The organism is Halorubrum shenae, from assembly GCF_051194165.1.
Lineage (GTDB): Archaea > Halobacteriota > Halobacteria > Halobacteriales > Haloferacaceae > Halorubrum.
This window is the reverse complement of sequence record NZ_JBLZNI010000011.1, coordinates 1-82,315: the sequence shown is the minus strand read 5'-3', so window position 1 is coordinate 82,315 and position 82,315 is coordinate 1. Positions and strand designations below refer to the sequence as shown.

Genomic DNA, 82,315 nt, shown 5'->3' with positions numbered 1-82,315 from the left:
GGGGTATCGGGTGAGCTTGCCAGAGATTCCTAAGCATCGTCAGAATACAGATGCATGAATTTTCTCGGGCGTCGCATATCTATGATTCTGATTTTCATGCTTATAAACCCTCGTCGTCCCCGACTTTTGAACTCTCGCTCGTCACAATACACGTAGGGCGACAGGCACACTGTTGCTGACCAGTCTGAGCGCAAGGAAACGCACGAGACTCCTGTACGGTAATGAGCCCAAACGCCCAGACACCAATGCTTTTGCGTGGGGTTTGAGAACTCACGTGTCATGACAAATCACATAGAGCCCACCGAGGAGTATGACGGGCGAATCAGAGTGAAACTCCTTGATGACCATGCTGATACACGAGTGATCCCGTGTTCATCCTACACGAAGGCGATAACGCTCGTCAAGGAACATCAACACGAGGTCACCACCGCGAAAATCATCGACCGAGAGCAAGAAGTGGTCTTCAGCTCAGCTGACATGGACATCGACGTCTGGGAGTCGATTTGGAAAAACGAAAAACGTCGCCTATCAGTCAACGTCGAGGACCGTGACTGCCCGTACGATAACATCTCCTGCTTTTTCGATGACCTCTGTGTCCAATGCAAGATGGACAAATTACAGGACGAGTTGGCTTTGTTGAAATCCTCTTCTTCATACATATTCTTCTCCGAAACAACTGTTCGCTTAAGCCTGCATATCAGTCATGTGACGGTCACAGGCTCTGTGGGAGAGGATGTGGATGCCGAGTGGTGGGGTCAGCGTGAGCAGTGCTAGCGTATCACACTACTAAGTTATTATCTCACGTAACGTGGCAAGGTAGTGTAATGAAAATCATTACTACCCGAGTAGCGGTGTTTGCCGTTGTGCTGACGGTTGCACTCTCGATGATGGCTGCCCCCGCCGTGGCCGCACCAGGTGACCAGGTCACCATTACCGACCCCGAACGCATGGATGACCACGCAAAGAAGGGCGTAATGTCCGGTGACAACGTTCAGTTCCCGGACAGCACCTTCGATAGGAACGAGAACTTCCCGGACAGCACCTTCGATAGGAACGAGAACTTCCCGGACAGCACCTTCGATAGGAACGAGAACTTCCCGGACAGCACCTTCGATAGGAACGAGAACTTCCCGGACAGCACCTTCGATAGGAACGAGAACTTCCCGGACAGCACCTTCGATAGGAACGAGAACTTCCCGGACAGCACCTTCGACGGGGACGATGACGGGGATTTCCAGGATGGCAGCGATCCCGAACTCGCTAGCTAAAACGACAGGAACTATCCCTCCGTTAATCCGGTTGAGAGGGGCTACACCTCTGTAATGAACGATACCGGTCTCTTCACTGAATGATTGGTGAGTCGTCTGCCTTGACCACTCAGAGTGATCGGTCGATGTTATGACTGAGACAAGCGATAGTGAGTTCACGGAACTGCTTCCACCATCTTCGTGAGCGAACGAATGCACCGTACTTCCGCTTGAGCGTTGAGTTGACCGTCTCGGATTGACTCCGTTGGCCGTAGAGATCAGTGTTCAAGCGTGCGTTCCACGCCTTGTGGAGCGATGTGAACTCACGATGCTTGATTAGTGGACGAATCTCGTGTTGACGGGCAAGTTGTCTGATTTTCTGGTCGTCGTAGCCTTTGTCACCGAGCAAAATGCCAATGCTCTCGGGATTGCGCTTGATCAACGACGGGGCAATCTGGCTATCGTGTTTCCGAGTCGTCGTCACGTGGAGATCGAGAATTGCGTTCACCTTCGCATCAACCAACAGCGTCACTTTGAGTTGCTGAATCGTGAGTTCGGCCCGTTTCGTGTAGTGTTTCGAGGCGTGACTGCGGTCGAATCCTGACGCATCAACTCCAACGACGCCGCTCGTCGGGAGTAGCGTCGCTGAGATAGTCAATATAACACGCCACACTGCCATATCAAGCCGGTTGAACGCCTTACAAAGCGTTGATGGCGTAGGAAGTTCGGATAAGCCAAGGGTTCGACGGATGCGCGGCATCTCGATCAGTTCGTCAAGCAGACCACGATAGGTCGTGTTCTTCCGAACTTTGAGACAGAGCAGAACAACATGCTGCGGAAGTGTGTAGCGGTGTTTGGAAAACTTCGAGGAGTATCGAGAGACCGCTCGGCGTGCCAGATGGATCGCCTTCTCAGTAAACCGGAGAATCTTCGACTTCGGGAGGGCCTTCATCCCGTAGGATTACACGGCGAACATGTAACTCCCTGAGGATTTCAACAGAGCCGGTCGATAAGGACACGGCGGACGAGTTCGGGGCGAGTCTCCGTGATCGCGGCGCAACCATTGAGGATCACAGCATCACTGCGCCGCTCAGCGCGTACAACACGCAGGTGAAGGAATCGACGGCGATTCCGACGATGACGGTGCTGCCGGACGCCGAACAAGTCGTGATCGGTGAGCAAGATGAGATGATCCTCGTCGCTACCGAGGAACCGACTCCGGCAGTGTTAGATCACTGCCTCGAAACGATCGAGGACTACATCGAGACCGTCGAAAACCACGGTCACACGCAGTCCGAGACGGCGGTGATGGCACAGATGTACGAGGCGTTTCTCTACGGGTTCTGGGCCCCGTTCGCAAACCAGTACGCCGAAGCGTTATCATCCCCGTCGCGGACGCTCGATAACGTCCTACAGCACCTGTACATCGAAGGGAAGAGCGACGCCGGGAAGGACAAGCTCACCGAGTACATCCTCCGACTGGTGTCCGACAACACCGTGATTTCCGGGGTGGACGCCGACGACGTCGGCGTCAAAGAGATCCGCGGGATTCGTGAGTGGAACACGAGCTTCCCCTACGCTATCATCGACGCAGAGAAAGAGAAGATACAGCGGTGGAGCCCGATCCGGAACTACTGGGGCGATTGGACGCCGACGAGCGTCGATCAGCCGTGCCTGATCTTCACGACGAACGACGCGCTCCCGAAATCTGAGTTCCGGAACAGAATGAAGATTCTCAGCATGGACGTGTCGTTCCCGTCGAACCCAGAGGATCCGGGATTCCGCGAGGCGCAAGAGGACCTCGCAGCGGTGCTCGAACGGCAGAATCCGATCTTCAGTTACGTCGCACGACGCATGCTCACCGACAAACCGTGGACTGACGGGAACGGCACGATCGAAGACGTTCGTCGTATCGTTCGGGAGTTCTACGAAGAAGCAGGGAGGAAGCAACCGGAGTACTTCCCTGCCGACGAACCTGCTGAGAAAACGTACGACACGGGGCGGCTCAAATGGCAACGCGACATTCAAGGCGGCCGAGTCACGTTCGAATCAGAGCCCGACGCGATCACGGCTGATTTCGACCGCGAAGAATACGAGGTGTACGACTACGAGAAGCGACTCCCCAAGCGGTTCATGTCGGAGAAGTCCTCAACGAGCGTGTACATCGGCGCACCGAACGAATTCGCAGAATGGATCGGGTACTCTGTCGAAGAGCTCCTCGGGAATCCTGCAGAGACCGAGACGCGGCCAGAACACCAAGCACAAAACGAAACCAACGACAGCAACGCTGACGAGTCAAGCGGGTTCCTCTCTCGGCTTCTCGGCAGGTCATAGCGATTGCGGCGTCGGAGCGTTTTGGGTAGTATCCGTTAGAATACCTCGAACTCGGTACGATACTCTCTCACACTTCTCTGTCCACCAACCATGGGGCCTCATATTGGGTTTAAAATCGGAACGGTATTTCAGAAATCACGATTTCGGAAATCGTCGTTTCCGAAACTGGGAGCTCCATTTGTGAAGACGTGTTACTTGGAGAGGGTTTCAATAGACCCTTTACAGCGGAACTGACACAATTGAGTACGCTAGATGCCCGTCTTAGATGATCTCTCCGGATTCGAGTTCGAGGACGTGATGGAGGACGTCTTCCGGAACCTCGGGTACGAGAACGTCCGGCAGGCGGAACGGACCGCCGACGAGGGGCGCGATATCCTGATGGAAGAGGTCGTTGACGGGACTCGGCGCGGTGTCGTCGTCGAGTGTAAGCACACGGGAACCGTCGGGCGACCGGTCGTACAGAAGCTACACTCCGCGATTGCGACCTTCGAGTTCGACGGGCCGAAACGCGGGATGGTGGCAACGACCGGTCGATTCACCGGCCCGGCCATCGACTACGCCCAGCGGCTTCGGCGGAACGACGACCCGTACCCAATCGAACTGATCGACGGCGAGGACCTGCGTGAGATCGCTGACAAGATCGGGTTGGACCTGTACAACGGTCGGATAGAAATTCTGTGCGACGAGACGCTCCGGCCGTACGATCCGGCGACGTCGGTGACGGCACCCGTCGAGGAAGCGTTCCACGACATCGAAAACATCGAGTCAGCGGACCTTCCCGCGCCGCACTCTCACGTCACCTTCCGGCCGGTCGTTGCTGTGACAGCGGACACGAACGCGGTCTTCGAAACGTCGGTCGGCGTGATTCATCGGGTCAACGACCGGTCTCGGTTCGTTGTCCACGCCGAACGCGGCCACCCGAAAACCGCTGCGGGTGATGTCTCGAACCTCGTGTTGGAGAACCTCCACGCGACCGTCGATCTCGACGCGGAGCAGTTCGAAGATCAATTCGATGTGGTCGAAGAGCGACGATTCGGGCAGACACAGACCGAGTACAAAGACTGGGCCGTCAACCGGGTCAAAGAACGCCACACGACGACGGTCTCCTACACGGGAGACAACAACGTCACGTACACGAAAACGTGCGAACCGAAGCGCTCCGACATTTCGGTACAGTCGATCGAACCGGTGTACCTCCCACAGATTCGGCAGACGACTGAACTATGGGAATACACGTATCCGTACGAGTACTTCACAGCCGGACCGTCACGCGTCACGAGCGAAGATGGGATTCATCGATGCGTTCACTGCGATACAGCTGGCACTGATAACGACTACACGTATTGCGCGAACTGCGGGAGTATCAACTGCGACTCGCATATCAAGACCGAACGGTTGGAGGGAACTCCCGTCTGTACCGGGTGCGCGGTGACCGAGCGCTTCGCCTTCAAGACCAAGTACTTCTACGACGCGGAGAATCGAGACGCGTTCCGCGAAGAGTACGAATCGATGCCGTTCTACGAGAAAGCGATGGAGAACACACCGCTCGCCGTCGGCACGGCCGCCGTAGTCGTACTCGTCTTACTCGGAGTCCTGATCAGTCTCGGGGGGATATAACCCGGTTAGCCCGCGTGTAGTTTCGTTTATAAGCGCAATCGGCGATTCGTTATTGGAACAGGGGTGGGCACCGAATACAACCCGTCGCTTATATAAACGAACGGCGGAATCGCCGAACCCGGATCGTTGCCCGTTGTTGTCTCGACGGGCACTCACGTGGGTCGCCCATCCCCCGGTAAGAAATCGACCCGCCGAGTCGAATATTACTCTAGGGCAATTACCTGGGTCCCTCTTTAACCTGTAGATAATATGGTTGCTCACACGGCGAAAAAACGGAGTTTCAGACGTCGGATCTGAACGAGGGGGGGATCAATGCCGCACAGGCAAAGGTAGCCCTCTCACGGCGCTTCAACCCCTCGTTCGTGGCGATTCACCAGACACGTTGGAGACGTCGGGATACGTCGTTCACTCGCTACAAACGGCGCTCCACGATGGGCTGTTCACTGAGAGTGCCGAGGAAGCGAACGTGACTGCGGTCAATCGCGGCGGAGACACCGATACGATTGGGGCGATTGCGGGTACGGTTGCTGGCGCGCGGTTCGGGGCGTCACAGCTCCCGGAGCGGTGAATGAGTGCCATCGATGAGGCGGGCAAACTCGAATCGCTGGCAACACACCTTGTGGAAGCAGAGTGAATTCTGGGTAGGTATCAGCGAGTCGGATATCAAACACCTATCTCAATGAGCTAGTGGTAGCTGCCGAGAAAAGAAGGGTAGTTCACTCTGTGTCGGTGTGTACTTCCGGAAGACGTGGCGCTATTCAAAGGATTTTGTGTTGAGACTACATCTCGGGTGAACGGAGCGGAGTTACAAGTACACCGGAAACTGTGGCGCGAGCATCCGACATCGACTCAAGGGTGACCAAACGTCGTGAATTACAAAAGAAGGTTCTGCTCCGAGTTTTCTAGTGATCAGAGAACCGGCTATAGGTCGGCTCTATAGCAGGAATGTCGCGGATACGAAATCAAAGCTGATTCCGAAGAGCCGCGATTGTTTAACGAGTGTTTTACGCTGCTGCTTAGATGACGCGGTTCTGCAGGTAGTCGAGGTGTTTCGCGTTGTAGACGATCTTGACCTCGTCGGTCTCCGGGCTGCCGATGCAGGTCAGGCGGACGTCCTTCTCTTCGACCTCTTCGTCGGAGAGAATCTGCTGCATGTCCATCTCGATTTCGCCTTCCTTCACGATGGCAGCGCAGTTCGCGCAGGCGCCTGCGCGGCACGAGAAGGGCCAGTCGTAGCCCTGTGCCTCGGCCGACTCGAGGATGTATTCGCCCTGATTCACTTCGAGGGAGCCGTAGTCCTCGGCGTCGAGGTCCGCACCTGCGGCCTCCTCGAACAGGTCGTCATCGTCCATCGACCAGTCGTGGTCGTCGAGCACTTCGTAGTTGAGGTATTCTACTGTGGGCATCAACTGACGATTTGATGCCCACCTCATTAGGCTTTGCTGTTCCTCAGTTCCGTCGCGCGACCGAATCCGTCTGAGCGCCCGAACCGGTTCAATTTTCACCTACGGTCATGGTATCACAATTGATACATCGTGAGTAACAGTAAATACCGGAGAGTCATTAGCTAGGATCGATGGAAGAGTCCGTCGTCGCCGACTTCGTCGGTCGCGTCCACACTTCCGGCCTCGGAAGCGACAAACCGGTGACGGGCCGCATCCTCCTGAGCCAGCGCCGGCTCGTGCTCGCCACCGAGGATGCGAAGACGACCGTTCCCCTCTCGAAGGTGTTCGATGTCGTTGTCGGCACCGTCCCCGGCGATCTCCAGTCGTTCTTCAGCGACAGCGTCACGCTTGCTTACGAACAGGACGGCGACAGGCACACCGCACTCGTGGAGGGCAAGGCGGACGACATGGATCGGTTCACCCGGTTGCTGTTCAAGACCTTGTTGCGCGGTGTAACGGTCACCGTCCGCCATCCGGCGAAGCTCGGGGGACGGGTCACCGACGCGTCCGACCACACCGCATCGATCACGCTCTCGCCGGGCGCGATCAGCTTTGCCGACTGCCCCGAGCCGTTCTCGGTCGATCTCTCCACCGTCATCGACTACGAGCGGACCAACCGCACGATCGCGGGCAAAAAGCGCCCCGCGCTCGTGTTCCGCCACGTCCCGGAGACGCAGACGGTGACCTCGATCGCGACGGTCCCCACCAAGCGCATTTTGAACGTGCTCGGCCGGTACATCAAGCTGGAGTACGACGAGGTGATGGAGGATGTCGAGGCGTTCGATCCGACGGAAGAACAGCTGGAGATACTCGTCTCGATCTACTCGGCCGGCGGCGAGGCCAACATCGCCGACGTGATCACCGGCGACGTTACCCAGACGGAGATGGTCCTCGAAACGCTCCGCGAGGAGAACCTCGTCGTCGACGGCGACACGGGCGCCGCGCTCACGCGGAAGGGGCAGATGATCGTCACCTCGTACATGGAGTCGGTCAACTCGTGAGTCACCCGCTCACCGGGTGAGGCTCGGTCCGCGTCGGTCCCGAACGGGGGAAGTTTCATAGCGGTACGGGTGTATGTGATGCACATGCCAGACGACCACCACGGGCGGTCGACGCGGCTCGACGCCGTGGTCCGCGATCGGGGGCTCGACGCGCCGACCGGCAACTCCTCGGCCGACGCGTCCGGCCCCGGCGCCGGGCCGCGAGTCGCGCGGGTGCCCGAGCCGCACGTTCACGACACCTTCTCCGTTGAAGGAATCGACACGAAACGCCGCGAGGGGCTGTTGGAGGCCGTGCTTCGCGACTGCGACAGCGCGAGCGCCGCGTCGGCGACCGCGCGGAACGGCACTGTGGGCGTCCACCACGACCCGTCGGTCTCCCGGAGCGAGATTCGGGAGACCCTAGAGGCGTGCGGGCTCGTCGTCGACCCGGCGGACCGGGCGTTCGAGGCCCGCCGGGCCTCGCAGTTCGCGTCGGCCCGCGTCGCCGTCGCCGTGCTGTTCGGCCTGATGGTCGCGACGCCGTACATCGCGGTACTGTATCCGACCCGCTTGGAGTGGCTCTTCTACGACCCCCTCACGGTCGAGTACCTGCAGTCGCTCCTCGACTCGCGGATGGCGACGCACTTCTTCGTCAACCTCGGCGCGCTCTCCGGGATCGCGTTCCTCGTCGCCTGCGGCCCGATCATCCGTCGGGCGCTGGGCGGGATCGCCGACGGACGGCTCACGACCGACGCGCTGTTCGTCGGGAGCGTCGCCGGCCTGTTCGCGTACAGCACGGCCGCGGCGTTCACCGGCTTCGACGGGGTCGTCCACTACGACCTCGTCGCCTACGCGGTCGTCGGCGCCACCCTCTGGACGCACTTCGGCGTCGCAGACCCGGCCGCCGAGGGGCGCGAGTCGACGAATTCGGTCGGAAACGCGGCGGAATCGGAACTCGCGGACGGCGACCTCGCGGACAGCGACCCGGTCGCGATGACCGACGGCGGGCAGTAAGCGACAGTTTCCTTTTAACTCTCACCGTTCGGTTCCGGCTCGACGCCCTCGATCGCAACCGAATCGCCGACCGCGAGGGTCGAGCCCCACTCCGACTCCGGGACGACCGTGTTGACCATGAGCCGGAAGTGGTGGTCGAACCGGTCGCTTTCGGTCCACGCGGGAAGCGTCTCGCGGCGTTTGCGGACGAACGTCTCTCGGAATCCCTCGATCTCGTCGCCCGTGTCCGGGTCCCGCGAGGGGACGACACAGCGCTGACACGGGTTGACACCGAGCAGTGCCGTCTCTCCGAGCGAGACGCGAACGGCCTCCCCGTGGTCGGCGAACAGCCGGTCCTCCCAGAACGCCGGGCAGTCGTCGAGGACGAGGTTCGGTCGGAGGCGCCGGCGCATCTCCGTGGCGTCGGCGACCTCGTCGAACCACGAGGCGACCGTCTCCAGCGTCGCCCGTGAGACGACCGTCGGCCCCGGTGCCGCCCGGTCGTCGGGGAGTCCGCCGTCCGGCTCGCGGACGAGGTCGACGGCGTAGCCGAGGTACTCGCCGACCCACGCCGCCAAGGCCTCACCGTCGTCGGGAAGCGCGAAGGTGCGCGTCTCGGCGCCGACCCCACTCTCGGGGCGCGCGGGCCGCGAGAGGGTGACTGCGGTCGGCGTCGCGTCGGCTGCTCCGGCGAGCTCGTAGCTCGCCGAGAGCCGGTGGACCGCCGGCTCGCGCTTGCCGTTGACGTAGCCGCCGTCGCCGCCGACGGAGGCCGTGTGCGGGTCGACGCCGGCCTCGACGAGCGCGTACGTGCGATCGCCGCGGATGGCGCCGTTCGGCCCGAGTTCGGCGCGGTCGACCGCTGCCCCGTCGTTCGACTTCAGCGGGTACGCGACGAGCTCCGCGATGCGTGGCATACCCGCGGTTCGGGGAGCGGCGTCAAAAGGGCCTGGGGGACGGCGAGGGAGCTACTCCTCGTCGTCTGCGTCGTCTGCGTCGTCCGCGTCGTCCGCGTCCTCATCGTCTTCCTCCTCAGCGGTCGTCAGCCCGGCGGCCTCGAACGCCTCGGCGATCTCCTCGACGGGGAGGGTCCGGTAGCCGTCGGCCTCGGTGACCGTTGCGACGGCCAGGTCCGCCGGCTCGAACTCGTCTTCGTGGGCGGCGAGTGCGGCGATGCCGAGTTCGACGCCCGCGTCGAGCGAGAGGTCGTCGCTCCACTCGTCTTCGAGGTGACCCTGGATCTCCTGTCGACCGCCGCCGATGACGGTCGCCTTCCACTCGTTGGGGGTCCCGGAGGGGTCGGCCGCGAACAGGCGCGGTTCGCCGTTCTCGATGCCGCCGATGAGGAGCGCGGCGCCGTACGGCCGGGTGCCGCCGCGCTGGGTGTTCTCCTGAATGTGGTCGGTGACGAACTTCGTCAGCGCCTCGACCCCGACGGCCTCGCCGTAGCGCAGGCGGTTCCCCTGCGACTGGCGGCGCGCGAGGTCGATCAGCTGGCGGGCGTCGGCGACGTGGCCGGCGCTCGCGGTGCCAAGGTGGTCGTCCAGCTTGTGGAGCTTCTCGATGCTCTCGGCCTCCATCAGCGTGGAGGACGCGCGGGACATCGCGACGAAGACGACGCCGTCCGCCGTCCGGACACCGACGCTCGGCGCGCCGCGCGAGACCGCCTCGCGGGCGTACTCGACCTGATAGATCCGGCCGTCCGGCGAGAACAGCGACGTGCCGCGGTCGTACGCCTGCTGGTCGTTGCCGCCCATCATCGCCGATCACCCGCTCTCGCGGTGTCGCACTGGCTCATTACCCTATCTTACGCCGGACGGTTGAAAAAGCATCCGTAACCGGTACTGTCGGTCCGGGACCCGACATCGTATACGTTCGCGTCCGTCGGCGGCCCGGGACGGTACGGAGCGGCGTGAGGCGACGACCGGCCGTCACCGCCGCCACGATACCCCCGCCTACGACGGATATATGCCGCGCGGTCCCCTAACAGGGGTGACATTGATATCCACGAGAACCACAGCCGCGCTGCTGGCCCTGCTGGCGCTACTGGGGGCCGTCGGGGCGGCCACGGCGGTGCCTGACGCCCGGATCGCGATCGACGGGATCGACGCGAGTTCGACCGAGCCCGCAGTCGGCGAGCGAACGGCGCTGAACGTGACCGTCTCGAACTCCGGCGGGAGCCCGGCGGCGGCCGACGTGACGAGCGTCCGGCTCCTCAACGCGAGCAGCGACGACGGAGACGAGGACGACGAAGACGACGACCCCCGCGACGAGGCGACTGCGGTCGGGGCGCTCTCTGCGGGTGACGCGACCGACGTGGTCCTCTGGACCCGATTCGACGAGCCGGGCGAACACCGACTCACGGTCGAGGTCGTCGCCGAGCAGGAAGCGACGGGCGGCGACGACGACGGCGGGACCGTCACGGTGACGCGCGACGTGATCGTCGACGTCCAGCCGGCCGAGGTCGCGCTCGACGTGCGCACTCGTGCGCTCTCGCCGGAAGACCTCCAGAGCGACGAGGAGGACCAGAACGCCGGCGGCGTCGACCTCGGCGGCATCGAGGGCGTCTTCGGCGGGGGCGGCGGGCTCCAGACCGCCGAAGACGACGAGAGCGAAGCGGTCCGGTCGGCCGACTCCCCGGTCGCGGTGACCGTGGTCAACACCGGAACCTCGACCGCCGACCGCGTGAGCCTGACCGCCGTCGGCACGCCGGTCGGGGCGGAGGACGGAGGCGACAGCGAGGACGGAGAGGCCGACCCGACCGTCGAGGTCGGCCCCTTCGTCGTGGAAGACGTTGCACCCGGCGAAGAGCGGCAGGTGGTCGTCGACCTCGGTCCCCTCGACGAGCGCTCGGACGTGACGGTCACCGCGGCGTTCCGGTCCCAACTCGACGCGTCGGCCGGCGCCGGTGCGAACCGGACGGCGACGTCGACGCTCCGGTACCCGACGCGGGAGGGGAGCCCGACCGTCACCGACGCGACGGTCCAGACGACCCCCGACGGCGAGGTCGTCGTCGACGCCAACCTCGGTAACGCGGGCAGCGGCGAGCTTGAGGGAGTCGTGGTCTCAGTCGCGGGCGCCGACGGGGTCGAGCCGACCCCGGCTGGTCAGGAGTACTTCGTCGGGAGCGTGGGCGCGGGCGACTTCGTCGCCTTCGACCTGCGGACCGCGGCGAACGCCTCCGTGGCGACCGAGATCCCGATCCGGGTCGCCTACACCGAGCGCGGCGTCCGGTACACCGAGACCGCGACGGTGGCGCTCCCCGACTCGGGCGAGCGGAGCGGAGAGGGATCCGGCGTCGTCGGCACGTTCGGGACGCTCGGCATCGTCGGGCTCGTCGGCGGCGCGGGGGTCGCGGTCGCCGGGAGCGTGATCCGTCGTCGCGATGTATAGCGTCGAACTCCGGGGCACGACCAAGCGGTATCCGGGCGGGGGCGCCGAGCCGGTGGTGGCGCTCGACGATGTCGACTTCGCGGCCGAGCCGGGGGAGTTCGTCGCGGTCGTCGGCCCCAGCGGCTCCGGGAAGTCGACGCTCCTCAACGTGCTCGGCCTCCTCGACGACCCGACAGAGGGGTGGCGCCTGCTGGACGGCACCGACGTGACCGAGCTCACGGTCGCCGAGCGCACCGCGGCCCGAAAGGAATCGATCGGGTTCGTCTTCCAGGACTTCCACCTCCTGCCGACGCTGACCGCGGTCGAGAACGTCGCACTTCCGACCGCGTTCGACCCGGGCGACGCGAGCGATCGCGCCGCCGACCTGCTAGAGCGCTTCGGGCTCGGCGACCGGCTCGACCACGAGCCGTCGGAACTCTCCGGCGGGCAGAAACAGCGGGTCGCCATCGCCAGATCGCTCATCAACGAGCCGGCGGTGCTGCTCGCCGACGAGCCGACGGGGAACCTCGACACGGAGACCGGGGAGTCGATCCTCGCCGAGTTCGAGCGCGTGAAGGAGGAAGGGGTCGCCGTCATCGCCGTCACGCACGACCCGCTGGTCGAGGAGTACGCGGACCGGATCGTCGAACTCACGGACGGAGTGCTGGTTGGCGGCATCTCGGACGAGGCGGCCTCGATGGACGCCGACTCGCCGGACCGGAACGCCGACTCGCCGGACCGGAACGCCGACTCAGCGCTCGCGCCGGAGGAACGATGAGCAGCGGCGGCACCAGCGGACCGATGAGCGGCGGCGGAGTCACCGGCTGGCTTCGCGGCTGGCGCCCCGCCGTCTCGATGGCCGCGCGGAACCTCCGTCGAAATCGCATGCGAACAGTCCTGGCGGTACTCGGCGTCTGTATCGGCGTGCTCGCGGTCGCGGCGCTGGGGATCTTCGGAAACGTGCTCGCGCTCGGCGCCGCCGACGCCATCGGCGACATCGGCACGCAGGTGGTGGTCTCGCCGAACGCCGACGCCGGGGTGGAGTCGCTCTCGGCGGCCGACGTGGCCGCGATCCGACGCGCCGTCAGCGATCCGGCAGTCGGGGACCCGGCCGTCGTCCCGCTGTACTCGGACAACGCGGTCGTCGAGGGGGCGAGTTCACAGACCTTCGCGACGGTGTACGGCGTCGAGGAGCCGGGGCTCGCGTTCGAGGCCGCCGAAGGGAGGCTCCCGGACCGCCACCGACAGGGCGCGATCGTCGGTGCGGGCGTTGCCGAGGACCTTGACGTCGGCGCGGGTGACACGGTCGGGATCGCCGGGACGCAGGTCCGCGTCGTCGCCGTGCTCGCCGAGAGCCAGACGTTCAGCCCGGTCGCGCCAGACGACGCTGTCTTCCTCCCGGAGTCGGCGTTCGCCGCCGACGGCTACGCGCAGGCGCTCGTCGTGGCCGACTCGGGAGAGACGGCACGAGCGGCCGCGGACGCGATCCGCGAGTCGGTGAACGCCCGCGAAGAGCGCGTCGACCTGTTCGAGCTGGCGGCGATCGTCGACGAGATCAACGGCTTCTTCGATCTTTTAAGTACGTTCCTGCTCGGGCTCGGGGCCATCTCGCTCGTCGTCGCCGGCGTCTCGATCCTCAACGTCATGCTGATGAGCACCATCGAGCGCCGACAGGAGATCGGCGTGATGCGCGCGGTCGGCGTGACGCGCCGGGACGTGCTGCGCGTGCTGTTGGCGGAGGCCGGGCTCATCGGCGCGGCGGGCGCGGCGGCAGGGACCCTGCTGACCGTGCTGCTCGTTGCCGGGCTGGTAGTCTCGACGCCCGCGGTCGACGCCGCGCTCGTACTCGACCCGACGAACGGCTACTACCTCCTGTTGGCGCTCGGGTTCGGCGTCGGCGTGGGGATCGTTAGCGGGGCCTACCCGGCGTGGAAGGCGGCGAACGAGCGTCCCGTGGAAGCGCTGCGGAGCTGAGTCAGCGTCGCACCGAGGCTCCCGCGCCGACGACCGCTCCGTCACCCCGCCCAGCCGCCCCGCATATCGTCGGTGACGCGGTCGCGCCACGTTTCGAACGCGTCGCGACACTCGGGCTCGGTTTCAACGTGGCGCATGAATCCCGCGCCGGGCGACGCGAGTTCCGTCCCGCAGAACGGACACTGACCGGGATCGATCGAGGTTTCTGCTAGTGTCATGAGAGCATATAACACACTATGGTAACAAAAGTGTTTGGTCGATCTCTATGAACGCTTATAGTATGTGATACACAATAATTATCGGCTGGTTACTGTGTGTACAGATAAGAAAGAGCCTAGAATTCTTCCAGAATAGAATACACCGGCCGGGAGATCGATAGCGGGCTCGGGATCTTGTCTTTACCCGTCGATCCGCTCGTAGGTGACGAACGCGAGCGCGGCGGCCTCGTCGTCGCTCTCGTCGTCATCCCCGACGGATTCGCGCGCCGTCTCAGTCCACCCTTCAGCGTCCCAATCCGGGAAGTACGTGTCGCCCTCGGGACGCTCGGGGACCGCAGTCAGCACCATCCGGTCGGCACGGTCGAGGAACTGCTCGTAGAGGGTCGCGCCGCCGATGACGTAGACCTCGTCGACGCCGCGGTCGGCGGCGTCGGCGACCGCGAGGTCGACCGCCTCGTCGAGGTCGTTCGCGACGACGGCGCCCTCGGGGAGATCGAGGTCGCGGGTCGTCACCACGACGCTGGTTCGGTCCGGGAGCGGGCCGCCGATCCGGTCGGCGATGCTCTCGTAGGTCGCGCGGCCGACGATCACGGGGTGGCCGGTTGTGAGCTGCTTGAAGTGCGCCAGATCGGCCGGATAGTGCCACGGCATTCCCCCCTCGTCGCCGATGACGCGGTTCTCGGCGACCGCGGCGACGAGGACGAGGTCGACGCTGGCGCTGTCGGCGCCGTCGCCGGCGAACGCGTCGCCGGCCATCACTCCGCGACCGCGAACGAGATGCCGTCCGCGGAGTCGTAGTCGACGACCTCGACGTCCTCGTAGGTGAGCTCGTCGAGCGGCACGTCGGCGATCTCGATCCGGGGGCGCTCGCGCGGCTCCCGCGAGAGCTGTTCGAGCAGGCCGGGGACGTGGTCGTACCCCTCCTCGCCGGCCGTCTCGTCTGGGGCGGTCCGCTCGACCCAGCTCTTCACGTCGAGGTAGTCGGCCTTGCTCTCGACGGTCGCGAGCCGGTCCTGGACGTACCGGAGGTTTTTGCCGTACCACTTCCCGCGATCGCCGCGCCCGCAGTAGACGTGCGCGTCGACGACGGTGTGACCGAACTCGCCGACCTCGAACCCCGTCCGCTGCGCAAGCGCGTTCGCGAGCAGCGCGTAGGCGGCGATGTTGAACGGCACGCCGAGCGCGATGTCGCCCGAGCGCTGCGTGAGGTGGAGGTTGAGCCGGCCGTCCTGCACGTTCACGACGAAGGTGTAGTGACACGGCGGCAGCGTCGAGACCGCGGCGTTGGCAGGGTGCCACGCGTTCACGACCATCCGGCGCGACTGCGGGTTCTCGTCGAGGGTGTCGAGCACGTATTGGATCTGGTCGAAGGTCCGACGCTCGGCGCCGTCCGGTCCCTCCTCGACGTTCACCCAGCGGTGCGCGTCTTCGGGCCACGTCTCGCCCGGGAGCGCGTCGACGCCGTCTGGCACGGGAAACCGGCGCCAGAACCGGCCGTAGGCGGTGTCGAGGCGGCCTTCCTCGTCGGCCCACGCGTCCCAGATCTTCGTCTCCTCGCGGAGGTTTCGGACGTGTTCTTCGCCGGAGAGGTACCAGAGCACCTCGTGGATCAGCGAGTTCCAGCGGTAACCGTCCATCTTCTTGGTCGTCAGGAGCGGGAATCCCTCCGCGAGGTCGACGGTGTACTGCCCGCTGAACGTCGCGATCGTGTCGACGCCGGTTCGGTTCGGCTTGTGCGTGCCCGTCGACAGGGTGTCGTCGACGAGATCGAGGTACTGTTGCATGGTGGGATCTGGCTCGCCGATGTGAGTGCCGGCGAGACGGGTTTACCTGTCCAAACGAACGGGCGAACCTAACCGTGACGGTCTGGCGTTCGGATCGGTGTGTGGAAGTGGTTCGTGGTTCGATCGGGGACTGTGTCGCGGGTTCGGCCGATCGCTTATAAATGACGGATAGCTGATTGGCGTGAACACCGCCAAATCCCCAGCCGCGAGGACGCCGCACGCTCGTTGCGCGCTTCAGTCGCTCGTTGCACTCGCTCCTTCCAGTGCTTACGTCGCCTGCGGCGTCCTCGCGGCTGCCCCCTTTGAGTCCCACCCAACCGCAACCGCACCGCAGCCTCACACCTCCCCAGCCTCGTCGCTCACTCCGTTCGCGACTCCCTCGCGCGGGCTCCTCGCGCCCGGTGGGCGCTCGGAGGCACGCGCCAGCCGCAGACCTATTTCTAAGTGAAGTAGAGTCCAGCAGTACCCAAAGAAACGTAGACAAAAATAGAGGCTACCGACTAGACCAGTCAAAAAAAAGTACCGGCCGAGACTCCCGTGAGCGGAGCGAACGGGAGGCAGACCGGTGTATCTTCGAGCGTAGCGAGAAGATGCACCGGCCGAGATTTGAACTCGGGTTGCAACCATGGCAAGGTTGCGTGATACCACTACACTACCGGTGCGGGCTTCGCATCTGATGCTTGGTCGGACATTTACTTAAACCTGTCACATCCGACCGACCGCGGGCGGGCGGGGGTCCCGAACCGCGGGGCGGGCGGCGGCGCCCGGTTCGACTCACTCCCCGCGCGTCGCCGCGATACCGTCGGCGTGCGCGCGAACGAGGTCGGCGAACGCGGTCGCCTCCGCGCCCTCTTGGGTCTCGTCGTCGCGCCGGTCGCGGACTCGCCGCTTGATCGCGCGGAGCGCGTCCGGCGCGCCCTCTGCGACCGCGTCCGCAACCGACCGCGGGTCGTCGACGACGCGGGAGACGAGCCCGGTCCGGAGCGCCGCGTCGGCGTCGAGCACGCGCCCCGACAGCGCGAAGTCGAGCGCGTCGCCCTCGCCCATCACTCGCGGGAGGCGAACGGTCCCGCCCCACGCACCGAACAGTCCGAACGCGACGCCGGGCTCCGCGAACGTCGCCGCGGGGGTGGCCACTCGGATATCGGCCGCGAGCGCGAGCTCGACGCCGCCGCCGCGGGCCGCGCCGTCGACCCCGCAGACGACGACCGTCTCCGCGTCCGCGATCGCCGTGGCCGTGCGCTGGCCCATGCGGGCGAACGCCGCCGGGTCGTCGAGGTCGGCGACGACGTCGAGATCGGCGCCGGCACAGAACGCCTCGCCGGCGCCGCGAAGGTACGTCACCGGCGCGTCGGCGTCGGTGACGGCGGTGCGGAGCGCGGTCAGGTCCTCGGGGCGGAGGGCGTTCCGGCGCGCCGGGCGGTCGATCGTCACGACGCGGACGCCGTCATCGTCTCGGGTGCGGATCACACTGTGGTATTCCGTTCGTTTCCAAAGGTCTTTGCCCCTCGATCGACTACCGTTACGTAATGGACGATGCCGCGCGAGCGCGTGAGGCCGCACACGAGGCGCTCGCGGACGTCGAGCCCGATCAGCTGCGCGATGCCCTCGAACGCCGCATCCTCGACGCCGCCGTGACGCCCGGGGTGCTGGCGCTGGTCACCGCCCGCGCGGTCGACCCGGAGGTCAACCCCGACGCAGTGGTCGATCGGGCGGCCGGCGTACAGCTCATCTACGAGGGACTCCGACTCACCCGGTCGGTGGCCCACGAGGAGCCGTGGGTGACCGCGCCCGCGCGCGAGACGGACATCGACGCCGACATGGACGTGCTCACCGCCGATGTGCTCGTCTCGCGCGGTTTCTCGCTGCTGGCGTGTACCGACGCCGCCGCGGCAGCGGTCGAAGTCGTGCGCGCGTTCGGTCGCGACCAGACGGTCCGGGACCGCGAGGGGACCGACCCCGCCGCGGCGACCGCGCTCGACCGGAACCTGGAGATCGACGCCCTCGAACTCGCGGTCGTCGCCGGCACCACCGCCGTCGGCGGGGAGCCGCCCGAGGAGCTGTTGACGTACGCCCGCGAACTGGCCGCCGATTACGACGGCGAGTTCCCGCCGCCGGGCCGTGCGCTTCCGGATGCGACCGTCGATCGGATCGCCGACATCTCCGACCGCGCCGTGAGCGCGACGGACCGGTGATCGGCCGACTGCGCCGGAACGTGTGTGTCTCCGTGACGGGACGCTCCCGAATCGAAACCCATAAAGTCGAATCCGGTCAACGACTCATTGCGCCTGGGTAGCTTAGCGGTAAAGCGCGTCCTTGGTAAGGACGAGACCCCGAGTTCAAATCTCGGCCTAGGCTTCCGATACGCGCACCCCGCGGCTCCAGTTCGCTTCTCAGATCTGTCCGACTCCGGTAGCGCCGCGGTCGCCCCCATCGCCCTCATTCCGCTCGTGACGGCGAGCCGCGTCCCGCGACGGACGCTCAGATTCACGCCGCGGGGTTCTCACCCGTCACGAGACCGGTCGTATAAACGACCGACCGGCAACACCCGGGAACTCGGCACGGAGACCGATCAGTTGAACGCGCTGCTGTCGGTCGGCGTCGTCCCCCGCTTCCCGCGGATGTAGTAGGCGAAAAAGCTGGAGATCCCCAGCGTGTACGGCGCGACGATCGCGATCTTGGAGATTATCTCGGTCGGCAATCCGGGCGAAATCCGGGTCACCCCAGCGACGAACACGAGGAGCGAGACGACGGCCGCAAGGGTGAAGAACGCCTGCCCGGCGCGGAGTAGCGTTGGGTTGTACCCGGCTGGTCGGTAGCCACAGATCGGACATTGGTCGGCGTCTGTCGGGATCGACATCTCACACTTGTCACAGGGCGCAGTCGACTCTGCGTCGTCGGGATCGCCCACCATACCGGATACCAGGGGATCGATCACCTTGAGCCTGTTTCACGCGGCTACCCGCCGGCGCTGTCGCTGGAAGTCCCCGACGAATCGCGCTGGCGGACGGTCGACGATGCGCTCCGGGAGGGCGTCGATCGAGTGCCATACGCGGCGGTGAACGATACCGGGCAGTCGCCGTCGACGGAGCGATTCGTGTGGTCGCGCGATGCGAACGCGAATGTCTACTTAAATACTGTTAGAGCGGTGCAATCGCGACGTACTTAATAAAAAGAAAATCTCATCGGCAAAAGTAATTTTTCAGAACTATTAATGGTACATGAACTATTGACATTGTATGGGAAGTACAGAACCCTCTCACGGGTCACACGACCGGCTGCTCACCCTCTCGGCCGATCTCAACCGAGCCAAGACGGTCGAAGGCGCCGTCTCCGCCGCGATCGAACTCGCGGAGGCGACGTTCGATCGACCGGCGGTACAGGTCTGTGAGTGGGACGGAGACGCCGATTCGGTCGTCGTCGGGTCGTCGGACCCGGATCCGAGCAGGGCGACGAGCGCTCCGGGGGATATTCCGGACCCGGTCCTTGCACGGCTCCGTGGGCGCGGCGGGCCCTTCCGGACCGACGAGCCGCCCGAGGCGACGGTCGTGACCGACTCCGAAGACCCGCTTCGGGCCGAGGGGTTCGTCCCGGTCGGTCGCGACCACGTGCTGCGTCTCGGCCTCATGAACCCTGACGGGTTCGACGAGGCGGCAGTGAGCGCACTCGAGGCGATCGCGGCGAACCTCGAAACGGCGTTGGCGCGGATAGAGCGGCGAGGACCCGACGAGGGGCGGAGCGACGGATCGACCGAGGCTGACGGATCGGTCGAGGCCGACGCGACAGCACTGCGTCGCTTGAACGAACTCACGGTCGGCGCCGGGGAGTTCGACGAGGTGATCGAGCGACTGCTCTCGCTCGGGTGTGACTACCTCGGCCTCGAGACGGGGATTCTCTCGTACGTCGACGGCGACGACTACGAGATCGAGGCCGTGGTCGACGCGACCGGGACTCACGAGGCGGGCGGAGTGTACGACATCGGCGAGACGATGTGCGAGGCGACGCTCGCCGGCGACGCGGCGGAACCGCTGGCCTTCGCCGACGTCTCGGACACCGACTACCGCGATCACCCGGCGGCCGAGGAGGTTCGGGCGTACGTCGCGGCCCCCGTCGTCGTCGACGGCGAGACGTACGGTACGGTCAACTTCTCGATGGGAACCGCACGCGCGGAGCCGTTCCGTCCGGAGGAAGTGACGTTCGTCACCCTCGTCACGCGGTGGATCGGCACCGAGATCGAACGCCGTCACCGGTTCGAGGAGCTGGAACGATACGAGACGATCCTTGAGGCCGTCGGTGACCCGGTGTACGCGCTGGACGCCGACGGCCGGTTCACGTACGTCAACGAGGCCGCGAGGCGGGAGTTCGGATACGGAACAGAGACGATCGGCAAGCGCCCGACGATCGGGATGGACGAGGCGGACGTCGCACAGGTCCGGGAACAGATCAAGCGGTTGGTGGCCACCGGCGAGCGGTCCGCGACCGCGGAGTTCGAACTCGAGACGGCCGACGGCGGTCGGAAGATCGTCGAGAACCGGCTCGCGCTGATCGGCGACGGCGAGTTCCGCGGCAGCGCCGGCGTTCTCCGCGACGTCACGGCGCGGAAGAAGCGGCGGCGACAGTTGGAGTCGTTCCGGCGAGCCGTCGAGGAAGCGAAGGACGGCATCGCGATCCTCGACGGCGACGAGTACTCGTTCGTCGACCAGTCGCACGTGGACATGTACGGCTTCGAGAGCAGGGAGAAACTGCTCGGGAGCACGTGGCGCGACCTCTACGCCGACGAGGAGGTCGAGCGGTTAGAGCGGGAGGCCTTCCCGGCGCTCGAATCGGAAGGGTACTGGCGCGGCATGGTCACCGGCACGCGGCCGGACGGGTCGACGTTCCCGGCCGAACTCTCTCTGACCATCGTCGAGGACGGTCGACTCGTCTGTGCCGTTCGAGACGAGACCGAACGCAGAGCGCGCGAGCGGGAGCTCGAACTGAAAGAGCGGGCGATGGACGAGGCCACGGTCGGGATCCAGATCACCGACTCGGCTCAGGCGGACAATCCCCTGGTCTACGTCAACGACGGGTTCGAGCGGCTGACTGGGTACACGCGCGAGGAGGCACTCGGGCGCAATCCGCGGTTCCTCCAAGGCGCGGACACCGACCCCGAACAGGTGGAGCGACTGCGAGAGGCTATCCGGTCGGATACCCCGGTGTCGCTCGAGACCAGGAACTACCGGAAAGACGGAACGCCGTACTGGACTCGGCTCTCTATCACGCCGGTGACGGACGAGAGCGGAACCGTGCAGAACTACATCGGCATCCAACAGGACGTCACCGAGCGCAAGGAGCGGGAGCGGCGGCAGGAGGCCACGGTGGCGGTGTTCGAGCGGATATACGAGGTGACGACCGACCCGGACCTCACCTTCCGTGAGAAGGTCGAAGGCCTCCTCGCGGCCGGGAACGAGTATCTCGACCTCCCGCACGGCTACCTGACGCGGATCGAGACGGACGACGGGGGCGCGTCGGGGACACAGCAGGTCGTGTATGCACAGGGCGACCACGAGCGGCTCCGGGCGGGCGAGTCGTCCCCGCTCTCGCGGTCGTACTGTCGGAGGACGGTCGCGGGCGACGAGGTGGTGGCGATTCAGTCTGCCGGCGACGCCGGCTGGGAGGACGACCCCGCGTACGAGGCGCTCGGGCTGGAGGCGTACATCGCGGGTGCCGTCGGGGTCGCCGGGGAGACGTACGGGACGCTGTGTTTCGCCTCGACGGAACCGCGTGCGACGCCGTTCACCGAGACCGAAAAGACGTTCGTCAGTCTCCTGCGACGCTGGGTCGGCTACGAGATAGACCGCAGGGACGCTCAGGACGAACTCCGCCGGCAACGGGAGCGGCTCGAGATGACGCTCTCGGGGACGAACACCGGGATCGCCGAGTGGGACCTGAAGACGGACGAGGTGACGTGGAGCGAGACGCTCGTTGACCTGTTCGACACGGAGGGGAACCTCGAGGAGGCGGTCCACCCGGACGACTGGGACCGAGTTCGAGAGAGCCGAACGCGGATGGTCGAAACGGGGGACCCGTGGGTCGGCGCCTTTCGGTTGGTCGGCGACGACGGCGAGGCTCGCTGGGCGAGGATCCGAGCCGTCCCCACCTACGACGACGACGGGACCGCCGACCGGGTGCTCGCGACCTTGACCGACGTCACCGATCAGAAGGAGGAAGAGCGCGAACGCCGGCAGAACGAGCGCCGGTTCCAGTCGCTGTTTGAGGACCCGGGGATGCTCGTGGGGATGCTGGACGTCGACGGAACGCTCTTGCAGATCAACGAGAATGCGCTGACGTACATCGAGGAGACGGCCGACGAAGTCATCGGTGAGCCCTTCTGGGAGACCTCGTGGTGGAGCCATTCGGCGGAGCTCCAGAACGACGTCAAAGAGTGGATTCGCCGTGCGGCCGACGGCGAGTACGTGGAGTACGAGTCGTCGCTCCCCGGTCCCGACGGCGACACCTGGCACGTCACGGGGGTGGTTCGCCCCGTGTCGGACGACTCCGGGTCGGTCGAGTCGCTGGTCGTCTCCGCCCGGGACGTGACCAAGCGACACCGCCAACAGCGCGAACTGTTCGAGGAACGCGAGCGGTTCCGCCTGCTGACCGAGAGCGTCGACGACTACGCCTTCCTCATCGTCGGTGAAGAGGGGGACATCCAAACGTGGAACGAGAGCGCCGAACAGATGTTCGGATACGACGCCGAGGAGGCCATCGGGATGTCGACGGATCGGCTCCACCCGGAGTCGGACCGCGAGTCGGGGGTCGCCGACCGGTTGATCAAGCAGGCGCGCATCACCGGCGAAAGCGCGCATGAGGGTCGGCGCGTCCGCGCCGACGGGTCGACCTTCTACGCGGACGTCCGGTACGCACCGCTCGAATCGGAAGACGGGACGTTTCGTGGATACGCGACGATCGTTCGCGACATGACCGAGCGACGACGGCAGGAGCGTCGGACCGAGCGGTTCGTCGAGGAGTCCGACGACGTCGTGACCGTCCTCGACACCGACGGGACGGTCACCTACGCCAGCGGATCGACCGAACGGGTACTCGGGTACGACGCCGACGATCTCCTCGGCGAAACCCTCTTCGATTACCTCCACCCGGACGGCCGGGAGCGCGCGATGAGAGCGTTCTTCGACTGTGTCGACGGTTCGAACGGCACCCTGTCCGAATCTCGGTTCAAGTGTCCCGACGGCGAGTGGATCAACGTCGAAGGCCACTTCCGGAATATGCTCGACGACGACGCCATCGACGGCGTTCTCGTCTACCTTCGGGACGTGACCGAGAGCAAGGAGCGGGCCCGACGGTTCGAGAGCATCTTCAACCAGACGTTCCAGTTCACCGGCCTGCTCGAACCGGACGGGACGGTGATCGAAGTCAACGACGCCACACTGGCGTTCGGCGGGGCCGAGCGCGACGCGGTCGTTGGGGAGCCGCTGTCTGCGGCTCCGTGGTGGCAACACTCCGAGGAGGCCAGTCACGAGGTCCGAGACGCCGTCGACCGAGCGGCCGGCGGCGAGTTCGTCCGGTACGAGACGGAGGCCAACGGCGCCGACGGCCTCTCGACGGTCGACTTCTCGGTGAAACCCGTGACCGACGACGACGGCGACGTCACGTTGCTCGTCGCCGAGGGCCGGGACGTGACGGACCAACGGCGACAGCGGCAGCACACGGAGGTGATGCAGCGCGTGATGCGTCACAACATGCGGAACGACCTGACGAAGGTGCGCGGCTGGGCGGAGATGATGGCCGAGGAGCCGGACCCGGAGAAACGCGGCGAGCAGTTCGAGACCATCGAGCGAGTCATCGACAAGTGGGCGTCGATGACGGAGAAGATGAAGGCGATACGCCAAGTCACCCAGTCACAGCAGGGACAGCAGGCCACGACGGCGTGCGGGCCGCTGATCGAGGCCGCCGCGGACGAGGTTCGCGAGGAGTACCCCGACGCGACCGTCGCGACCACGGTGTCGCGCGAGGAGCCCATAGCGGTGCCCGAGGCGCTTCACGACGCGGTCCGCGAGCTGGTCGAAAACAGCCTCAAGGCGTCTGAGAACGCCGCGGTGGCGGTCGACGTCGACGGTACGGAGGCCGGCTGGGTAGAGGTCTGCGTGAGCGACGACGGACCCGGGATGCCGGACATGGAGATCGACATGCTCGAGACCGGAGAGGAGTCGCCGCTCGAACACGGCGAGGGGCTCGGTCTGTGGCTGGTTCGGACCGTCGTCACGCAGGCCGGCGGGGAGATCGCGGTCGAGTCGAGCGACGACGGAACGGAGGTGTGTCTGCGGCTGCCGATCGCCCAAGACGGCGAGACGGAGTGACCGGTCGGGCCGGCGAGACGGCGGCGTCGCCGCCGGCCGCAAACCCGATACCCGTGGCCGTCGACACCTCTCGTATGACCGCGACCTTCGCCGACCTCTTCGACCGAGCCGCCGAGCACGACGTGAGCGCCGAGGCGGTGAGCGCGGCGCTGGCCGATCGTCGGTCGGCGTCCGAGGAGGACTCCGAGGATACCGCCGAGAGCGACGCCGGCACCGAGACCACCGACCTCCCGCCCGTCGACCGCGACCCGAGCCCCGACCGCGTCGTCGCCGACGCCGACGTGCTCGCGACCGATCTCTTGGTCGGCGGGCCGGCCCGCGAGGCGCTCGACGCGCTGCGCTCGCACGCGTGGACGACCCTCGTCGCCAGCGATCCGCTCCTCGACGACGCGGAGGCGGTGATCGCCTCGCTCGCCGACGACGAGTTGGCGGCCGACTGGCGCGAGACGGTCGAGACGTGGCGCGAGCCGGTGGTACAGCCCGCTGGCGACCACCCGGCGCTGGCGTCGGCGTACCGCGGCGGCGCGATGCAGGTCGTGAGCCTCAATCCGTCGCTTACCGGGCCGGGAGCCGCGGCCGGGCTCCGAGACCGGATGGCGGTGAGCGTCCGCGAGCCGCGCGCGTTCGCGACCGTGTTCTCCCCGGCGCGGCTGTACCCGGAGGCCGTCGGCGGCGAGTATCCGGGTCCCGACCGCGACCCGCGCTCGATGGAGCCGGTCGCCTCTGACGAAGACCAGCACTTCGGCGAGAACTAGCACCCCGGCGAGGATCAGCATTGATAAGCGACCGCCGACCCGACCGACGGTAATGACCGACTCGGACGCGACCGCCGCCACGGAGGGTCTCGACGAGGGCGACGCCCCCGAGCTGCCGGCCGACCTCGACGCGGTCCGCGAGGCGCTCGTCGACTGGTACGAGGCCGATCACCGCGACTTCCCGTGGCGACGCACCGAGGACCCCTACGAGATCCTGGTCAGCGAGGTGATGAGCCAGCAGACCCAGCTCGACCGGGTCGTCCCCGCGTGGGAGGCGTTCGTCGACGAGTGGCCCGCGACTGCCGACCTCGCCGACGCCGACCGCGGCGACGTGGTCGCGTTCTGGTCGGACCACTCGCTCGGCTACAACAACCGCGCGAAGTACCTCCACGAGGCCGCCGGACAGGTCGAGGACGACTACGACGGCGAGTTTCCCGAGGCCCCCGAGAAACTGCAAGAGCTGATGGGCGTCGGCCCGTACACCGCCAACGCGGTGGCGTCGTTCGCGTTCAACAACGGCGACGCGGTCGTCGACACCAACGTGAAGCGGGTGCTCCACCGCGCGTTTGCAGAAATCCGTAATGCGGACGACCCGGATTACGAAACCGTTGCGAACACCCTTATGCCGCCCGGAGAGTCCCGAATCTGGAACAACGCGATCATGGAACTCGGCGGCGTTGCTTGCGGAAAGAAACCACGGTGTGACGAGGCCGGTTGCCCGTGGCGCGAGTGGTGTCACGCTTACCAGACCGGCGACTTCACCGCGCCCGACGTTCCCACTCAGCCGAGCTTCGAGGGAAGCCGTCGCCAGTTCCGCGGACGGATCGTTCGACTCCTCAGCGAACACGACGAGATGGATCTGGACACGCTTGGTCATCGGATCCGAGTGGATTACACTCCTGATGGGGAGCACGGACGAGAGTGGTTGCGAGGTCTCCTTTCGGACCTCGCCGACGACGGTCTCGTCAAGATCGAGGAGGGGGGCGATCAGATAACTGCTCGCCTCCACTAGTCTGATTCAGGTCCACTGAACCACTCACATACGAGAAGGCCGATTTTATTTCACACCTTATTTGGTGTTTATGTACTCTGAGCGTCTATCAAGGCGACTTTCGGCAAACCCGATCCCAACGAGTACCTTTATTCCTGTTCGGATTTAGATTCTATGTACGCTGAGCGGCTATGAAGCCTACAAACGAGGAAGAGACTCAACGAAAGAGTCTGTCGACACGTGAATCGCAGGCACTCTCACGGCTCGCAAGCGGGGGGCAACAGATCATCACCATCGGTGACATCGCGGATGTCCTGGACATCCCTCGGAAGTCAGCCAAGGATATGGCGTATACGCTCAAGGAGAAGGGCTGGCTTGAGCGGATCGCGTACGGGAAGTATCTCATCCTGCCGCTCGCTGCGGGCGAGAACGCGGTCTATACCGAACACGAGTTCGTGATCGCGTCCGCACTCGTCGAGCCGATGTACATCGGGTACTGGAGTGCGATGAACCATCACGGGCTTACAGAGCAGCTGTCCCGTACTGTGTACATCGTGACGACAGAACGCGCCCAAGAACGCGAGATCCACGGGGTTACCTATCAACCGGTGACAGTTACTGAGCAGAAATTCTTCGGCTATCAACCGACTGCGGTCGGGTCTACCCAAGTGAATATTTCGAGTATCGAGAAAACGCTGGTCGATTGCGCTGACCATCCGGAGTTCTGTGGAGGCATCGACGAGCTTGCAAAGGCAATGCAGAACGCGGCAGAAATGCGATGTTCCTGGGAGCGGGTCGTCGAGTATCTGCGGCGAGTCGGGAACGGTGCCGCGACGAAACGAATCGTCTACCTCGCCGACCAGTTGGACATCGAGCTTCCGAAGTACGACGAGATCGTTGAGGACTTCACGACTGGGTACCCGTTGCTCGATCCGACGAGGGGAGCGAAGGGCACCCGCAACAGCACGTACCAACTCCGCCTGAATGTCAGCCCCGAGTTGTTCCAGCCGGAGGACTTCTCAGAATGATTCCCGAAGCGCAACTCCGACGGCTGGCCAGAGAGCTGGATGTTCGCCTCGGCTACGCGGAGAAGAACTACGTTAATTCGTGGATCCTCTGGGCGATCTACACGAGCCAATACGGCGATAACCTGCTGTTCAAGGGCGGAACTGCGCTCAGTACGTTGTACTTCCCGGAGACGTGGCGCTATTCGGAGGATCTTGATTTCGGTGTCGAGGGAGAGTACCGGGGGAGCGAAGCGGAGTTGCGAGACGTATTGGAAGACGCTACCAGAGCCTCCGGCGTTGACTTCGAGGTGACCAAACACCGCGAGCTACAGAAAGAAGCGTATCCGACACACTACGTCGATATCGATATCCAGTACAACGCTGTTCTCGGTCACAAGAACACAACGAGTCTGGACGTTATGATCGATGAATACGCTGCGTTCCCCTCGGTAAACCATCGACACAGCTACGAGGATGTCCCCGAGTTCGAGTTGACCGCGTACAGCGTGGAAGAGATTTTCGCAGAGAAGTTGCGAGCGCTCTATCAGCGATCACAGGCTCGGGATTACTACGATCTCTATCGGATGATTGCCGAGGCTGACGTTGGTGACTCGGGTATCCTTCCGGCATTCACACGAAAGTGTGAACACGACGGTCTGGACATCGACCTCCGAGATGGACTTCCCAGAGAGAAACGGGATGAAATCCGTGACGGCTGGCAGAATACGCTCCCCGACCTGGTTGCGGATCTTCCCGAGTTCAACGCAGTCTATGACACACTCGAAGACTACATCAGTTCGATAGTAGACGAATCGTAGCCTGGGTACTACCTCTCCGGAGACGGATGGCTGCGTCTTCTCCGGATCTATGGTATATCTCGCCAACCATCGGGCGTTTGCGGTGCCGGACGACGACGACGCGTTCGGGCGTGTCGCCTCACACGTGATGCCTGACGGCGAGTCCCGCGTCTGGAACAACGCGATCATGGAGCTCGGCGGCGTCGCCTGCGGGACGACCCCGCGCTGTGACGAGGCGGGCTGCCCGTGGCGCGGGCGGTGTCACGCCTACGGGACGGGCGATTTTACCGCGCCCGACGTGCCGGAGCAGCCGAGCTTCGAGGGGAGCCGGCGGCAGTTCCGCGGGCGCGTGGTTCGAGTCCTCGGCGAGTACGACGAACTGACGCTCGACAAGCTCGGGCCGCGGGTCCGCGTCGATTATACGTCCAACGGCGAACACGGTCGAGAGTGGCTCCGCGGACTGATCGCGGACCTCGCCGACGACGGGCTCGTGACAGTCGAGGAACGCGCCGGGGACGGCGAAGCCACAGAGACCGTCGCCTCGTTGCGTCGGTGAATCTCGAAGAACGGGAGTACGACGGGGAACCGTCACCCGTTTATCACCGGAGCGAGAACGACGCGGTATGACCGAGACCGTCGATTCCGACCTCTACACGCGGACGAAGGCCTTACTGGAGCCGGGCGACATCGACCTCGCGGGCTGTATCGTCCACACGACGCTCGGCGGGCAGGAGGACCTGGAGATGCACGAGCTCACGGTCGCGATCAACGAGGTCATCGCCGACCACGCCGGCAAGGGCGAGGCGTACATCGAGGCCGGCAACGACGACACGAACTTCTCGTCGAACCAGTTCCAGGGGCTGACCCTCGACGACGAGGCGTTCGTCTGGGAGTGCCAGCAGCTGCTCCGCGACGGTACCTTCGATCTCGTCTTCTACTACGAGGCGACCGTCGAGCAAGCGGCGCTCGCCGCTGACCTCGCCGACCTCGACGACGTCGATCGCGTGACGCAGGTCCCCTGACGGCGCGATTCGCTTTTAAACCCACGTGAGCGAAACCGTCCTCATCCCCGGCGGCCGCGACGTGCGCGCCACTCTCGACATCGCCGCGAGCGACGGGTCACGCGGCGAGGCCGCCGTCGTCGCCTGCCCGCCGCATCCTCAACACGGGGGGCACCGCGGCGACGAGCGCCTGACCGCCGTCAGCGACGCCCTGACCGACCGAGGAATCGACTGCCTGCGGTTCGACTACGGCGACTGGGACGAGGGGTACGGCGAGAGCACCGACGCCGACAACGCGGTCGGCTGGGCCGCCGAGCGCTACGAGCGCGTCGGGCTGTTCGGCTTCTCGTTCGGAGCCACGGTCGCGCTCGTCGCGGCGGCGTCTCGCCCCGGACTCGCCGGGGTCTGCGCGCTCGCGCCGACCGCGCGGCTGAACCCCGACGTCGACGCGGTCGCCGCCCTCGACGCCCTCGTCGATCTCGGCGTTGCGACCCGGATCTTGTACGCGACCCGCGACTCGACGGCCGACTGGGAGCCCGTGGTGGAGCGGGCGGAACAGCTGGGGATCGAGACGGTCGCGTTCGAGTCGGACCACTTCTTCGTCGGGCGGGCAGGTGATGTGGGAAAGGCGGTGGAGGAATTCTTCGGGACGCGGTTGCGCGACGACTGACAGCGTTCGCTCGCGTCCGGCGAAATCCCGGGTTCAGAACTCCCCGAGGTCGGTCTGCGTGCCCGTCTGCTTCCGCTCGCCGTGCTTCTCCGCGATCGCCTTCGCCCCCGCGACGCCCCGTGAGAACGAGGCGCGCTTGGCGATCTCCTCGTCGGCAAGGCGGGCCGCGGCGGCCGCCTTCGCGTCCTCGTACCGCCGCCAGAAGCGTTCCTTCGCGGCCTCGTACTCGACGACGGGCCGCGGGTAGTCCGCGTTCGGACCGTCGCCGATGGTGACGCCGCACTCGTCTTGCACGACCGGCGGCGTCTTTTCCGGCCGGGGCAGGTGTTCCGATGGGAGCCCCTCGAGTTCCGGGACCCAGCGCCGGACCCACACTCCGTCGGGGTCCTGATCGCGCACCTGTTTCCGAGGGTTGTACAGCCGGAGGCTCGGCTTCCCGATCAACCCCGCCTGCGACTGCCACTGCGTGTAGTTGATCGCCGCGTCCGAGTCGATCAGGTGGTGATGGTACCAGTCGGCGCCGATCCGCCACGGCTGTTGGAGGAGATGGAAGTAGCCGCTTGCGGCCATCGCTCGCATCCGAAAGTTGAGCCACCCCGTCTCTTGCAGACAGCGCATCGCGGCGTCGATCATCGGGTAGCCTGTCCGCCCCTCCTTCCACGCCGCCACCAACGCCGGATCGTAGGTGTCGCGGTTGAACCCCTCGAGTTCCGGGTTTACCGCGGTGTCCAGCCACCCGGGCCAGTCCTCGAGCTTCTGGTTGTAGTGCCGGTTCCAGAACAACCGCGAAACGAACATGTCGCGCCCGCGACCCGACGGGGCGTGTTCGTGAACGTGCTGGTAGACCTGCCGCGTCGAGAGACAGCCGAATCGGAGATACGGGGAGAGACCGCTACAGCCCTCGCGGGCGTCGAGCGGCGACGAGATGCTGCCGGGGTAGTCGGAGATTCGCCCGACGAAGGCGTCCAACTTCTCGCGGGCGACGGTCGTTCCCCCTTCCGGGACCAACGACTTCTCCGGCGTGGTCTCGTACCGCGTTTCGATGTCTGCGACCGTCACGTCGGTTTCGACGTCTGCCAGGACGGTCCCCTCGAAGGACGGTCGGTACTGCTCGGCCTCGAACCACGCTTCGACGTGGTCGCTCCACCCGTTTCGGGGTCGGTCGACCCCGCGGCGGAGCCCGTCTCCCGAGACGAACCGAACGCCGAGATCGCCCGCGTCCGCGTCGCGTTCGAGCCCGTAGCGCCCGGTCGGGGTCTGCGAGGCGAACACCGTCCAGCCGGCGTCGACGAAGGCCTCGAGGATCGGGATCGGATCGCCGTGCGCGTACGTCAGTCCGGCGCGACCGCCGCTGGCGGTGTCGTAGCGGTCGCTCAAGTCGGTGAGACACTCGTGAAGGAATCGGATCCGGGCGTCACAGGCAAGTCCGTCGTCGCCGTAGAAGGCGGGATCGAACACGAACAACGGGAGGACGACGTCCGCGTTCTCCGTCGCCGCGGCGACCGCCGGGTGATCGCGTATCCGGAGCTGTTCGCGGTGCCAGACGACGGCTCCCGAAAGATCGGCTTCCGACGCCATGACTCCCGGCGCCTCGGCTTCCGAACCCTCGGCTTCCACCGCGGACGTCGCCGATCTGTTAGCCTCCAAAGAGTCCCGGGGAGGGGCTACCGTCGTCGGAATCGGCGGCTCAGTCTGACCGTCAGTCACAGTGAGACGTACCCGGTCTACGAGCAAAAACCGTCGCATTGGCCGGGTCAGTACCAGTTCTGAGGGGTCGTCGCGCGGAAAACGCGCCGAGCGCTGTCTCGCTAACGGTATATACCGCTATATATGTCACATACGAATAACTTTACACGTGCGACGGTATCGCGTGGTATGACAGCAATTGATCCGATCCGACTCGATTTCGTCTGCGTGCACAACGCGGGGCGGAGCCAAATGGCGGCCGCGTTCGCGGAGCGCGAATGCGTTGAGCGGAACCTATCGGCGGTCGTCGACGTGCACTCAGGAGGGACGGACCCCGCTGACGCCGTCCACGAGGAGGTCATCGCGGCGATGGCCGAGGTCGAGATCGATATCGCGGACCAGAGTCCGAAATGGGTCGCCGAACTCGATCAGCTCACGCACAGCGACCACCTGGTCACGATGGGGTGTTCGATCACGAAGTTCGAGCCTGCGCGCTACGGCGTCGAGTCGCACGAGTGGGACCTCGTCAATCCCGACGGAGCCGACATGGAAACGGTCCGCGCCGTCCGCGACGAGATCGAAGCGCGGGTGAACGGACTGTTCGACGACGTGGAACACCTCGCCGAAGAACGACAGGCGGACGCTGACTCCTCGACCGGATTCCTCGGATCGATTCGGGACAGCTTGTCGCGCTGAGCGATTCCCTTCCTCACCGGTAGACCAGCGATAAGGGGCGAAAAGCGCGCTCGGTCAGTCCCTGAAAAGGTCGGCAGGGCCGGTCAGTTATAGCCGCGCCAGCGGTGGCCGCACTCCTTGCATTTAAAAAACCGCGTCGGGGGCTCGTCGGCGGCGCCGGTCTGTTTGATCGTGTACCACGCCTCGCCGTGGCCGCACTCGTCGCAGACGATGTCGGTGGCGGTCGGCTTCCCCTCGAAGTTCGCGCCCTCCTCGGTCTCGATCACCTCGTCGCCGCTCTGTTCGGTCGTCGATTCGAAGTCTGCGGCGAGCGCCTCGTCGCGCTCGGCGGTGCCGCCGCAGTCGTCGTTCTGACACACCATCTCCCCGTCGCGAGAGACCATCATCGAGCCACAGTCGTCACAGAACTGCATATATACCGAAGGACGGCGTCAAGCGGTTTAGCTCCCGTGACTGCGAGTGGCGAGCGTGGCTCGCGGTTCCGCCTCCGGAACGCCCTTGCCGGTGCCCCGACCAGTTGGGAGTGAACATGAACCACCGAACGCTCGGCGACGTCGGCGCGGTCAGCGAGGTCGGTTACGGCTCGTGGCAGATCGGAAGCGACTGGGGCGACGTGAGCGAGACGGAGGCGGTGGACGCGGTCGAGGCCGCCCGCGACGCCGGAATCGACTTCTTCGACACCGCCGACGTGTACGGCGACGGGCGCTCCGAGCGGATCCTCGGCGACGTGCTCGAAGCCGACATCGCGAACGGCGAGGTGACGGTGGCGACGAAGGCCGGTCGCCGGCTCGACCCCCACGTCGCGGACGACTACGACGAGGCGAACCTCCGGCGGTTCGTGAACCGGTCGCGCGAGAACCTCGGCATGGAGACGCTAGATCTGGTCCAGCTTCACTGCCCGCCGACGGACGCTTACTACCAGCCGGAGACGTTCGACGCGCTCGACACGCTCGCCGACGAGGGGAAAATCGCGAACTACGGCGTCAGCGTCGAGCGCGTCGAGGAGGGGCTCAAGGCGATGGAGTACTCCGGCGTCGAGTCGGTTCAGATCATCTTCAACCCCTTCCGTCAACGCCCCGCGGAGCTGTTCCTCGAGGAGGCCGCCGCCCGCGACGTGGGCGTGATCTGTCGAGTGCCGCTCGCTTCCGGGCTGCTCACCGGCGCGCTCTCGCGGGACACCGACTTCGCCGAGGACGACCACCGCAACTACAACCGCGAGGGCGACGCGTTCGACGTGGGCGAGACGTTCGCCGGCGTCCCCTACGAAGTGGGGCTCGACGCCGCCGATGCGCTCGCCGAGCGAGTCGACGCCGTCGCCGACGAGCCGGCCGACCCGACCGAAGACGGCGTCTCGCTCCCGCAGTTCTCGCTGCGCTGGATCCTCGACCACGACGCCGTCTCGGCGGTCATTCCGGGATCGACGACGCCGGACCATATCCGGTCGAACGCGGCCGTCAGCGACCTGGCACCGCTCGGCGAGGCCGACCGCGAGGCCGTCGCCGACGTGTACGACGAGTTCGTCCGCGAACACGTCCACCAGCGCTGGTAACGGCTCCGTCCCGCGACGGAACGAGTCGCTTTTGTCCCGAGCCTGGAGACGTCGAGTCGACACGTGAACGACGGACTCGGTGCCGGTGGCGACGGAGACAACGACTCCGACGACGGGCGCGAGGCGCCGATCGACGCCGACGCGGTCTCTGACGACGCCGTCGCCGACGACGAGCGCGAGGCGCTCGTGACGATCGCGGTGCAAAACGGGATCCAGGTCGTCCTGCTGCGCCACTTCGAGGGGCTGTGGCCGTTCGACCGCACCTATCTCACCCCGCTCGCGGCCGGCGGCGTGACGCTCGTCGCGATGTGGGGAATCCGCGAGGTCGTTACCGGTCTCGCTGCGGTCGTCGTCGGGGCCGTGGCCGGGCTCGCGGTGTACGCGGGCGCGCTCCACGCCCTCGGCGTCGACCCGCGCGACCGGCTCGTCGCCCGGGAGTTAGCGGGGCAGTACCGCGCGGCCCGGCGTCTCCGTCCGGAACGGCGACACTTTATGCGGACCGCCGCGTAGTAGGCGTATGAAAACGATCGACCGCGGGTCAGCCGGGCCGGCCCGCGTCGCGATCGTCGGCGGGATCCACGGCGACGAGCCCGCCGGCGAGCGGATCGTCAGGCGACTCGCCGACGAACTCGACGCAGAGGGAGACGGGTCCAGCGACGGGATCATCCGGCTGATAATCGCCAACGAGCCGGCGCTGGCTGCGGGAACGCGGTACACGGATACCGACCTGAACCGCACGTTCCCGGGCGACGCCGACAGCGACGAGTACGAGCGGGCGCTCGCGCCGCGGCTCGCGGCCGAGCTGGAGGGAATGGACGCCGTGCTCGCGCTTCACACCTCCCACAGCGCGCCGCCGCCGTTCGCGATCCACAGCGGTCTCACGCCGTCGGTCCGCCGAACGGTGACCGGACTGCCGGTCGAGCACGTCGTCGACGCGAGTGGCCTCCGCGGGACGACGCTCGACTCCACCGTTCCACACACCGTTTCAATCGAGGTGGGCCGGCAGGGGAGCGAGGAGGCCGTCGATTTCGGCTACGAGGCGTGTCTGTCCTTCCTCCGCGCGCACGGCGCACTCGCAGATGAGCCGCCGACGTTCACCCCGACCACGGTCATCGAGGGCGAAGAGGAAGTGCCGAAGGGCGGCGGAGAGCCCCACGTCCACTACGTCAACTTCCAGGAGATCCCTGAGGGCGCCGTGTTCGCCGAGGACGACGTGTACACGCATCGGGTCACGGAGTCGGGAGTCGTCCCCATCCTCGCGAGCGAGCACGGATACGAGGAGATATTCGGTATTTACGGACGCGTGACGGGGACGCTGGAACCGCCTGAGTCAGCGGTGCCCAACAGAGAGGGAGACATCACGAACACGGCGGGAAAGCGCGCCGAGTAGCGAGGGAAAGCGGACGGAATCAGTTACTTCGCGGTCGGCGTCACGTCACCGACCGCGTCCATCACCTGCATCGCGGCGCTCGCGGCCAGCCCGCGGGCGACCTCGTCGGTGTCGGCGTCGGCGATACCGGCCTCGAGCTCGTCGGCGTCCGGCGTGAATCCGGCCGAGACCGGGTGGCCCGCGGGCGGGTTGACGGCGACGGTCGCCTGCGGCCCGTTCGCACCGACCGACAGTTCGGAGCCGACCGCGTAGCTGTTCGGGAGATACGACTCGGTTCGCGAGACGATTCCGGCGACCGCGCGCCGGAGGCGCCGTTCTTGGTCCGGAGAGAGGTCGACGGCCGCGGGCTTGCCCGCGTTCGTCACACCCGGTGCCCCGGCGTACGGGTTATTGCCGTTCATCGAAGACACGATAGATACGCGGAGACGGTTCAAAAAGGCGTCGGCGATGGCGAACTGTGGGAGGGACCGCTCGGATCCCTACAAAATTGGTTCGGACTCGCCGTACGCGGCGACCACGACCGCCGTCGTGAATCGGTCGGGCTCCGCGGCCGCCGTCTCGACGCGCACCTCGCGATCCGACAGCTCCCAGTCGCGAAAGTCGCTCCCCGCGTCGAGCCCCGCCTCGATCCGCCTGCGTACGTCGTCGGGGTCCTCGCCGGTCACCTCGTAGAAGAGGCCGGGGCCCGGCCCGGTGGCCCAGCCGAGTCCGGCGGCCACGTCGGGACGGCGGCGCGGCGCTCGCTTCGAGTCGGCGTCCTCCGTGCCGGCGCGACCGCCTTCGCGGAAGTCGACCTCGTCGCCCGGCCCGACCGTCCGCCGCGCCTCGACGACCGTGAGGCGGTTGCCGGCGGGTCCGAGATCCGGGACCTCGGAGACCGACTCGACGGTCGCCTCGGCGGGGACGACCGAGGAGACCGCGACGAGGTTGTAGTTGTGGAGGTTCGCGTCCGCGAGCGCGGCGTCGTAGGAGGCCATCGCGGTGTCGGCGACGCCGACGCCGCCGGCGACGTGGATGGTGTTCATCGGCAGAATGTCGACGGCGCGGGAGGTAAGGGGTTACGAAGTGACCGCCGTCCGCGGCAGCGGTATAAAAGATGGGTATAAAACGGGCGGTGGCGCGTGCCGAGGAGCGCCCGAAGGGCGCGACTCGCACGCGCGAGGGAGTCGGTCGCCCGAAGCGAAGCGGAGGGCGACCGACGAGGCTGGGGAGGCGTGAGGCTGCGGGGCGGTGCTGTTCGGGGTGGGGCTCAAAGGGGCAGCCGTGAGGCGGGCGCAGGCGACGTAAGCACTGCAAGGAGCGAACGGAGTGAGCGACTGAAGCGCACAGCGAGCGTGCGCCCGCCTCACGGCTGGGGCTTTGGAGATGTTCACCGCCTATCCACCGCTAGAGACCTCAAAAACGCAAAAACGACCGCCGATCAGTACCGCTAGTACTGGTAGTTGATGACCTGCTCTTCGGTCTGCTCGGCGTCCTGCAGCTTCTCGCGGGCCTGCTCGAAGTCCGCCTGCGTGACCTCGGTGCGGCCGTCGCGGACCGCGAACATCCCGGCCTCGGTCGCCAGCGAGGCGATGTCGGCACCGCTGTAGCCGTCGAGCTCGCGTGCGATCGCGCCCACGTCGGTGTCCGGGGCGACGTTCATTTCCTGCGTGTGAATCTCCAAGATGCGCTCGCGACCCTCGGCGTTCGGCTCCGGCACCTCGATGAGCCGGTCGAAGCGACCGGGGCGCAAGATCGCCTCGTCGAGCATGTCGAAGCGGTTGGTGGCGGCCATGATCCGGACCTCGCCGCGGTCGTCGAAGCCGTCCATCTCGGAGAGCAGCTGCATCATCGTCCGCTGGACCTCGGCGTCGCCCGAGGTCTTCGAGTCCGTCCGCTTCGAGGCGACGGCGTCGATCTCGTCGATGAAGATGACGGCGGGCTCGCGCTCGGCGGCGAGCTCGAACAGGTCCCGGACGAGCCGGGCGCCCTCGCCGATGAACTTCCGGACGAGCTCGGAGCCGGCCATCTTGATGAAGGTGGCGTCGGACTCGTTGGCGACCGCCTTCGCCAGCATCGTCTTCCCGGTGCCCGGCGGGCCGTGCAGGAGGACGCCGCTCGGCGGATCGACGCCGACGGCCTCGAACTGCTCTGGGTCGTCGAGCGGGTCCTCGACGGCCTCACGGACCTCGCGGATCTGGTCGTCGATCCCGCCGATATCGTCGTACTCGACGTCGGGCGACTCGGTGACCTCCATCGCCTGCGCCCGGGAGTCGGTCTCGTCGTCGAGCACCTGCTGGACCGCGAAGGAATCGTTGATCGCGACGCGGTCGCCCGGTCGGAGATCGGACTCGAGCGTCGTGGACGCCTGCGTCAGCACCTCCTGGTTGTTGCCGTGCTGTTTGATGACGACGCCGTCCTCCGTGTTCTCCTCGACCGAGGCGATGTACAGCGAGGAGGTCTTCAGCACCTCGTTTTCGCGTTTGAGCTCGTCGACGTCCGTCTTCAGCTCGCCGCGCCGGTCCTGCGCGTCGTCGAGCCGGTCTCCGAGCTCGTCGTTAACGTGCAGTATCCGCCGGTAGTGCTGGCGGATCGCCTCGAGTCGCTCCGTCTCGCTCATCTCCGGATCGAGCTCCAAACGGGGACGGTCGGGCAGTGATGGGCTGTGAGACATTTGTTGTCCGTGCTAGGAAGCGCGCGTAAATGTGCCTTTGGGTCACGACAGGCCCCGGTCCAACTACGGGGTGCGATCCCAGCCGGCTCGACGCGAATCGAACGACCGTCGGCGTCCGCTCGCAGTTGTTCGGTATCAGTTTTGATACTTACGAGTCAGCGTTTAAACTGGTCCCAATAGTAGGCCGCCTCATGAATGCACGAACGGCGGACGGCCGCGGCGGATCGGGACGTCCGGCGGGCGATCAGCAGGCTGCGGCGCTCCGGCCATGAGCGACGCCGGTGTGCAGCCGACGGTCCTCGCGGTCGACGACGAGCCCGACCTTGCCGAGCTGTACCGGGTGTACCTCGACACCGCCTACGACGTGCGGATCGCCACCGGCGGCGAGGAGGCCCTCTCGCTGATGGACGAGTCGGTCGACGTGGTTCTCCTCGACCGGCGGATGCCCGACATGTCGGGCCGCGAGGTGCTGGACGCGATCCGCGGGGAGGGGTACGACGCGCGGATCGCGATGCTGACGGCGGTCGAGCCGGACGTCGACATCGTCGAGATGTCGTTCGACGACTACAAGACGAAACCGGTCACGAAGAAGGAACTGATCACTCTCGTCGAGGTGTTGCTCCACCGCGCGAAGTTCAACGAGCAGAGTCAGAAGTTCTTCGCGCTGGCGTCGAAGAAGGCAGCGCTGGAAGCCGCGGGCGCGGCGAACACCGAAGAGTACGAGGAACTACTCGACCGGGTAGAGACGGTTCGAGACCGCGTCGACGACACTCTCGATCACCTGTCGGCGCGCGACGCGTTCATCGAGGTCTCCAGTACCCTCTCGTAGTCGACGACGATTCGCTCTTACTCGATCTCCAACTCCCCGTCGCCGTCGCCGCCCTCACTCTCCTCGTCCCACTCGAGTTCGAACTCGACGCTGCGCTCGCCCGGCCCGTCGACCGGTCCTTCGCGTTCGGCTTTCACCTCGAACGTCGGCCGCGTCGGCGGGTCCATCGTCACGGACCGCTCGCCTTGCTTCAGGGTGATCGCGTTACCGGACTCCAGCGAGTCCGCGACGGCGCGAAGGTACGCGGCGATATCGCCGCGGGTTCGACGGCTCTCCGACTCGAAGAGGACTTCTTCAGGCATGAACGAGAGTACGCGCGGTGAGATAATAAAGGGGCCTGCAAAACGGTACCTCGGCGCGTTTTGAGGCCGATACGCGCCTCGGCTACCGTCGAGACGGAGACGAGGACAAGCCGGCGACCCGAGCGGGATCGCTCAGAACTCGTCCTCGAACGACGACCGCCCTCAGAACCCGTCCTCGAACGCGAACGTCCCGTCTCGCTGGACGACCTCGCCGTCGACCTCGATGACGGAGTCCTCGCTCATGTCGACGATCATGTCGACGTGCTCGGCGGACTCGTTGACCTCGTTGTCCCCGCCGACCGTCTCCGGGTACGCGGAGCCGACCGCCATGTGGACGGTGTCGCCCATCTTCTCGTCGAACAGCATGTTGTAGGTGAACCGGTCGATCTGGCGGTTCATCCCGATACCGAGTTCGCCGAGGTGCCGGGACCCCTCGTCGGTGTCGAGGATGCCGGAGAGGAGGTCCTCGTTGCGCTCGGCGGAGTGGGAGACGACCTCGCCGTCCTCGAACCGAAGCCGGACCCCGTCGATCTCGCGGCCGTAGCGGTAGAGGGGGAGATCGAAGTGGACCTCGCCGTCGACGCCGTCTCGCGCGGGCGCGGTGAACACCTCGCCGCCGGGGAGGTTCGCCTCGCCGTAGTCGTTGAGCGTGGTGTTCCCGGAGACGTCGAGCGTGAGGTCCGTCTCGTCGCCGGATTTGATCCGAACTTCGTCCGCCTCGTCGAGGATCTCGACCATCTCCGCCTGGAACTCACGCTGTTCGTCCCAGTCGAGCGAGACGGCGTCCCACACGAAGTTCTCGTACGCCTCGGTGCTCATCCCGGCGAGCTGGGCGTGACTCGCGGTCGGGTACTGCGTGAGACACCACGTCTTCGAGAGGCGCGTCCGCTTGACGTCCTCCATCGCGCGGTTGTACGCCGCGTTGGTCTCCGGATCGATGTCGGCGTCCTCGGTTGCGTTCGAGCCGCCGCGAGCGATAATGAACACGTCGGCCTCCTCGTAGAGCGCGCGCCGGTGGCTCGGCTCGCTGAAATCGTCCGAGGAGCGCTTGAAGGCGCGCTGGGCGCGCTTCGAGTAGTTGAGGTAGACGGGGTTGGCGCCGCGGTCCCCGCAGACCTCGTGGAGGGCGACCGCGAGGTCCTCCGCCTCCTTCGGCATTTGGATGACCACGTCGTCGCCCGACTCGATGCCGGTGGAGTGGTCGGCGATGATCTCCGCGTGTTCGCGAACGCGTGCGTCCATACGGAGTCGTTTCGCGGCCGGGGAATTACCGCTTTTCCTTCCGGTGGCCTACAACCCGTACTGCTCTCGAACCGAGTCGCCGAGTCCGCGCTCGTCGAGCAGGTCCAGCGGCGCCAGCATGTCGAGCTGAACGACGCCGGGCAGCCGACCGATCTGGACGCCGCCGGTGAAGGTGCATCGGGCGCGGATCTCGCCCTCGCTCATGTCGAGGAGCCGGCCCGCGCGGTCGAACGCGTTCTGCGTGGCGTCGTTGACGGTGGCGCCGGAGCCGACGACCTGAATCGGCGCCATATCGTCCTCGACGTCGACGCCGTGTTCCGCGCCGAGGTCGCGACCGGCCTCGCGCTCCGCGTCGCTGTAGGGCTTGCTGATGAAGGGGAGGTCGTCCTCGTTCGGGAGGAGCACGGGACCGTCGATATCGAGGCCCTCGATCACCTCCACGTCCATCGTGACGGTGCCGCTCACGTCGGTGGTGTGGAGCGAGAGCTCGCCGTCGCCCTGGTTCGCGTGGAGGTCGCCGACGTACACCCCGCCGCCGTCGATCTCGACGGGACAGATCAGCGTGGCGCCCGCGCGGACCTCCGGGATGTCCATGTGGCCGTCGGTCCGCTTGTCGAGGTCCTCCTCGGTCTCGACGCCGTAGTCGTGGTCGGCGCCGATGAGGCTCTGGCCGAAGTCGCCCGCGTTGTGCGAGTCGGGCATCGTCACCGACGGCGTCGTGCCGATGTTCCCGATGAAGGGTCGGAGGCGACCGAGCGTGCCAGGCATTCCGTCCGGCTCGTACAGCAGGATGGGGTGTTGGCGGGCGTTCTCGGGGATGTCCATCACCTTGTCTGCGTCGAGCGCGAGCTCGTGGGCGCCCTCTTTGTCGAGGGTGACGCCGACCGCGTTCTCGTGGTCGAACGCGACGGTGTACCCGTACTCGAAGCCGAACGAGGAGGCGTTGGCGCCGCACTCCGCACACCGGATCGCGTCCTCGCCGGTCCCCTCGACGACGGAGTCGGGCCACGCCGTCCCGCACTCCGGACAGCGGTGGTCGACGAAGGGGTCGTCGCCGAACGCGCTCTCGCGCTCCGCCATCGAGCCCGTGCTGGTGGCCATGCTCGTCACGCTCACGTCGCGGATGTGGATCGCGATCGCGTCGCCGACCTCGGCGCCCTCGACGCGGATCGGGCGAGTCACCTCGTGGCCGCCCCTGAACGAGGGTGTGACCATCGGCCCCCAACAGCCCGGCGGCGTGTACGTCTCCACCGTTCCGCCGTCGGCGACCGTGCCGGCCCACTCCTGGTCGGGACCGACCAGTCCGAGCGTGTACTGGTCGACGTACAGCTCCTCTTGAACGCCTTGTTGTGACATACCATATCGTGGTACGGGCGTCGCGGGAATAACGCTACTGTTGGCGGAAGGGTGCGATCGATCGGCGGTGGTGGGGCGGTGGTACCACGATCGGCTCTAGACGACCGCGACCCCCCAACAGCGATTGCCACGCGATACGGTGCCGTGTAGTCGGTTCATCGAACGGCGATCGTCGAGGATCTCTCCGCCGTTACAATCGACTAGACATGTTAGATATACGTACTATAGATATACAGATGAACATAGCCTCTGTATAATTATCAATTATTTTATTTATAACGTCTATAACGATACTGGACGCCGAGAACATCTCAGCAACTATGTCAAATCGCGACAATATCTCAACGGGGTTATCGCGTCGGACTGCGCTTCGGATCGGTGCCGTCGGGAGCGTGAGTCTGCTCGGACTCTCCTCCGTCTCACAGACGGGCGCCCAAGCGGGCCCGACCACGATCACGGAGTGTCGGGAGATCGACGAGCCCGGCGAGTACGTCCTTGACGACGACCTCTCCGGGGAGGGCGACTGTTTGCGGATCACCGCGTCCGGCGTGACGCTCGACGGGAACGGGCACACGCTCGACGGCGACGGAACCGGCACCGGACTGTTCATTGAATCGTCCGAAAGTACTGTTCGGAATCTCACGATCCAGGGCTTCGAGACCGGGGTCCGGATCGGCTTCAGTCGGAATATAACTCTCTCCTCGGTAACGATCCAAGAAACCGTTGGGCTTGGAATATGGGTCATCCGGTCCAACGATGTCCTCTGTGAAGATTCGACGATACGCCGAAACGGCTCTAGTGGTGTCTCTCTCTCTGATTACAGCCAGTATGTCACCGTGCGAAACTGCGACCTCGTGCAAAACAGAGCGAGTCCGGTCCGGGCAGGGAGTAGCGCAATTATGAGTATCGAAGACTGCCGCATCGTCGACAACGATGGGCCAGTCAGCTTCACGCCGATGCCGGACTCGAAGATCGAGGGAACGCTCGTCAGCGGGAGCGACGGGCCTGGACTGAGTACCAATTACGGCGATAGCGGGATTTTCGACGATCCGACCCCGATACGGAACTGCGTGGTCCGGGACTGCGACGGCGCCGGTATCGAACAGCCCCACGGCTACCTCGACGTTCGCGAGTGCACGCTCTCGGGGAATCGCGTCGGCTATCGAGCCGGAGGCATAGAGGCCTACGAGGCGATACTCCAGAACAACAACATCGAGGACAATGAGGAGTACGGGGTCCAAAATACGGCTCCGGAAGAAGAGACCACCACTATCGACGCGACGTGTAACTGGTGGGGAGACGAGTCCGGCCCCGTTCACGAGGACAACCCCAACGAGAATCCGCAGGGGCAACGCGTCAGCGACGACGTGGAGTTTGTCCCCTGGTCGACCGACCGGATCGAGGACGACGAGGGGTCGTGCGACGGCGGCCTCGACGAGGAGGAGAAGCCGAACGGTCCGCCCGAAGGCGGGACCGGATACATCTCGAAGAAGTCCTACCTGCGGATCAAGGGAGTGGGCCCGTACGAGGACGTCGACTGCTGGGGCGGGACCGTCTACGTCACCGATCCGTCGGACGTCGAGGACGCCGGATTCGGCGGTCCCGGCGAGATCACCGTTCCACCGTCCTCGGGGACCGACGACGCTCCGGAGCGCTCGGTCCCCGGACACGTCATCCGCGCGGAGTCGGACGCCGTCCCGGTCACGCTGCCGACGTGGGGCGGCGACCGGGGCGCGTGCGAATCGCTGCTCTTCGTCGATCCGGAGCAGGACCTCCGCGCCGACGTCGAGTACCGGATCGTCACCGACGATCCCAGACCCGGCTACGAAGAGGTCGACACGGGCGGGTTCGCCGGGACGATCCACGAGATCGTGCAGGTCGAGTACGTACCGGTGCGTTCGGACGGGTCGGAAGAGGTGTGAAAGTCGGGTCCACGAGGCTCTCCGCGGTCTCGGTGCCCCGGCCGGAGAAAGCGGGCGTGATGCTTGGCGTTTTTATCGCCGCCCATCCGACGCAGGGTGTATGCAGACCCACATCGTGCCGGTCGGGTTCGATCACGACCGCATGATAGAGCCTATACACCCCCCGTTTTCGGGATTTAAGCCGAGAGACCTATGTCCGAAAACGAAGTTGAACCCATCCATCCAGATGAGGCAATCGGCCTCGATCTAAGGGATAGAGAATCAGAGTTAGCAGAGAAATGAGCTCGGATCATGCTGAGTACCGATCGATATGCTTCGACCCCCTTCCCCTCGATTCGACAAAACCGCTTCTACAGGCCGGTCTGACTTGCCCTATCTCACGTTATCCGCATCAGCGTCATAACCGAACATATCTCGATGTGTCCAAAATACCACAGTAGAACCCTCCGTTTGACTATATAGTACAGGAAGTAAAGTGAGATATTAATTGTAATGTGTACCCCTTCATGCGATGTTAGCGTGTTCCGAATGCAAGTCTAGCATCCTAAAATAGTTATCAGGCTATCTAAGACTAGACTCGATATTGGGATTGAGACCTCGTTGAAATGCTCAGAGATTAGGAGTTCTCCACCGCGATCGCTCAGTGCAGTTCATTCAGGGTTAGGCCCGTATCGTCTTATTGCCCGTCAATCAGAACAGTATCATCCCCTGCGATCTCCACAACGTGATTCATCGTCTCGAATTGAAGATTCCATTCATCATTCTCCTGATTCGCTAAGCCTCGTATCGCGTCCGTAGAGACGTAGTTTTGGAGTTGAAGCTCAAGATTTTCCGGTTTGATGTTTTCCTCATATGCAATTTTATTCGTTATTTGTTCGAGGAGAGATTTTTTCATAGTTATGATAATTCATCACCGTTCATATATCTGTGCCTCCCGCACTCTTCGGCGGTCAACTGAGTCATACTGTAGTGTCTCTGAAAAAGGAGGTTTCAACAGAGCCGAAAGCGAGTGAACTTCTGAGTCACATACAGAGTTTGATTCGTTTAAAGCCCACTACGGGAGGTAGAGCAGACACGATCGATGTTCGGTTGAACGCTAAGGGAAGTGGTGGTTTTTATAAGTACCATCCTTTCGTCCCACGTATGCAGACCCACATCGTGCCGGTCGGGTTCGATTACGACCGCATGATCGCCCCGCTCATCCGGGACCAGTTCGACGTCGACCGGGTGATCCTATTGGAGGGGACAGTCGGGAGCGAGGCCAACGTCGAGTACTCGCGCAACATCGCGCGCAAACTCGAACAGGACTTCCAGAACCTGCTCGGCGCCGAGACGGTCCGCGAGCAGCTGACCGACGTGTACGACTACGACGCCGCCTTCGAGCGCGCCTACGACCTGATCAACGCGGAGCTCGACCGAGACGAGGAAGACGGCACGACGGAAGACGGCGCGGCAGGAGACGGCGCGGCGGGAGACGGCGGCGCCTCCGGCGAAGCCCCCGACAAGCGCGAGGTCTGGGTGAACCTCTGTTCGATGCCCCGACCGGTCTCCTTCGCGTTCGCGACCGCGGCCCACTCGATCATGGTCGAGCGCCAGGACGACCGCGATCGGATCCACACCTACTACACCGCCCCGGAGAAGTACTTAGAGACCGAACTGGCAGAGGAACTCCGGGCGAACCGTGACCTCTTGCAAACGCTGGTCGAGGACGACGCGGTGGCCGACGACCGCCTCAGCGACAGGCTCGCCAGCACCACCGACCTCCTCGCGGAGTTCGACGAGCGCGGCACCACCATCGGCGCGAAGCGCATCGGTGACAGCCACGTGATCGAGCTCCCGGTCGCCTCCTTCCAGAACGTCAAACCGTTCGAGGAGCTCGTCCTCTTCACCCTCGGCGAACACGGCGAGTTCGAGTCGGTCTCGGAACTGGCCGAGACGCTCGCCGCCGACCTCAACGAGGAGTACACCGACTCGTTCCGCTCGAAGGTGATCTACAACGTCGACCGGCTCGGCCCCGGCGGCAAGGGGTACATCGAGCGCGAGGAGCGTGGGAAGTCCTATCGGACCACCCTCTCGCGGATCGGCGAGCTGTGGGTCCGAGCGCACGCCGATGAGGACCGAGATTTGGCGTAGAACCTGCCGCGTTCGGAGGTGACAGTCGTTCACTCGGCTCACTTAAAAGCCTCCGTAGTGGACAGAAACTCCACGCGGAGTACAGTGTACAGTCAGCATGACCGCGTCTTTTTGTCACCCTAGGTGTTACAATTGATCAACTGAGATAAAGTGCTGTTTGATATATTTGAATATGCTACGTCTAGCTAATGGTTTCTCAAGCATCGAGCGGTGGGTTCGTTCTTGGCTATGCCCGAGAAGCGAATGACTCGCCGACAGAAACGACATGCAAGACGTAGATAACGAGACAGATCCCGTCGAGGCGGCGGACGACGAGCAAGACCTCTACGGGATCTCGACGTGGGAACGACGGTCCATCCTCGATAGCGTCTCGGTCGGAGTCTACTGGTTGGCGGTTCGGACCGGCCAGGTTCTCCTGATTTTGGTCGCGCTCTTGATTTTTCTCGCCATCGGCGGACTCAGTATTCTGAGAGAGCCCCTGATCGGCGTGCTAGCGGTCCTCTCTGCGCTCCCCGCGCTGGCATTGGCGGGGTACGTCTGGTACAGCGACGTGACGTCCAGCGAGCCCCTGTCGCTGCTCGCCGCGACCTTCATACTCGGCGTGCTCACCGCGGGCTTCGCTGCCGTTGCCAACAGCGCCTTTCAGCCGGTTTTCACGGCGCTCGGTGGCATCGGGATGGTTCTGTTTTTCTACCTCATCGTGGGCCCCGTGGAGGAGTCGGTGAAGCTGCTTGCCGTACGGCTCTACGCGTACAACGACGATCGGTTCGCCGCAGTTATCGACGGTGCGGTGTACGGCGCTGTCGCTGGACTCGGATTCGCGACCGTCGAAAATGCCATCTACATCAGTGGAGCAGTCGGAGAGGTCGGCGGTCTGTCGCTGGGGCTGGACCTGATCGGTATCGGCGGAGATATCACCGCGACCCGCGCCTTAGCCGGGCCGGGACACGTCATCTACTCGGCGTTCGCGGGCTACTACCTCGGGTTAGCGAAGTTCAACCCCGAGAACCGCGGTCCGATCATCGTCAAAGGGCTCATCATCGCCGCGGTGATCCACGCGACGTACAACACCACGGTCGGAATCGGAAGCGGTCTGATTCAGGCCGCGACGGGTCTCCCCAGACTTCCCGCGTTCTTCGTCTTCGTGGTACTGTACGTCGGAGGCTTTGGCTACCTGCTCTTCCGGAAGATTCAGGCTTATAAAGACGCCCACCGGGCGGCGCATGCACACGAGACGAACGAACGCGACGAGTCCGTGATCGATACCGAGACCGAGTGACTGCCTGCCCCGTCGATTACTCGATCTCGATTTCGGTTCGCTCACTCGAGGACCGAGTCGAGCGATCGCGATCCGTCGTGAGATCGTCTATCACCAGTTTGAAATTGCGCTTGTTGGCCTTCCAGAAGATATCAAAGACATCGCCGACGACTGGGATTGTTCCCACGACCACGTCCAAGGAGATGTTCGCGATCAGTTTGAGCAGCGTCGCGTAGGACACACCGAGACGGGCCGCCTCAGCCACGATGTACAGCGAGATCCCGCCGCTGAGTACGTCTCCTGCCCCTGGGAGAATACCGAGCAGTGGATCGATACCGATACGATAGCCGATTCCCGGAACGCGGATGCCCTCATCGAGAACGTACGCAACGATTTGCATACGCTTGACCGCTGCTCGGTCAACCGACTCGGGTAGGTGATCGATCCGCTCGTTGAACTCGGTCAGAAACTCGCTTTTCTGGTCTCTCATCGTAGAGTACGTGTTGTTCCGTGCCGGACGACAGCTTCGCCGCAGTGAGACGGAGAGTTCGGCGTCGTCTCTCGCGTCCTGTGCCCGCTCGTCTGGTGGAAGCGGTGACTTCCACGACGAAGGGACGAATCCCGACATTGTCTCATTAGGGAAAGGCGGGTGAACCGCCTCGGGTTACCGTTCTGTTGTTCGGTGAGCCACTTAAATCCACGTTCGAGCGCCGTCTCTCGACCCGACTCCGCTCTCTTCTGTCGTGCCGTCGAGGATGAGGGACCGCCGATCTCTCCGTACTCGCCCCGTTGCGGTCGCTTTCTGAGTGCCGTGACCCTCCCGTTTTTATCCGTAGGATGGTGAGACACACGCGATGAACTCGGCGCGGGACCCCGACGCATCAGACCGCGACGCCACCGACCTCGACGACGACTTCGGCTTCGCAGAGCCGTCGACCGACCAGTCGTTCGAGAACGCGCTAGCGACGGCCCGCGACGGCGACCGCCTCTCAGTCGACGACGCGACCGAATTGCTCGCCACCGGAACGGACACCGACGGGATCGATCCCGTCCGGAAAGAGCGCGTCCTCGAACTCGCCGACCGCCGGCGCCACGAGGCGGTCGGCGACGAGGTCACGTTCGTCGCCAACCTCAACAACAACGTCACGACGGCCTGCAACACCGGCTGTCTGTTCTGTAACTTCAAGGACTCCGCGCACGCCTTCGAGGCCGACAGCGACGCCGACCACGCCGGCTTCACGAAGACGCCCGCCGAGTCCCGCGCGATCGTCGAGGACGCCCTCGATATGGGCGTCTACGAGGTGTGCTCGGTGTCCGGACTCCACCCCGCGCTCGCGCTGAACGAGGAGCATCACGAGATCCTCCGGTCGTACGACGATCCGGAAAGCGAGGTGAACTACAAGCCGCCCGAGCGGTACGCCACCGATCCGGGCACCTACGTCGATCAGATCGAGGCGATGTCGGTCGGCGGGGTCCATGTCCACTCGATGACGCCGGAGGAAGCGTACCACGCCGCCCGCGGCACCGACTGGGAGTACGAGACGGTGTACCGCGAGCTGGCAGCCGCGGGGCTCGACTCGGCGCCGGGCACCGCCGCGGAGATCCTCGTCGACGAGGTCCGCGACGTGATCTGCCCCGGGAAGATCCGCACCGACGACTGGGTCGCGGCGATGGAGGGCGCGATGGCGGCCGGCCTCGACACCACCTCGACGATGATGTACGGCCACGTCGAAACGGTCGCACACCGCGCCCAGCACCTAGGGGTGATCCGCGATCTGCAGGACCGGACCGGCGGGATCACGGAGTTCGTTCCGCTCTCCTTTATCCACCAGAACACCCCGCTCTACCGCCACGGCGTCGTCGACTCCGGCCCCTCGCGCGACGAGGACGAGCTGGTGGTGGCGGTCGCGCGCCTCTTCCTGGACAACGTCGACCACGTGCAGGCCTCGTGGGTGAAGTCCGGCGACGCGCACGGACTGAAGCTGCTCAACTGCGGCGCCGACGACTTCATGGGGACCATTCTCTCCGAGGAGATCACGAAGCGAGCGGGCGGCGAGTACGGCGAGTTCCGCTCGTTCGACGACTACGTCGAGATGATCACGGCGATCGGCCGCACCCCGGTCGAGCGCTCGACCGACTACCGCACCCGCCGCCGGATCGACCCTGATGCGGAGCCGCACGGCCCCCGACTTGGCCCTCGCGCCGACGGAACGCCGATGCTCCCGAACTCGTCGTCCGGCGCGTCCGGCACTGCCAGTGCAGCCGAGGAAGGGTCGGCAGACGCCGACGACTGAACCGACCGGAGTCGACTCGGCTCGTCACCCCCCCCTCCTCGACGGCGACTCTCAACGCGCGGGAACTGCCGGAATACTCTTTATATTGGTATACATTCACATGCACAACATGCCCGCGTCAGACGCGCCGACCGCCGGGTCGGGAGGGGACACGCCGCCCGAGGACGGCGACGGCGAGGGCGGTCTGGATCGCCCGACGATCGCGCTCACTCGCACCGACGAGCGGGTGTTGGCGTACCTCGACGACGTCGGTTCCGACTATCCCGCGTTCGTCGCGAGCAACACGGGGCTGTACGTCGACCACGTCGAGTCGCGGCTGGACGCGCTCGATGCGGCGGGGCTCGTCGAGCAAGTGACCGGCGAGGAAGTCTTCCGAATCACCGACGCCGGCCGCGACGCGCTGCGCGAGGACTGCGCCGTCTGGTCGGACTGACGGGTCAGGACCGAACTCCGGTCGACTCCTACCGCCCGAGGTCGGCGTGCGCCGACGAAAGGTGTCTCGAGCCGAGCGCCGCGAGCAGCGAGAGTTCGCCGGCGAGCGCGCCCACCGCGATCGCCTCCGCGAGCGCGTCGCCGTTGCTCCCGGCGGGGTCGCCGCCGCCGCGGACGCCGAGGATGTCCAGTCCGGCGGCCTGCGTCGGGAGCTTCGTCCCGCCGCCGACGGTGCCCACTTCGAGGCTCGCGAGCGACACGGAGAGGTACAGGTCCCCGTCGGGGGTCGTCTCCGCGGTCGTGATCGCGTTCGCGCCTTCGACGACCTGCGCCTCGTCTTGGCCGGTGGCGAGGAACATCGCCGCGACCGCGTTGGCGACGTGGGCGTTGAAGCCGAGCCCGCCCGCCTTCGCGGAGCCGACGAGGTTCTTCCGGGTGTTGATCTCGGCGATCGACTCCGGCGTCGTGTGGAGCCGCTCTTCGACGACCTCGCGCGGGATCTCCACGTCAGCGCTCACGGAGCGCCCGCGGCCCTCGACCGCGTTGATCGCGGCCGGCTTCTTGTCCGAACAGAGGTTCCCCGAGAGCGCGACGAGCGAGGCGTCGGTCTCGGCCTCGATCGCGTCGCACGCCTCGCGGGTCGCGATGGTGACCATGTTCATCCCCATCGCGTCCTTCGTGTCGTAGCGGAACCGCAGGTAGACGTTGTTGCCAACGACGTACGGGGTCACGTCGAGCAGTTCGCCGTGACTCGTCGTCGACTCGGCCGCCGCCCGCAGCGTCTCCTCGTTATCGCGGACCCACGAGACGAGCGCCTCCGCCTCGGCCACGTCGGCGACGCGGAAGACGGGCGCCCGAGTCATCCCGCTCTTCGTGACGCGGGCGGTCGCCCCGCCGGCGTCGTTGACGACCGAGCAGCCGCGGTTGATGGAGGCGACCAAGGCGCCCTCCGTGGTCGCCATCGGGAGGTAGCGCTCGCCCGAGAGCGCGCCGCCGTCGACCGCGACGGGGCCGGCGACGCCCATCGGCACCTGCACGGCGCCGACCATGTTCTCGATGTTTGATCCGTGGGCGTCTGCGGCGTCGAACGCGTACTCGCCGAGGGCGTCGACGTCGGCCTCGGCGGTCTCGCTGACGAGCCGGCGTCGGGCGGCCGCGGCGGTGTCGGCGTCGGCGTGCTCTTCGAGCTCGTGGAAGCGCACGTCGCCCTCGCGGACGCGGTCGGCGAGCGACGCGGGAGTGGGTTCGGTCATGGCCGGTTTTCCTCGCGGCGCGCGCTAATGGCTATCGGTTTCGCGGGCGCTGGAGGGATCGGGGGGTACCACGGGCCGGCGCAGTCCAGGGAGTGCTATCGGCCGACGAATCCGGAGAGCCGCTCGCGGAGCGACTCGCCGCCGAGCTTGAGGTAGTAGGCGTCGCCGCCGTCCTCGTAGTAGTTGTCGATCCGGCGAACGACCTCGAAGCCGAGGTGTTCGTAGAAGCCGAGCGCCCCGGTGTTCGTCGTCCGGGCGTGGCAGGTGACCGATCGGTGGTCCGCGGCCACGTCGGCGATGAGGCGCTCGGCGTGGCCGCGCCCTCGGTAATCGGGGTGGACGGCCAGAAACAAGATGTAGCCGTCGCGGCGCACGGAGGCGAACGCGACGATCTCGTCGCTCTCGACCAGCAGGTGCGTCGTGGACCGACGGTAGGCGTCGACGAAGAACCCCCGTCTCTGTCGGAGGACGCCTTCCGCCGATCGGATCCGCTCTTTGAGCTCCCACGCGTCGGCCGCGTGGTCGGACTCGCCGGGCGGTTCCGTCCGCTTTTCCACGGTAACGCTCACTGCAGCAAACTAACACGCCAACGGAATATAACTCCACCGCCACCGGGAACGGTTGCGGTCGAGCAGGGTTGGCGCGAACCGGACCCCTCGCCGTGCTCGGCCCCGAACCGGCGGCTCCGATGATACCCTGGACGCACCTAACGACGGAAGCGTTTTGGTCGGGTCGGTCGTGAGACCGATAATGGCTGCCGAGTCGCCATCTGACCGCGGACGCCTCAGACGGGCGCTTTTGACCGGTATCGCCGTCATTGTGCCCTCCGTCATCACTCTCGCGGTGCTGGGCGTGGTGTTCAACGCGATCTACAACTACCTGAACGCCTTTTCCACGGCGGTCGTGCCGGTGTTACCGCCGGGGACGCTCCCGATCGGCCGCAAGGTCGCCATCGAGATCGCCACGCCGGTCGTGTTCGTCGGGTCGATCCTCCTCATCGGTATCGTCGTCGAGTCGACGCGGTACGGCGAGCGTGCGGTCGACTACGTCGACTACGCGATCGAGCAGATCCCGGGCGTCGGCTCCGTGTACCAAGGGTTCCGACAGATGAGCGACGCCATGATGGAGTCGGACAGCGGGAACTTCCAAGAGGTGGTCCTCGTCGAGTTCCCGACCGAAGGGACCTACACCCTCGCGTTCGTCACGAGCGAGCCCCCGGACGCGATCACTGCCCCCGCCGGGAGCGATGAAATGCGGACGCTGTTCATGCCGATGGCCCCGAACCCGGTGATGGGCGGCCACGTCCTGTTCGTCCCCGAGCGCCGGATCGTCGAGATCGACCTAACCGTCGAAGACGGGATCCGTGCGCTGGTGACGAGCGGGGTCGCCCTCGAACGCGCCGCGGCCGACGCCGACGGCGTGTCGCCGACACAGGTCCGCGACGCCGGTCACGGGAAGCGGATCGGCTCGTACCACTCCTCGATGTCGGACGCCGCAAAGCGCCCGGACGACGACCGCGACGGGCGGGAAACCAAGCGGACCGCCCCCGGCGAACCAGGTGACGACCGATGAGCTACGCCCTCCGCGAACACACGGCCGATATCGCGGTCGAGGCGATCGCGCCGACCCTCGCGTCGCTGTTCGAGGCCGTCGCCGACGGGCTCACCGCCGCGAGCTGCGAGACGGTTCCCGAGAGCGGTGACCGATTCGAGTTCACCGTGACCGCCGAGAGCCGCGAGGCGCTCCTGTTCGACTACCTCGATCAGTTGATCTACGAGCGCGACGTGCGGCTCGTGCTCCCCGCCGGCCATCGGTGTGCCGTCGCGGAACCTGCCGTCCCCGACGACGACGCGGCGTGGACCGTCGAGGCGACGGCTCGCGGCGTTCCCCTTGACGCCGTCACGGCCCGAGAGATCAAGGCGGTCACGTACTCCGAGATGACCCTCGAACGACGGGACGACGAGTGGTACGCGTACGTCGTGTTCGACGTGTGACGCTCGCCTGCGAGCGAAGGCCGCGACCGCCAGGCACCGCCGCGTCCGCGCCCGCTGACGCAACGCCCTTCTTCCCCCGCACCGAATCACAGGTATGACCACGCGCGAGTTCGACGGAATCCGACTGGAGAAGGTGCGCGAGCACGTCTGGGAGATCCCCCGCGAGGGCGACATGAACGTCCCCGCGCGGGTGCTTGCCAGCGAGGACCTGTTGGCGGAGATCGGCGAAGACGACACGCTTCAGCAGCTAAAAAACGCCACCCACCTGCCCGGGATGGTTGAGCCCGCCCTCTGTATGCCGGACGGCCATCAGGGGTACGGCTTCCCGGTCGGCGGCGTCGGCGCGATCGACGCCCGAACCGGCTGTATATCGCCCGGAGCGGTCGGCTATGACATCAACTGCTTGCCGGGCGACACCGACGTTCGACTCTCGTTCGGTCGTCGGGTCCCGCTTAAAACGCTTCGGGACCGATTCGAGGACGAGCGTGCAGCCGTCGCGACCGGTGACGACCTGCTGGCGTCGGAGATTCAGTTGTTCACCGAATCCGGATCGAAACCGGTGTGCGAACTCGAAACGTCGACCGGTCGGAGAATCGAGGCGACCGGTGACCACCGATTCGAGACACCAGACGGGATGATCACCGTCGATGACCTCGACGCGGACGACGAGGTGTACGTCCACCCGTTCGAGGGCCTCGAACACGAAGCCCCCGAGGACTTTACCATCCTCTCAACGGAGGATTTCGAAGACGAGAACCCCCAGATACGTCAGGTTCTGGAAGAACGGGGGCTGTTCCCCCTCCGCTCGACGGACGAGACGTTCAATCGACTGCTCAAAATTGTCGGCTTCCTCCTCGGTGACGGGTCCTACGGCGGCGAGGGCCAGACGTGGTTCTACGGGTCTCCAGAGGAACTGGAGGAGATACGAGACGACGTTCGTGCCATCGGGTTCACGCCGTCGAAAATCTATGAACGCGACCGGTCACACGACATTGACGGAAACACCTTCGAGCGGACGGAGTACAGCTTCAAGACAACCTCCAAGGCGCTGCGACGTGTGTTCGTCGAGCTCGGGGTCCCGGAGGGCCCGAAAGTATCGTCAGGATTCACCACGCCCGACTATCTCGACCGACTCGCGGACTGGCAGCAGGCGCTCTTCTACTCGACGTATTGCGGCGCCGAAATGAACGCACCGGCGGCACAGCACGACAAGAACCTCTACTGTCCGAAGGTTTCACAGACGCGAACCCTGGACACGGAAGCAGCGGGGAGGGCATTTCTGGCGGACATGGCCGCGTTCCTCGACCGAGTCGGTATCCGGACCAACGACATGGAATCGTTCGAGACGGATACGAACAGTTCGGCTTCGACGATCCGGCTCCGGTTGGGCGTCAAAAACGACTCCGAGAACCTGATTCGATTCTTCAGTCGCGTCGGCTATCGGTACCATCCCGAAAAGCAGCGCAGCGCGATGGAAGCCGTTCAGTATCTTCGGACCAAAGAGCGGGAAATCGAGCGGCGTGAAGCGATAGCTTCCGAGACGAAGGCGCTCGCAGACGGCGGCTGTGAAGTTTCGGACCTCGTGGATCGGTTCGATATCAACGACCGGTTCGTCGAACGGAGCGTCTGGAGCGGGCGCGAGGGTCGCCCACGCCCCGGTGATGAGTTCCCCGGATTCGACGAGTATCGTTCCGAACTTGACGTCAGACCGGACGGTGCCGTCGCTGTCAAAATCGAGGGTATCCGGGACGCAGGATCGAAATGCGTCTATGACCTCGGCGTGACACACGATGCCCACACGTTCCTCGCGAACGGGTTCGTTGTTTCGAACTGCGGCGTCCGAATGGTCCGTACGAACCTCACCTACGACGACGTGCGCGGTCGCGAGTCGGAGCTCGTCGACGCGCTCTTCGAGGCGGTCCCCTCCGGGCTCGGCGGCGGAGGCGTCATCGACGGCGACGCCGACGCCATCGAGGGCGCCTTGGAACGCGGCGTCGAGTGGGCTGTCGACGAGGGGTACGGGATCGAAAGCGACCTCGCGCGCTGTGAAGACGAGGGGCGACGGCCCGACGCGCGGCCGGAGTACGTCTCGCAGAAGGCGATGGACCGCGGGCGCAACCAGATGGGGTCGCTCGGCTCGGGCAACCACTTCCTGGAGGTCCAGCGCGTCACGGACGTGTTCCGCGAAGGGGTCGCCGACGAGTACGGGCTCGAGGAGGACGGGATCGTCGTCCTGATCCACTGCGGGAGCCGCGGACTCGGCCACCAGACCTGCAACGACTACCTCCGGCGGATCGAGAAGGAGCACGGCGACCTCCTCGACTCGCTGCCGGACAAGGAGCTCGCGGCCGCGCCCGCCGGCTCCGAGCTGGCGGACGAGTACTACGGCGCGATGGGCGCCTGCATCAACTTCGCGTGGGTGAACCGCCAGCTGATCACCCATCAGGCCCGCGAGACGTTCGGCGCGGTGTTCGACGCCGACCCGATCGAGGACCTCGGGATGGAGCTGTTGTACGACGTGGCGCACAACATCGCGAAGAAGGAGACCCACGAGGTCGGCGTCGACGCCGACGGCCGTCCCGCGGTCGGTGACGAGGCGGTCGACCGCGCTGACCGCGAGCTGTACGTCCACCGCAAGGGGGCCACGCGCGCGTTCCCCGCGGGCCACGAGGACGTGCCCGACGTGTACCGCGACGCCGGCCAGCCCGTGATCATCCCCGGCAGCATGGGGGCCGGCTCGTACGTGCTCCGCGGCGGCGCGGCGTCGATGTCGGTCTCGTTCGGCTCCACCGCTCACGGCGCCGGGCGGCTGATGAGCCGGACGCAGGCGAAACAGGAGTTCTGGGGCGAGGACGTGCAAGACGACCTCGAAGGCGACCAGCAGATCTACGTGAAAGCGCAGTCGGGCGCCACCATCGCCGAGGAGGCGCCCGGCGTCTACAAGGACATCGACGAGGTGATCCGCGTCAGCGACGAACTCGGCATCGGCGACAAGGTCGCGCGGACGTTCCCGGTGTGTAACATTAAGGGGTGAGCGGCGGCCTCTCGGCCGGACCCTTATATCGGATACCGCGGCCACTCCGGGCCGTGATGAGCGACCACTCGCGGGACGACGACGCGCAACGGGAGCCAACCAGACGATCGGTCCTCGGCGGGGTCGCGGCTGCTGCGGGCGCCGCACTTACCGGGGCCGGAGCGCTCGCCGCGTCCAGTCGACCGGCGGCCGCGGTCGACGGCGACCCCGCGGCCTTTGAGGCGGGCGACGCCCCGACGGTTACCAGCAACGACGGGCGGATCGAGTCCGTCTACCTCTCGCCTGCCGTCGAGGTGTCGTGGACCGACTTCTCCGAGGGCGTCGAGCGCGTGACGCTCACGCTCGCCGTGGGAAGCGACGCCGGCGTCGACAAGGTGTACCGCGAGACGCTCACGGCGGACGATCCCGGAGCGACGCCCGGAGCCGTGGCGTCGGTCGGCAGACCCGACGACGGGCAGTCCGACACCGCGTCTGACGCACCGCCCGACTTCGACGCGGTCGACGGGGGCCTCACCGCGCGGTTCGAGCGTGCCGACGCGACCGCCAGAGGGGACGCCGTGACGAGCGAGAATCTCTCCGCAACCGATCTCTCCGGCGGCGAGACGGACACGACCACGCTGGACGTGGTGTTCCGCGCGGACGTCGCCGGCGGGGGCGACGAGGCGACCGTCATGCGCACGACGACCGTCGACCTAACGGTCGAAAACCCCGCCGGCGACGCGACGGCAGGGGGCGACGTGGGCGTGGAGGCGGTGTAGGACCTACCGTATTCGGCCCCTTCACAGGTGCATGCCGCCGTCGACTTCGAGGATCTCGCCGTGGACGTAGTCGGTATCGATCAGGTACCGGACGGAGTCGGCGACGTCCGCGGGCGAGCAGGCGTACTCGGGGAGGTGCGTGTCGACGTTCTCGTGGCCGTGAAACTCGATCGCTTCGAGGTACTCGAGGATGACGTCGTTGAGGTCGGTCTCAACGGGGCCCGGCGCGACGGCGTTGACCTGTACGCCGGCCGGGCCGAGCTCTCGAGCCAACGCGCGCGTCAGCCCGTGCAGTCCGGCCTTGCTCGCGGCGTAGCTGGCGTCGACCGTCCCGAGCGTGCCGCCCACGCTGGAGATGAACACGACGTCACCCGCGCTCTCCCGGAGGTGCGGAGCCGCTGCACGGGTGACGCGGAACGCGCCCGAGAGGTTGGTGTCGATCACCGACTCCCAGTCCGCGTCGGTCGTCTCTTCCAGGCGGTTCGGCCGCGTGACTCCGGCGTTGTTGACGACCGCGTCGAGCGAATCGAACGCGTCGACCGCCGTCTCGACCAGTCGGTCCGCGGCGGCGGACTCCGAGACGTCGGCCTGAACCGTGATCGCGTTCCCGCCGGCCTCGCGGACCCGCTCCGCCGTCTCGGACGCGGCGTCCTCATTCGACCGGTAGTTGACGACGACGTCGCGCTCGGCGAACTCGATCGCGATCGCCCGTCCGATGCCGCGGCTGCCGCCAGTGACCAGTATTGCCATGCGTGGCTATCTGACTACGTACTAATACCACTAACGAATCCCCGCCACGGACGGCGCTCGGCTAGCGCTCTCGCGCCGCCTCTCGACCGAGGTGTTCCTCGACGGCCTCGACCTTTCGATCGGCGGTCGTCTCCGCGGTCCGCTTGTCGTCGATTTTTAAGACCGTCGAGACGCGGTCGCCGTCGACGGCGTCGTGAGCGGCCGCGGCCGCGGCGAACACCGTTTCGGCGTCGTCGGCCTCAATCACGGTCCCCATCGGGTTCGTCTCGTAGCTCACTTCGAACTCGTCGAGCGCGGCGACGGCCTTCGCGACCTCGCCGGCCATGCTGTCCTCGATCACCGGTGCAACGCTCAACAGCGCGACAGTGGTCATATCTGACCATCCGGCCCGCGGGCACTTAAAAACGGAGCGCGCCGTCGGCGAGCGAGCCGGCAGCCACCTCAGTCGAGCGCGTCCCGCAGGAAGGAGAGCTGATGGCCGACAGCGGGCTCGAAGTCCTCGCCGAACGGAGAGAAGTGGTCCGCGGGCATGGTGACGACGGTTCCGCGCGACAGCGTATCGCCAGCGTCGACAACCGCTTCGCTGTCGACGATGGCGTCGTCCGTGCCGGCCAGAAGCAGCGTCGGCGCCCGGATCTCGTCGAGCCGCTCGACCGGGCGGTAGTTCGCCACCCGGAGCAGGGACCGCGCGGGCGTCTCGTTGCGCCACACAGAGTCGCGGTCGACCAGATCGAGGTACTTCCGCTTCGTTCCCGGCTCCGTGATCGCCGCAAGCGCCTCAGCAGACCCGACGATCGGAACCGTCCGCCCGCGACCGAGCCGGTGACCGAGCAGGTCTTGGACGCCCGCAATCCCGGAGCGCGCGAGGTATTTGCCGCCGCGGCGCCGGGCAATCGCTCGCCCGTCAAGCATGGGGACCGCACCGATCACGGCATCGACGTCGCGCCGCTCCGCCGCGAGCGTGAGGACGTGCGCGGCAGACAGCGACGCGCCCCAGAGAACCAGCTCGCGGCCGACCGCGTCGACGCGTCGGACGCGATCGATCGCGGCCGCGTAGTCCGCGCGCTGGCCCGCGGGATCGACGAGCTGTGAGTCGCCGTCCGACGCGCCGAACTCCCGGTAGTCGAAGAGAAACGCCGCGTAGCCGGCGTCGGCGAAGCGCTCCGCGACCGCCGGGTAGCCGAAGCTCCGCTCCGCGCCGAGGCCGGGCGCCATCACGACGACCGGCGGGTCCTCGCCGTCGCCGCCCGGCAGATAGAGGGTGCCGCGGCAGGTATCGCCGTCGGCGTCGAACGCGAGCTCCCGGGTGGCGAACCGCTCGCGCGGCGGGCGGACGAGCCGTCGCTGCGCGCGGTTCACCGGGTCTTTGCGGGTCACGCTTCGTCCTCAACGTGGGTGGAGTCGTCCGTGTGTGTCAGCGTCTCCAGCACGCGAGACGAGAACTCGGTCTCGCTGATCTCGTAGGCGATCAGCGCCTCGAACCACGCCGCCTCCGCGTGCCACGTTCCGAGCACGTCGCCCGGCGAGCGGACCACGGTCCCCTCGACCCGGACGGGGTCCCACGCGTCGGCCTCGGCGCGGTCGATGAGCGCGTTGAGCGCGCGCCCGATCTCGCCGCGATGTACCTCGCGGCCGGGAAACGCGGTCATATACGTGAGATCCAGCGGGTCGCCGCCATCGACGGCCTCGACGCTGATCCCGTAGCTGCGGAGCGTCGGCTCCACCTCGGTCGTCCGCTCGTCACCGGTCATATGCGACCCACGTCCGGACGTGATAAATCGGTACCGGCGGCTGACGGAGAATCACGAGTGGCTTCGAAAGCCGCGGACGGGGATAGGCCGTCACGATGGACGGCCGGGATCGGTTCTGTCAGAGGCACACGATTGTCCCGCGCGGCCACCTCGCACTACTCCACGAAATTATATAAACTCTCGGGAGGTTCCGCGATCGGTGATCGGTCGGGGCGAAACCGGCCCGCTGCTCCCGAGCGAGTCGTCGGATCCGGGTACCATTTATCTGTGTCGCGTGACAGGATCTGATATGCTCCGGGGGACGGTGACCGCGCTGATGCGCTCGACTGACGCGGCCGGTGTTCTCGTCGTCGGCGGGCTCCTCACGCTGCTGGCGTGGGTCGTCACTCCGGTCTGGGTCGGTGGCTCGCTGCTTTTCCCGCCCCTCGTTCTGCTCGCTCCGCTGGCGCTCGCGCCCGCGTTCGTCGCTCGCGGCTACTTCGTCCGCGTCCTCGCCGCCGGCGTCGCGAACGGCAACGCCGAGGGCGCGCCCGCGTTCGTCGCGTGGAATGACCTGTATCGCAACGGCCTCAAGTCGGCGCTTTTGAGCGCCGTCCTCCTCGCACCGCTCGGACTGGTGATCGGGGTCGTAGCCCTCGCGGGCGGCGTTCTTCGAACTGGGCCCGTCGATCCCGCTCCCGCTGCAGACGTAGTCAGAACCGCCCTCGGTGACGGGGGCGTGACCGCCGTCATCGCGCTCGCGGGCGGGCTCGTCGGGGCGATCTCGGCGGTGTACCTCGTCGCGTTCGCGTACGTCAGACCGGCGGCGCTGGCGGCGTTCGCCGCGTCCGGGCGCCTCCGTGACGGCTTCCGTCCGCGCCGCGTTGCTCGTCTCGCCGGCTCCAGCGCCTACGCGGCCGCGTGGGTCGTGGCGGCCGCGACGCTGGGCGCGGGCTACGCGCTGGCGGGCCCGTTCGTCCCGGTCGTAATCGGCCTCGCGCTCGTCTTCGTCGTCCGCGTCGCCGCTTACGGACTGTACGGGCGTGGGGCGGCGGCGACGATAGACGTCGTCGAGCCGATCGGTGTCGACGAGTCGGTCGATCCGACCGCGGCGGACGCAGTCCGTGTCGGCCGGTCGAACGGGCGCGCATACCCTCGGATCCCCGAGGTCCCTCCGGCGGTACAGACGGGACGGACCGTTCCGCTCGATGGGGTGACTCTCCACGAAACGGGAGCTGAGGTGGTGTGCGCCGACGGCTCCGCGTCCCACCGGACAGGCGGCGCTCTCGGGGCGGACGGCGGGTTTGACTGGTACGCTCCCGGCGGTGAGTCGGGTGAGCGCGAGCGAGGCGGCGCGGTCGATACAGCCAGCGACGACGGGACACGCGCCCGCAACGCGGCCAGCACCGAGGAGACGGCTGCCGGCGGCGACGAGTTCGAGTGGAGCGTCGACGTCGCCGACCCAGAAGACAAGAGTTGATACGCGACCGGAGTGACGTTCGGACATGCGCATCACCGATCGGGGCTACGGCGAGGAAGGTCGAGAGCGGCTCACTCTCGTCCCCGAGAACGTCGACGACCTGTGGCACCTCGCGCACGTCCTCGAGCCCGGGGACCTCGTCGAGGGCGACACCACCCGCCGGATCCAGCGGAACGACGACCAGATGCGGGATACCGGCGGCCAGCGCGAACACCTATTCATCACGCTGCAGGTCGACGACGTGGAGTTCGCCCGGTTCGCCAACCGCCTCCGCGTCTCGGGCGTGATCGTCGGCTGCTCGCGCGAGGACCAGCTCAACGCCCACCACACGCTCAACGTAGAGGAACACGACGAGATCACGGTGGAGAAACGCTTCAAGCCGGACCAGACGGAGCGGTTGGAGGAGGCCACCGAGGCCGCCGAGAACCCCGACGTCGCCATCGCGACCGTTGAGGAGGGCGCCGCCTACGTCCACACCGTCCAGCAGTACGGGACCGAGGAGTACGCCTCGTTCACGAAGCCGACCGGGAAGGGCGACTACTCCCGCCCCCGGGAGGAGCTGTTCGCCGAATTGGGCGAGGCGCTCGCACACCTCGACGCCGACGCCGTGATCCTCGCCGGGCCGGGGTTCACGAAGCAAGACGCGCTCGACTACATCCAAGAGGAGCACCGTGATATGGCCGAGGAGATCACCACCGTCGACACCTCCGCCGCGGGCGATCGGGGCGTCCACGAGGTGCTCAAGCGCGGCGCGGTCGACGAGGTGCAGAAGGAGACCCGGATCTCCAAGGAGGCGACGCTCATCGACGACCTCACCGCCGAGATCGCGCAGGGCGCGAAGGCGACGTACGGCCCCGAAGACGTGGCAGAGGCCGCCGAGTTCGGCGCGATCGAGACGCTGCTCGTGGTCGACGAGCGCCTCCGGATGGAGCGACAAGACGAGGGCGACTGGTCGATCGACGTCAACGAGGTGATCGAGTCGGTCGAACAGCAGGGCGGCGACGTGGTCGTCTTCTCCTCGGAGTTCGCCCCCGGCGAGCAGCTCTCGAACCTCGGCGGGATCGCCGCGATCCTGCGGTATCGGTTGCAGTAAGCGGAGGGAGCAACGCACCTGCCCCGGACTCCGTCGCTCCAGAAAGCACTTATAAATCGTGTGAACAGTCCACGTATGAGACGCCGTACCCTCCTCCAGGGCGCGGTCCCGCTCTGCGCGGGCCTCGCCGGCTGTTCGGGGCTGGCCTCCGAGTCCCCGATGCTCTCCCTGACCGTCTTTAGTAGTCTCTACCGGTCGACTGAAACGCCACCGCAGTTCGACCGTGCCACCGATCCTCACGTCAGCCGCTTGTCTCGAAACGCTTGAATAACGTCTTGACGGGCGATGATTCCGACGATTCGCCCGTCGTCTTCGACGACCGGCACCCGGTTGATGTTCGGGTCGTCACCGGAGAGCAGATCGAGCACGTCGTCGATGTCGGTGTCGGGGGCGACGGTCGCCACGTCGGTGCTCATCACGTCAGAGATCGGGCGGTCGGCGTTGCGAAGCATGTCGACGCCCAGGTCGAGGTCGCCCCACGGTGCCTTCACCTGGTACGTGAGTGTGTCGACGAACGGGGGAAGCCCGATCGGGATCCACAGCGTCTCGTCGTCAGGCTCGAACAGGTCGACGAGGTCAGACTCGGTGACGACGCCGACCAGCCGGTCCTCGTCGTCGACGACGGGGAACCCGCTGAAGTCGTACCGAGCGAACTTCTTGAACGCGTCCGCCACGTCGTCGTCGGGGCCGACCGTCTTCACGTCGGACTCCATCAGGTCACGGGCTTGCATACGGTCGCTGTCTCGTCGCTGATGGGTAGGCGTTTCGGCCGGCGGCCAGACCGTTTCTGGCTGCATCCCGGTGCTTCCTACTCCACAGTCTATCAGCTACCCACGCATAGGGTGTGAATATTCGTAACGTTATGATTATTCCTATTGTTGCGAATATTCCTAACCTATTTGGCGTTCCGAATATAAGGAACCAATATGGGTGACACAAAACCCGCCCGTATGGCCAAGTCTCGCGGGCTTATCACGGACACAGAACAGGACCGGATCTCTGGAGAGGCTGATGTCGCCGACTCCAAGCGCTACCAGGCGGTCTCCCGGGTGCGTCGACGGATCCGAGAGCAACTCCCTGAAGAGATCGAGATGCTCGAGGAGCATCACCCAGATCTGCTCGAGGAGCTCCGCGAGGTCGTCTGCGAGGAGATCGCTGAGGGCGAAGACGAATGACCGTCCCAACACCGCCGACGCACCAAGACGAGTTCGCCGATTCGACCGCCGAGAGCGACGTCCCGGCGTCGTTCGACCGCGAGTTCTGGACGCACTACCTGCGCGACCTGTGCGGCTTCGACGCCGACATACTCGACGAGAAGGGCGACGCGTGGGTGTGGGCGCGCGCACAGGAGGTGACCGCATGAGCGACATTGTACAAGTCGACGGAGAGATTGACTCGTAGCGGCCGATGTCTTCCGACCGAGTGTCTCGGTAGATATCGCCTCCGACATCCTTCGGGAGGGAGGCATTGCGAGGCTTCCCGCTACTTCCGGTTGTGTTCTTCCCCGACGGGACACGGAGCCGTAAATGGTCACCGTCGGGAGTCCGTTTCACGTGCTTCGGCGCGACCTGCGGGATCTCGAACCCACGGAGTCCGAGACGCCGTACTTGACAGCGTCGATCTGTTCGAGGTGCTCCGCGAACATCCGCAGCGTCCACATCTCGCCTTCGAGCGTCGCCGGCGCAACGTTCGCGCTGCGCATCTCGGAGTACTCGTCGATGTCAGACCGATACCGACGCTTCGAATCATTGCCCTCGAGCTCTTCATCAAGGACGTCGAAGACGGCTGTGGCGAACTGGGTCTCGTAGCACGGTGCGTCGTAACTCTCGATCGCTTCGTTGACGAGGGCAACGCGGTCGGTCGTGGTAGCTTAAGCATCGGTTCCAGCGGACGGCGAAGGCTCGGAGATATGATTCTGCTGTCCCGGGCTCCGCACTTCTAAATATATTTGATATCAGATAGATTCATTATCTTATTTCTCTGAATATATGTTTGCCGGGATTCCGATTCCACGGTGAGTAATTTAAAACTGAAATGAGGTTCATGAGAGTGCAACTGTGAGATCTCCCCCAGAGCCAACGAGAAACAGCGAATCGTTAATGTGGTGCTTTCGCCAATAGTAATAAAGAAATAACAGAATAAAGTAATGTCTTTAAACAAATTTCTCATATATGGCGTGACTTGCATAATAGTTAGCGGACAGATGTAGCCAGTATCTGTTCGACTGAATCTGAATCGTAGTCTTATCGATCCGAATACGATTCGGAGTTGCCCCGTCAGAAAACTGTTGACTGGCCTTTTGAGTTCAGTTGTGAATGGCTGTCTAGCTTCGATTGACGGCCAACTTATAATTATAACATATTGTATTTGGAAATGATAGTTTGACAAGGCAGAGTTGAATACCGGCTTCAATAATTTCTCGTGGGGGCTTAGCTCTCGCTCCACAAACTCCAAGTCAATCTATTCAGTAGAATTATCAATGCAATTGAATTCCGACAGAGAATATACGAAATCCCAACCGACCGTCTGTAACTTAATATCGCCGTTCGAAATCGGCGGGTCCGAGAGAGTAGGTTTATATCGACGAGTTGCGAGCAGTTGAGTGACGAGATGCACAAGCGAACGCTCTGGACGGTAGCACTGTTTTCGTTCGTCGTCGGAAACGGAATCACGTCGCAGGTCCGTGGCGCGCTCCTTCCGAGTATCAAGGAATCGTTCACCGTTTCGAACAGTTTCCTCGGACTCGTGGCACCAGCTGGCACGCTCGGATACCTGCTCGCTGCGGTGACCGTCGGCTTCGCCGCGCATCGACTCGACACCCGTCGCTTTCTCCTGCTCGGCGCCGCTGGGACGGCGATTTTCCTCGGTCTTCTGAGTCAAGCCCCGACGTACGTGTTCCTGCTCTTCTTCCTCCTCGGCCAAGGCATCACGATCGGCATCTTTCGAGGTCTTGACAGACCATTGTTGAGCGCGCTCTATCCCGACAGTCGCGGCCAGTTGTTCAACCTCTACGCGCTGACATGGGCGGTGGGTGCGACCATCGGACCGCTGTTCGTGAATCAGGTGCTCGCGACGAGCACCTGGCAGACTACCTTCTTTGTCCTGGCACTGGTCTTTCTTCCGTCCGTCGTCATGCTGATCGCACTTGAACTCCCGGCAGATCTCGACCACGGCCACTCGTTTGCTCTGTCGGACCTCGGCGAGTTACTCCGGAATCCATCTATCCTCGGGATGGCAGTCGCGCTCCTGTTCAGTGGCGGGATCGAAGGCGGGTTCTTCACGTGGTTACCAACCTTCGCCGGCCAGTATTTCCCGCAATCGACGGCCAACGTCGTCCTGTCTATCTTCCTCGCTGCGTACATCCCCGGTCGACTCGTCTATAGCCACCTTGCCGACCGGATCGCACCACTGACCCTCGTCCTCGCCCTCTCGGTCGTCGCGGTTCCCGTGCTCGCCTACGTGTTCTATCTCGGGACCGGCATCGGATTGATTATCGGGATTTTCGTCGTTGGTCTCTGTGTCTCCGGATTCTTCCCGACGCTCTCCGCGTTCGGTATCGATACGGTTCCGAATCACAGCGGCCCGGTCAACGCGATCGCGATCAGTGCGAACTTCGTCGGTCTCTCCATCTTGCCCGTCGTCATGGGCGTCGTCAGCGATCAGTACGCGATCACGACCGCGATGCGGCTCCTTATCGTGTCGATGGGGGCATTCGCAGTCGTCATCGTCGTCACGAAACTGACCGGCGACGGGACGCTATCAGGTTCGCTACTCCGAAATCAGTCGTAGCCAGTGCGGGAGGGAAGATTTAATCGGTCATGCATCAGTAATGGCTGTATGCAGCGTTCCCTAAAAGCAGCGACACCAGCTGTAGATTCGTCCGCCTTCGTGTCCGAGATGGCGTATCTGATCGGTGACGTGACCGTCGGAGCCCGGTCGAGCCTGTGGCCGTTCGTCTGCCTGCGTGGCGACCGCGGCTCGACGACAGTTGGTACAGAGACGAACGTCCAAGAGTTTTCGATGCTCCACGGTGCGAGTATCGGTGACGAAGTAACCATCGGCCACAACGTCGTCGTCGACTACGCGACCGTCGCGGACCACTCCCTCGTCGGGATGTCGAGTACGATCCAGAAGGACGCGACCGTCGAATCCGAGTGCCTAGTTGCCGCGGGGAGCCTGGTCACGGAAGGACAGGTGATTCCGGACGGCCACCTCGCGTACGGGGCACCGGCGGAGACGAAACCGCTCACCGATACACAGCGCGACGAGATCAGTCGCGTCCACGAGCTGTACGTCGAGCACGGACAGATGTACAAAGGCGAAGGGCACTTTGAGGGAGGCGGAACCGAGGAGTAGCGAGTCCGACCCTATAAAGTGGTGACCGTCAGGTTAAGTATCCGGGCACACACACATCTACGCGACCATGGCAGAGCAAGAGAATTCACCGGCAGAGACGGATATTGTTCACGAACCCAGCCGAGCGTTCGTGGAGTCGACGAACGTCTGGGAATTCATGCAGACGTACGACATCGACGACTACGACGAGCTCGTAGCGCGGACTACGTCGACGGTCGACGGTGTTCCCGAATCGGGTGTCGACTGGTTCTGGGACGAACTCGTCGACTACCTCGGCATCGAGTTCTTCGAAGATTACGACCGCATCAGGGATGACACCGATGGCCCCCAGTTCACCGACTGGTACCCGGGAGGCGAACTCAACATTGCCCACAACGTTCTCGACAGACACGCAGCCGTCGACAGCGAGACCCGGAACAAGGTCGCGACCATCTGGGAGGGTGAAGACGGTGAGACCCGAGAGGTCACGTATCACGAACTCCACCGGCAGACAAACATGGTCGCAAACGCCCTCGAAGAACGGGGGATCGAGACCGGAGATACCGTTGGCCTCTACATGCCGATGGTTCCGGAGGTCGTCTCGATCCTCTACGGCTGTTTCAAGGTGGGCGCCATCGCCGTCCCCATCTTCTCGGGCTTCGGCGTCGACGCCGCTGCGACGCGAATCGACGACGCGGCGTGTTCAGTCCTCTTCACCGGCGACGGATTTCAGCGCCGAGGCGGCGAGATCACGCTCAAAGCGACAGCCGACGAGGCGATTGAACAGGCCGGCCACGTTGAGCACACAATCGTCTACGACCGGCTCGGGCTCGCGTCCGATGGTGAGATCCCGTGGACCGACGACCGGGATGAACACTGGGCTGACGCCGTCGAGTCCCAGGACGACGATTACGAGACGAAGCAGCTCCCCTCGGACCAGGAATCCATGCTGCTGTACTCGTCGGGAACGACAGGGGAACCCAAAGGCATCGTCCACACCCACGCCGGACCGTTACTCCAGGCTTCGAAGGAGCTACACTTCGGGTTCGATCTCAAGCCATCGGATCGGTTCCTCTGGGTCAGTGACATCGGCTGGATGATGGGACCGTGGACCCTCATCGGGACACATACCTTCGGCGGGACGATGGTCATGTACGAGGGTGCACCAGACTACCCTGATCCCGATCGATTCTGGAAAATGATCGACCGCCACAAGCTGACCCAGTTTGGCATCTCCCCCACTGCGATCCGGGCGCTCAGGAAGCAGGGCGACGAGTGGGTCGAGGGCCACGACCTCTCCAGCTTGCGCCTGCTCGGCTCGACCGGCGAACCGTGGGATTCCGAGTCTTGGCTGTGGTTCTACGAGCACGTCGGCGGTGGGGACACGCCGATCATCAACATCTCCGGCGGGACCGAAATCATGGGCTGTTTCCTCATGCCGATGCCGACACAACCGCTCAAGCCCGGGACACTCGGCGGGCCGGGGTTGGGCATGGACATCGACATCGTCAACGAGAGCGGGGAAAGCGTCCGTGAGGGTCACGAACGCGGGTACCTCGTAGCTCGGGATTCCTGTCCGTCGATGACGAAGTCGCTCTGGAGCGGCGACGATCGATATCTCGACGAGTACTGGCAGACGTTCGAGGACCCACCGATGTGGGATCACGGCGACTGGGCACAGAAAGATGAGGACGGGCTCTGGTTCCTCCATGGTCGCTCCGATGACGCGCTCAACGTCGCGGGCCGCAAGGTCGGGCCAGCGGAGGTCGAAGGCGCAGCGATGGAACACGACAGTGTGAACCAGGCGGCAGCAGTCGGCGTCCCCGACGACACGACCGGAACTGCCGTCGTTCTCTATACGATCGTCGAGGACGGAGCCGATGAGAGCGACGAGTTGCGCGAAGAAATTCGTGCGATGGTTGGGCAGGGACACGGCAAGCCCTTCCGCCCACGGGAGGTCCTCTTCGTCGACGAGTTCCCCAAAACGCAGTCGGGAAAAGTCATCCGCCGAGCCGTTGAGGCGACCTACACGGGCGAAGATCTGGGAGACATGTCCAGTATCGAGAACCCCGAGACACTCGATAACCTCGAGAACGCCAGATAGCGGCGTTTCGAGCATCGATTCAACTGGAAGAGCGGAATTGGTGAGGCACACAGCGCTCAAACGACAGATCGAACGCGACGTGCCGGTGGGCCGTCAGTTCTCTGGTGCCGGGACGGTGACAACCGGACAGTTTGTCGACAGGAGGACATCTTGGGCGGTCGATCCGAACAGGGCCTTCCCGGTCGGACTCCGCTTTCGGAAGCCCATCACGATGACGTCTACGTCGTGTTGGGTCACGAAGTCGAGTATCTCAGTCGACGGGCTGCCGTCCTCGATCAGAGTACTGACCCCGACGCCGTGAGACTCGGCGAGCTCGCTGGCCTCCGCAAGCAGTTCCTCGGCGACCTCGCGTTCGGCAGCGTACCAGCCCTCGTCACGGCCACGGCCACCTCGTGAGAGACTGGTCTTCTTCTCGGTGTACTGGATGACGTGCAACAGCGTGATGTCGGCCTCGGCGTAGTGAGTGACCGCGTGTTCGACGGCAGCGGTCGCCTGCGCCGAATCGTCGACCGGGACCAGGACCGTATCTGTCATCGGTCAGTCCGTCCGTTCGGCGTACGGGGTGATGTCTGCAGCTTCGATTCGTTCATCGAACCGCTCGCGGCGCTCTTTTCGCTGGGCATCAGACATGCGTTCGGCCGTCCAGACCTTCCCCGAGGTCACCTGGTGGACGTCTGCCGTCTCGATATCCGGGAGTGACTCGACCCGCTCCTGTATCTCGTCGGTGATGTCGATAACGTACATGCACCGCTGTGAGGTCAGCAGGATGTCGACCCGTGCCTCACCCGCCCCCTCGTCGACGGTGATGTCGTCGACGAGACCGAGGTCGACGATGTCGATCGGGTGGTCGCTCATGCAACTGCATGGGTCGAGTACCTCCCGCAGTTGCGCCTTGATGTCCATCGCGAGGTCGCTGTCGAATTCTGTGTCGGGCGTGACGTGGCCAAGGTCGGCCTCGGGGTCTACGTCTGTGTCGTAGACACTCATTGTTATGCTGGCGTCTCGTAGGTCGACCACGGTTCGGCCGGGAAGTCATCGTCTTCTTTCCGTTCCTGGCGGAGCTTGTCCCACTTATCGCCCTGGATGTCCTTGCGGACCTGCTCGGGGTCCTTGTCCAAGAGTCGGAGTGCGTTCTTCCCGAGGATCTTCTCTTTGATCTCGTCGGTCACTTCGGGGTAGTCGTTACCTGCACGCATCTCTTCGGGAATCTGGAAGTCCTGGAAGGCCTCGATGGCAGCCTGTGGGTGGAGGGCGGTCGACCCACCGGAGAACACGATGCGGTCCGGACCAGCCCAGTAGAGCATCTCGCCGAGCGACCGGGCGAACTTGCGGGGCCGCGTGGCAGCCATGTGGATCGTGTTCTCAAGGTTTGCGTAGACGTTTTCGTGACTCGCCATCGCGAAGACCGTCTCTTCGAGGAACGAGAAGCCCGCGTGGATGACTTCGAAGTTGAGGTCGGGGAAGGCGTTGGCGGCGTCCTCGACGTCACCCATCCGGAAGTAACGGACGGGTGCCGTCGCGAACGGAATGAACTTGTGAATCCCGACAGAGGTCACGTCCAGCTCGGCGGCCTTCTCGAGAACTGGCCGGACCGCGTCTTCGTTGAGTTGCAGCGAGAGGTCCTGTCCGTTCTGATAGCGTGAGGGATAGAGCTTGATACCTTCGACGTCTTTCTCTTCCACGTAATACTCGACCTGCTCGACGGCGTCGTCGTCGAGCGGGTTGATGTCGACGTACATCGACACGCGATTGGGATTCCGATCGCGGAGTTCGAACCCTTTGTCGCGAGCAACCAGTCCATCGTGGAAGTAGTCGTCTAGGGGGAGCGAATGGTAGTTCGTGTAGTCAACCTGGCTCTCAAGAAAGAGCAGCCGTTCGAGTTCCTCAACCGAGTGGTCGCGGTAGAATACTTCCTTCGGGTGGACGTATTCGTCGGGCTGTAGTTGCTCGCCGAGTTCGTACGTCTCATCGTTCCAACGCTGAGCGTGTGGATGTTTCAGATTATCCTCTGTGTGGTTGAAACAGTGGGACACTGAATCCACGACTAGAGCGTCACTCTCTAACATAGCACAAGTAGCTTCCGAAGAACGGATATTAAAAGTTATGATTGTACCCTTACATTTGTTTGGCAAGGCACGCTATTTGGCAAGGCACGCTATCGGGTTACCCGTGCATTGACGCACAATCTATTTGACTGAGGAGGAGCTCGGTTTACCTGTCAATGTCGAACCAAGCAGTCGCGACGGTTAGCGACACGTACGATCTGTGGATCGACGGGGACGAGCGACCAGCCACGACCGACGAACGGCTGGCAGTCGTGGACCCCGCGACCGAGGAGACGCTCACCGAGGTCGCCATGGGAACGGCCGACGACGTCGACGACGCAGTCGCGATCTCCCGTAACGCGTTCGAGTCTTGGCAGCGGCGACCACCGGAAGAGCGTAGTCGACTCCTCACGGACATCGGAACCGCGATCCGCGAGGAGAAAGACCGGCTCGCGTGCGTCGAAACGCTCGAGAACGGTAAACCCCTCAGCGAGGCCCGAGGACAGGTCGAACGGGTTGCCCGTCACTTCGAGTACTACGCGGGAATCGCGGACAAGATCCAAGGCGACTCCATCCCACTCTCCGAGGAGTACGTCGACTATACCGTCCGCGAACCACTGGGCGTCACTGCACATATCGTCCCGTGGAACGTCCCGATCTACCTCTTCGCCCGGAGCGTCGCTCCCGCACTGGCAGCCGGAAACGCGGCCGTCGTCAAGCCTGCCGAGGAGACGCCAATCGGGGCCCTCGAACTCGCTAAACTCGCTACCGAGACAGGACTCCCGGATGGCCTCCTTAACGTCGTCCCTGGGTTCGGGGACGACGCCGGCGCGGCACTCACTGGCCATCCCGATGTCGATGGAGTCACCTTCACCGGTTCCGGCCCGACCGGGAAAGCCGTCGCGAAGGGTGCGATCGAGAACGTTACCGAAGCCCATCTTGAACTCGGCGGGAAGAGCCCGAACGTCATCTTCCCCGACGCCGACTGGGAGGCCGCGCTCGATGGAACGATGACGGCCATCTTCACGAACGCCGGCCAGGTCTGCTCTGCCGGATCGCGATTACTGGTCCACGAAGACGTCCACAAGGACTTCGTCGACGACCTAGTCGAGCGGGTGCACGAACTGGACCTCGGGCCGGGCATCGAGGACGCCGACGTGGGACCGCTCGTCTCACGAGATCACCTGAAAAAGGTCCTCGACTACGTCGACGTCGGCCGATCGGAGGTCGGTGACCCGGTGACTGGCGGGAGCACGCTCGACCGTGACGGCTACTTCGTCGAGCCGACAATTTTCGACGACGTGCCGATGGACACCCGGATCGCCCAAGAGGAGATCTTCGGCCCCGTCCTCACCGTCACGCCGTTCGCGGACGAAGACGAGGCGATCGAACTCGCGAACGCGACGGACTACGGCCTCGTTGCCGGCGTGTACACCGAGAACATCGGCCGTGCTCACCGATTCGCTCGCGAGGTCGACGCCGGCCAGATATATATCAACGAGTACTTCGCCGGCGGCAACGAGACGCCCTTCGGCGGGTTCGAAGACAGTGGCATCGGCCGTGAGAACGGCGTTCAGGCCATCGACAACTACACGCAGATCAAGAACATCTGTGCGAATATCGGCCGGCGCTGAGGACCGAGCACCCTCGGCCGACGGACCCCACCAACCCGAAGCGACAACACTTATGTGCGGAAAGTTACCACGGAAAGACATGGCAACGAAGCTCGGTGAGAAGGCCGCGTTAGTAACGGGCGCGTCATCTGGCAACGGACGGGCAATCGCACGGCGATTCGCGGAGGAAGGTGCGAGCATCACCGTCGCCGACATTCGCGAGGACCCACGCATGGGCGGTGACCCGACCCACGAACTCATCGAGGAGTCCGGGGGAACGGCGCAGTACGTCGAATGTGACGTCAGTTCCATCGCAGACCTGCAGGCCGCAGTTGACGCGACCGTCGACGCCTACGGGTCACTCGACGTCATGGTCAACAACGCCGGTGTCGAACGCCAGCTCCCAATCGAAGAGGCCGGCGAGGACGACTACGACTGGCTGATGGACATCAACCTCAAGGGCGTCTACTTCGGTAGCCAGGCCGCAATTCAGCAGATGGTTGACCAAGAGAGCAGTGGCGCGATCATCAACATGTCCTCGATCGGTGGCATTCGTGGACTGGACGATTCCTCGTTGTACTGTACCTCGAAAGGCGGCGTGACGAATCTGACCCGGCAACTCGCTATCGAGCACGGCGAGAACGATATCCGAGTCAACGCGCTCAACCCCGGCTTCATCGAAACGGCAATGACGATGGAAGACGGCGAGACAGCCGACGATATCCTCGATCAGACGCCACTCGGACGGGCCGGACAACCCGAGGAAGTCGCCGACGCTGCGCTCTTTCTCGCCAGCGACGAGTCGTCGTTCGTCACTGGTCACAACCTCGTCATGGACGGCGGCTTCACCGCGTAAGTAAGTCGGAGTCAGAAAATTTGGTAGCCAGTGACGCCCAGTAAGAACGCTTAATGTGTGCGAGTGAGAGGCACAGTCGTATGCTACACATAGCGGGACCTCTACTGACCGTAGACGTGGGTGCGCGCGAAACCCACACCACGGACGTGGAGGACGTACTCGAATCGTTCATCGGCGGCCGGGGCGTCGCGACGCGACTCGCCCACGAGCGAGTGCCGTTCGACGTCGATCCGCTCGGCCCCGACAACAGCCTGTTTTTCGCTACCGGCCCGATGCAGACCTCGAACATGAGCTTCACCGGCCGGATGAACTGTACCGGCGTCTCACCGTTGACCGGCGGACTGCTCTCCTCGAACGCCGGTGGCTTCATGTCCCGGAACTTCGCCGACACCGGCTACAGCGTCGTCGAGATTACCGGTGAGAGCGACGACCTACTGGCCCTCCATGTCACAGACGACGGGATCGAGTTTGAGGACGTCTCGGAACTCGAGGGTGCAACGGTCCCCGAAGTGACGGAGTACATGGCAGCAGAACACGACCTGAGCGAGGAACACACGGCCTGTATCGGCCCGGCCGGGGAGAACCTCGTTCGGTTCGCCTCTATCATGACGACCGAGAGTCGAGCCTTTGGGCGGGGCGGGCTCGGTGCTGTCTTGGGGGCGAAGAACGTCAAGGCGATCACCTTCCACGGTGACTCGCGTCGCGAGGCCGACATCGACCCGGCCCAGATGGACATCCACCGCGAAGCCGCGACGAGTGACAGCCTCATGAAAGAGCAGGGAACGACGAACGTCACCGACCTCGCGAACGAGGTGGAGGCACTCCCGACGCGATACTTCTCGGAACTGTCCTTCGAGGGTGTGAGGGGTATCAACGGCGAGGCCGTCGGCGAGAAGAAGTACAAGAAAGGGACCTGTTCATCGTGTGCCTTCGCCTGTAAAATTCCGACGAGAGACGAGGACCGGGGTGTCGAGACCGAGGGACCGGAGTACGAGACGGTGATGGCGTTCGGCTCGAACTGTGCCGTCGACGACGTGGTCGACGTGATGCAGTCGAACGAACTGTGTGACCGCTACGGAATGGATACAATCTCCTGTGGCAACGTTGTCGCCGCCTACCTCGAGAGCGAAGACGAGTTCGGCAACGCGGAGTTGATCCACGAGACGGTAGAGAAGATCGCTCACCGGGAGGACGAAGGCGATCTGCTCGCGGAGGGAATTGCCCGCTTCCACGAGGAACTCGACGTCGAGAACTGGACGGTCAAGGGACTGTCCTTCGCGGCCCACGACGGCCGGACGCTCAACGGCCAGGGACTGTCCTATGCGGTCGCCACACGGGGAGCAGACCACATGTTCGCTACGATGTACCACTACGAGTATCCCCTCGTCTCCAATGACGAGTCACTCCCCAAGGATACGCTTGAAGGGAAACCAGAGATGGTCGTAAAACAGGAGAACGCCCGGGCGATGGAAGACTGTGGCATCGTCTGCCGGTTCGCCTTCTCGTTCATGACGCCCGAGCGGTTCGAGGCGCTTTTCTCGACCGACTACGAGGCGCTTCTGAACGTGGGGTCGAAGGTAGTCGACCTCGAACGACACTTCAATAACCGGCGCGGTGTCGACCGTGAAGACGATACGCTCCCCTACTCGCTTCCGGACTTCGAGGCGGCGCTTGACGAGTACTACGAACGCCGCGGCTGGACCAACGAAGGCACCGTGCCGAGTGGTCACGTCGACGCCGTCGTGAGCGCTGACTGACCGCTCGTTCTGTCTTTTATATTCATTCCGCGGGCAATGCTCAGTGAACCACCATCGTCGGGCAGTCGGAGCGACGGACGACCTGTTCGGCCACGCTCCTAAGCAGGACGCGTGCGACACCCGTCCGACCGTAGCTTCCTATTACGGTCAGATCGGCGTCGTGTTTGTCGGTCCGTTCTGTGGTCTCCGCGAACAGGCCGTCGGGGTCCTCAATCGCGTTCTGATACCAGCCTACCAGCCCCCCTCGGCCGTCGCGGTTGGGGTTGAACATAAACTCGCTGTAATCGATGACGTAGACAAGAACGAGACCGTCGCTGCAGTTGGTCGAAAGAGCGTCTTCGAGCGCGTGCTGCACCTGTGGTGAATTGTTTACCGCGACCAGTGTGCGTCCAATACCGTGTCGTACGCTAACGAGAGGCGAGAGCGTGCGGGTCGCACGGGGCGACGGAGTCGAAAGAAGGGAAACCGAGACGCGTCGCTTTACTTCACCACGTCGATCTTCTCACGATCGATCGACAGGGCGACTGCCCCGACCACCACGAGTCCCAGGATTATCTCCTGGACGAACGAGTCGATGCCGAGCAGGTTCATGCCGTTGTTCAGGACCGCGATGACGAGCACCCCCAGAATGGTTCGGTGAGGTCCACCGACGCCGCCGGTCAGCGCCGTCCCGCCCATGACGATGGCGGCGATGCTGGGGAGCAGGAGTCCGCTCCCGATGTTCGGAGAGGCCGAGGAAATGCGCAGCGTCAGCAGGACGCCGGCGATACCACACAACAGTCCCGACAGCACGAACGGGTAGATCTTGTAGCGGTCGACCTTTGCACCGGCCAATTCGACGACACGCTCGTTCTCGCCCAGCGCGAAGCAGTACCGGCCGAACTTCGTCCGGAAGGCAAGCACGATGGTGCTGACGTAGATGAGCAGCCCCCAGAGTACGAGGTTGGGGATGCCCAATACCTCCCCGTTTGAGATGGTGCGGATGGCAGGGTTCCGGAACGTAATCGTCGACCCGCCGGTGATGATCTTCCCGACCCCAGCCATCACCGAGAGCGTCCCGAGCGTGACGAGGAACGAGGGCACCTTGAGCTTCGTGAAGATGATGCCGTTGAACAGGCCAGCGAGCATCCCGGCGCCGATGGCAATCGGGATAGCCAAGAGACCCAAGCCGAACTCCGAAATCAGGACGACGGTCACGACGCCCGTCAGCAGTACGATCGACTCGACAGAGAGATCGATGCTTTGCTGGAGAATGGGGAAGGTCCCGGCGAGCGCGACCAGCAACAGCGTGACGGCGTTTTTTGCGACGTTGTCGAGCAGGTTGGCTTCGGTCAAAAAGCGATCCGTTGTCAACGAGAACGCGATTATCAACCCGAACAGCATGACGAACGGGCCTAGATCCTGTATCCAGTCTTGGAGCGTGCGCTGTTCTCGTTGGTCGGTGATCCACTCGCTGACGCTACTTGTACTCATTGTCAGATCATCTCCTGTATCAGGTCTTGTTCGGTGGGTTTGTTGCCCGGTGAGGCGTCTATGGCCTCGCCGACAAACTCCCCTTTCGCCATCACGGCGATGCGGTTGGACATGCCGATGACTTCGGGCAGCTCGTCGCCGATGAACACGATTGAGACGCCTTGGTCAGTAAGCTCACGGCAGAGACGGTACACCTCCTCTTTGGCACCGACGTCGATGCCTCGAGTCACGTTGTCCATCACGAGTATCGGAGTCTCTTGGGCCAACCAGCGGGCGATGACGACCTTCTGCTGGTTCCCACCGCTCAGGCCGTGAACCAGCGCGTTGGGGCCCGGCGTCTTGATAGACAGTTCCTCTATGGCGTCAACGGTCGCCTGCTGTTCGGCGCCGAGGTCGAGCAACGGCATGTTGCCGTTCATGTCACGAACCATCGCGAGAGACGTGTTGACTAACACCGACTGGTAGAGTAACAGGCCCTCGGACTTCCGGTCTTTCGGGATATAGCCGACACCTGCGTCGACCATATCGGAAACCGTCGGGCTCTGCAGTGTGGTGCCGGCGACCGAGACCGAGCCCTGCGCTATGTCGAGATCACCCGCAAGCAGGCGACCCAACTGCTGTTTGCCCGAGCCCTCGACGCCGACGATACCGAAGATCTCACCCTCACGGACGGAAAACGAAACCGGTCCGACCGTATCACCGTGGACCGCCTTGTCTACGGTCAGCATCGTCTCACCGAGTTCGGCTTCGCGTTGCTGGTCGGGGACTCGGTAGTACTCGTCAGCGGTCTCCCGGCCGACCATCGCCTGTTGCAGTGAGCCCGTGGTGGCTTCGACCGCGGTCGTGTCGGCGACGCGCTCTCCGTCTTTGAGGACGTAGATTCGGTCGGATATCTGCAGCACCTCGTCGAGTTCGTGGGAGACGAAGACGAACGTCGCCCGGTCTCGCAGGTCGTTCACGAGGTCGAAGAGGAGCTTCCGGCCGCTTTCCTCAAGGCCGGCCGTCGGTTCGTCGAGAAGGATTACGGGATTCTCAGACTTCTTCGAGACGTGAAACGCCTTCGCGATCTCGAGCATCTGGCGCTCGTTGAACGAGTAGTCGCGGACGCGCTCGTCCACGTCGATGTTGATGCCCAAGTCGTCGACGAAGGCCTGCGCCTCCTTGCGCATCTTCTCTTTTTCGAGGACGCCGAAGCGCTCGATCTCCCGACCGAGATAAAGGTTCTCGTACCCCCGCATGGTCTTGATGATGTCCTGCTCTTGGTGGACGAGCGAGACACCGTAGTTCGCCGCCTCGCGCGGGTTCGTGAACGTGACCGCTTCTCCGTCGACGAACAGCTGGCCCTCGTCGGCCTGCAGCACGCCGGTCAAGATGTTCAGGAGCGTGCTCTTGCCCGCGCCGTTCTCTCCGACCAGACCGATGACCTCGCCGTGGTCGACCGCCAGCGACACGTCTTTGAGGGCTTGCACATGCCGGAACGACTTCGAGATACCCTCGACGCGGAAGCTGTGATCGCCTCCGCCGGTCGGGTCGGATCGGTCCGCGTCCGTCGCGTTGGTGTGTGTTTCTGATGCCATGGGGGAGTGTGACACGAATTATTTGAGCGGGTTCGATTGGAACCGGTCCCGATACAGCTGGGCGGTCTCCTCTTGAACCGCGCTATCGGTGTAGGCGCCCGGGAGTGAATAGCCGCTCGGTTTGTCGTCCTCCTTCCAGTCGAGGACTTCTTTCATGTCGTCGAGGTTCATGGGCTGCATGTCGATCTGGGGATCCCAGGCGTCCTCGCCGGACTCGACGACGGACATCTTCTTCCAGTCGTAGGGCGTCTCGCCCGAGAAGATCGCCTCGTTGTAGTCGGCAGCGTCGACGACCGGGAGCCGGTCGATCGTGTCGGTCCAGTCGTCGGGGTTCTTGACGCAGACCGGCGCGTTGAACGACATCATCTTCTCCGCGTCGCTGAGTTTGTGGCCGTTGAGATAGTCGTGACATTTCGCGACCGACCAGCCGGCCTGCCACGGGCCCATGCCCGAGACAGTTCCGGTCATCCGATCCTCGGCGATGGCCGCGAGCCCAGGCTCGCTGGCGTCGATGCCGACGACGGGCACGTCGATGTCGTTCTCTTCGAGGACGGTGATCCCACCGAGCGCGACGGCGTCGTTCTGGCCGAAGAAGCCGTCGATGTCGTCGCCGAACTGGGAGACCTTGTCGTTCATGACCGAGCGAGAGTCCGAGCGAATCCAGTTGCCCGGCTGGCGTGACCCCGCCATCTCGATGTCGGGGTACTCCTGCATCGCCAAGTCGACACCCTTGTTCCGGCCGATGTTCGGGGCAGTGCCGCGGTTCCCCTCGATATGAACGAACGTCCCGCTGCCGCCCATCGCCTCGAACAGCATCTTCGCGGCGCTGTAAGCGTGGTTAACAAAGTGCGGCGTGAAGAACGTCGCGTACTCCTCACCGGCGTCCTGCGGGACGTACCAGTCAGCGATGGTGACGGCGAGGACACCAGGGGTGCCCGCCTCGACCAGCGTCTCCGCCAGCGTAATTGCGGCGGCGTTGGTGTACGTCTGGCCGACGATGAAGTCGGCCTCGTTAGAGACTGCCGTGTCGAACTGCTGTTGCTGGGTCTGGACCTCGCCGTTGTTCGTCTGGACGTTCGTGTCGTAGCCGAACGCCTCGGCGGCTTCGAGGTAGCCCTTCTCCCAGCTGAGCCAGTAGGAGTTCTGTCTGTTCGCGATGGAAGCCATCGAGGTCATCGAGCCTCCGGACCCGTCCGAACCGTCCGAACCGTCCGAGCCGTCCGAAGACGATCCGCCAGACCCGTCTGACCCGTCACCGCCCGAATCTCCTGTACACCCCGCCAGGCCGCCCAATGCGATCGCGGACCCGCCGACGGTGGTTTTCTTCATGAATCGACGCCTCGTCTGATTGGTGCTATCTTGTGCCATGTTTGCGTCAATATGCTGTGGACAGTCCTATAATATATAGTTTATGATCGATCATACGATACGCTTTCTCAGTCATCGCTCTCACCGGGCGGATTTCGTTCCGTCGTCTCGCGTGTCGAGTCGCTTCAATACATTACTTTGCCCGCTGAGACGTTGAGATCCTGCCCAGTCATCTTGTCGGCGTCGGGCGAGCAGAGGAACGCGACCGTGTTCGCGACATCCTCTCTGTTAACCAGTTCGTGCCGAGGGCTCTGTTCCTCGGCGTCCGACCGAACAGCCTCGTAGGACCGGCCGGTCGCCTGTGCTTTCTCCTCGAAGACTCGCTGGATGCGGGGACCGTCGACTGATCCCGGACAGATGGCGTTGACGTTGATGTCGTGGTCACCGACCTCGGCGGCAAGCGTTCGCGTGAATCCGATGAGCCCCATCTTCGAAGCCGCGTACGGTGTTCGCTGCGTAAGCGGCCGCTTCCCCGTCACCGAGGCGATGTTGACGATGCGGCCGTATGATTGTCGTTTCATCGAGGGAAGCAACGTCCGACAGGTGTAGAACGCTCCCCGGAGGTTCACGTCAAGAGTGTCGTCCCACTCTGTCGAGTCGATGGACTCGCACGGCGCAGTCGGTCCCGCGATGCCGGCATTGTTGACGAGCCACTCCACGCTGCCGAACTCCTCAAGTGCGGTCTCGACCGTCGATTCAACTGACTCGAGGTCGGTGACGTCGGTCTCTACTGCACGGGCACGCTTGTTCTCGGCTTCGACGAGTTCGACTGTCTCCTGCATCTCGTCGAAGTCGAGGTCAGCGACAACGATGTCGGCCCCGTGTCGTGCTAGCTCGACACAAATGGCTTGGCCGATTCCACGGCCGCCACCGGTAACCAAAGCTGTGCTATCTTGCTGCATACCCTCTCTTCTCTAATAGTGATTAATAAAAATTAGGGTTTCACGCCGGGAACACGCTCGTCACACACGCACAGACGTACCACCCAGAAATGGCCGGTGAATCGAGTGGCGTCACGAAACGGCCGTTCCAGACGCGCCCCCGGAAGAATTAACACGATGAAATGGATGGATTGAGGTATGCCATACAGTGGCTACAAAGATTACTTCGACCGAAAGCTCATCATTTCCGTCGCGACGACTGGGGGACACCAAGGAAAGGAGGCGAATCCGAACCTCCCGACCCAGCCCGTCGAAGTGGCACAGGACGTCGCCGCCTGTGAAGAGGCGGGGGCGTCGATCGTCCACCTCCATGCCCGTGACGAACGCGGTGAGAAGACGAAGTCGGTCGCTAGATACCAAGAGATCAGGGATGCGATCGACGAGTACTGCGATGACATCATCGTCAATTTCACCACGGGCGGTGGTGGTATCTACCCGCGAGAAGAGCGCATCGCTCCGGTGCTGGAAACGGACCCACGACCGGAGATGGCAACCGTCGATCTGGGTCCCATCAACTTCGGCCAGACGCGGACGGCCGAGAACACGCGTGAACAGAACGAGGAGTACGCCGAGCGAATGCGTGAGGCCGGGGTCAAACCCGAACTCGAACTGTTCAATCCAGGCCATATTCCAGAGGCGGAACACCTCATCGACGAGGGCCTCCTAGCGGAACCCTACTGGGCGACGGTCATCTTCGGGATGCAAAACGGAATGCCGTCCGGTCCCCATAACATGAAAGCCTTCGTCGACAACTTACCCGACCCCGTCGAGTGGCAGTGTCTCGCGGTCGGCAAGCACCAACTCCCGATGACGACAGCGGCCATCACAATGGGCGGCCACGTCCGTGTCGGGATGGAAGACAACGTCTACTACCGCAAAGGCGAACTTGCCGAGAGCAACGCCCAGCTTGTCCGCCGGACTGCCCGTATTGCCGACGAACTCGAACGGCCTGTCGCAACTCCCGCCGACACGCGCGAAATGCTAGACATCTGACCGGCGCGTTCGAGGACGTATCGCGGCAGCAGCACCGATGGGGTTCGTTGTACCGGCGTCCCGCGACGACCGCCCGACACCGAGCGGTCGGTAGGGACTGACCTACGGCAGTCTGTATCACCCGGCACCCGATCAGGGTCCGCTTCTTTCACACATATCGAATGGGTCCGAGAGAGCCCGAGCGGTAGTCATCGCCTCCGACGGACACCGAATCCGTCGAATCGAACCGCTTTGCGGCGAAGATGACTATTAGACCGCACAGATGGATCGGACAAATCACTCTCAATTCTCTAGGCCGATTCAAGATATGCGAAAGGCTACAGCGGTGTTGCTTACTACGAATCGAGTCAAGCGCGGTCAAATGCCCGATATCGTCTCTTTCGGGCTAGAGCGAGCGAGAGCGACGACAGTTCAAGATGAGATCATCGGTGCGTTCAAACAGATACGTTGACGAGATCGGTCGACATTTACTAGAGACGAATTTTAAATACTATTTTGATGCTGGGCTATTGGTAACTTATATATTGAGAATGTTGATCACACCCACGAACCGGTGCACATTCGGTTATAGCGAATTATTTATATGACTGGTACAATTAATCATGATATGGCAAAGAACACGAACACGCGCACACTTTCGACGACGAAGACGTCGTTCGAAATCATCGAGTTGCTCAAAGAGCGCAGCGGTGCGAGAGTGACGGAACTCGCCGAGGAGCTGGACATCGCCCCGAGTACAGTCCACAGCCACCTAGCGACGTTGGTGGAAGCGAATTACGTCGTCAAAGAGGGCGATATCTACCATCTGGGACTCGCATTTCTAGAGCTGGGTGAGTACGTCCGCACGCGGAAGGAACCGTATACGACCGCGGAATCGTATACGAAGCGATTAGCGTCGGAGACGGACTCACGAGCCGTTTTTGCCGTCGAGGAACACGGTAAGGGCGTCTACATCTACACGTTCTCAGGGGACCATGCTGTGTGGACGTATTCGACTGTCGGGAAGCGATTTCCACTCCACGCCACGGCAGCCGGGAAGTCGATCCTCTCGGCACTCCCCGAGGAGCGCGTTGAAGAGATCATCGACCAACACGGGCTCGAACCCATAACGGAGCAGACTATTACTGACAAAGAGACGTTGCTAGCCGAACTCAAAACTATCGACGAGCAGGGTTACGCCTTCAATCACGAGGAGCAGCTAGACGGCGTGAAGGCAGTCGGCGTCCCAGTCACCGGACCTAATCAGCGGGTCCTTGGTGCGTTCAGCGTCGCGATTCCCGCAAACCGCTCGAAAGGGGAGTGGTTTGAGGAGGACGTGCCCGAGATCATTCTCGCCACTGCCAACGAGTTCGAGCTAGAGATTTCATTGACCTAACCTAGCATTACACCTATACACCTGTAATTGATACTGTGGCTAACTCCCTGGTCCACTCCAGAGGAGGGGAGTGGGGTCAAATTGACTCGATGCGTCGATCGCCCCAACCATTTGGAACGCCGAGGCGGCGGTCTGGACGACGCCCTGCTTGTGTTCGTGTAACACCGCACCCATTCCTCGACAGACGGACTGACTCCGTCCACGTCGTCCGCAGCGAGCGACGCACAGCCGCGTGCACCCCGTTGGCGGACCAGAGAGCGGTCCGATTCGAGTGCTGCATGGACTTCCGTCTGCGGTACCGACTCGGGAGTCACGTCATCTAGCACCGCTACTTCGAATTGGGCGCCGCTACGACCGCACACATACAAGTATACGGCCTTGTGTAGACGCGATTCAGATTATCATTTACAATCGTTATCTAGACAATCGTTACTTCTCGAACGAGTCGAGAGAGTGCTGTCTGAACACCACTAAATAGTCACTTTCTGTATGATTTGGCGGT

Annotated in this window: 73 protein-coding genes, 2 tRNA genes and 9 pseudogenes; 48 read left to right on the top strand and 36 right to left on the bottom strand. The window is 64.2% G+C overall.

Translation table 11 applies throughout. The features are described from left to right. Positions 1-279: 279 nt before the first annotated feature. A pseudogene (locus ACNS88_RS13030) lies at positions 280-627 on the top strand (hypothetical protein); the annotation flags it as partial. A 197-nt stretch (positions 628-824) separates the two neighbouring features. Further along, a complete protein-coding gene (locus ACNS88_RS13025) occupies positions 825-1,268 on the top strand; it encodes a hypothetical protein (protein ID WP_435098366.1) in 444 nt (147 codons plus the stop codon). A gap of 109 nt (positions 1,269-1,377) precedes the next feature. On the opposite strand, the gene ACNS88_RS13020 is transcribed toward ACNS88_RS13025, so the two are convergent. Continuing rightward, entirely contained in the window at positions 1,378-2,199 is an 822-nt protein-coding gene (locus ACNS88_RS13020; protein WP_435098363.1) for an IS5 family transposase, read from the bottom strand. Positions 2,200-2,243: 44 nt separating this feature from the next. Here ACNS88_RS13020 and ACNS88_RS13015 point away from each other — a divergent pair. The 3 genes and pseudogenes from ACNS88_RS13015 to ACNS88_RS13005 form a co-directional block, all read left to right on the top strand. Continuing rightward, positions 2,244-3,581, top strand: a pseudogene (locus ACNS88_RS13015) (Aq_aa27 family P-loop NTPase); the annotation flags it as partial. A 252-nt stretch (positions 3,582-3,833) separates the two neighbouring features. Continuing rightward, positions 3,834-5,198 (top strand): restriction endonuclease, encoded by a 1,365-nt coding sequence (locus ACNS88_RS13010; protein ID WP_435098360.1) that lies wholly within the window; start codon positions 3,834-3,836, stop codon positions 5,196-5,198. 337 nt (positions 5,199-5,535) lie between these two features. Then, positions 5,536-5,763, top strand: a pseudogene (locus ACNS88_RS13005) (ADP-ribosylglycohydrolase family protein); the annotation flags it as partial. Positions 5,764-6,214: 451 nt separating this feature from the next. On the opposite strand, the gene fer reads toward ACNS88_RS13005, so the two are convergent. After that, complete coding sequence (fer, locus tag ACNS88_RS13000; protein WP_435098357.1) at positions 6,215-6,604, bottom strand: ferredoxin Fer; 390 nt, start codon at positions 6,602-6,604, stop codon at positions 6,215-6,217. 170 nt (positions 6,605-6,774) lie between these two features. Between fer and ACNS88_RS12995 the strand changes: the two genes are divergently transcribed. Beyond that, on the top strand, positions 6,775-7,644 hold the full coding sequence (locus ACNS88_RS12995) for a CheF family chemotaxis protein (protein WP_435098354.1): 870 nt from the start codon (positions 6,775-6,777) through the stop codon (positions 7,642-7,644). 84 nt (positions 7,645-7,728) lie between these two features. Continuing rightward, entirely contained in the window at positions 7,729-8,637 is a 909-nt protein-coding gene (locus tag ACNS88_RS12990; RefSeq protein WP_435098351.1) for a hypothetical protein, read from the top strand. 14 nt (positions 8,638-8,651) lie between these two features. Here the strand turns inward: ACNS88_RS12990 and ACNS88_RS12985 are convergent, their stop codons facing one another. Together ACNS88_RS12985 and psmA are read right to left on the bottom strand one after the other, a co-directional pair. Next, the gene (locus ACNS88_RS12985) at positions 8,652-9,533 is read right to left on the bottom strand and encodes an MOSC domain-containing protein (RefSeq protein WP_435098348.1); all 882 of its coding nucleotides are present in this window, start codon (positions 9,531-9,533) and stop codon (positions 8,652-8,654) included. Positions 9,534-9,584: 51 nt separating this feature from the next. Further along, the gene (gene psmA / locus ACNS88_RS12980; RefSeq protein ID WP_435098378.1) at positions 9,585-10,373 is read right to left on the bottom strand and encodes an archaeal proteasome endopeptidase complex subunit alpha; all 789 of its coding nucleotides are present in this window, start codon (positions 10,371-10,373) and stop codon (positions 9,585-9,587) included. Between the two features lie 211 nt (positions 10,374-10,584). On the opposite strand from psmA, the gene ACNS88_RS12975 reads away from it, so the two are divergent. Genes ACNS88_RS12975 through ACNS88_RS12965 form a run of 3 tightly spaced genes read left to right on the top strand, consistent with a single transcriptional unit; the run spans position 10,585 to position 13,962 of the window. After that, positions 10,585-12,009 carry a COG1361 family protein gene (locus ACNS88_RS12975; RefSeq protein ID WP_435098345.1) on the top strand — a complete coding sequence of 475 codons (1,425 nt, stop codon included), beginning with the start codon at positions 10,585-10,587 and terminating at the stop codon, positions 12,007-12,009. Then, positions 12,002-12,766 carry an ABC transporter ATP-binding protein gene (locus ACNS88_RS12970; RefSeq protein ID WP_435098342.1) on the top strand — a complete coding sequence of 255 codons (765 nt, stop codon included), beginning with the start codon at positions 12,002-12,004 and terminating at the stop codon, positions 12,764-12,766. Before ACNS88_RS12975 ends, ACNS88_RS12970 begins: the two co-directional genes overlap by 8 nt. Next, complete coding sequence (locus ACNS88_RS12965) at positions 12,763-13,962, top strand: ABC transporter permease (protein WP_435098339.1); 1,200 nt, start codon at positions 12,763-12,765, stop codon at positions 13,960-13,962. The genes ACNS88_RS12970 and ACNS88_RS12965 overlap by 4 nt, the downstream gene beginning before the upstream one ends. 41 nt (positions 13,963-14,003) lie before the next feature. Here ACNS88_RS12965 and ACNS88_RS12960 read toward each other — a convergent pair whose 3' ends face one another. The 5 genes from ACNS88_RS12960 to ACNS88_RS12940 form a co-directional block, all read right to left on the bottom strand. Further along, the gene (locus ACNS88_RS12960) at positions 14,004-14,180 is read right to left on the bottom strand and encodes a DUF7501 family protein (RefSeq protein ID WP_435098336.1); all 177 of its coding nucleotides are present in this window, start codon (positions 14,178-14,180) and stop codon (positions 14,004-14,006) included. A 180-nt stretch (positions 14,181-14,360) separates the two neighbouring features. Then, positions 14,361-14,936, bottom strand: a complete 576-nt coding sequence (locus ACNS88_RS12955; protein WP_435098333.1) for a dihydrofolate reductase — start codon at positions 14,934-14,936, stop codon at positions 14,361-14,363. After that, on the bottom strand, positions 14,936-15,964 hold the full coding sequence (gene thyA, locus ACNS88_RS12950; protein WP_435098330.1) for a thymidylate synthase: 1,029 nt from the start codon (positions 15,962-15,964) through the stop codon (positions 14,936-14,938). The genes ACNS88_RS12955 and thyA overlap by 1 nt, the downstream gene beginning before the upstream one ends. 591 nt (positions 15,965-16,555) lie before the next feature. Further along, a tRNA-Gly gene (locus tag ACNS88_RS12945) sits at positions 16,556-16,626 on the bottom strand. A 112-nt stretch (positions 16,627-16,738) separates the two neighbouring features. Beyond that, positions 16,739-17,434: an enoyl-CoA hydratase/isomerase family protein gene (locus tag ACNS88_RS12940; protein WP_435098327.1), complete on the bottom strand. Its 696-nt coding sequence runs from the start codon at positions 17,432-17,434 to the stop codon at positions 16,739-16,741. Positions 17,435-17,493: 59 nt separating this feature from the next. Between ACNS88_RS12940 and ACNS88_RS12935 the strand changes: the two genes are divergently transcribed. Then, entirely contained in the window at positions 17,494-18,159 is a 666-nt protein-coding gene (locus ACNS88_RS12935; RefSeq protein WP_435098324.1) for a DUF7114 family protein, read from the top strand. 91 nt (positions 18,160-18,250) lie between these two features. After that, a tRNA-Thr gene (locus ACNS88_RS12930) sits at positions 18,251-18,322 on the top strand. A gap of 214 nt (positions 18,323-18,536) precedes the next feature. On the opposite strand, the gene ACNS88_RS12925 is transcribed toward ACNS88_RS12930, so the two are convergent. Then, complete coding sequence (locus tag ACNS88_RS12925) at positions 18,537-18,878, bottom strand: hypothetical protein (RefSeq protein WP_435098321.1); 342 nt, start codon at positions 18,876-18,878, stop codon at positions 18,537-18,539. 325 nt (positions 18,879-19,203) lie between these two features. On the opposite strand from ACNS88_RS12925, the gene ACNS88_RS12920 reads away from it, so the two are divergent. The 8 genes and pseudogenes from ACNS88_RS12920 (at position 19,204) to ACNS88_RS12885 (ending at position 29,542) form a co-directional block, all read left to right on the top strand. After that, positions 19,204-24,321: a PAS domain S-box protein gene (locus tag ACNS88_RS12920; RefSeq protein ID WP_435098318.1), complete on the top strand. Its 5,118-nt coding sequence runs from the start codon at positions 19,204-19,206 to the stop codon at positions 24,319-24,321. A 74-nt stretch (positions 24,322-24,395) separates the two neighbouring features. Beyond that, positions 24,396-25,076 (top strand): DUF7384 family protein, encoded by a 681-nt coding sequence (locus ACNS88_RS12915; RefSeq protein WP_435098315.1) that lies wholly within the window; start codon positions 24,396-24,398, stop codon positions 25,074-25,076. Between the two features lie 52 nt (positions 25,077-25,128). Beyond that, complete coding sequence (locus ACNS88_RS12910) at positions 25,129-26,088, top strand: HhH-GPD family protein (RefSeq protein ID WP_435098312.1); 960 nt, start codon at positions 25,129-25,131, stop codon at positions 26,086-26,088. 170 nt (positions 26,089-26,258) lie between these two features. Further along, entirely contained in the window at positions 26,259-27,095 is an 837-nt protein-coding gene (locus ACNS88_RS12905) for a type IV toxin-antitoxin system AbiEi family antitoxin domain-containing protein (protein WP_435098309.1), read from the top strand. Next, a complete protein-coding gene (locus tag ACNS88_RS12900) occupies positions 27,092-27,892 on the top strand; it encodes a nucleotidyl transferase AbiEii/AbiGii toxin family protein (RefSeq protein ID WP_435098306.1) in 801 nt (266 codons plus the stop codon). Before ACNS88_RS12905 ends, ACNS88_RS12900 begins: the two co-directional genes overlap by 4 nt. 67 nt (positions 27,893-27,959) lie before the next feature. Then, a pseudogene (locus ACNS88_RS12895) lies at positions 27,960-28,427 on the top strand (HhH-GPD family protein); the annotation flags it as partial. A gap of 67 nt (positions 28,428-28,494) precedes the next feature. Further along, a complete protein-coding gene (locus ACNS88_RS12890) occupies positions 28,495-28,893 on the top strand; it encodes a DUF5778 family protein (protein WP_435098303.1) in 399 nt (132 codons plus the stop codon). A 25-nt stretch (positions 28,894-28,918) separates the two neighbouring features. After that, a complete protein-coding gene (locus ACNS88_RS12885) occupies positions 28,919-29,542 on the top strand; it encodes an alpha/beta hydrolase (protein ID WP_435098300.1) in 624 nt (207 codons plus the stop codon). A gap of 33 nt (positions 29,543-29,575) precedes the next feature. Here ACNS88_RS12885 and ACNS88_RS12880 read toward each other — a convergent pair whose 3' ends face one another. After that, positions 29,576-31,120, bottom strand: a complete 1,545-nt coding sequence (locus tag ACNS88_RS12880; RefSeq protein ID WP_435098375.1) for an FAD-binding domain-containing protein — start codon at positions 31,118-31,120, stop codon at positions 29,576-29,578. 297 nt (positions 31,121-31,417) lie between these two features. Between ACNS88_RS12880 and ACNS88_RS12875 the strand changes: the two genes are divergently transcribed. Further along, entirely contained in the window at positions 31,418-31,924 is a 507-nt protein-coding gene (locus ACNS88_RS12875; RefSeq protein ID WP_435098297.1) for an arsenate-mycothiol transferase ArsC, read from the top strand. 83 nt (positions 31,925-32,007) lie between these two features. On the opposite strand, the gene ACNS88_RS12870 is transcribed toward ACNS88_RS12875, so the two are convergent. Further along, positions 32,008-32,337 carry a transcription factor S gene (locus ACNS88_RS12870; protein ID WP_435098294.1) on the bottom strand — a complete coding sequence of 110 codons (330 nt, stop codon included), beginning with the start codon at positions 32,335-32,337 and terminating at the stop codon, positions 32,008-32,010. 116 nt (positions 32,338-32,453) lie between these two features. Between ACNS88_RS12870 and ACNS88_RS12865 the strand changes: the two genes are divergently transcribed. From ACNS88_RS12865 to ACNS88_RS12855, 3 genes and pseudogenes are all read left to right on the top strand, one after another. Beyond that, on the top strand, positions 32,454-33,473 hold the full coding sequence (locus tag ACNS88_RS12865; protein WP_435098291.1) for an aldo/keto reductase: 1,020 nt from the start codon (positions 32,454-32,456) through the stop codon (positions 33,471-33,473). A gap of 186 nt (positions 33,474-33,659) precedes the next feature. Next, positions 33,660-33,983 (top strand): annotated as a pseudogene (locus ACNS88_RS12860) (lipopolysaccharide biosynthesis protein); the annotation flags it as partial. A 7-nt stretch (positions 33,984-33,990) separates the two neighbouring features. After that, the gene (locus ACNS88_RS12855; RefSeq protein ID WP_435098288.1) at positions 33,991-34,863 is read left to right on the top strand and encodes a M14 family metallopeptidase; all 873 of its coding nucleotides are present in this window, start codon (positions 33,991-33,993) and stop codon (positions 34,861-34,863) included. Between the two features lie 23 nt (positions 34,864-34,886). Here ACNS88_RS12855 and ACNS88_RS12850 read toward each other — a convergent pair whose 3' ends face one another. The 3 genes from ACNS88_RS12850 to pan2 form a co-directional block, all read right to left on the bottom strand. Then, positions 34,887-35,264 carry a DUF5811 family protein gene (locus tag ACNS88_RS12850; RefSeq protein ID WP_435098285.1) on the bottom strand — a complete coding sequence of 126 codons (378 nt, stop codon included), beginning with the start codon at positions 35,262-35,264 and terminating at the stop codon, positions 34,887-34,889. Positions 35,265-35,342: 78 nt separating this feature from the next. Then, the gene (locus ACNS88_RS12845) at positions 35,343-35,888 is read right to left on the bottom strand and encodes a pyruvoyl-dependent arginine decarboxylase (RefSeq protein ID WP_435098282.1); all 546 of its coding nucleotides are present in this window, start codon (positions 35,886-35,888) and stop codon (positions 35,343-35,345) included. A gap of 404 nt (positions 35,889-36,292) precedes the next feature. Further along, complete coding sequence (pan2, locus tag ACNS88_RS12840; protein ID WP_435098279.1) at positions 36,293-37,516, bottom strand: proteasome-activating nucleotidase Pan2; 1,224 nt, start codon at positions 37,514-37,516, stop codon at positions 36,293-36,295. A 268-nt stretch (positions 37,517-37,784) separates the two neighbouring features. Between pan2 and ACNS88_RS12835 the strand changes: the two genes are divergently transcribed. Next, the gene (locus ACNS88_RS12835) at positions 37,785-38,345 is read left to right on the top strand and encodes a response regulator (RefSeq protein WP_435098276.1); all 561 of its coding nucleotides are present in this window, start codon (positions 37,785-37,787) and stop codon (positions 38,343-38,345) included. Positions 38,346-38,362: 17 nt separating this feature from the next. On the opposite strand, the gene ACNS88_RS12830 is transcribed toward ACNS88_RS12835, so the two are convergent. From ACNS88_RS12830 to ACNS88_RS12820, 3 genes are all read right to left on the bottom strand, one after another. Then, entirely contained in the window at positions 38,363-38,647 is a 285-nt protein-coding gene (locus ACNS88_RS12830) for an amphi-Trp domain-containing protein (RefSeq protein WP_435098273.1), read from the bottom strand. A gap of 162 nt (positions 38,648-38,809) precedes the next feature. Then, a complete protein-coding gene (locus ACNS88_RS12825) occupies positions 38,810-39,889 on the bottom strand; it encodes an aminopeptidase (RefSeq protein ID WP_435098270.1) in 1,080 nt (359 codons plus the stop codon). Positions 39,890-39,937: 48 nt separating this feature from the next. Next, entirely contained in the window at positions 39,938-41,245 is a 1,308-nt protein-coding gene (locus tag ACNS88_RS12820) for an acetamidase/formamidase family protein (protein WP_435098267.1), read from the bottom strand. 392 nt (positions 41,246-41,637) lie between these two features. On the opposite strand from ACNS88_RS12820, the gene ACNS88_RS12815 reads away from it, so the two are divergent. Then, entirely contained in the window at positions 41,638-43,167 is a 1,530-nt protein-coding gene (locus ACNS88_RS12815) for a right-handed parallel beta-helix repeat-containing protein (protein ID WP_435098264.1), read from the top strand. A 676-nt stretch (positions 43,168-43,843) separates the two neighbouring features. Here ACNS88_RS12815 and ACNS88_RS12810 read toward each other — a convergent pair. Then, positions 43,844-44,062, bottom strand: a complete 219-nt coding sequence (locus ACNS88_RS12810; protein WP_435098261.1) for a HalOD1 output domain-containing protein — start codon at positions 44,060-44,062, stop codon at positions 43,844-43,846. Between the two features lie 248 nt (positions 44,063-44,310). Between ACNS88_RS12810 and ACNS88_RS12805 the strand changes: the two genes are divergently transcribed. Both ACNS88_RS12805 and ACNS88_RS12800 read left to right on the top strand, forming a co-directional pair. Further along, on the top strand, positions 44,311-45,300 hold the full coding sequence (locus ACNS88_RS12805; protein WP_435098258.1) for an HFX_2341 family transcriptional regulator: 990 nt from the start codon (positions 44,311-44,313) through the stop codon (positions 45,298-45,300). 265 nt (positions 45,301-45,565) lie between these two features. Further along, complete coding sequence (locus ACNS88_RS12800) at positions 45,566-46,579, top strand: PrsW family intramembrane metalloprotease (RefSeq protein ID WP_435098255.1); 1,014 nt, start codon at positions 45,566-45,568, stop codon at positions 46,577-46,579. A gap of 16 nt (positions 46,580-46,595) precedes the next feature. On the opposite strand, the gene ACNS88_RS12795 is transcribed toward ACNS88_RS12800, so the two are convergent. Beyond that, on the bottom strand, positions 46,596-47,048 hold the full coding sequence (locus ACNS88_RS12795; protein WP_435098252.1) for a DUF4112 domain-containing protein: 453 nt from the start codon (positions 47,046-47,048) through the stop codon (positions 46,596-46,598). A 364-nt stretch (positions 47,049-47,412) separates the two neighbouring features. On the opposite strand from ACNS88_RS12795, the gene cofH reads away from it, so the two are divergent. Together cofH and ACNS88_RS12785 are read left to right on the top strand one after the other, a co-directional pair. After that, the gene (gene cofH, locus ACNS88_RS12790) at positions 47,413-48,852 is read left to right on the top strand and encodes a 7,8-didemethyl-8-hydroxy-5-deazariboflavin synthase subunit CofH (RefSeq protein ID WP_435098249.1); all 1,440 of its coding nucleotides are present in this window, start codon (positions 47,413-47,415) and stop codon (positions 48,850-48,852) included. Positions 48,853-48,961: 109 nt separating this feature from the next. Continuing rightward, complete coding sequence (locus ACNS88_RS12785) at positions 48,962-49,285, top strand: DUF2250 domain-containing protein (RefSeq protein ID WP_435098246.1); 324 nt, start codon at positions 48,962-48,964, stop codon at positions 49,283-49,285. 28 nt (positions 49,286-49,313) lie between these two features. Here the strand turns inward: ACNS88_RS12785 and hmgA are convergent, their stop codons facing one another. Together hmgA and ACNS88_RS12775 are read right to left on the bottom strand one after the other, a co-directional pair. Then, complete coding sequence (hmgA, locus tag ACNS88_RS12780; RefSeq protein ID WP_435098243.1) at positions 49,314-50,537, bottom strand: hydroxymethylglutaryl-CoA reductase (NADPH); 1,224 nt, start codon at positions 50,535-50,537, stop codon at positions 49,314-49,316. 95 nt (positions 50,538-50,632) lie between these two features. Further along, positions 50,633-51,106 (bottom strand): GNAT family N-acetyltransferase, encoded by a 474-nt coding sequence (locus tag ACNS88_RS12775; RefSeq protein ID WP_435098240.1) that lies wholly within the window; start codon positions 51,104-51,106, stop codon positions 50,633-50,635. A 181-nt stretch (positions 51,107-51,287) separates the two neighbouring features. Between ACNS88_RS12775 and ACNS88_RS12770 the strand changes: the two genes are divergently transcribed. The 6 genes and pseudogenes from ACNS88_RS12770 to ACNS88_RS12745 all read left to right on the top strand — a co-directional run bounded on the left by ACNS88_RS12770 (position 51,288) and on the right by ACNS88_RS12745 (position 56,323). Next, positions 51,288-52,109 (top strand): DUF502 domain-containing protein, encoded by an 822-nt coding sequence (locus ACNS88_RS12770; RefSeq protein WP_435098237.1) that lies wholly within the window; start codon positions 51,288-51,290, stop codon positions 52,107-52,109. Continuing rightward, positions 52,106-52,531, top strand: coding sequence for an archease (locus ACNS88_RS12765; RefSeq protein ID WP_435098234.1), 426 nt, complete (start codon positions 52,106-52,108; stop codon positions 52,529-52,531). Before ACNS88_RS12770 ends, ACNS88_RS12765 begins: the two co-directional genes overlap by 4 nt. A gap of 94 nt (positions 52,532-52,625) precedes the next feature. Beyond that, positions 52,626-52,934: pseudogene (locus ACNS88_RS12760) on the top strand (RtcB family protein); the annotation flags it as partial. After that, positions 52,935-53,138, top strand: a pseudogene (locus tag ACNS88_RS12755) (hypothetical protein); the annotation flags it as partial. It abuts the pseudogene before it with no gap. Positions 53,139-54,269: 1,131 nt separating this feature from the next. Continuing rightward, positions 54,270-55,565, top strand: a pseudogene (locus ACNS88_RS12750) (RtcB family protein); the annotation flags it as partial. Positions 55,566-55,621: 56 nt separating this feature from the next. Beyond that, a complete protein-coding gene (locus tag ACNS88_RS12745; RefSeq protein ID WP_435098231.1) occupies positions 55,622-56,323 on the top strand; it encodes a hypothetical protein in 702 nt (233 codons plus the stop codon). 21 nt (positions 56,324-56,344) lie between these two features. On the opposite strand, the gene ACNS88_RS12740 is transcribed toward ACNS88_RS12745, so the two are convergent. The 4 genes from ACNS88_RS12740 to ACNS88_RS12725 form a co-directional block, all read right to left on the bottom strand. Beyond that, positions 56,345-57,073, bottom strand: coding sequence for an SDR family NAD(P)-dependent oxidoreductase (locus ACNS88_RS12740; RefSeq protein ID WP_435098228.1), 729 nt, complete (start codon positions 57,071-57,073; stop codon positions 56,345-56,347). A 61-nt stretch (positions 57,074-57,134) separates the two neighbouring features. After that, positions 57,135-57,446 carry an MTH1187 family thiamine-binding protein gene (locus ACNS88_RS12735; RefSeq protein WP_435098225.1) on the bottom strand — a complete coding sequence of 104 codons (312 nt, stop codon included), beginning with the start codon at positions 57,444-57,446 and terminating at the stop codon, positions 57,135-57,137. Between the two features lie 68 nt (positions 57,447-57,514). After that, entirely contained in the window at positions 57,515-58,450 is a 936-nt protein-coding gene (locus ACNS88_RS12730) for an alpha/beta hydrolase (protein WP_435098222.1), read from the bottom strand. Then, a complete protein-coding gene (locus ACNS88_RS12725) occupies positions 58,447-58,824 on the bottom strand; it encodes a DUF8159 domain-containing protein (RefSeq protein WP_435098219.1) in 378 nt (125 codons plus the stop codon). The genes ACNS88_RS12730 and ACNS88_RS12725 overlap by 4 nt, the downstream gene beginning before the upstream one ends. 289 nt (positions 58,825-59,113) lie before the next feature. Here ACNS88_RS12725 and ACNS88_RS12720 point away from each other — a divergent pair, with 289 nt between their 5' ends. Further along, on the top strand, positions 59,114-60,283 hold the full coding sequence (locus ACNS88_RS12720) for a DUF4013 domain-containing protein (protein WP_435098217.1): 1,170 nt from the start codon (positions 59,114-59,116) through the stop codon (positions 60,281-60,283). A gap of 25 nt (positions 60,284-60,308) precedes the next feature. Next, the gene (locus ACNS88_RS12715; protein WP_435098214.1) at positions 60,309-61,376 is read left to right on the top strand and encodes an mRNA surveillance protein pelota; all 1,068 of its coding nucleotides are present in this window, start codon (positions 60,309-60,311) and stop codon (positions 61,374-61,376) included. Between the two features lie 236 nt (positions 61,377-61,612). Here the strand turns inward: ACNS88_RS12715 and ACNS88_RS12710 are convergent, their stop codons facing one another. After that, the gene (locus tag ACNS88_RS12710) at positions 61,613-62,107 is read right to left on the bottom strand and encodes a CBS domain-containing protein (protein ID WP_435098211.1); all 495 of its coding nucleotides are present in this window, start codon (positions 62,105-62,107) and stop codon (positions 61,613-61,615) included. A 219-nt stretch (positions 62,108-62,326) separates the two neighbouring features. Between ACNS88_RS12710 and ACNS88_RS12705 the strand changes: the two genes are divergently transcribed. Together ACNS88_RS12705 and ACNS88_RS12700 are read left to right on the top strand one after the other, a co-directional pair. Further along, complete coding sequence (locus tag ACNS88_RS12705) at positions 62,327-62,551, top strand: hypothetical protein (RefSeq protein WP_435098372.1); 225 nt, start codon at positions 62,327-62,329, stop codon at positions 62,549-62,551. After that, entirely contained in the window at positions 62,548-62,739 is a 192-nt protein-coding gene (locus tag ACNS88_RS12700) for a hypothetical protein (RefSeq protein WP_435098208.1), read from the top strand. The genes ACNS88_RS12705 and ACNS88_RS12700 overlap by 4 nt, the downstream gene beginning before the upstream one ends. Before the next feature lie 25 nt (positions 62,740-62,764). Here the strand turns inward: ACNS88_RS12700 and ACNS88_RS12695 are convergent. Beyond that, positions 62,765-63,034, bottom strand: a pseudogene (locus ACNS88_RS12695) (hypothetical protein); the annotation flags it as partial. Positions 63,035-63,986: 952 nt separating this feature from the next. Here ACNS88_RS12695 and ACNS88_RS12690 point away from each other — a divergent pair. The 3 genes from ACNS88_RS12690 to ACNS88_RS12680 all read left to right on the top strand — a co-directional run bounded on the left by ACNS88_RS12690 (position 63,987) and on the right by ACNS88_RS12680 (position 67,815). Then, a complete protein-coding gene (locus ACNS88_RS12690; protein WP_435098205.1) occupies positions 63,987-65,165 on the top strand; it encodes an MFS transporter in 1,179 nt (392 codons plus the stop codon). 48 nt (positions 65,166-65,213) lie between these two features. Next, on the top strand, positions 65,214-65,732 hold the full coding sequence (locus ACNS88_RS12685) for a gamma carbonic anhydrase family protein (RefSeq protein ID WP_435098202.1): 519 nt from the start codon (positions 65,214-65,216) through the stop codon (positions 65,730-65,732). Between the two features lie 67 nt (positions 65,733-65,799). Next, positions 65,800-67,815: an AMP-binding protein gene (locus ACNS88_RS12680; RefSeq protein WP_435098199.1), complete on the top strand. Its 2,016-nt coding sequence runs from the start codon at positions 65,800-65,802 to the stop codon at positions 67,813-67,815. Between the two features lie 93 nt (positions 67,816-67,908). Here ACNS88_RS12680 and ACNS88_RS12675 read toward each other — a convergent pair whose 3' ends face one another. From ACNS88_RS12675 to ACNS88_RS12665, 3 genes are read right to left on the bottom strand one after another with little or no spacing between them, the layout of a single operon-like run. Beyond that, on the bottom strand, positions 67,909-68,349 hold the full coding sequence (locus ACNS88_RS12675) for a universal stress protein (RefSeq protein ID WP_435098196.1): 441 nt from the start codon (positions 68,347-68,349) through the stop codon (positions 67,909-67,911). A 3-nt stretch (positions 68,350-68,352) separates the two neighbouring features. Further along, on the bottom strand, positions 68,353-68,802 hold the full coding sequence (locus ACNS88_RS12670) for a metal-sulfur cluster assembly factor (RefSeq protein WP_435098193.1): 450 nt from the start codon (positions 68,800-68,802) through the stop codon (positions 68,353-68,355). A 2-nt stretch (positions 68,803-68,804) separates the two neighbouring features. After that, positions 68,805-69,857 carry an amidohydrolase family protein gene (locus ACNS88_RS12665; RefSeq protein WP_435098190.1) on the bottom strand — a complete coding sequence of 351 codons (1,053 nt, stop codon included), beginning with the start codon at positions 69,855-69,857 and terminating at the stop codon, positions 68,805-68,807. 179 nt (positions 69,858-70,036) lie between these two features. On the opposite strand from ACNS88_RS12665, the gene ACNS88_RS12660 reads away from it, so the two are divergent. The 3 genes from ACNS88_RS12660 to ACNS88_RS12650 all read left to right on the top strand — a co-directional run bounded on the left by ACNS88_RS12660 (position 70,037) and on the right by ACNS88_RS12650 (position 74,086). Further along, positions 70,037-71,494, top strand: a complete 1,458-nt coding sequence (locus ACNS88_RS12660; RefSeq protein WP_435098187.1) for an aldehyde dehydrogenase family protein — start codon at positions 70,037-70,039, stop codon at positions 71,492-71,494. 79 nt (positions 71,495-71,573) lie between these two features. Next, positions 71,574-72,329 carry an SDR family NAD(P)-dependent oxidoreductase gene (locus ACNS88_RS12655; protein WP_435098184.1) on the top strand — a complete coding sequence of 252 codons (756 nt, stop codon included), beginning with the start codon at positions 71,574-71,576 and terminating at the stop codon, positions 72,327-72,329. An 80-nt stretch (positions 72,330-72,409) separates the two neighbouring features. Next, positions 72,410-74,086 (top strand): aldehyde ferredoxin oxidoreductase family protein, encoded by a 1,677-nt coding sequence (locus tag ACNS88_RS12650; RefSeq protein WP_435098181.1) that lies wholly within the window; start codon positions 72,410-72,412, stop codon positions 74,084-74,086. Between the two features lie 40 nt (positions 74,087-74,126). On the opposite strand, the gene ACNS88_RS12645 is transcribed toward ACNS88_RS12650, so the two are convergent. From ACNS88_RS12645 to ACNS88_RS12625, 5 genes are all read right to left on the bottom strand, one after another. After that, on the bottom strand, positions 74,127-74,441 hold the full coding sequence (locus ACNS88_RS12645; RefSeq protein WP_435098178.1) for a universal stress protein: 315 nt from the start codon (positions 74,439-74,441) through the stop codon (positions 74,127-74,129). 125 nt (positions 74,442-74,566) lie between these two features. Next, a complete protein-coding gene (locus ACNS88_RS12640; RefSeq protein WP_435098369.1) occupies positions 74,567-75,469 on the bottom strand; it encodes an ABC transporter permease in 903 nt (300 codons plus the stop codon). A 92-nt stretch (positions 75,470-75,561) separates the two neighbouring features. Further along, positions 75,562-77,136 (bottom strand): sugar ABC transporter ATP-binding protein, encoded by a 1,575-nt coding sequence (locus ACNS88_RS12635; protein WP_435098175.1) that lies wholly within the window; start codon positions 77,134-77,136, stop codon positions 75,562-75,564. Positions 77,137-77,154: 18 nt separating this feature from the next. After that, complete coding sequence (locus ACNS88_RS12630; protein ID WP_435098172.1) at positions 77,155-78,504, bottom strand: sugar ABC transporter substrate-binding protein; 1,350 nt, start codon at positions 78,502-78,504, stop codon at positions 77,155-77,157. Between the two features lie 125 nt (positions 78,505-78,629). After that, on the bottom strand, positions 78,630-79,406 hold the full coding sequence (locus tag ACNS88_RS12625) for an SDR family NAD(P)-dependent oxidoreductase (protein ID WP_435098169.1): 777 nt from the start codon (positions 79,404-79,406) through the stop codon (positions 78,630-78,632). 177 nt (positions 79,407-79,583) lie between these two features. Between ACNS88_RS12625 and ACNS88_RS12620 the strand changes: the two genes are divergently transcribed. Together ACNS88_RS12620 and ACNS88_RS12615 are read left to right on the top strand one after the other, a co-directional pair. Further along, positions 79,584-80,438 carry a beta-keto acid cleavage family enzyme gene (locus tag ACNS88_RS12620; RefSeq protein WP_435098166.1) on the top strand — a complete coding sequence of 285 codons (855 nt, stop codon included), beginning with the start codon at positions 79,584-79,586 and terminating at the stop codon, positions 80,436-80,438. Between the two features lie 607 nt (positions 80,439-81,045). Further along, positions 81,046-81,813 (top strand): IclR family transcriptional regulator, encoded by a 768-nt coding sequence (locus tag ACNS88_RS12615; RefSeq protein WP_435098163.1) that lies wholly within the window; start codon positions 81,046-81,048, stop codon positions 81,811-81,813. The last annotated feature ends 502 nt before the right edge of the window (positions 81,814-82,315 follow it).

What these genes read in the sequence shown, in the direction of transcription:
- ACNS88_RS13025 (WP_435098366.1), top strand. Translation starts at nt 825, where the DNA reads ATGAAAATCATTACTACCCGAGTAGCGGTGTTTGCCGTTGTGCTGACG.
- ACNS88_RS13020 (WP_435098363.1), bottom strand. Translation starts at nt 2,199, where the DNA reads ATGAAGGCCCTCCCGAAGTCGAAGATTCTCCGGTTTACTGAGAAGGCG.
- ACNS88_RS13010 (WP_435098360.1), top strand. Translation starts at nt 3,834, where the DNA reads ATGCCCGTCTTAGATGATCTCTCCGGATTCGAGTTCGAGGACGTGATG.
- fer (WP_435098357.1), bottom strand. Translation starts at nt 6,604, where the DNA reads ATGCCCACAGTAGAATACCTCAACTACGAAGTGCTCGACGACCACGAC.
- ACNS88_RS12995 (WP_435098354.1), top strand. Translation starts at nt 6,775, where the DNA reads ATGGAAGAGTCCGTCGTCGCCGACTTCGTCGGTCGCGTCCACACTTCC.
- ACNS88_RS12990 (WP_435098351.1), top strand. Translation starts at nt 7,729, where the DNA reads ATGCCAGACGACCACCACGGGCGGTCGACGCGGCTCGACGCCGTGGTC.
- ACNS88_RS12985 (WP_435098348.1), bottom strand. Translation starts at nt 9,533, where the DNA reads ATGCCACGCATCGCGGAGCTCGTCGCGTACCCGCTGAAGTCGAACGAC.
- psmA (WP_435098378.1), bottom strand. Translation starts at nt 10,373, where the DNA reads ATGGGCGGCAACGACCAGCAGGCGTACGACCGCGGCACGTCGCTGTTC.
- ACNS88_RS12975 (WP_435098345.1), top strand. Translation starts at nt 10,585, where the DNA reads ATGCCGCGCGGTCCCCTAACAGGGGTGACATTGATATCCACGAGAACC.
- ACNS88_RS12970 (WP_435098342.1), top strand. Translation starts at nt 12,002, where the DNA reads ATGTATAGCGTCGAACTCCGGGGCACGACCAAGCGGTATCCGGGCGGG.
- ACNS88_RS12965 (WP_435098339.1), top strand. Translation starts at nt 12,763, where the DNA reads ATGAGCAGCGGCGGCACCAGCGGACCGATGAGCGGCGGCGGAGTCACC.
- ACNS88_RS12960 (WP_435098336.1), bottom strand. Translation starts at nt 14,180, where the DNA reads ATGACACTAGCAGAAACCTCGATCGATCCCGGTCAGTGTCCGTTCTGC.
- ACNS88_RS12955 (WP_435098333.1), bottom strand. Translation starts at nt 14,936, where the DNA reads ATGGCCGGCGACGCGTTCGCCGGCGACGGCGCCGACAGCGCCAGCGTC.
- thyA (WP_435098330.1), bottom strand. Translation starts at nt 15,964, where the DNA reads ATGCAACAGTACCTCGATCTCGTCGACGACACCCTGTCGACGGGCACG.
- ACNS88_RS12935 (WP_435098324.1), top strand. Translation starts at nt 17,494, where the DNA reads ATGGACGATGCCGCGCGAGCGCGTGAGGCCGCACACGAGGCGCTCGCG.
- ACNS88_RS12925 (WP_435098321.1), bottom strand. Translation starts at nt 18,878, where the DNA reads ATGGTGGGCGATCCCGACGACGCAGAGTCGACTGCGCCCTGTGACAAG.
- ACNS88_RS12920 (WP_435098318.1), top strand. Translation starts at nt 19,204, where the DNA reads ATGGGAAGTACAGAACCCTCTCACGGGTCACACGACCGGCTGCTCACC.
- ACNS88_RS12915 (WP_435098315.1), top strand. Translation starts at nt 24,396, where the DNA reads ATGACCGCGACCTTCGCCGACCTCTTCGACCGAGCCGCCGAGCACGAC.
- ACNS88_RS12910 (WP_435098312.1), top strand. Translation starts at nt 25,129, where the DNA reads ATGACCGACTCGGACGCGACCGCCGCCACGGAGGGTCTCGACGAGGGC.
- ACNS88_RS12905 (WP_435098309.1), top strand. Translation starts at nt 26,259, where the DNA reads ATGAAGCCTACAAACGAGGAAGAGACTCAACGAAAGAGTCTGTCGACA.
- ACNS88_RS12900 (WP_435098306.1), top strand. Translation starts at nt 27,092, where the DNA reads ATGATTCCCGAAGCGCAACTCCGACGGCTGGCCAGAGAGCTGGATGTT.
- ACNS88_RS12890 (WP_435098303.1), top strand. Translation starts at nt 28,495, where the DNA reads ATGACCGAGACCGTCGATTCCGACCTCTACACGCGGACGAAGGCCTTA.
- ACNS88_RS12880 (WP_435098375.1), bottom strand. Translation starts at nt 31,120, where the DNA reads ATGGCGTCGGAAGCCGATCTTTCGGGAGCCGTCGTCTGGCACCGCGAA.
- ACNS88_RS12875 (WP_435098297.1), top strand. Translation starts at nt 31,418, where the DNA reads ATGACAGCAATTGATCCGATCCGACTCGATTTCGTCTGCGTGCACAAC.
- ACNS88_RS12870 (WP_435098294.1), bottom strand. Translation starts at nt 32,337, where the DNA reads ATGCAGTTCTGTGACGACTGTGGCTCGATGATGGTCTCTCGCGACGGG.
- ACNS88_RS12865 (WP_435098291.1), top strand. Translation starts at nt 32,454, where the DNA reads ATGAACCACCGAACGCTCGGCGACGTCGGCGCGGTCAGCGAGGTCGGT.
- ACNS88_RS12855 (WP_435098288.1), top strand. Translation starts at nt 33,991, where the DNA reads ATGAAAACGATCGACCGCGGGTCAGCCGGGCCGGCCCGCGTCGCGATC.
- ACNS88_RS12850 (WP_435098285.1), bottom strand. Translation starts at nt 35,264, where the DNA reads ATGAACGGCAATAACCCGTACGCCGGGGCACCGGGTGTGACGAACGCG.
- ACNS88_RS12845 (WP_435098282.1), bottom strand. Translation starts at nt 35,888, where the DNA reads ATGAACACCATCCACGTCGCCGGCGGCGTCGGCGTCGCCGACACCGCG.
- pan2 (WP_435098279.1), bottom strand. Translation starts at nt 37,516, where the DNA reads ATGTCTCACAGCCCATCACTGCCCGACCGTCCCCGTTTGGAGCTCGAT.
- ACNS88_RS12835 (WP_435098276.1), top strand. Translation starts at nt 37,785, where the DNA reads ATGAGCGACGCCGGTGTGCAGCCGACGGTCCTCGCGGTCGACGACGAG.
- ACNS88_RS12830 (WP_435098273.1), bottom strand. Translation starts at nt 38,647, where the DNA reads ATGCCTGAAGAAGTCCTCTTCGAGTCGGAGAGCCGTCGAACCCGCGGC.
- ACNS88_RS12825 (WP_435098270.1), bottom strand. Translation starts at nt 39,889, where the DNA reads ATGGACGCACGCGTTCGCGAACACGCGGAGATCATCGCCGACCACTCC.
- ACNS88_RS12820 (WP_435098267.1), bottom strand. Translation starts at nt 41,245, where the DNA reads ATGTCACAACAAGGCGTTCAAGAGGAGCTGTACGTCGACCAGTACACG.
- ACNS88_RS12810 (WP_435098261.1), bottom strand. Translation starts at nt 44,062, where the DNA reads ATGAAAAAATCTCTCCTCGAACAAATAACGAATAAAATTGCATATGAG.
- ACNS88_RS12805 (WP_435098258.1), top strand. Translation starts at nt 44,311, where the DNA reads ATGCAGACCCACATCGTGCCGGTCGGGTTCGATTACGACCGCATGATC.
- ACNS88_RS12800 (WP_435098255.1), top strand. Translation starts at nt 45,566, where the DNA reads ATGCAAGACGTAGATAACGAGACAGATCCCGTCGAGGCGGCGGACGAC.
- ACNS88_RS12795 (WP_435098252.1), bottom strand. Translation starts at nt 47,048, where the DNA reads ATGAGAGACCAGAAAAGCGAGTTTCTGACCGAGTTCAACGAGCGGATC.
- cofH (WP_435098249.1), top strand. Translation starts at nt 47,413, where the DNA reads ATGAACTCGGCGCGGGACCCCGACGCATCAGACCGCGACGCCACCGAC.
- ACNS88_RS12785 (WP_435098246.1), top strand. Translation starts at nt 48,962, where the DNA reads ATGCCCGCGTCAGACGCGCCGACCGCCGGGTCGGGAGGGGACACGCCG.
- hmgA (WP_435098243.1), bottom strand. Translation starts at nt 50,537, where the DNA reads ATGACCGAACCCACTCCCGCGTCGCTCGCCGACCGCGTCCGCGAGGGC.
- ACNS88_RS12770 (WP_435098237.1), top strand. Translation starts at nt 51,288, where the DNA reads ATGGCTGCCGAGTCGCCATCTGACCGCGGACGCCTCAGACGGGCGCTT.
- ACNS88_RS12765 (WP_435098234.1), top strand. Translation starts at nt 52,106, where the DNA reads ATGAGCTACGCCCTCCGCGAACACACGGCCGATATCGCGGTCGAGGCG.
- ACNS88_RS12745 (WP_435098231.1), top strand. Translation starts at nt 55,622, where the DNA reads ATGAGCGACCACTCGCGGGACGACGACGCGCAACGGGAGCCAACCAGA.
- ACNS88_RS12740 (WP_435098228.1), bottom strand. Translation starts at nt 57,073, where the DNA reads ATGGCAATACTGGTCACTGGCGGCAGCCGCGGCATCGGACGGGCGATC.
- ACNS88_RS12735 (WP_435098225.1), bottom strand. Translation starts at nt 57,446, where the DNA reads ATGACCACTGTCGCGCTGTTGAGCGTTGCACCGGTGATCGAGGACAGC.
- ACNS88_RS12725 (WP_435098219.1), bottom strand. Translation starts at nt 58,824, where the DNA reads ATGACCGGTGACGAGCGGACGACCGAGGTGGAGCCGACGCTCCGCAGC.
- ACNS88_RS12720 (WP_435098217.1), top strand. Translation starts at nt 59,114, where the DNA reads ATGCTCCGGGGGACGGTGACCGCGCTGATGCGCTCGACTGACGCGGCC.
- ACNS88_RS12715 (WP_435098214.1), top strand. Translation starts at nt 60,309, where the DNA reads ATGCGCATCACCGATCGGGGCTACGGCGAGGAAGGTCGAGAGCGGCTC.
- ACNS88_RS12710 (WP_435098211.1), bottom strand. Translation starts at nt 62,107, where the DNA reads ATGCAAGCCCGTGACCTGATGGAGTCCGACGTGAAGACGGTCGGCCCC.
- ACNS88_RS12705 (WP_435098372.1), top strand. Translation starts at nt 62,327, where the DNA reads ATGGCCAAGTCTCGCGGGCTTATCACGGACACAGAACAGGACCGGATC.
- ACNS88_RS12700 (WP_435098208.1), top strand. Translation starts at nt 62,548, where the DNA reads ATGACCGTCCCAACACCGCCGACGCACCAAGACGAGTTCGCCGATTCG.
- ACNS88_RS12690 (WP_435098205.1), top strand. Translation starts at nt 63,987, where the DNA reads ATGCACAAGCGAACGCTCTGGACGGTAGCACTGTTTTCGTTCGTCGTC.
- ACNS88_RS12685 (WP_435098202.1), top strand. Translation starts at nt 65,214, where the DNA reads ATGCAGCGTTCCCTAAAAGCAGCGACACCAGCTGTAGATTCGTCCGCC.
- ACNS88_RS12680 (WP_435098199.1), top strand. Translation starts at nt 65,800, where the DNA reads ATGGCAGAGCAAGAGAATTCACCGGCAGAGACGGATATTGTTCACGAA.
- ACNS88_RS12675 (WP_435098196.1), bottom strand. Translation starts at nt 68,349, where the DNA reads ATGACAGATACGGTCCTGGTCCCGGTCGACGATTCGGCGCAGGCGACC.
- ACNS88_RS12670 (WP_435098193.1), bottom strand. Translation starts at nt 68,802, where the DNA reads ATGAGTGTCTACGACACAGACGTAGACCCCGAGGCCGACCTTGGCCAC.
- ACNS88_RS12660 (WP_435098187.1), top strand. Translation starts at nt 70,037, where the DNA reads ATGTCGAACCAAGCAGTCGCGACGGTTAGCGACACGTACGATCTGTGG.
- ACNS88_RS12655 (WP_435098184.1), top strand. Translation starts at nt 71,574, where the DNA reads ATGGCAACGAAGCTCGGTGAGAAGGCCGCGTTAGTAACGGGCGCGTCA.
- ACNS88_RS12650 (WP_435098181.1), top strand. Translation starts at nt 72,410, where the DNA reads ATGCTACACATAGCGGGACCTCTACTGACCGTAGACGTGGGTGCGCGC.
- ACNS88_RS12640 (WP_435098369.1), bottom strand. Translation starts at nt 75,469, where the DNA reads ATGCTGTTCGGGTTGATAATCGCGTTCTCGTTGACAACGGATCGCTTT.
- ACNS88_RS12635 (WP_435098175.1), bottom strand. Translation starts at nt 77,136, where the DNA reads ATGGCATCAGAAACACACACCAACGCGACGGACGCGGACCGATCCGAC.
- ACNS88_RS12630 (WP_435098172.1), bottom strand. Translation starts at nt 78,504, where the DNA reads ATGGCACAAGATAGCACCAATCAGACGAGGCGTCGATTCATGAAGAAA.
- ACNS88_RS12625 (WP_435098169.1), bottom strand. Translation starts at nt 79,406, where the DNA reads ATGCAGCAAGATAGCACAGCTTTGGTTACCGGTGGCGGCCGTGGAATC.
- ACNS88_RS12620 (WP_435098166.1), top strand. Translation starts at nt 79,584, where the DNA reads ATGCCATACAGTGGCTACAAAGATTACTTCGACCGAAAGCTCATCATT.
- ACNS88_RS12615 (WP_435098163.1), top strand. Translation starts at nt 81,046, where the DNA reads ATGGCAAAGAACACGAACACGCGCACACTTTCGACGACGAAGACGTCG.